94 protein-coding genes, 9 tRNA genes, 2 pseudogenes and 1 riboswitch (1 of these 106 only partly in view) are annotated in these 114,315 nt (G+C 68.8%); of the genes and pseudogenes, 41 read left to right on the top strand and 64 right to left on the bottom strand.

Annotation, left to right across the window (positions count from 1 at the left end):
• Positions 1 to 582: 582 nt before the first annotated feature.
• From purT to CCO03_RS15025, 8 genes are all read right to left on the bottom strand, one after another.
• Positions 583 to 1,824, bottom strand: a complete 1,242-nt coding sequence (purT, locus tag CCO03_RS14990; protein WP_087282353.1) for a formate-dependent phosphoribosylglycinamide formyltransferase — start codon at positions 1,822 to 1,824, stop codon at positions 583 to 585.
• Positions 1,825 to 1,957: 133 nt separating this feature from the next.
• Positions 1,958 to 2,398: a type IV pilin protein gene (locus CCO03_RS14995; protein ID WP_087282355.1), complete on the bottom strand. Its 441-nt coding sequence runs from the start codon at positions 2,396 to 2,398 to the stop codon at positions 1,958 to 1,960.
• Between the two features lie 13 nt (positions 2,399 to 2,411).
• Positions 2,412 to 5,645: a PilC/PilY family type IV pilus protein gene (locus CCO03_RS15000; protein WP_157667711.1), complete on the bottom strand. Its 3,234-nt coding sequence runs from the start codon at positions 5,643 to 5,645 to the stop codon at positions 2,412 to 2,414.
• A 37-nt stretch (positions 5,646 to 5,682) separates the two neighbouring features.
• On the bottom strand, positions 5,683 to 6,408 hold the full coding sequence (locus CCO03_RS15005) for a pilus assembly PilX family protein (protein ID WP_087282360.1): 726 nt from the start codon (positions 6,406 to 6,408) through the stop codon (positions 5,683 to 5,685).
• Positions 6,409 to 6,410: 2 nt separating this feature from the next.
• Positions 6,411 to 7,205: a PilW family protein gene (locus CCO03_RS15010; RefSeq protein WP_157667712.1), complete on the bottom strand. Its 795-nt coding sequence runs from the start codon at positions 7,203 to 7,205 to the stop codon at positions 6,411 to 6,413.
• On the bottom strand, positions 7,202 to 7,816 hold the full coding sequence (gene pilV / locus CCO03_RS15015; protein ID WP_087282364.1) for a type IV pilus modification protein PilV: 615 nt from the start codon (positions 7,814 to 7,816) through the stop codon (positions 7,202 to 7,204). Before pilV ends, CCO03_RS15010 begins: the two co-directional genes overlap by 4 nt.
• The gene (locus CCO03_RS20515; protein ID WP_169717478.1) at positions 7,813 to 8,322 is read right to left on the bottom strand and encodes a GspH/FimT family pseudopilin; all 510 of its coding nucleotides are present in this window, start codon (positions 8,320 to 8,322) and stop codon (positions 7,813 to 7,815) included. Before CCO03_RS20515 ends, pilV begins: the two co-directional genes overlap by 4 nt.
• 635 nt (positions 8,323 to 8,957) lie before the next feature.
• Positions 8,958 to 10,034 (bottom strand): 6-phosphofructokinase, encoded by a 1,077-nt coding sequence (locus CCO03_RS15025; protein WP_087282368.1) that lies wholly within the window; start codon positions 10,032 to 10,034, stop codon positions 8,958 to 8,960.
• Positions 10,035 to 10,122: 88 nt separating this feature from the next.
• On the opposite strand from CCO03_RS15025, the pseudogene CCO03_RS19875 reads away from it, so the two are divergent.
• Positions 10,123 to 10,239 (top strand): annotated as a pseudogene (locus tag CCO03_RS19875) (translation elongation factor Ts); the annotation flags it as partial.
• A 371-nt stretch (positions 10,240 to 10,610) separates the two neighbouring features.
• On the opposite strand, the gene CCO03_RS15035 reads toward CCO03_RS19875, so the two are convergent.
• The 3 genes from CCO03_RS15035 to CCO03_RS15045 form a co-directional block, all read right to left on the bottom strand.
• On the bottom strand, positions 10,611 to 10,973 hold the full coding sequence (locus CCO03_RS15035) for a hypothetical protein (protein ID WP_087282372.1): 363 nt from the start codon (positions 10,971 to 10,973) through the stop codon (positions 10,611 to 10,613).
• 118 nt (positions 10,974 to 11,091) lie between these two features.
• Entirely contained in the window at positions 11,092 to 11,616 is a 525-nt protein-coding gene (locus CCO03_RS15040; RefSeq protein ID WP_087282374.1) for a YbaK/EbsC family protein, read from the bottom strand.
• Between the two features lie 32 nt (positions 11,617 to 11,648).
• The gene (locus tag CCO03_RS15045) at positions 11,649 to 12,377 is read right to left on the bottom strand and encodes a 16S rRNA pseudouridine(516) synthase (RefSeq protein WP_087284758.1); all 729 of its coding nucleotides are present in this window, start codon (positions 12,375 to 12,377) and stop codon (positions 11,649 to 11,651) included.
• A 182-nt stretch (positions 12,378 to 12,559) separates the two neighbouring features.
• Between CCO03_RS15045 and CCO03_RS15050 the strand changes: the two genes are divergently transcribed.
• On the top strand, positions 12,560 to 13,273 hold the full coding sequence (locus tag CCO03_RS15050; protein WP_157667714.1) for a hypothetical protein: 714 nt from the start codon (positions 12,560 to 12,562) through the stop codon (positions 13,271 to 13,273).
• 237 nt (positions 13,274 to 13,510) lie between these two features.
• Entirely contained in the window at positions 13,511 to 13,768 is a 258-nt protein-coding gene (gene grxD / locus CCO03_RS15055) for a Grx4 family monothiol glutaredoxin (protein WP_236904153.1), read from the top strand.
• A 399-nt stretch (positions 13,769 to 14,167) separates the two neighbouring features.
• On the opposite strand, the gene CCO03_RS15060 is transcribed toward grxD, so the two are convergent.
• The 15 genes from CCO03_RS15060 to folC all read right to left on the bottom strand — a co-directional run bounded on the left by CCO03_RS15060 (position 14,168) and on the right by folC (position 24,754).
• Complete coding sequence (locus CCO03_RS15060) at positions 14,168 to 15,175, bottom strand: S49 family peptidase (RefSeq protein ID WP_087282380.1); 1,008 nt, start codon at positions 15,173 to 15,175, stop codon at positions 14,168 to 14,170.
• Between the two features lie 126 nt (positions 15,176 to 15,301).
• On the bottom strand, positions 15,302 to 15,670 hold the full coding sequence (locus CCO03_RS15065; protein WP_087282382.1) for a Rieske (2Fe-2S) protein: 369 nt from the start codon (positions 15,668 to 15,670) through the stop codon (positions 15,302 to 15,304).
• Between the two features lie 54 nt (positions 15,671 to 15,724).
• Positions 15,725 to 16,396, bottom strand: coding sequence for an HAD family hydrolase (locus tag CCO03_RS15070; RefSeq protein WP_087282384.1), 672 nt, complete (start codon positions 16,394 to 16,396; stop codon positions 15,725 to 15,727).
• 380 nt (positions 16,397 to 16,776) lie between these two features.
• A tRNA-Asp gene (locus CCO03_RS15075) sits at positions 16,777 to 16,853 on the bottom strand.
• A 58-nt stretch (positions 16,854 to 16,911) separates the two neighbouring features.
• Positions 16,912 to 16,987, bottom strand: a tRNA-Glu gene (locus CCO03_RS15080).
• A gap of 40 nt (positions 16,988 to 17,027) precedes the next feature.
• Positions 17,028 to 17,103 (bottom strand) — tRNA-Ala (locus CCO03_RS15085).
• Positions 17,104 to 17,153: 50 nt separating this feature from the next.
• Positions 17,154 to 17,230 (bottom strand) — tRNA-Asp (locus tag CCO03_RS15090).
• Between the two features lie 59 nt (positions 17,231 to 17,289).
• Positions 17,290 to 17,365, bottom strand: a tRNA-Glu gene (locus CCO03_RS15095).
• A 53-nt stretch (positions 17,366 to 17,418) separates the two neighbouring features.
• Positions 17,419 to 17,494, bottom strand: a tRNA-Ala gene (locus tag CCO03_RS15100).
• Between the two features lie 77 nt (positions 17,495 to 17,571).
• Positions 17,572 to 18,990 (bottom strand): glutamate--tRNA ligase, encoded by a 1,419-nt coding sequence (gltX, locus tag CCO03_RS15105; protein WP_087282386.1) that lies wholly within the window; start codon positions 18,988 to 18,990, stop codon positions 17,572 to 17,574.
• 117 nt (positions 18,991 to 19,107) lie between these two features.
• On the bottom strand, positions 19,108 to 20,349 hold the full coding sequence (locus CCO03_RS15110; protein WP_087282387.1) for an O-succinylhomoserine sulfhydrylase: 1,242 nt from the start codon (positions 20,347 to 20,349) through the stop codon (positions 19,108 to 19,110).
• Between the two features lie 88 nt (positions 20,350 to 20,437).
• Positions 20,438 to 21,910, bottom strand: a complete 1,473-nt coding sequence (gene purF / locus CCO03_RS15115) for an amidophosphoribosyltransferase (RefSeq protein WP_087282389.1) — start codon at positions 21,908 to 21,910, stop codon at positions 20,438 to 20,440.
• A gap of 35 nt (positions 21,911 to 21,945) precedes the next feature.
• Entirely contained in the window at positions 21,946 to 22,479 is a 534-nt protein-coding gene (locus tag CCO03_RS15120; protein WP_157667715.1) for a CvpA family protein, read from the bottom strand.
• A 73-nt stretch (positions 22,480 to 22,552) separates the two neighbouring features.
• A complete protein-coding gene (locus CCO03_RS15125) occupies positions 22,553 to 23,434 on the bottom strand; it encodes an SPOR domain-containing protein (protein WP_087282394.1) in 882 nt (293 codons plus the stop codon).
• 18 nt (positions 23,435 to 23,452) lie between these two features.
• Positions 23,453 to 24,754 carry a bifunctional tetrahydrofolate synthase/dihydrofolate synthase gene (gene folC, locus CCO03_RS15130; protein ID WP_087282396.1) on the bottom strand — a complete coding sequence of 434 codons (1,302 nt, stop codon included), beginning with the start codon at positions 24,752 to 24,754 and terminating at the stop codon, positions 23,453 to 23,455.
• Between the two features lie 94 nt (positions 24,755 to 24,848).
• On the opposite strand from folC, the gene CCO03_RS15135 reads away from it, so the two are divergent.
• From CCO03_RS15135 to CCO03_RS19880, 4 genes are all read left to right on the top strand, one after another.
• A complete protein-coding gene (locus CCO03_RS15135) occupies positions 24,849 to 25,220 on the top strand; it encodes an ArsC family reductase (protein WP_087284760.1) in 372 nt (123 codons plus the stop codon).
• Positions 25,221 to 25,228: 8 nt separating this feature from the next.
• Entirely contained in the window at positions 25,229 to 26,686 is a 1,458-nt protein-coding gene (cls, locus tag CCO03_RS15140; protein ID WP_087282397.1) for a cardiolipin synthase, read from the top strand.
• A gap of 120 nt (positions 26,687 to 26,806) precedes the next feature.
• Complete coding sequence (locus CCO03_RS15145; RefSeq protein WP_087282398.1) at positions 26,807 to 27,943, top strand: acyl-CoA dehydrogenase family protein; 1,137 nt, start codon at positions 26,807 to 26,809, stop codon at positions 27,941 to 27,943.
• A gap of 479 nt (positions 27,944 to 28,422) precedes the next feature.
• Positions 28,423 to 28,596, top strand: a complete 174-nt coding sequence (locus tag CCO03_RS19880; RefSeq protein ID WP_157667716.1) for a hypothetical protein — start codon at positions 28,423 to 28,425, stop codon at positions 28,594 to 28,596.
• 257 nt (positions 28,597 to 28,853) lie between these two features.
• Here CCO03_RS19880 and CCO03_RS15150 read toward each other — a convergent pair whose 3' ends face one another.
• The 4 genes from CCO03_RS15150 to CCO03_RS15165 all read right to left on the bottom strand — a co-directional run bounded on the left by CCO03_RS15150 (position 28,854) and on the right by CCO03_RS15165 (position 33,595).
• A complete protein-coding gene (locus CCO03_RS15150) occupies positions 28,854 to 29,666 on the bottom strand; it encodes a nitroreductase family protein (RefSeq protein ID WP_087282400.1) in 813 nt (270 codons plus the stop codon).
• A gap of 73 nt (positions 29,667 to 29,739) precedes the next feature.
• A complete protein-coding gene (locus CCO03_RS15155; protein ID WP_205690316.1) occupies positions 29,740 to 31,293 on the bottom strand; it encodes a YcaO-like family protein in 1,554 nt (517 codons plus the stop codon).
• On the bottom strand, positions 31,290 to 32,156 hold the full coding sequence (locus CCO03_RS19885) for a hypothetical protein (protein ID WP_157667717.1): 867 nt from the start codon (positions 32,154 to 32,156) through the stop codon (positions 31,290 to 31,292). Before CCO03_RS19885 ends, CCO03_RS15155 begins: the two co-directional genes overlap by 4 nt.
• 263 nt (positions 32,157 to 32,419) lie before the next feature.
• A complete protein-coding gene (locus tag CCO03_RS15165; RefSeq protein WP_157667718.1) occupies positions 32,420 to 33,595 on the bottom strand; it encodes a TOMM precursor leader peptide-binding protein in 1,176 nt (391 codons plus the stop codon).
• Positions 33,596 to 33,613: 18 nt separating this feature from the next.
• Here CCO03_RS15165 and CCO03_RS19890 point away from each other — a divergent pair, with 18 nt between their 5' ends.
• Positions 33,614 to 34,249 (top strand): phosphatase PAP2 family protein, encoded by a 636-nt coding sequence (locus tag CCO03_RS19890; RefSeq protein ID WP_157667719.1) that lies wholly within the window; start codon positions 33,614 to 33,616, stop codon positions 34,247 to 34,249.
• A gap of 531 nt (positions 34,250 to 34,780) precedes the next feature.
• On the opposite strand, the gene coaD is transcribed toward CCO03_RS19890, so the two are convergent.
• The 3 genes from coaD to CCO03_RS15180 form a co-directional block, all read right to left on the bottom strand.
• On the bottom strand, positions 34,781 to 35,290 hold the full coding sequence (gene coaD, locus CCO03_RS15175) for a pantetheine-phosphate adenylyltransferase (RefSeq protein WP_087284764.1): 510 nt from the start codon (positions 35,288 to 35,290) through the stop codon (positions 34,781 to 34,783).
• A 312-nt stretch (positions 35,291 to 35,602) separates the two neighbouring features.
• Entirely contained in the window at positions 35,603 to 35,836 is a 234-nt protein-coding gene (locus tag CCO03_RS19895) for a hypothetical protein (RefSeq protein WP_157667720.1), read from the bottom strand.
• Between the two features lie 57 nt (positions 35,837 to 35,893).
• Positions 35,894 to 37,561, bottom strand: coding sequence for a citrate synthase family protein (locus CCO03_RS15180; protein WP_169717479.1), 1,668 nt, complete (start codon positions 37,559 to 37,561; stop codon positions 35,894 to 35,896).
• Positions 37,562 to 38,094: 533 nt separating this feature from the next.
• Here CCO03_RS15180 and CCO03_RS15185 point away from each other — a divergent pair.
• Positions 38,095 to 39,573 carry a CoA transferase gene (locus CCO03_RS15185; RefSeq protein ID WP_087284767.1) on the top strand — a complete coding sequence of 493 codons (1,479 nt, stop codon included), beginning with the start codon at positions 38,095 to 38,097 and terminating at the stop codon, positions 39,571 to 39,573.
• Positions 39,574 to 40,243: 670 nt separating this feature from the next.
• On the opposite strand, the gene CCO03_RS15190 is transcribed toward CCO03_RS15185, so the two are convergent.
• A complete protein-coding gene (locus tag CCO03_RS15190; RefSeq protein ID WP_205690317.1) occupies positions 40,244 to 41,011 on the bottom strand; it encodes an SDR family oxidoreductase in 768 nt (255 codons plus the stop codon).
• A 111-nt stretch (positions 41,012 to 41,122) separates the two neighbouring features.
• On the bottom strand, positions 41,123 to 43,381 hold the full coding sequence (gene rnr, locus CCO03_RS15195; RefSeq protein ID WP_087282410.1) for a ribonuclease R: 2,259 nt from the start codon (positions 43,379 to 43,381) through the stop codon (positions 41,123 to 41,125).
• Between the two features lie 47 nt (positions 43,382 to 43,428).
• On the opposite strand from rnr, the gene CCO03_RS15200 reads away from it, so the two are divergent.
• From CCO03_RS15200 to CCO03_RS15215, 4 genes are all read left to right on the top strand, one after another.
• Positions 43,429 to 43,513: transfer RNA gene (locus CCO03_RS15200), tRNA-Leu, on the top strand.
• A gap of 154 nt (positions 43,514 to 43,667) precedes the next feature.
• Positions 43,668 to 43,752 (top strand) — tRNA-Leu (locus CCO03_RS15205).
• Positions 43,753 to 43,847: 95 nt separating this feature from the next.
• Positions 43,848 to 43,932, top strand: a tRNA-Leu gene (locus CCO03_RS15210).
• Between the two features lie 155 nt (positions 43,933 to 44,087).
• Entirely contained in the window at positions 44,088 to 44,681 is a 594-nt protein-coding gene (locus CCO03_RS15215; protein WP_087282412.1) for an alpha-ketoglutarate-dependent dioxygenase AlkB family protein, read from the top strand.
• A gap of 86 nt (positions 44,682 to 44,767) precedes the next feature.
• Here CCO03_RS15215 and CCO03_RS15220 read toward each other — a convergent pair whose 3' ends face one another.
• Complete coding sequence (locus CCO03_RS15220) at positions 44,768 to 45,637, bottom strand: YbgC/FadM family acyl-CoA thioesterase (RefSeq protein ID WP_087282414.1); 870 nt, start codon at positions 45,635 to 45,637, stop codon at positions 44,768 to 44,770.
• 7 nt (positions 45,638 to 45,644) lie between these two features.
• Positions 45,645 to 45,836: a hypothetical protein gene (locus tag CCO03_RS19900; protein ID WP_157667721.1), complete on the bottom strand. Its 192-nt coding sequence runs from the start codon at positions 45,834 to 45,836 to the stop codon at positions 45,645 to 45,647.
• Here CCO03_RS19900 and CCO03_RS15225 point away from each other — a divergent pair.
• The gene (locus CCO03_RS15225; RefSeq protein ID WP_087282417.1) at positions 45,835 to 46,224 is read left to right on the top strand and encodes a glyoxalase superfamily protein; all 390 of its coding nucleotides are present in this window, start codon (positions 45,835 to 45,837) and stop codon (positions 46,222 to 46,224) included. The genes CCO03_RS19900 and CCO03_RS15225 overlap by 2 nt on opposite strands.
• Positions 46,225 to 46,626: 402 nt before the next feature.
• On the opposite strand, the gene CCO03_RS15230 is transcribed toward CCO03_RS15225, so the two are convergent.
• From CCO03_RS15230 to CCO03_RS15240, 3 genes and pseudogenes are all read right to left on the bottom strand, one after another.
• Positions 46,627 to 47,595, bottom strand: a complete 969-nt coding sequence (locus tag CCO03_RS15230; protein ID WP_087282420.1) for a YihY/virulence factor BrkB family protein — start codon at positions 47,593 to 47,595, stop codon at positions 46,627 to 46,629.
• A 498-nt stretch (positions 47,596 to 48,093) separates the two neighbouring features.
• Positions 48,094 to 48,280 (bottom strand): annotated as a pseudogene (locus tag CCO03_RS20520) (hypothetical protein); the annotation flags it as partial.
• Positions 48,281 to 48,400: 120 nt separating this feature from the next.
• On the bottom strand, positions 48,401 to 49,633 hold the full coding sequence (locus tag CCO03_RS15240; RefSeq protein WP_087282424.1) for an ammonium transporter: 1,233 nt from the start codon (positions 49,631 to 49,633) through the stop codon (positions 48,401 to 48,403).
• Positions 49,634 to 49,826: 193 nt separating this feature from the next.
• Here CCO03_RS15240 and CCO03_RS15245 point away from each other — a divergent pair, with 193 nt between their 5' ends.
• From CCO03_RS15245 to CCO03_RS15255, 3 genes are all read left to right on the top strand, one after another.
• Positions 49,827 to 50,939, top strand: coding sequence for an SPFH and helix-turn-helix domain-containing protein (locus CCO03_RS15245; RefSeq protein WP_087282426.1), 1,113 nt, complete (start codon positions 49,827 to 49,829; stop codon positions 50,937 to 50,939).
• A 162-nt stretch (positions 50,940 to 51,101) separates the two neighbouring features.
• Positions 51,102 to 52,196, top strand: a complete 1,095-nt coding sequence (locus CCO03_RS15250) for a TFIIB-type zinc ribbon-containing protein (protein ID WP_087284771.1) — start codon at positions 51,102 to 51,104, stop codon at positions 52,194 to 52,196.
• A 566-nt stretch (positions 52,197 to 52,762) separates the two neighbouring features.
• Positions 52,763 to 53,854 (top strand): metallophosphoesterase, encoded by a 1,092-nt coding sequence (locus CCO03_RS15255; RefSeq protein ID WP_236903868.1) that lies wholly within the window; start codon positions 52,763 to 52,765, stop codon positions 53,852 to 53,854.
• 63 nt (positions 53,855 to 53,917) lie between these two features.
• On the opposite strand, the gene CCO03_RS15260 is transcribed toward CCO03_RS15255, so the two are convergent.
• The 5 genes from CCO03_RS15260 to CCO03_RS15280 form a co-directional block, all read right to left on the bottom strand.
• Positions 53,918 to 54,775, bottom strand: coding sequence for a GNAT family N-acetyltransferase (locus CCO03_RS15260; protein ID WP_205690318.1), 858 nt, complete (start codon positions 54,773 to 54,775; stop codon positions 53,918 to 53,920).
• A 23-nt stretch (positions 54,776 to 54,798) separates the two neighbouring features.
• On the bottom strand, positions 54,799 to 55,659 hold the full coding sequence (locus CCO03_RS15265; protein ID WP_087282429.1) for an NAD(P)-dependent oxidoreductase: 861 nt from the start codon (positions 55,657 to 55,659) through the stop codon (positions 54,799 to 54,801).
• 51 nt (positions 55,660 to 55,710) lie between these two features.
• Complete coding sequence (locus tag CCO03_RS19905) at positions 55,711 to 55,875, bottom strand: hypothetical protein (RefSeq protein ID WP_157667723.1); 165 nt, start codon at positions 55,873 to 55,875, stop codon at positions 55,711 to 55,713.
• Positions 55,876 to 56,303: 428 nt separating this feature from the next.
• Positions 56,304 to 57,056, bottom strand: coding sequence for a hypothetical protein (locus CCO03_RS15275; protein ID WP_087282432.1), 753 nt, complete (start codon positions 57,054 to 57,056; stop codon positions 56,304 to 56,306).
• A 379-nt stretch (positions 57,057 to 57,435) separates the two neighbouring features.
• The gene (locus CCO03_RS15280) at positions 57,436 to 58,563 is read right to left on the bottom strand and encodes a hypothetical protein (protein WP_157667724.1); all 1,128 of its coding nucleotides are present in this window, start codon (positions 58,561 to 58,563) and stop codon (positions 57,436 to 57,438) included.
• A 227-nt stretch (positions 58,564 to 58,790) separates the two neighbouring features.
• Here CCO03_RS15280 and CCO03_RS15285 point away from each other — a divergent pair, with 227 nt between their 5' ends.
• Positions 58,791 to 59,258, top strand: a complete 468-nt coding sequence (locus CCO03_RS15285; protein ID WP_236903869.1) for a DUF2721 domain-containing protein — start codon at positions 58,791 to 58,793, stop codon at positions 59,256 to 59,258.
• Between the two features lie 262 nt (positions 59,259 to 59,520).
• Here the strand turns inward: CCO03_RS15285 and CCO03_RS15290 are convergent, their stop codons facing one another.
• The 3 genes from CCO03_RS15290 to CCO03_RS15300 all read right to left on the bottom strand — a co-directional run bounded on the left by CCO03_RS15290 (position 59,521) and on the right by CCO03_RS15300 (position 61,793).
• Positions 59,521 to 59,790 (bottom strand): hypothetical protein, encoded by a 270-nt coding sequence (locus CCO03_RS15290; RefSeq protein WP_157667725.1) that lies wholly within the window; start codon positions 59,788 to 59,790, stop codon positions 59,521 to 59,523.
• 193 nt (positions 59,791 to 59,983) lie between these two features.
• The gene (locus CCO03_RS15295; RefSeq protein ID WP_157667726.1) at positions 59,984 to 60,436 is read right to left on the bottom strand and encodes a hypothetical protein; all 453 of its coding nucleotides are present in this window, start codon (positions 60,434 to 60,436) and stop codon (positions 59,984 to 59,986) included.
• Positions 60,437 to 60,599: 163 nt separating this feature from the next.
• Positions 60,600 to 61,793, bottom strand: a complete 1,194-nt coding sequence (locus tag CCO03_RS15300; RefSeq protein ID WP_087282441.1) for a cupin domain-containing protein — start codon at positions 61,791 to 61,793, stop codon at positions 60,600 to 60,602.
• Between the two features lie 240 nt (positions 61,794 to 62,033).
• Here CCO03_RS15300 and CCO03_RS15305 point away from each other — a divergent pair, with 240 nt between their 5' ends.
• Entirely contained in the window at positions 62,034 to 62,393 is a 360-nt protein-coding gene (locus CCO03_RS15305; RefSeq protein WP_087282443.1) for a helix-turn-helix transcriptional regulator, read from the top strand.
• A 32-nt stretch (positions 62,394 to 62,425) separates the two neighbouring features.
• A complete protein-coding gene (locus CCO03_RS15310) occupies positions 62,426 to 63,739 on the top strand; it encodes a type II toxin-antitoxin system HipA family toxin (protein WP_087282445.1) in 1,314 nt (437 codons plus the stop codon).
• Positions 63,740 to 64,105: 366 nt separating this feature from the next.
• Here the strand turns inward: CCO03_RS15310 and CCO03_RS15315 are convergent, their stop codons facing one another.
• Positions 64,106 to 68,488: a DUF3418 domain-containing protein gene (locus CCO03_RS15315; RefSeq protein ID WP_157667727.1), complete on the bottom strand. Its 4,383-nt coding sequence runs from the start codon at positions 68,486 to 68,488 to the stop codon at positions 64,106 to 64,108.
• Positions 68,489 to 68,670: 182 nt separating this feature from the next.
• Here CCO03_RS15315 and CCO03_RS15320 point away from each other — a divergent pair, with 182 nt between their 5' ends.
• Entirely contained in the window at positions 68,671 to 69,915 is a 1,245-nt protein-coding gene (locus CCO03_RS15320) for a metallophosphoesterase (protein ID WP_087282446.1), read from the top strand.
• 65 nt (positions 69,916 to 69,980) lie between these two features.
• Here the strand turns inward: CCO03_RS15320 and CCO03_RS15325 are convergent, their stop codons facing one another.
• The 3 genes from CCO03_RS15325 to cueR form a co-directional block, all read right to left on the bottom strand.
• Positions 69,981 to 71,468, bottom strand: a complete 1,488-nt coding sequence (locus CCO03_RS15325; protein ID WP_087284778.1) for a cobyric acid synthase — start codon at positions 71,466 to 71,468, stop codon at positions 69,981 to 69,983.
• Positions 71,469 to 71,602: 134 nt separating this feature from the next.
• On the bottom strand, positions 71,603 to 73,039 hold the full coding sequence (locus CCO03_RS15330) for an aminotransferase class I/II-fold pyridoxal phosphate-dependent enzyme (protein ID WP_335583020.1): 1,437 nt from the start codon (positions 73,037 to 73,039) through the stop codon (positions 71,603 to 71,605).
• A 160-nt stretch (positions 73,040 to 73,199) separates the two neighbouring features.
• Complete coding sequence (gene cueR / locus CCO03_RS15335; RefSeq protein ID WP_087282448.1) at positions 73,200 to 73,688, bottom strand: Cu(I)-responsive transcriptional regulator; 489 nt, start codon at positions 73,686 to 73,688, stop codon at positions 73,200 to 73,202.
• A 317-nt stretch (positions 73,689 to 74,005) separates the two neighbouring features.
• On the opposite strand from cueR, the gene panC reads away from it, so the two are divergent.
• Positions 74,006 to 74,872, top strand: coding sequence for a pantoate--beta-alanine ligase (panC, locus tag CCO03_RS15340; RefSeq protein ID WP_087282449.1), 867 nt, complete (start codon positions 74,006 to 74,008; stop codon positions 74,870 to 74,872).
• Between the two features lie 468 nt (positions 74,873 to 75,340).
• On the opposite strand, the gene CCO03_RS15345 is transcribed toward panC, so the two are convergent.
• The 5 genes from CCO03_RS15345 to CCO03_RS15365 all read right to left on the bottom strand — a co-directional run bounded on the left by CCO03_RS15345 (position 75,341) and on the right by CCO03_RS15365 (position 78,350).
• Complete coding sequence (locus CCO03_RS15345) at positions 75,341 to 76,069, bottom strand: metallophosphoesterase (protein WP_087282451.1); 729 nt, start codon at positions 76,067 to 76,069, stop codon at positions 75,341 to 75,343.
• A 13-nt stretch (positions 76,070 to 76,082) separates the two neighbouring features.
• Positions 76,083 to 77,084 carry an NAD(P)H-dependent glycerol-3-phosphate dehydrogenase gene (locus tag CCO03_RS15350; RefSeq protein WP_087284782.1) on the bottom strand — a complete coding sequence of 334 codons (1,002 nt, stop codon included), beginning with the start codon at positions 77,082 to 77,084 and terminating at the stop codon, positions 76,083 to 76,085.
• 25 nt (positions 77,085 to 77,109) lie between these two features.
• The gene (gene secB, locus CCO03_RS15355; protein ID WP_087284783.1) at positions 77,110 to 77,553 is read right to left on the bottom strand and encodes a protein-export chaperone SecB; all 444 of its coding nucleotides are present in this window, start codon (positions 77,551 to 77,553) and stop codon (positions 77,110 to 77,112) included.
• Between the two features lie 111 nt (positions 77,554 to 77,664).
• Positions 77,665 to 77,922, bottom strand: coding sequence for a glutaredoxin 3 (grxC, locus tag CCO03_RS15360; RefSeq protein WP_087282453.1), 258 nt, complete (start codon positions 77,920 to 77,922; stop codon positions 77,665 to 77,667).
• Between the two features lie 17 nt (positions 77,923 to 77,939).
• Positions 77,940 to 78,350: a rhodanese-like domain-containing protein gene (locus CCO03_RS15365; RefSeq protein ID WP_087282454.1), complete on the bottom strand. Its 411-nt coding sequence runs from the start codon at positions 78,348 to 78,350 to the stop codon at positions 77,940 to 77,942.
• 165 nt (positions 78,351 to 78,515) lie between these two features.
• On the opposite strand from CCO03_RS15365, the gene gpmA reads away from it, so the two are divergent.
• The 4 genes from gpmA to CCO03_RS15385 all read left to right on the top strand — a co-directional run bounded on the left by gpmA (position 78,516) and on the right by CCO03_RS15385 (position 82,236).
• Entirely contained in the window at positions 78,516 to 79,262 is a 747-nt protein-coding gene (gene gpmA / locus CCO03_RS15370; RefSeq protein WP_087282455.1) for a 2,3-diphosphoglycerate-dependent phosphoglycerate mutase, read from the top strand.
• A gap of 132 nt (positions 79,263 to 79,394) precedes the next feature.
• Positions 79,395 to 80,882 (top strand): S41 family peptidase, encoded by a 1,488-nt coding sequence (locus tag CCO03_RS15375; protein WP_087282457.1) that lies wholly within the window; start codon positions 79,395 to 79,397, stop codon positions 80,880 to 80,882.
• A 118-nt stretch (positions 80,883 to 81,000) separates the two neighbouring features.
• Positions 81,001 to 81,852, top strand: a complete 852-nt coding sequence (locus CCO03_RS15380; RefSeq protein WP_087282458.1) for a HesA/MoeB/ThiF family protein — start codon at positions 81,001 to 81,003, stop codon at positions 81,850 to 81,852.
• A 12-nt stretch (positions 81,853 to 81,864) separates the two neighbouring features.
• On the top strand, positions 81,865 to 82,236 hold the full coding sequence (locus tag CCO03_RS15385; protein WP_087282460.1) for a response regulator: 372 nt from the start codon (positions 81,865 to 81,867) through the stop codon (positions 82,234 to 82,236).
• Between the two features lie 593 nt (positions 82,237 to 82,829).
• Here the strand turns inward: CCO03_RS15385 and CCO03_RS15390 are convergent.
• Positions 82,830 to 83,408, bottom strand: a complete 579-nt coding sequence (locus tag CCO03_RS15390; RefSeq protein ID WP_087282462.1) for a TMEM165/GDT1 family protein — start codon at positions 83,406 to 83,408, stop codon at positions 82,830 to 82,832.
• Positions 83,409 to 83,425: 17 nt separating this feature from the next.
• Positions 83,426 to 83,624: riboswitch (yybP-ykoY riboswitch) on the bottom strand.
• 405 nt (positions 83,625 to 84,029) lie between these two features.
• Between CCO03_RS15390 and CCO03_RS15395 the strand changes: the two genes are divergently transcribed.
• The 3 genes from CCO03_RS15395 (at position 84,030) to CCO03_RS15405 (ending at position 87,861) form a co-directional block, all read left to right on the top strand.
• Positions 84,030 to 84,995 carry a bile acid:sodium symporter family protein gene (locus CCO03_RS15395; RefSeq protein WP_087284785.1) on the top strand — a complete coding sequence of 322 codons (966 nt, stop codon included), beginning with the start codon at positions 84,030 to 84,032 and terminating at the stop codon, positions 84,993 to 84,995.
• Between the two features lie 368 nt (positions 84,996 to 85,363).
• Positions 85,364 to 86,167, top strand: a complete 804-nt coding sequence (gene trmB, locus CCO03_RS15400; RefSeq protein WP_087282464.1) for a tRNA (guanosine(46)-N7)-methyltransferase TrmB — start codon at positions 85,364 to 85,366, stop codon at positions 86,165 to 86,167.
• Between the two features lie 233 nt (positions 86,168 to 86,400).
• Positions 86,401 to 87,861 (top strand): YncE family protein, encoded by a 1,461-nt coding sequence (locus CCO03_RS15405; protein WP_087282466.1) that lies wholly within the window; start codon positions 86,401 to 86,403, stop codon positions 87,859 to 87,861.
• A 588-nt stretch (positions 87,862 to 88,449) separates the two neighbouring features.
• Here the strand turns inward: CCO03_RS15405 and CCO03_RS15410 are convergent.
• From CCO03_RS15410 to CCO03_RS15425, 4 genes are read right to left on the bottom strand one after another with little or no spacing between them, the layout of a single operon-like run.
• Positions 88,450 to 89,574: an alpha/beta hydrolase gene (locus CCO03_RS15410; protein WP_087282468.1), complete on the bottom strand. Its 1,125-nt coding sequence runs from the start codon at positions 89,572 to 89,574 to the stop codon at positions 88,450 to 88,452.
• Positions 89,571 to 90,425, bottom strand: a complete 855-nt coding sequence (locus CCO03_RS15415) for an ABC transporter ATP-binding protein (RefSeq protein WP_087282470.1) — start codon at positions 90,423 to 90,425, stop codon at positions 89,571 to 89,573. The genes CCO03_RS15410 and CCO03_RS15415 overlap by 4 nt, the downstream gene beginning before the upstream one ends.
• On the bottom strand, positions 90,422 to 91,495 hold the full coding sequence (locus CCO03_RS15420; RefSeq protein ID WP_087282472.1) for a FecCD family ABC transporter permease: 1,074 nt from the start codon (positions 91,493 to 91,495) through the stop codon (positions 90,422 to 90,424). The genes CCO03_RS15415 and CCO03_RS15420 overlap by 4 nt, the downstream gene beginning before the upstream one ends.
• Positions 91,492 to 92,655, bottom strand: a complete 1,164-nt coding sequence (locus tag CCO03_RS15425) for an ABC transporter substrate-binding protein (RefSeq protein WP_205690319.1) — start codon at positions 92,653 to 92,655, stop codon at positions 91,492 to 91,494. Before CCO03_RS15425 ends, CCO03_RS15420 begins: the two co-directional genes overlap by 4 nt.
• A 306-nt stretch (positions 92,656 to 92,961) precedes the next feature.
• Between CCO03_RS15425 and CCO03_RS15430 the strand changes: the two genes are divergently transcribed.
• The 11 genes from CCO03_RS15430 (at position 92,962) to CCO03_RS15480 (ending at position 108,414) form a co-directional block, all read left to right on the top strand.
• Positions 92,962 to 94,194 (top strand): MFS transporter, encoded by a 1,233-nt coding sequence (locus CCO03_RS15430; RefSeq protein WP_205690320.1) that lies wholly within the window; start codon positions 92,962 to 92,964, stop codon positions 94,192 to 94,194.
• Between the two features lie 87 nt (positions 94,195 to 94,281).
• Positions 94,282 to 95,943 (top strand): (2,3-dihydroxybenzoyl)adenylate synthase, encoded by a 1,662-nt coding sequence (locus CCO03_RS15435; RefSeq protein WP_087282473.1) that lies wholly within the window; start codon positions 94,282 to 94,284, stop codon positions 95,941 to 95,943.
• A 9-nt stretch (positions 95,944 to 95,952) separates the two neighbouring features.
• Complete coding sequence (locus tag CCO03_RS15440; protein ID WP_087282475.1) at positions 95,953 to 96,189, top strand: phosphopantetheine-binding protein; 237 nt, start codon at positions 95,953 to 95,955, stop codon at positions 96,187 to 96,189.
• Positions 96,190 to 96,203: 14 nt separating this feature from the next.
• The gene (locus CCO03_RS15445) at positions 96,204 to 100,412 is read left to right on the top strand and encodes an amino acid adenylation domain-containing protein (protein ID WP_236903871.1); all 4,209 of its coding nucleotides are present in this window, start codon (positions 96,204 to 96,206) and stop codon (positions 100,410 to 100,412) included.
• A gap of 79 nt (positions 100,413 to 100,491) precedes the next feature.
• A complete protein-coding gene (locus tag CCO03_RS15450) occupies positions 100,492 to 101,310 on the top strand; it encodes a 2,3-dihydro-2,3-dihydroxybenzoate dehydrogenase (RefSeq protein ID WP_087282477.1) in 819 nt (272 codons plus the stop codon).
• 39 nt (positions 101,311 to 101,349) lie between these two features.
• Positions 101,350 to 102,606 carry an isochorismate synthase gene (locus CCO03_RS15455; RefSeq protein ID WP_087282479.1) on the top strand — a complete coding sequence of 419 codons (1,257 nt, stop codon included), beginning with the start codon at positions 101,350 to 101,352 and terminating at the stop codon, positions 102,604 to 102,606.
• A gap of 43 nt (positions 102,607 to 102,649) precedes the next feature.
• Positions 102,650 to 103,309: an isochorismatase family protein gene (locus CCO03_RS15460; protein ID WP_087282481.1), complete on the top strand. Its 660-nt coding sequence runs from the start codon at positions 102,650 to 102,652 to the stop codon at positions 103,307 to 103,309.
• Positions 103,310 to 103,445: 136 nt separating this feature from the next.
• Complete coding sequence (locus tag CCO03_RS15465; protein ID WP_087282483.1) at positions 103,446 to 104,699, top strand: MFS transporter; 1,254 nt, start codon at positions 103,446 to 103,448, stop codon at positions 104,697 to 104,699.
• 111 nt (positions 104,700 to 104,810) lie between these two features.
• Positions 104,811 to 105,797, top strand: a complete 987-nt coding sequence (locus tag CCO03_RS15470; RefSeq protein ID WP_087282485.1) for a Bug family tripartite tricarboxylate transporter substrate binding protein — start codon at positions 104,811 to 104,813, stop codon at positions 105,795 to 105,797.
• Between the two features lie 106 nt (positions 105,798 to 105,903).
• Positions 105,904 to 107,100 (top strand): M20 aminoacylase family protein, encoded by a 1,197-nt coding sequence (locus CCO03_RS15475; RefSeq protein ID WP_087282487.1) that lies wholly within the window; start codon positions 105,904 to 105,906, stop codon positions 107,098 to 107,100.
• Between the two features lie 225 nt (positions 107,101 to 107,325).
• Entirely contained in the window at positions 107,326 to 108,414 is a 1,089-nt protein-coding gene (locus tag CCO03_RS15480; protein WP_087282489.1) for a pseudouridine synthase, read from the top strand.
• A 484-nt stretch (positions 108,415 to 108,898) separates the two neighbouring features.
• Here the strand turns inward: CCO03_RS15480 and CCO03_RS15485 are convergent, their stop codons facing one another.
• Positions 108,899 to 111,430 (bottom strand): DUF1631 family protein, encoded by a 2,532-nt coding sequence (locus CCO03_RS15485; protein ID WP_236903873.1) that lies wholly within the window; start codon positions 111,428 to 111,430, stop codon positions 108,899 to 108,901.
• 149 nt (positions 111,431 to 111,579) lie between these two features.
• The gene (locus CCO03_RS15490; RefSeq protein WP_087284793.1) at positions 111,580 to 112,578 is read right to left on the bottom strand and encodes an RluA family pseudouridine synthase; all 999 of its coding nucleotides are present in this window, start codon (positions 112,576 to 112,578) and stop codon (positions 111,580 to 111,582) included.
• 476 nt (positions 112,579 to 113,054) lie between these two features.
• Between CCO03_RS15490 and CCO03_RS15495 the strand changes: the two genes are divergently transcribed.
• Positions 113,055 to 114,315 carry the start of an Rne/Rng family ribonuclease gene (locus CCO03_RS15495; RefSeq protein ID WP_087284796.1) on the top strand. It continues 1,823 nt past the right edge of the window, so 1,261 of the gene's 3,084 nt are visible here — the first part of the coding sequence; the start codon lies at positions 113,055 to 113,057; its stop codon lies off the right edge, out of view.

Here is a 114,315-nt window from a genome sequence, read left to right on the forward strand (position 1 = left end):
TATCGAACGCAGGCAGTATGCATTGCTTCGCATCTTAATACAGACGAGAAGAAGAGCATACCTCTCCAAAATTATGCATTCGAGGTGATTCGCGTCCAAACCCGAGGGCTCGCCCCCGCAGCGAAGCCGTGCTCGACTGCTGCCCTGCAGCATGTTTGCCGTCGTGCAATCGGCAAGCTTGGAATCCTGGTCGAGACATGGTGTTGCGCACCTCGGCTGTCTGCGATGGATGCTCACGCGGTCCTCCAGTGATGAGCTTGAAGCCGCTTGTTGGCGCGCGTGGTCGCGACTCCCGACCCGTGAGGATGCCGATGCTTGGATCAGCGAGCAGCACATCGTCAGACCTTGCTCTTCGCATCTGGGATCTAGATGCGTGAACGCGCCTTCGCTTGGCCTCAATTTGTGCGATCCAGTGAAGCAACATTTTGAGCACCAGCAGAAATGCCATTGGCAGCGCGTTGGCAAAGGCATGCGCCGGCTTCAAAAGCGGAAATTGAGCCGTGGACCACGATCGTCTGTCGCAGCTAGACCTCGCATGGCCGCCCATCGGCTGGCAGAAGCCGGCTGCGCGCCACCGACCACTCAGGGCAAGCGCGGCTTGACCCTGCTGGCGGCCAGTCGGGCGCGTTCGCGCGCCTCGGGCACGGCCTCGGCACGGGCCAAGGCCACGCCCATGCGCCGTTTCACAAACCCCTCGGGCTTGCCGAACAAGCGCAGGTCGCTGTCGGGCACCGACAGCGCCTCCGCCACGCCGTCGAACACCAGGCCGTGGCCGTCCACCCCCCCGTAGATCACGGCGCTGGCACCGGCATTGCGCAAGCGGGTGTCCACAGGCAAGCCCAGGATTGCTCGTGCATGCAGCTCAAACTCGCTTTGCCACTGCGTGGCCAAGGTCACCAAGCCAGTGTCGTGCGGACGCGGTGACACCTCGCTGAACCACACCTGGTCGCCTTGGACAAACAGCTCGACGCCATACAACCCCAGGCCAGACGGCTGGCCATCCCGCCCCTGCCCCAGGTTGTCGGTCACTGCCTTGGCGATGGCCCGCGCCGACTGCAACGCGGCCGCCTGCATGGGCTGTGGCTGCCAGCTCTCCACGTAGTCGCCGCTTTGTTGCAGGTGGCCAATGGGCTCGCAAAACTGCGTTTCGATCTCGCCCTGCGCGTTTCGTGCGCGCACCGTGAGCAACGTGATCTCGTAGTCGAAATCGATGAACCCTTCCACGATCACGCGACCTTTGGCCACGCGGCCGCCCTCCATCGCGTAGTCCCAGGCGCAGGCCACGTCTTCTGGGCCGTCGACCTTGCTCTGCCCTTTGCCCGAGCTGCTCATCACCGGCTTGACCACGCAGGGATAGCCGATGGCAGGTTGACCGTCGGCCCCGGTGATGGCGGCTTGCAGCTCGGCCAGTGAATCACAGAAGCGATAGGGGCTGGTCGGCAGCCCCAGCGTCTCGGCTGCCAACCGGCGAATGCCCTCGCGGTCCATGGTGAGGCGCGCCGCACGCGCCGTGGGAATCACACGGACGCCTCCCGCGGCCTCCAGCTCCTCCAACATGGGCGTGGCAATGGCTTCGATCTCCGGCACCACCAAGTCAGGCTTCTCGGCTTCGATCAAGGCCTTGAGCTGGGCCGGATCACTCATGGTGATGGTCCGCGCGTGATGCGCCACCTGGTGGCCGGGGGCGTGGTCGTAACGGTCCACCGCAATCGTCTCGACCCCCAAGCGCTGGAGGGACATCAGCACCTCCTTGCCCAGCTCGCCACTGCCCAGCAGCATGACTTTGGTGGCATGGGAGGAGAGCGGGGTTCCAAGCGTGGTCATGGGGTGAATCCGGCGATGGTGCAAAGTGGCATCATAGCTTGACGCACCTCATGAAAGCAGTATGGCCGCACGTCCGCCCTTGAAAGAGCAGCAGTGCGACCATACCCAGTCGAAACTGCAAACAGTGTCTTTTTCAGCGTGCCCAACACTCGGTGGCTGGCAAGCTCGCACCAACAACGTCCTGCACACCGGTGTTGGTCAACGTGAAATCCTTGCACTTGTCATTGGCTTGACCGCCTTTGGCAGTGGCCGTCAGGGTGTAACCGCTGCCACTTTGGGCATACGAAATGGTGTAAGCGTCCGATTTCACCGTCTGCAAGGCAGCCGGAAAATCCGCATCCGCGGGATACTTGCCCGTGGAGGTGGACACGCGTTCCACCCACACGGCCGCGGCCTGCAAACCCGCCTTGGCATCGGCGCGCTTGCTGCGCATCACATACTCGCTGTATGCGGGCAATGCAATCGCCGCCAGGATCGCCAGAATGGCCACCACAATCATGACCTCGATCAAAGTGAACCCGTGCTGACGCACATGCTTAGGCTGTGGTTTGGGAGAGAAGAATCGGCTGTTCATGGTTTCCGCCCACTCACTGCATCTGGCGCCAGCTCGGCACCTTGAAGAAACGCCCCCCCAACTCAACATAGCGTGGGTCGGTGGTCTCGCAGTCCTGCCCCACACAGTTTGTTTTGCCTTCATCACCTGTCTTCGTATCCACATCCCCGGGTTTGGTTTCTTCGCGATTGCCACCCGTCTCTGCAAACAGACTTGAGTTCTGCGGTGCATTGCCCGTCACGCCGTTGACCACTGTGCGATAGCCAACGGCAGCGGATGTTTCCACAGCCTCACAGGGATCGTTGCTGACAGCAGCGACTGCGGGCACGTCCGAATACAACGAAAGCAGTTCGCCGTCGAACCACGTGGGGTTGCGCAACACACGCTCACGCTCAACCGGCAGGTCGAGGTACCAACCCCGCTTGGTGGTGCCGATCACGTTGGCGAAATCCTCATCGACTTGGCCGTCTCCGTTTTCGTCTTTGGTCGTGTTGCTGCTGGTGGACCATTCACTGGTGAAGGTCTGTTCAACCATGCTGGTGCCGCGCGTGCCCGGCAACGGACTCCAGCTGGCTTTGGTCATGTCTGCTGCAGCCGACACCGTGACACCGCCCGCCGAATAGCCGCCCGTTGTCTTCAGCTCAAAGCCATAGTCATACAGGCCGTAGAAAGACTGAACCGACTCATCTCCGCGATCTGCCAAGGTCACGTTTCGCCCCGTTCCAAAGGTCACCACCAAGCCCCCGCTGGGATGAACCATGTACACCGGCGCTGTGGTGATGGGCTGCTCAGCGCCGTCGTCATTCAAGGCCTTGAACATCGCGCCCCCTCCAGCCACGCGCCATTCGCTTGCCGTAGTACTGGCCAAGTCAAATTTATACAGTTTGCCGCGCAGGTCACCCGCGTAAGCCACATCAACCCGGCCGTCGCCGTTCAAATCGATCAAACGTGGTGCAGACAAACCGTTGCTGCCATTCAAGGTCGCATCGGCATAAATCTTCTCAGGCGCAGAGCCATCAAGGTACTGAATGATCAGCACTGCCTTCTCATCGGTGCTGTTGTAACCATTGCCAGTCACCAAGGCCCATTTGTCATTGTTCATGCGCACGATCTGGCGTGACGACAAGGCGTTGCTTTTCTCTCTGACTGGTTTCTGAAAGATGTAGCCGATGTCCGGGTCGGCAGCGCTGTTGCCAGGCAGCACCCCATTGGTGGTGTCCATCTTCACCGATGTCGCAGCCACAGCAGCCGGATCGGTGACATCGATCATGAAATACCCTTTGCCGCCGGCCCCCATGAAGCCCACAAGCATCGTGCCCCAGCTGGAACACCTCGAACCCGAATAAGTCTTGCAGTAATCAGCTGTGAACGGCGATCCATCAACAAAGTACTTGTGCGAATAACCTGGGTCCGTAAGACTGGCCAAATTGGCATAAGCCCCCAGGGGCACATAGGCAAACAGCTCACTGCCATCGTCCGCATCAAAGGCATGCAGCATGCCGTCGTTGGCACCGACGAACAGGGCATTGGTTCGATTTTTCTTGTCGGCTACAAAGTCCAGGTAGTCCCCGGTGGTGTAGCCTGCATTGGGCACGCCCTTCATGAACCAAACGTCGGAATTCACGATGTCACCCAGCATGGAAGCACGATTCCGAAAGCTGCCCCCGTTCTTTTGCTCCTTCGTCCGATCTCCGCGCAAATAGGCCAGCCGATTCGTACCCAGCGTGGTGGTGGTGGGATTAACCGTGGCGGTACCGCGCAAGGCGGTTTGTTGATCCGCGCTCAAGTCCGTCCAGTTGAATGGATGGCCACTCCACACGGGAGTCGCACCTGTCAAATCAACCTGCGCTGTGAAAATTTTCCGTGCGGTGGCGCCCGTTGAGGTGAGCTGACTAGCGGCCGTGCCCGTCCAGGGACTCGTGGCAGCAACACCGCCACCGTTGGCCACAGACTTCAGGGTCACCGCAGTCACATCGCCCGACCATTGCTCTGTGTCATAAGACGTGTAATACGCATCAGAATCCGCATAAGCTGACAGTGTGCTCCCCGTGGCCGAGGTCACTTGCTGTTGAGGCACCGGAATCACGTCCGTCAACAGGTCTTTGATGGCGTCAACCAATTCCTGCTGAGTTGTAGCGGGATAATATTTTCCGCGACCATTGATAGCCGCATGCATCATTTCCATGTAAAGTGAATTGCCACTCCATGTATGCGTAGGCCAGCTCAATGTGCCCAACATGAGTCGTTTCAAGTCAGCACTATCAAACAACGTTTCACCCGTCGCCAGCTTGGGACTGGAATTCCAACCCGAAGCTGTCTTACCATAACCGATAGTGTAGGTACTCACATGCTGCCAGGTGGCAGGGTCGTTCTGAGGATTCCAGAAAGGATCAATCCCATTCTGAACAGTCGTTATACGACTAAGCGCTTTAACGTTGTTGTTACCCGAGATTCCATCAGCATCTTTAGCCCAATAATGAAAGGCCAAGTCTGCAAGTGTATTTTTGTATGAATTAGAAGAATTTTGGGCTTGTTTATAGATGTTTGCAGAATTCACCGAGGCTGGCGGATAGCTAGTTGAGCCATCCCCTAAAACCCTACCCACCCCATCCAGATCCGTTGACGAATTGAATTCAACCCCATTGCTCTGAGAAATGTTATATTCACCATCTGTCAACAACATGACATAAGACTTTCTGCAAGTCAAATAATCCCCGACCCGGGTACCAGGAGATTCCGCCCATGGACTATTAATTTGACTATATGGCTTATCATATTCTGCCAGAGCAGTCTGATAGGCATTATGAGTAGGCGTACTACCGCTGGATGTAAAAATATTATTGACCCAACTGATAAAATTATTTCGATGTGCCTCAGTCAGGGGTCTAACAATATTACCTTCAGCCCCGCAACTATTGGCAGATGCCGAAAAAGATGCACACGAATACGTCTTCCTGTTTAGCGTAAAATTATTTAATGTATTCCAACCAAGTCGAATTGAATTCTCGGGAACATTGGTTGATGAAAAAGCTGTAACCAGTGCAGCCTTTAAATTATCGAAGCGAGACAAAACCCCTCCATCCTTATTATCCCGCATACTCGTCGAATTATCCAGCGTCAAGATTAAATTTGGCGGAGGCGGCGTAACCACAATAGAGCCTGCTGGCGCTTCTGCAAAACTTAACTTTCCTGCACTTGCAGGCATGACTGTCAGCAAACCACAAGCCCCCAATGCGAGAGAAAGCTTGCAAATTTGAAATTTCTTCATGTCACACCTCTCCATTCAAATCAAAATTTTTCTTCAATCAGCGAGCGGACGACTTACCCACGACAATCTTCTGAATGACCGTTTGCGTGTTGCGCTGCCCCTGAACCAATGCAGTAATCCGATAAACTGCATCCATGTCTGTAGGTGCCAGGGCAGTTCCACCAAAAACAGCCGTCGCGGTGGCGTATGGCAACACCTCCACCCAATACCACGAATTGTTTGAACTCAATCTCGGATTGGCTTTGGCATCTGATGCGGATACAGCCGGGCTGGTTGCGCCATACGTGTACTGACCGTAGTGAGCCGCTCTTTTTTTCAGCTTTGCCAGCAATGCGGCATCATCCCAAAACGCGTAGGGTTGATATTGTCCATCTTTCAATTTCAGCAACGGTTTGCATATCCCCGCAATGCACCCCGTCTCGGTTCCATGCAAGGCCGCCTGCACCTCAGACAGTTGATCGGCCATGGGAAAATAAATTGTCCCATCGGGTGCATCGGCATCGTTGATGGGGCCCAGGAAGGTGCGGCAATGTGTACCTGCACAGGTTTTACCTGTGGCACTCTGGCGCATGATGTCCAGCTCAGCATCGCCGACCAAGGCCTGCGCCGCTTCATAGGTTCGCTGATATTCAGCCGTATTGCCCGTAACCGTTTCGTTGAACAGTGAACTTTTGAACCCCATGGCAACCACGATTGCCGTCAGCAAGACAATCACCATCACGATGAACAGTGAGATGCCTGTTTGTTTTTTCCAACTTCGCATGATTACCTCTGCGCCGAATACACGGTGAACAGACTGCGCTGTACCACATGCAAGCGGTTACCCCGGCTGACGGTGGAATCCCCATCACAATCGGTATAAGTGCTGTCATCTGTGGGTGTATTGCGGTCGCCGACAAGATCCAAACACACCTCGACCGCATCCACCAAACCCCAGCTTGTAGGGTTATCTACAAATTGTTTGGCGGTGATGTTGGTGGCGCTGGGACGCACTCGATAACGCACCTTGAATGCCGCAACATTGCTGATGATGGGCTGCCCACCATCGTTGGCCCCCGTCTCACACATCAGTTCGCCATAGCTTTTTCCGCTGACAGGCTTGATGTAGAAACTGCTTCTCGTCGTGTCGTCAGATCCCGATTTTTTTACAGTTTGGCCCAGGCAATTTCGAAGCAATGCCTGATAGTCAGAGCTCGTCTGGACTTGCTGAGAGATGCTGAGAAAATCCGTTCCTGTAGGTGGGGTCCAATTGGCAATCGCCGAGCTTCCCGTCCAGGTAAATTTATCTGCAAAGCGAAAGTTGTTGTTCTCGTCGTTGTAGTCGGGTTCAACCGAACCGGCTTCACTCACCTGCTTGGCAATGACTCGGAATGCCGTGGCACCTTGTTGCCGCAATTGCGCCACTTCGGAGATCTGACGCCCAATGCCACTGGTGCTTTGAAACACCATGAGGGCAGCGCCGATGATGAACAGGCCGATGGTGATGGAAATCATCAACTCGACCAGCGTCATACCCGCTTCGAGGCGGGGCATGCGCACGCGTTGCTGCAGGGCGTTCATGGCTCGATGTAGGTGAGGTGGCAGATGTAGCCGTCCCAGCAACCACTGCCGCTGTTGACGTCGGAGTTGACCATGCCCGACACCGCTTTGGCAGCATCGGTGCTGATGTCAAAGGCTTGGGCAAGTTTGGTGGTATCGCCGCTGTCTTGTCCTTCTCGTTCGCGCAGCAACCAACCCACCAGCACGCCCAACTGGCGCGTACCCGTGGTGTCTGCAGCGTTGTCTTGGGAAATGAAGGTCTCTACCTTGGCACCTGGCAAGGTCGCCTTGAAATTTCCCAACCACTGGGCCACGTCGTAAGAAGCCAAGGCAGTGGCGTCGCAGGCACTGTCGCAGTTTCCGCTCGCGGGTGTCGTGGTGTCCTTGAAGACATAGTCCGGCAGAGCCTGGTATCCGCCTGGGTTCGCCTTGATGCGCTCAGACAGATCGTTGATGAGCAACATGGCCTGGGTGCGGCCAGCAGCGGTGTTGGTTTCCATCAACGTCCGCACCTGCACGCCCAACATGCCAATGACGGCAATGGCGAGGATGACCAGTGAAACCAGCGACTCGATGAGCGTGGCACCGCGCTGACGTCTATGTGAATGAATGCGCATGGTCGTGTATCTCATGGACAAATTCCGTCAATGACTTCCACGCGCCCACCCGATGACAGGTTCACGCACCTGAGCATGCTGTTGTCACCGCGGTGCTGCAAATTGATTCCGAAGCCCGCATTAGGATTACCCCATTGATTCAAATTGAGCACAGTAAGCGATTTGGTCATGACATCAATCTTTTCATTGGCCTTGACCAGTTTGATGGGATTGACAAAGCCTGACGGCAAAGGGCGCGTTGCTGTAGCAACCAGGGTTACCTGCCATCCACAGCTCCAATCCTGTGCCGTACCCGAACAGGTTCCGGTATTCGGAATCTTGGCCAATCGGACGCTCCCTCCCCATTTCACCGCCTCGCTACGTGCCAAATAAATCGCGTCGATCAGACCGTTCTCGACCTGAGTCATTTGCCACTTTCGGATCAGCTGCGCAAAACTCGGCAGCGCCAGCGCCGCCAGGATGGCAACGATGGCGATGACGACCATCAATTCGATGGCGGTGAAACCTCTGTTCCGGTACATGCTTGGACCCCTTTGTGGCGAGTGTAATGATTGCAACATCACGTACAGAGCACTGCAGCCCAGCGGTCACGGCCGCTGCGTCAACGGTTGTGGGCGCCACTTTTCACGCTGCCGTGCGTGACGTGTTTCACGGTTCGCGGAGCTCGCCTGCGTGAGGCTTGAGACGCTCAGGCACCGAGCGTCTGACTTAACCCGATACCAAGGCCTGAGTCATGGGCAGGGCGCGCATTGCTTTTTGATGCGCGGATCTCGTCAAATTGAGGGCCCATATCCCGGGGCGCAGCGCATCGGTGCGTTGCACAGCTCATGGCCACGCAGCTCTTCAAGCTGAGCGTCAACTTCTTCGGGCATGCAGCACCCAGTCATCCTCCCGATCCGGTGAGCTCTTCACCCGAACATTCCTGAAGCCACAAGACAGGTGACCCACTTGCTCGAGCTCGATCCGCATCCTGTGCGCTCGCAGTTGGGACGACGCAGCGCCAGGACTCACCGGCTGGCGCTCCACAGGATGACAGCCCGCCCGTTTAATTCACAGCGCTCAAACGCCAAACCTTCGACTGGCGCCCAGCCGGCGAACACAAAGCCTCATCGCCTACCCGCAATGAGCGCAGGCCGCATCAAGCGGGGACCCACCTTCAAGCCACAACACGCGGCACCACATCCCCCAGGCAAATGCCGATGTCGCGCGCTGTGCTCAGCAAGGGGTCGTCGACCGGCACGGTGCGCTGCTGGTTCGCCACGGTGGCCATGGGCACGTGGCCAATGCGGCCATGCTGCAGGGTGACCATGCAGCCCGACTGCCCGGCGATGACCAACTGCGCCGCGTGGTGACCAAAGCGGGTGGCCAGCACGCGGTCGAAGGGCGTGGGGTCGCCGCCGCGCTGCAGGTGACCCAGCACGGTGGTGCGCACTTCGCTGCGCAGGTGCGGCTGCAGGCGCGCGCGCAGCACATGGCCCACACCGCCCAGGCGCACGGGGTCTGGGCTGCCCCCGACCAGCTCCCGCACGGTTTGGCTGGCACCGCTCTCCTTGGCACCCTCGCCGATGCAGATCAGGGTGTAACGCTGACGCTGTTCGCGTTCGCGGCACACGGCCAAGACCGTGTCCAGTTCAAAGTCGATCTCGGGCAACAGGATGACATCGGCCGCGCCGGCCACGCCGCCTTCCAGGGCCAGCCAGCCGGCATGCCGGCCCATGGTCTCGACGATCATCACGCGGTGGTGGCTCATGGCCGTGCTTTCGATGCGGCGCAGGCTTTCGGTCACGGTGGCCACCGCCGTGTCAAAGCCAAAACTGCGCTCGCAGGTGGCAATGTCGTTGTCGATGGTCTTGGGCACGCCCACGCAGGCCAGGCCCACACGCTGCGCCAGGCCATGGGCAAGCGACATGGTGCCGTCGCCGCCGATGGCCACCACCACGTCCAGCCCCAGCGCCTGAACGTTGCGTTTCACCTGGGCCAACGTGGCCTCGTCCTTCAGCGGGTTGGCCGAGTTGCTGGTGCCGAGGATGGTGCCGCCCTCGTGCAGGATGCCCGAGACTTGGTCCCAGGTGAGCGCCTTGATCGCCGGCTCAGGCGCCATCAGCCCTTCAAACCCGTCGGCAATGCCCAGGACCTCGCACTGGCCATGGTTGATGAGCGACTTGGTGACGGAGCGAATCACCGCATTGAGGCCGGGGCAATCGCCGCCGCCAGTGAGGATGCCGACTTTCACGTGAGGTCCTTGTGGGCTGTGCCCGTGCAAAGAGGCTGATTGTCGCGGCAGCGCGGGCAGCGCGGGCAACGCTGGCTGCGGGCGCGTGATGGTCGCTGAACTGCGCGCCAAGACCGACGCCCCCATGATCGAATGCAAGAAGGCCCTGACCGAGGCCAACGGCGACATGGTCAAGGCGGAAGAGCTGCTGCGCGTCAAACTGGGCTTCACGGAGGCACCCAGCTTTGCGAGGGAACGCTTCATCATGGGTGAGATGCGTACCTGTCGGCGACCGGGCGCGGCGCCCTCCCCTGGCCCCGGCTTCTGCGCCACGCAGGCCCTTCGCCCGGTGCCCGCAGGCACTGGCCCGTACGCCGCGAACCGCGAACCTTGCGCATTCGCTGTCGCGACCTGTGGGCAATCGCCTGCCCGGGCCAGTTCGGCCATCCGATCCAGCGCTGCCCGTTTTTAGGCGCAGCACACGAACAGCCGCGGCGCTGGCCGTCGCCACGCGCTGGAGGCCAGCCAACTCACCACAACCTGTCACCCAGGAACAGCCCCCTGGATCGAGCCGGCGAGCCCGCAACCGGCGCGCCGTCAGCCCACGCCCCAGGTCTCGCGCAAGGCCTGTGCGAAGGCTTCGCTGCCGGTGAGGGTGAGCACCAGCGTGGTCCGCCCGTCGCTGGCGGCGTCCACGGCCAGGGTGCCATTGTGGGCGTCGCCCCGGATGGCCAAGGGCTGACCGGCATCGTCCTGCGCCTGCAGGTCGACATCCCACGTGCCGCCTTCGTCCAACGGCAGTGCCGGTCCGAACTGGCTGTGCGCCCAGCGCAGCAGGGCTTGCACCTCGGCCAGCCACTGCGTGACGTGTTCGACGCGCACGCAGGCCATGGCGTCCCAGGTGGTCACGCCGTCGGCGCCGTCGCAGGTGTCGAAGTCGAGGTAATGCAGGTCCGGCATGTCACATCGATGCAAAGGGGTATGCATCCATCTCCGTTATTAATTCAACGGCAATGGCTGCATACTGCTCAAATCATTGACCCATGACACAACTGGCCTGCCGGGCCTGCTGGCCACCTCAAGCCGCGGCCTGCGTCACCGGGCCCGCGGGCTGCCCCGTCCAGCGGACGAGGTCATCCACGGTGAGCCGGAACACCGCATGCGGATGCCCGGCCGCGGCCCAGATGGTGTCAAAGCGCGCCAATTGCTCGTCGACCAGCACGACCAGTGGCGCAGCGCCTTCGGGGGCCGCAGCAGGCTGGTGGGCCACGGGCGCCACGCCGCCGATCGAAAAGCCCGTGGCGGCCTTCACGAACGCGGCGTCGGCGCGGCCGATGGGACCGACCCGTGCCGCCACCTGGGCCTCGTCCACGCGCAAGTCGCCCGAGGTAACGACGAGCACAGCCGCGTCGTCGGCCTGGCGCCTGAAGATGATGCTTTTCGCAATCTGGCCCAGCTGCACACCCAAGGCGTCGGCAGCCTGCTGCGCCGTGCGCGCCGCGCCGTTCAGCATCTGCGGTAGATCGGCATGGCCACGCTCAGCGAGCCAACGCGCCACGCGCTGCACGCCATCGGGAAGGGGAAGGAGTTCTGCACCACACATGCCCGCGATGCTAACGGCTGCGGCGCACGCCCTCAGCCCTGGCCATCGAGCGCCGCCAGATCAGCGGGCCTCAGCCAGCGCCAGTGCCCCGGTGCCAAGGCCTCGTCCAGCTTCAGCTGACCGATCTGCGAGCGGTGCAGCCCTTCAACCCGGTTGCCGGCAGCCGCCACCATGCGCTTGACCTGGTGGTACTTGCCTTGCAGCAGGGTGAGCCGCAGGTGCTGCGGCGCCACGAGCTCGGCCGCATGGGCCGCCAGGGTCTCGCGCTCATCCACCAACTGCACCCCGGCCAGCAGCGCCTGGCACAAGGCCGGTGTAGCGGCGTGCTTGAGGCTGACCTCGTACACCTTGGGCTGCTTGCGTTTGGGCGAACTCATGCGGTGGATGAAGGTGCCATCGTCGGACAGCAGCAACAGGCCGGTGGTGTCCTGGTCCAGGCGCCCCACCGCCTGCACGCCCGGCGCCGAGCCCTTGACCGGGCGCTGGCGCAGCGGTGCTGGCAACAAGGTGTAGACGCTGGGCCAGGCCGACGGCTTTTGCGAGCACTCGGTGCCCTCAGGCTTGTGCAGCATCAGGTAGGCCTTGGCCTGGTACGGCCACGCCTCACCATCCAGTTCGAACTGCAGGCCATCCAGCGCCAAGGGCTGGCCGGCGTCGGCCACGACCCGGCCTTGCACCCGCAGGCTGCCGCGCTGGATGAGGCCCGCGCAGACGCGCCGGGTGCCAAAGCCCTGGGAATACAGCATGTCCTCGGCGGACAACATCTGGGCGGGACGGTTCATGTGGGACGCCTTTCCAAGCAAAGGCCCTCACCGGCCAAGACCCGAGGAAGTGAGCATGAATGCACGGACAATTACATCTACTTTCGCGAAAATACACAAAACCACAGTTTGAGAGCCCGTCCGGAAACGGGCGCACGCCATGTCGCCAACGAGTCCGAGCCATGTCAGGTGAATCCCTTCTGTTGGCCATGCTGCTGGGTGTGGCCGGTCTGGCGGCGGGCGCGGCGCTGAACCATGTGCTGGCCCGCAAGCGGCAAGCCCGCGAGACCCCGGACACGCCGTCCGCCCCATCCCTGCCCGAGCACTGGCCGCTGCAACCCCGCGCGGTGGTCAGCCACAACGAATCCATCATCTGGCGCTGGCTGCGCGCGAGCTTTCCGCAGCACCGCGTGCTCGTCAAGCTGCCATTTTCGCGCTTCACGTCGCCCACCGACGTGCAGGTCGCCCGCACGCACTACCACGTGCTCAACGGCTTGTACGCCACCTTCACCATTGCCGACCGCAACGGCCAGGTGCACGGCTGCATCGACCTGGTGGGCAACAACCAGGCCATGAGCAGTGCCCAGCATGTCAAGCAAGGCATCCTGGCCGATCTCGGCATCGCCTACGAGATCATCCAGGGCACGGCCCTGCCCTCGGCGGCCGCCATCCGCGTGGCCATCCTGAACCACCAGGACAGCGACGAGGCCGACGTCACCCAGCGCGCACCGCTTCAAGACGAGGCCGAACACCAGTTGCAGGATGCGCGCTCGCACCTGCTGCGCCTGCTCGATCGCCAACGCGATCGCCGCGCCGACTTCCGCCCGTCCGAGCTGGGCGACCTGTCGGACCTGAAGGATCAGGACCCGCCCACCAGCGTCTGGCAACAGCCGTGATCGGCTGCGGCGCCGCGGCCGATGCGTTGCAGCGCCAGGCCACGACCAGCGCAGACCGGCGCCCACCTCGTCTGCGCGGGCCCGCTTCTTCCCTGCGCCGAGCAACCCGGCTGCACCAGTGAAATAATTGCGGCTGAAGCGCCCACCGGGGCGCACCACATTTTCGGCAAGGAGTGCCCAGTGAGTGCCCAACAACGCATTGACGACCTCGTCAAAGGCAACGACATCGTGCTGTTCATGAAAGGCAGCGCCAGCTTCCCCATGTGCGGTTTTTCCGGCCGTGCCGTGCAGATCCTCAAGGCCTGCGGCGTGGACACGCGTGGTTTGGCCACGGTGAACGTGCTGGAGGACCCCGAAGTCCGCCAAGGCATCAAGGAGTACAGCAACTGGCCCACGATCCCGCAGCTCTACGTCAAGGGCGAGTTCGTGGGGGGCTCGGACATCATGATGGAGATGTACGAATCGGGCGAGCTGCAAAAACTCATCAACGGTTGATTGAATTAATGCGATCACAGGAGTATCCAGCCATTCCCGTTCATTGATGAACGGAAACAGCGCCATACTCCCATGAAAAAAGCGACCCTGAGGGTCGCTTTTTTCATGGGCAGCCCCCGAGAGGGAGCAGGCCTTGGCTTTGCGAGGGTCGGATGCAGTGCGTGCTGGCCCTTGCTTCCCTGACGCGGACCCCTGGCATGTCCGGGTACCGCAGCGTCTGTCGGCAGGCCTGCAATCGGCTGAAAGCCGAGCAGCCCATCCGGTCTGATGAGCCTGGTGTCGCCCGCCGAGCTGGATGCCCCGCCCTCACCCACCGCACAGCCTGCAACCCGTGAGGCCAGCAGCGAGACCGCTTCGCCAAAAAGCACCCCTCCAGGGTGAACAGCGACGAGGCTGCGCTCAGCGCAGGTCCACACCGCCCGTCTGCTGCACGGCCTGCACGGCGCCCGCACCCACCGCCATGCCAAAGCGCTTGGCCAGGCGATCGATGGGGTTGGGTTGCGTGCTGTAGTCCACCAGCTTCTCGGCCTTGACCACGTCGCGCGCCACGGCACGCAGGTCCTTGAGCTCATCCACCAGGCCCAGGGTCTTGGCTTGCTCACCGGTCCAGAACAAGCCGGAGAAAGTCTCCGGCGTCTCCTTCAGCCGGTCACCGCGGCCCTGGCGCACCACGCGGATGAACTGCTGGTGAATCTGCGCCAGCATCGCCTTGGCCTTGGCCATGTCCTCTGGCGTCTGCGGGCTGAAAGGATCCAGAAAGCCCTTGTTCTCGCCGGCGGTGATCAGCCGGCGCTCCACGCCCACCTTGTCCATCAGGCCCGTGAAGCCAAAGCCGTTCATCAGCACACCAATGCTGCCCACGATGCTGGCCTTGTCGGCATAGACCTGATCGGCAGCCGACGCGATGTAGTACGCCGCCGAGGCCCCGGTGTCCTCGATGACGGCATAGATGGGCTTCTTGTGCTCGGCGCGCAAGCGACGCACCTCGTCGTACACCATGCCAGCCTGCACCGGGCTGCCGCCAGGCGAGTCGATGCGCAGCACCAGCGCCTGGACGTTGTCCTCCTTCAACGCGCGCCGCATGGCCTTGTTGATGTCGTCGGCGTTCGCCTCCTTGTCGGCTGCAATCGCCCCTTTGATGTCCACCACGGCCGTGTGCGGACCGGCGACCGCATCGTCGGCCTTGCCGGCCAGCCCTTTGCCGCTCACGCCCAGGTACAGCACCCACAGGTAACCCGCCAGCAAGGCCACCATCAGCAGGCGAAGGAACACCTTCCAGCGCCGCGTGGCCCGCTGTTCCTTCATGTTGGCCAGCACCAGTTTTTCAATGGTCGCGCGCTCCCAGCTCACCCCCGCGGGCCCTGTGGCGGACGAGCTGGGCGGCAGCATGGTGGGTTCTGTGGACATGGGACTCTCTTTGAACAATCGGTGGATGGAGGAGGCGTGTGGACGCAGCCTGCCAATGGATAATCAGGCAGTATGCCCTAGGCTCCGATTTACATTAATCGAGCATGGGCACATACCCCTGCAGAATCAGTCGAAATTCACAGCCTGCAGGTCGGCCGTCGGCGTCCAGCACACGCGGCCATGGGCCTCGTGCAGATCCAGCCTCACCAGGTTGCTGCTGCACGGCCCGCCCGCGCAGGCGCCGGTGTCCGGCGCATAGGCCGCGCCATGCGTGGCACACAGCAGCCACTGGCCGGTGTCGTCGAAAAAGCGGTTGGGCTGGTAGTCCATTTCCATGGCCACGTGGGTGCAGCGGTTCAGGTAGGCGAACACCCTGCCCTCGAAGCGCACGGCGAAGGCCCGGCAAGACTCGCCCCGATACACCACGTCGAACGACACGGCCAAGCCGCCTTCTGCCAGCTCCTCGCTGGCGCACACATCAATCGGTTCTGACATGCCTGGACGATAACGCATTGCCGAGGCGCCCCAACCGCCTGCCGCTGCGCCGCGTCAAGCGTGGGTGATCAGCCAATCGGCCAACGCATGCGAATCGCGGGCGATGAAACGCGGCTCGAAGGGCTTGAACTCGGCCGGGTCATGGGCGCCATACGACACGGCCACGCAATCACAGCCCGCATTGCGGGCCATCTGCAGGTCGTGCGTGGTGTCCCCCACCATCAACGTGCGTTCGGGTTCCACGCCGAACTCGCGCATGAGTTCGTGCAACATGCGCGGATGAGGCTTGCCCGCGGTCTCATCGGCCGTGCGCGACCCGTCGAACACCCCCTGAAACTGCGGCGCCTCCAGCACGCGATTCAGGCCGGCCCGGCTTTTGCCCGTGGCCACGGTGAGCCAGTGGTGCTTGGCGCGCAGGCTGGCCAGCATGGGCAACACGCCGTCGAACAGCTCGATGTCGTCATGGTGCGCCAGGTACTCGTCGCGGTAGAACGCATTCAGCTCGGGATAGCGCTCGGGCGGCACGTCCGGCGCCGCATGGGCGAGCGCCGCCGGCAGCGCCATGCCAATCACCCATGCTGCCGCCTGCGCCGTGGGGCGCTGACCACCCACGGCCACCACGGCGTTCTGGATGCAACGCGTGATCAAGCCCGTGGAGTTGTACAAGGTGCCATCCCAGTCGAAGGCAATCAGGTCATAGCGCTGGGGACGCGAGGCAATGGTCATGGACGTGGGGTCTGGCTGCAAAACCGCGCATTGTGCCCGCGTCCGCGCAGGTCCGCTGACGCCACTCGTGCGCGGCCGATCACTTGGCCGCGTGGGTGATCGCGCGTTGCTTGAGTTGGCCACGTGCAGCACTCAGCACGACGGCCCTTGCGATGGCCAGCAAGCCGCCATGCCCGTTGACCGCCGGTAGCCCCGGCTGATCTGAGCCTGTTGTAGCCAGACGAGCATGCGGAACGCACCGGCGTCGGCGCGCCATTCGGACCCTGGACCGCATCGCGACCCGGTGAATGTCCCTGCGCCCGATGCCGCAAGGAGCTCTGGACCCGACGGTTGAGCAAAAGAAAACGGACTGCACCCGAATGGATGCAGTCCGTGAAGACTGGCGGAGTGGACGGGACTCGAACCCGCGACCCCCGGCGTGACAGGCCGGTATTCTAACCAACTGAACTACCACTCCTGGTAGGAAGCTTTTGCGACCAATCGGCAAACCGACTGACCACCAAGCGCCTCAAACTTGGCGACCCTACGGGGATTCGAACCCCGGTACTCACCGTGAAAGGGTGATGTCCTAGGCCTCTAGACGATAGGGTCAATTCCTAGAACCCGATGGCTCGTTGCCGAACCATCTTGTTGGTGGAGGTAAACGGGATCGAACCGATGACCTCTTGCATGCCATGCAAGCGCTCTCCCAGCTGAGCTATACCCCCTTTTGACCTTTCGGTCAGCTGCATGCCTTGTGGGCATGCAGCCTGGAAACTGGCGGAGTGGACGGGACTCGAACCCGCGACCCCCGGCGTGACAGGCCGGTATTCTAACCAACTGAACTACCACTCCTGGCAGGAAGCTTTGCGCAACCGGTTGACTCTTCAACCAGCCACCAAGTGCTTCAAACTTGGTGATCCCACGGGGATTCGAACCCCGGTACTCACCGTGAAAGGGTGATGTCCTAGGCCTCTAGACGATGGGACCAAAACCTAAGAACTTCCGTTCAAATTGTCAGAGCGATTTTCATCGTTCTGTGTTGGTGGAGGTAAACGGGATCGAACCGATGACCTCTTGCATGCCATGCAAGCGCTCTCCCAGCTGAGCTATACCCCCAACAAGCCTCATCAGACTTCGCCTCACGCATTGCTTTGTGTTCGTCATCTGCTGAGCCTCGAATTATAGGCAGGTTTTCAGCGTTTTTGCAAACGAGCCAAAATTTTTTCTTTTCCGAGCAATTCGAGCACCGCATCGACCGACGGCGTGTGCGCCGTACCCAGGGTCAACACCCGCACCGGCATGGCCAATTGGGGCATCTTCACGCCCTGTTCTTTCAGCACCGCCTTGATGGTTGCCGCGATCGCGTCCTTGCTCCAATCACCCAGGCCGTCGATGGCGGCGGCAAAGGCGTCCAGGACAGGCTGGGCTTCGGCGGTGAGGTGCTTGGCCTCATCGTCGGCGTTGCGCACCACGGCATCTGTGTAGAACAGGCGCACCCAGTTGGCCAGGTCCACCAGGGTTTCGCAGCGGTCCTTGAACAAAGCCACGATGCGCACCAGGCGATCGTCGGCGTTCAGCTGTGCTTCGCTCACGCCCGCCTGGATGACGAAGGGGGTCACGAGCCGGGCCAGCTCGGCGTCGGCCAGCGCCTTGATGTGCTGGGCATTGACCCAGCGCATCTTGGCTTCGTCGAAGCGGCCGGCGCTGCTGCCCAGGTGATCGAGGTCGAACCACTCGATGAACTGCTCGCGCGAGAACAACTCGTCGTCGCCATGGCTCCAGCCCAGGCGGGCCAGGTAGTTGACCACGGCATCGGCCAGGAAGCCGTCGTCGCGGTATTGGGTGACGGCCTTGGCGCCGCGGCGCTTGCTCATCTTCTCGCCCTGCTCGTTCAGCACGGTGGGCAGGTGGGCAAAGACCGGGATCGAGGCGCCCAGGGCTTCGAAGATGTGGATCTGGCGCGGCGTGTTGTTGACGTGGTCGTCACCGCGGATGACGTGGGTGATGCCCATGTCCATGTCGTCGACGCACACGCAGAAGTTGTAGGTCGGCGTGCCATCGGGCCGCGCAATGACCAGGTCATCCAGCTCGCTGTTCTGAAACTCGACGCGGCCCTTGCACTTGTCGTCCCAGGCCACCACGCCGGTCTGCGGCGTCTTGAAGCGCAGCACCGGCTGCACGCCTGTGGGCACGGGCGGCAGCACCTTGCCCGGCTCGGGCCGCCAGGTGCCGTCGTATCGCGGGTTTTCCTTGTTCGCCATCTGCCGCTCACGCAGCGCGTCCAGCTCTTCCTGGCTCATGTAGCACGGGTACACCAGGCCCTTGGCCTGCAGCTCGGCCAGCACCGCTTTGTAGCGGTCCATGCGCTGCATTTGGTAAAACGGGCCTTCGTCGATGTCCAGCGCCAGCCACTTCATGCCTTCCAGGATGACGTCCACGGCTTCCTGCGAGGAGCGTTCCAGGTCGGTGTCCTCGATGCGCAGGATGAAGTCGCCCTGCTCATGGCGGGCAAAGGCCCAGGGGTACAGCGCCGAGCGGATGTTGCCCAGGTGGATGAAGCCGGTCGGCGAAGGCGCAAACCGCGTGCGCACGCGTGTGGTGGTGTTGGACATGGTGTTCTTTGAAGGAGTATGAGCCTGTTGCCGTTCATCAATCAACGGCAGCTGCACCATACTCCTCGCATCAATGGCAATGGATGAAAAGGTTGGCTTGACCGGGCACGCGCCCGATCACGCCAGCTGCAGCAGGCCGTCCAGGCCGCGGCGCAGGTCGGCCTGCAGGTCGCCGACGTGCTCCAGGCCCACGGACAGGCGCATCAGCCCCTGCACCACGCCCGCAGCCTGACGTTGCTCCTCGCTCAGGCGGCCGTGCGAGGTGCTGGCCGGGTGCGTGATGATGGTTTTCACATCGCCCACGTTGGTGGCGATGGAGCAGACGCGGCAAGCGTCGATGACCTGGAAGGCGCGGCGGCGGGCCTGTTCGGGCGACTCGGCCTTCACCGCGAACGACAGGATGGAGCCGCCCACCCCGCCCTGCTGGCGCATGGCCAGCGCGTGCTGCGGGTGCGACGCCAGGCCCGGGTAGAACACGCGGTCCACCTCGGGCTGGGCCTCGAGCCAGCGTGCCATCGCCCCGGCGGACTCGCTCTGGGCGCGCATGCGGATGGCCAGCGTCTCCATGCCCTTGAGCACGACCCAGGCGTTGAAGGGCGCCAGCACCATGCCGGCCGACTTGATCAGCGTGGCCAGCACGTCGATGTGCTTGACCGCACCGCAAACGGCGCCGGCCATCACGCGGCCCTGGCCATCAAGTGACTTGGTGCCCGAGTGGATGACGAGGTCGGCGCCCAGGCTGATGGGGCGCTGCAGGGCCGGCGTGGCGAACGCGTTGTCCACGGCCAGCAACGCGCCAGCGGCATGGGCGATCTGGGCCAGCGCGGCGATGTCACACACCTCGGTCAGCGGGTTGGTCGGCGTTTCGGCGAACAACAGCTTGGTGTTGGGCCGCACGGCCGCCTGCCAGGCGCCCACGTCGGTCTGGGACACGAAGCTGGACTCGACGCCGAAGCGCGCGAACTCCGAGCCAATGAGCTTGATCGTGGAGCCGAACATGGACTGCGAGCAGATCACGTGGTCGCCCGCGCGCAGCAGGCCCAGGCACATCAGCGTGATGGCCGCCATGCCGCTGGACGTGGCCACGGCCGCCTCGGCGCCCTCGAGGGCCGCCAGACGACGCTCGAACGCCGTCACCGTGGGGTTGCTGGTGCGGCTGTAGGTGTAGCCGGCTTCGGCGCCGGCAAAGCGCTGGGCCGAGGTGGCGGCGTCCGGCTGCACGAAGCCGCTGGTCAGGTACAGCGCTTCGGAATGCTCGCCGAACGGGCTGCGCGCCACGCCCTCGCGCACGGCCAGGGTGTCGGGGTGCAGGCCGTCGGGCAGGCCCAGCTCAAAAGCGTCGGATGGATTGGATGGCATGGCGGCCTGTTCTACAGAAAAATCAAAGGGTATACAGGGATTCTCGTTACCAAGATAACGAGAACCACCTGGTACTCCCCCACAGGGTTCACTCTTCGTCAGCAGTCTCGGTGCTGACCACGCGGCTGGCCCGCATGCGCTCGATGGACTCGGGCGTGATGTCGCCGGTCACGTAGACGCCGTCGAAGCACGAGGCATCGAAACCCGTGAGCTGGGGGTTCAGGCTGCCCACGGCGCGCTTCATGCCCTCCACGTCCTGGTAGATCAGCGCATCGCACCCGATGTACTCGCGCACCTCTTCGAGCGTGCGGCCCGCAGCCACCAGCTCATCGGCCGACGGCATGTCGATGCCATAGACGTTGGGGTAGCGCACCGGCGGCGCAGCGCTGGCCAGGTAGACCTTGTTGGCGCCGGCGTCGCGGGCCATCTGGATGATTTCCTTGGACGTGGTGCCGCGCACGATGGAGTCATCGACCAGCAACACGTTGCGGCCCTTGAACTCGCTGGTGATGACGTTGAGCTTCTGGCGCACCGATTTCTTGCGCACGGACTGGCCGGGCATGATGAAGGTGCGGCCCACGTAGCGGTTCTTCACGAAGCCCTCGCGGTAGGGCTTGCCCAGCAGGTGCGCCAGCTGCGTGGCACTGGGCCGGCTGGATTCGGGAATCGGGATCACGACGTCGATCTCGCTGGGCGGCACCACCGACACCACGCGCTGCGCCAGGGACTCGCCCAGGTTCAGGCGCGCCTGGTAGACCGAGATGCCGTCCATGGTCGAGTCGGGCCGCGCCAGGTAGACGTACTCGAAGATGCAGGGGTCGAGCTTGGGGTTGTCGGCACATTGCTGGGCCTGCATGCGCCCCTCCAGGTCGATCACGATGGCTTCGCCGGGCGCCACGTCGCGCTCGAAGAGGAAGCCCGTGCCTTCCAGGGCCACCGATTCGCTGGCCACCATGAAGCTGCCATCCTCGCCCTGGCCCATGGCCAGCGGCCGAATGCCGTGCGGGTCGCGGAACGCAACCAGACCGAAGCCCGCCACCATGGCGATGGCGGCGTACGAGCCGCGCACGCGCTGGTGCACGCGGCGCACGGCCTTGAACACGTCCTCGGCCTTGAGCGGCAGGCCCGCCGAGGCGCGCTCGAGCTCGTGCGCGAACACGTTGAGCAGGACTTCGGAGTCGCTCTCGGTGTTGATGTGGCGGTGGTCGGTGTGGAACAGCTCCTGCTTCAGCGCCTGCGCGTTGGTCAGGTTGCCGTTGTGCGCCAGCACGATGCCGAAGGGCGCATTCACATAGAAGGGCTGCGCCTCTTCCTCGCTGTTGGCGTCGCCCGCCGTGGGGTAACGGACCTGGCCCAGGCCCACGTTGCCCGGCAGCGCGCGCATGTTGCGCGTGCGGAAGGCGTCGCGCACCATGCCCTTGGCCTTGTGCATGAAGAACGTGCGCCCCTGCTGGGTCGCGATGCCTGCCGCATCCTGGCCACGGTGCTGCAGCAGCAGCAGCGCGTCATACAGCAGTTGATTCACAGGTGCGTTGTTGACAACGCCGACGATTCCACACATCTTGCTTTCCTGGCGCGGTCGAGCCGCGCGTCACTTCAAACACCCGTTCCAGCCGCCCGGCCCTCCTGGGGCCACAGCGATTGCAACTCAGGCGAAACCCAAGGCCTCGCGGCCAGCACCCCTTGCGTCAACCAGGCGGCCACGAACGAGGCCTTCCAGGTTGCAGCATCGCGCAAGGGCGTCATCAGCACCACCAGGCTCACCAAACCCAGCAGCAAGCCCCCGCGCAGCATCCCGAACACGGCGCCCAAGCCACGATCCATGCCGCTGAGCACGCTGCCCTGGATCACCGACCGCAGCGCCAGCGCCAGCAGCTTCAGCACCAGTCGAACGCCCAGCAGCACCAAGCCGAAGCCCAGGCCGTGCAGCACACCTGGTGGCAAGTCCTGCCAAGGCAAGGCCCTGGCCACCGAATCGGCGAACAGCCAGGCGGCCATCAGCGCCAGCACCCAGCTGGCCAGGCTCACCACCTCGAACACCAGGCCGCGCCACGCACCCACCAGCGCCGACCACAGCAACACGCCCAACAGCGCCAGGTCCAGCCCGTTGCCGGCGGGCCAGCCCGTCACCGCACCCTCCATGGACCACCTTCACACCGGTCCGGCGCCAGCCAAGCCCGGGTCAATGGCTTTGGCCACGGTGTCACAGTTCGGCGATGCCGGAATACAGGCCCAGGGACTTGACCTTCTGCGCGGCGCTTTCGGCTTCGCTTCGGCTGGTGAACGGGCCCACGCGAACCCGCGTGCGCTTGCCGTCCTTGGTGTCGATGACCTGGATGTAGGTGCGGATGCCCGCGCGTTCAAGCTTGCTGCGGGCTTCTCTGGCCCGTGCGTCTTCGGCAAACGAGCCCACCTGCACCACGAACCGGCCTGCGTCGGATTTGTCCTTATCAGCCTTCTCGCGCTCGGCTTTTTCCTGGGCCAGGCGTTTGTCACGCTCGGCCTTGTCCCTGGCGGCCTTCTCCTGGGCCTGGCGCTTCTCGCGTTCGGCCTTGTCTTTGGCGGCTTTTTCCCGGGCGGCCTTCTCACGCGCGGCCTTGTCCTGGGCCGCTTTGTCCTGGGCCGCCCGGGCCTTGGCCTCTTTCTCGGCCTGTTCGCGTTCGGCCTGCTGGCGGGCCTGGGCCGCGCGCTCGGCGTCGGCGCTGGCCGCGCCGCGTGCGGCACCCGGGGGCTCGGTGGCGTCGCCCGTCACCACCTCTTCGTGGTCGTTCAGGCTGTCCTGCGCCGCGACGCTCTCGATGCGCGCGTTGGGCGCCAGGGTCTGCACCCCATCGCGTTCGGGAATGTGGAAGGCCAGGTCCGACGCCACAGGACGTGGCTCGGTGTCGAACAGCATGGGAAAGCCGATGACCGCGCCCACCACCAGCACCGTGGCGCCGATGACGCGATGGCGGGCCCGCTGACGCAGGCTTTCAACGCTTTCGGTGGGAGCGGCCTGCTTGCGCGCGCTGGTGGAGGCCCCGGCACGGCGGCGAGCGTCAGGCGCCTCGCCCTGTCCGGGCAAGCGAAACTTGAATAGAGCCATGGGCGGTGTGGGCGGCTATCAGTGACCTGCGTGGGGCGCAGGCATGCGCGGCGTTCCGTGCTGCAGGATGCCTCCCACGGTGTAGAAGGATCCAAAGACGACGATTCTATCAGTGGGCTGTGCGGCCGCGATGGCGGCATCGAGCGCCTGCTGAGGGTCGCCAAATGACTGCACGGCCACGTCTTTGCGCCGCGTCGTGGCGCGCCAGACGTCCTCGAGCTGATCGGCCTTGGCCGCGCGCGGCGTGGGCAGGTCGGTGAAATACCAGCGCTCGACCAGGGGGTCCATGCGCGCCAGGATGGCAGCGAAGTCCTTGTCGCCCATGGCACCGAACACGGCATGCGTGGTGGGGAAAAAGCCCATGGCATCGAGGTTCTCCGCCAGCGCCGCCACGGCGTGCGGGTTGTGCGCCACGTCGAGGATGAGGTTGGGCTGTCCGGGCACGATCTGAAAGCGCCCCGGCAGCGTGACCAGGCCCAGCCCCACGCGCACGGCCTGCGCCGTCACCGGCAGCCGCGTGTGCAGGGCTTCGAGCGCCGCCAGCACGCCGGCCGCGTTGGCCAGCTGGTTGGCGCCGCGCAGTGCCGGGTAGGCCAGGCTGCTGTAGCGCTTGTGGCGGCCGCTCCAGTTCCACTGCTGACGCTCTTGTCCGGGTGCGGGCAAAAAGCGGTAGTCCCGCCCCATCAGCCACAGGTCGGCCCCGATCGCCTCCGCGTGATCGATCACGCTCTTGGGGGGTACAGGGTCACTCACCACAACGGGCGATCGGGGGCGCATGATACCGGCCTTCTCCAGGCCAATCGCCTCGCGCGTCTCGCCCAGCAGCTCGGTGTGGTCCAGGTCGATGCTGGTGATGATGGCGCAATCGGCGTCGAACACGTTCACCGCGTCCAGCCGCCCGCCCAGGCCGACTTCCAGCACCATGACATCGAGCTGGGCCTGGCTCATGGCGGCCACGATGGCCAGGGTGGTGAACTCGAAATAGCTCAGGCTGATGTCGCCCCGCGCCGCCTCGACGGCTTCGAAGCCGGGCAGCAGCTGCGCCTCGGTGGCGATCTCGCCGCGAATGCGGCAACGCTCCTCGAAATGCACCAGATGCGGCGAGCTGTAGACCCCCACCTTGTAGCCTGCCTGCAGCAGGATGGATTCGAGCATCGCGCAGGTGGAGCCCTTGCCGTTGGTGCCGGCCACGGTGATGACCGGGCAACCGGGCTGGAGCCCCATGCGGCGCGCCACCTCTTGCGAGCGCGCCAGCCCCATGTCGATGGTCTTGGGATGCAGTTGCTCGCAATGCGCGAGCCAGTCGGCGAGTGTTTTCATCGGGGGCCGATTGTCACCCAGGCCATGTGCCCGCCTCGGCCGTGGGGCGAAGGGCACGCCGGAACCGCCACGGATTCTTGGCATGATCGGCCCCATGTCTGCACACCCCACCCCCACGCTCTACGGCATCCCCAACTGCGACACGGTGAAAAAAGCCCGCACCTGGCTGCAGGCGCAGGGCGTCACCCACACCTTCCACGACTTCAAGAAGCAGGGCCTGGACGCCGCCACCGTGCTGGCCTGGACCCGCCAGCTGCCCTGGGACCAGGTGCTGAACAAGCGCGGCACCACCTGGCGCCAGCTCAGCGACAGCGAGCAAGCGCGGGCGACCGACGCGGCCTCGGCCGCCGCCCTGATGGCCGAGCACCCCAGCCTGGTCAAGCGGCCGGTGGTGGCCTGGCCGGACGGCACGGTGACCGTTGGCTTCGATGCCGACGCCTGGCAGGCCCGCCTCGCCCAAGGCTGACGGCAGCCATGCACGCTGCCCTGCACCACGCCTGGCTCGTGCTCGAGCCCTGGCGCGCGGCCCTGGCCTGGGCCTGGGTGGTCTACGCCATCTGGCTGGCGGTCTGGATCGTGCTGCAAAAGCGCTCGCCCGTGTCCACGCTCACCTGGGTGATCACCCTGGTGCTGATGCCGGTGCTGGGCCTGCTGATCTACCGCGTCTTCGGCCCGCAGCGCATCAAGCGGCAGAACCTGCGCCGCAGCCGCAGCGAAGACGCCTTCATCGACAAGGCCGACGTGCGGACGCTGCTGCGCCAGCGCGAAGAGGCGCCCGACTGGGCCCGCGCCCACAGCACGCTGATCGAGCGCGCCTGCGGCCTGCCCATGTCCAGCTGCCACAGCGCGCGCTACCTGCAAAACGGCCACGCCACGCTGGAGGCGCTGCTGGAGGCCATCGGCCAGGCCCAGCACCACATCCACCTCGAGTACTACATCTTCGAGCACGACGAGAGCGGCAAGGCCGTGCTGCAGGCGCTGCACCGCAAAGCCAGCCAGGGCGTGAAGGTGCGCCTGCTGGTCGATGCCGTGGGCTCGCCGCTGCTGAGCGGCCGGCGCGGCAAGGCCGTGCTGAAGGCCTTGCTCGACGCCGGCGGCGAGTTCAGCGTGTTCCACCCCACGCGCTTCGACCGCCACCGGCCGCTGGTCAACCTGCGCTCGCACCGCAAGATCGCCATCATCGACGGGCGCATCGGTTTCACCGGCGGCATCAACGTCTGCGACACCGAAAACGAGCGCGTCAACCCCGACACGGCCTTCCGCGACACGCATTTGCGGCTGGAGGGCGCGGTGGTCAGCTGGCTGCAGTACCTGTTCGTGCAGGACTGGGTGTACGCCACCCAGCAGGGCCTGACCTCGGGCGACCTCTTCGTCGCCCAGGCACCCGGCCCCATCCACGCGCAGGTCGTGGCCAGCGGGCCCGACAGCCCAGCGCAGGCCATCCACCGCGCCATGATCGACACCATCGACCAGGCCGAGGAACGCGTCTGGCTGGTGACGCCCTACTTCGTGCCGACCGAGCCGGCGCTCACCGCGCTGACGAACGCGGCCCTGCGCGGCGTGGACGTGCGCATCATGGTGCCGCGCATGAGCGATTCGCGCGTGGTGACCTGGGCCGCGCGCTCGTACTACGACGAACTCACCCGCGTCGGCGCCCAGATCTACGAATACGGCCCGCGCATGCTGCATGCCAAAACCCTGCTGGCCGACCACCGCATCGCCCACATCGGCACGGCCAACTTCGACTACCGCAGCTTCATGCTGAACTTCGAGCTCAGCGTGGTGCTGTTCGACGAGCCCGCCAACCACGACCTGGCCCGCATGTTCGAGGCCGACGCCGCGCAGTGCACCCGCGTGCCGCGGCGGCGCGAACTGCCGTTTCTGCCCCGGCTGGCCGAGGCCTCGGCGCGCCTGCTGGCGCCCCTGCTGTGAATCAGCCCATTGCCTGATCAGAACGTACCGAAAAGCCAGTATCAACCGACACCGATGATTTTCACAACGGCAGATGCACCATACTGCCTCACCCTTCAACACAATACCAGGAGACACCCCATGCTGCTCAGCCCCGAACACGAGATGACCCGCGACGCCATGCGCGCCTTCGTGCAAGCGCAAATCGCCCCCCACGCCGCCCGCTGGGACCGCGAGCGCCACTTCCCCGCCGCCGAGCTCAAGGCCCTGGGCGAGCTCGGCGCCATGGGCATGACCATCCCCCCCGAATGGGGCGGCGCAGGCATGGATTACCTGAGCCTGGTGCTGACGCTGGAGGAGATTGCCGCCGGCGACGGCGCCACCTCCACCATCGTCAGCGTGCAAAACTCGCTGGCCTGCGGCATCACCCACAAATACGGCACCGAAGCGCAGAAGGAAACCTGGCTCAAGCCCCTGGCCAGCGGTCAGGCCCTGGGCTGCTTCTGCCTGACCGAGCCGCACACGGGCTCCGACGCCTCAGCCATCACCACGCGTGCCGAGCGGGACGGTGATCACTTCGTGCTCAACGGCGTCAAGCAGTTCATCACCACCGGCCAACATGCCGACGTGGCCATCGTCTTCGCCGTGACCGACAAGGCCGCCGGCAAAAAAGGCATCTCGTGCTTCCTGGTGCCCACGGCCACGCCGGGCTATGTGGTGCTGCGGCTTGAAGAGAAGATGGGCCAGCACGCGTCGGACACGGCGCAGATCGGCCTGGAGAACTGCCGCGTGCCGGCCAGCGCCCTGCTCGGCGCCGAGGGTGAGGGCTACAAGATCGCGCTGTCCAACCTCGAGGCCGGCCGCATCGGCATCGCCGCCCAGTCGGTCGGCATGGCGCGCGCCGCCTACGAAGCCGCCGTGCGCTACGCCAAGGACCGCGTCACCTTCGGCGAGCCGCTGATGAACCACCAGGCCGTCGCCTTCCGCCTGGCCGACATGGCCACGCAGATCGACGCCGCGCGCCTCATGGTCTGGCGCGCCGCGCAGCTGAAGGACGCCGGCCAGCCCTGCCTGACCGAGGCCTCGATGGCCAAGATGTTCGCCTCTGAAATGGCCGAAAAGGTGGCCTCGGCCGCCATCCAGATCCACGGCGGCGCCGGCTACGTGAGCGACTTCCCCGTCGAACGCATCTACCGCGACGTGCGCGTGACGCAGATCTACGAAGGCGCGAACGACATCCAGCGCCTGGTCATCGCGCGCGCCATTGCGGCAGCTTGATGCTCAAAATTATGGGGTATGGCCCTGTTTCCGATGTCCATGAAACGGCAATAGGCGCATACCCCAACATCCAAATGCACGCACGACACACGATGCAGCGCCCGGCCTGATCGGCCACGCCGCCCATCGCGGGCGGGTGCCCGGCCGCTGCGCGCCAAGGCACAGGCTGCCGGCGCCCGCGCGATCCCATCCCCTGGACCCACACATGCGGAGCCGCTCAGGTCGCTGGTTCGTGCCGACGGCTCGCCCACGGATTGGCGCGTTGCCCGGGTTCACGGACCGGGCCTGGATGCCCACGGCAGCGATCTGCCGCCACGGCGCGAATGCGCACCCGCCTGGCGCGAGCAGCTGCTGGCCCACCTGCCCGCGGTGCGCCTGCTGTTGCTGGTGGGCCAACATGCCCAGCGCTGGCACTTGCCCCGCCTGCCCGTGGCCGCCGAGCTGCGCCGCCTGAGCGTGCACGACACCGTCGCACGCTGGTGCTGCCGCACCCCTCGTGGCGCAACAGCGGCTGGCTCAAGCGCAACCCCTGGTTCGAAGCCGAGCTGCTGCCCGTGCTGAGGCGCGCGGTGGCCGCCGAGCTGGCCGAGCCCGTGATCGAGCCAGCGCCTGTGCTGCCTGCCGCCGCACCCACCGACACGCAGCGCCTCTGAGGTACCCGCACGCACGGCCGCCGGGTCCACGGACTGCCCAGGCCCGCTCGCGACCGGACCGAAGTCGGCAACGGGACCGTCGCAAGCCCGTCCGCGTTCATCGGCTTGCCGGAGGGGACGCAGATGGCACAACCGACCGGCGTGTCGCCGCGCGACAGTCCCCTGGAGATGTCTGGCGAGGACCGCGCACGCAACCGCTCTGGCGGCCCTCACGCGGCCCATGTCACGCGCCCACTGCGCACGACGCACATGGGGCTTCAAGAGGCCGGATGGCCGCAGGCGTAGACCACCAGCGCCTGGTGGTCAGGCCCCAGCTCGAACAGGTCCAGCAGCGCCTGGTCGTGGAAGGAACCCAGCGCGGTGCCCACCAGCCCCGCCTCGGCCGCCTGCAGGGCCAGCGCGCCCATCTGGCTGCCGGCCTCCAGCAGCATGAAGCGCCCGCCGCGCTCACCATACTTGCGGCAGCTGAACGCGCTTTGGCCCGCCAGCAGCCAGATGCAGGCGGGCGGTGTGGCCCAGTCGCCGGCAGCGTTGGCATCCGCGCCCAAGGCCGCATCCAGCCCCAGCCAGGACGCCAGCTGCGGCCAATCGGGCGCGGCGCCCAGCGGCGTGAGGCCATGGCAGGCCGGGTCGTACCACACGCGTTGGGGCGCCAGACGCTGGCCGTGCGCATCGACCCAGTTCAGCAGCACGCCATAGGCCTGAATGGGGTATTTGGCACCACCCGATGCAAGATAGCGCCCTGCATCGTCATACCCATCATCGCCATGCCCCCAGGCCGACTGCCGCGCCGCCAGCGGCACCAGCAGGCGGCTGAGGTCGCCCGGGGTCAAGGGTTGCCCACCCAGGCGACGCACGCTGCGCCGGCGCGCATAGCTGGCCAGCAGGCCGCTGCGGGGCACCGGCAGGGGGTCGGCCGCGCGCGCGTGCACGGGGTGCGGCGGGCGGTACGGCGTGGCGGCGTCGTAGCCGATGCGCTCGGCCAGCGGCCCCGCGCGTGCCGGGTTCAGCGTGTTGTTGGTCCAGTACAGCGCAAACAGCGGCGCGTCGTGCGCCAGGGAATCGGTCATGGGCAGGTCTTTCTGGCGGCGGTGAACCGCCTGGGCGTGAAGCGAGGCCGCACGGCGCTGGCGACCGCTCGCCTCATCCCAGCGGGTGGGGCAAGGGGTTGGGAAACGGTCCGTGCGGCTGCGCCTGGGGGTAACGCCAGCGCCAGTCGGACGTGCGCCCGCCCAGAAAGGGCGCGCGTTCGTCGGCGTGCAGCTGCGCCAGCTGCGGCGACACCGCGCGCATGACGCGCACGCCTGCCGCGGCCACGTCGCGCGTGGTCAGCTCGCGGTACAGCAGCTCAATGCCCGCCTGGTGCAGGCGCTGCACCAGCGCCTCCACCTGGGCCTGGGCGGTTCCGCCTGCACCGCCGATCGGGGCGGCCGCTGCGGCGGTGGCCGGTTGCGCGGCGACCGCTGGCGTCGCGATCCACTCAACGCGGGTCGCTGCGGCAGGCGTTGTGCCGGGCCACGTTGCACTGGGTTCAAGAGCCGTCGCGGTGCAGGGCTGCGCGTGGCGCAGCAGCGGCCACTGGGGCCACAGGTCGGGCCGCAGGCTGTAGAACGCCGCGTGTTCGTCGAAGCGGCGCAGCCGGGCGGCCTCGCGCGGCAGGCGGTGCGCGCGTTCGCGCAGCATGTAGCCGGCAAACGCCAGGCTTTGCGCCCATTCCAGCGCTGCCTTCTCGAGCGCCTCGGCCACGCTGGCCCGACAGGCCACGCCCAGCACCCAGCGTGGCTGCCCTTGCTGCGGCGCGCCCCCGGCCACGGCCACCACGCGCTGCGGGTTCCAGGCCTGGGTCAGGTTGAATGCCCGCAGCTCGCCCCCCAGGCGCGCGGCGCGTGCCTGCCAGTGCGCAGGCACGGCAATCTCCTGCCCGCCCAGGCCGTGCAACCAGGTGACGGTCAGCGCATCGCGCTCGAGCAGCTCCTGCAAGGCCCGCAGCAGGGCCAGCCAGGGGCCTTGAACGCCGTCGCGGTGCGCGGCCAGGCCGCTGGACGTGGAGGGCAAACGCGCCACGCCCTGGCGCGGCCCCAGCCCGACCAGCTCCTGCGGCACCCAGACCGTGTCGGCCTGGCCGGCACCGGCCCGCTGCCCGGTCGGCACCGCGCCGCCAGCGTGTGCTGGCTGGCCACTGTCGCCGGCAGCGCCAGCCACTGGACTGTTCCGGCCCTGCAGCCGTCCGGGCCGCAGCCGGTGCACCTCGGCAAACAGATCGCCCGGAGCAGACCGCATGGGCCACGGAAAACCCGCGGCCTCGCGCTGCGCGGGGCTGAACAAGGCGAAGTCGTCGACGTCGAGCCACGACGCGCCCGCATCGGCGGCCAGCGACGCCCGGGTGCGCAGCGGCAGCGGCACCTGGGCCGCCGCCAGGCGCTCCAAGCCTTCGGCAATGGCACCGGCGCGCGCCGCCTCGTCGCCCCAGCCCACGGCCCCGGACACGGTTTGCCACGCTTCGGCCGGGTCGGCCGGCACGGCCCAGTTGGCCAGGCCCGCCACATCGCAGGCCTGCACGGCACTGGGGCGCGGGCTCAGCAACAGGCCACAGCGCGTGTCAGCGGCCTGCTCGATCAAGGCCTGCGACAGACGCCGCACGGGCGCGGCACGGCGGGCAGCGAACGGCTCCGGCCCCACGCGATCGCCCCCGTTCACGCCAGGATCAGGGCCATCCAGATGGCCACCTCGACCACCAGGATGATCGCAATCAGCGCCTGCACGCCTATGCCGGCCAGCACGCCGTCGCCCGGGCTGCGGCCCGCCTGGCGGTACGCCCTGGCGAACACGGCCAGCACCAGCGCCAGCGGCAGAACCGCGGCCGCCACCCCCAGCACGTCCGCCAGTGCAGCGACCAGCACCGCCCCCAGCGCCAGCGCACCCAGCACAGCCCAGGCATGGCCCCAGGCCGCCCCGCGCGTGAAGGCGTGGCGGCCCGGCGCCACGGGCGCCAGCGCAGGCACGGCCCTCGGCAGCGCATCGAGCCGGTCCGCGGTTGAGGGCCGTGCCGGGTCGGGCATGCCCACCGGCTCGGCAGCCGGGTGACTGTCGACGTTCGCGTTGGCATCCGCATGCACGTGCGGTGCATCGGCGACCAGGGCTGCGGGTGTCCGTGGGACGGCCTCGGCGGGCGGCATCGGTAAGGGTGTATGCGGGTTCTGCGTTTCAGCTTGAACGGCAATCGGTGGATACCCCTGCTCTTCTGATGTCTGAACCTGCGGCGTGCCAGCCGGCGCAGGCGCGCCTGAACGGTCTTCGGGGTGCCGGCGCTGGGCGATATCCGCCGAATCGGCAGGCAGCACCACCGGTGCGGCTGACGCCTCCACGCCGGGCCGCGCGTGGGGCAACGCGGTGACCGTGCCGTCGTTCACCAGCCGTTTGAACACCGCGTGCGGCAGCCCCACCGAGGCCACCAGGGTGGCCACGCAGGACGAGGAGCAGGTGGAACTGGTCGAGCCCCCGCCCGCAGCAGAGGGCAACACCTGGCTGCGCGACTCAAAGGGACTGGGAAGGCGTTGCATGGCGGCCCGCGGTCGAGGTCAGAAACCCCGCACGATACCAGCGCCTGCCGCGTTCGCGGAGGCTCGCGTCAGCCGCCTGCCTGAGGGCTGGGCTGTGTGCGTCTGTGCGACGGGCAACGGGCAACGGGCAACGGGCAGCGGGCAACGGGCAACGGGCAACGGGCAACGGGCAACGGGCAACGGGCAACGGGCAACGGGCAACGGGCAACGGGCAACGGGCAACGGGCAACGGGCAACGGGCAACGGGCAGCGGGCAGCGGGCATCAAACCATCGGCAGGCGGCCGCCGTGTCGCTCGGCCAGGCTGCCCGCATCGGGCAGGTGCGCGCAGGCGGGGCACCAGGGCTGGCGGTAGACGCGGGCGCGTTGCGACTGCAGCGTGCGCAGGTCAACGTGGGTGCTGTGCTCGATCCAGGCGGCCTGGCCACCGGGCGAGCCGGCGGCTGTCAGCACCTGCAGCAGCAGGGCCACCGACAGGGCCGGCTGCGCCAGGGCCTGCGGGCTGGGCGGCACGGGCGCATCGGCCCAGCGCCGCACGGTGCGCGTCCCCAGGCAGGCCAGGCAGGCGGTCTGGCCCGGCACCACCCACGGCCCGATGACGACCGAATGGTGGTAGGCCAGGTCGAGCAGCAGGTGAGGCCTGGTCTCCAGGGATTCGCAGTATGCCGGCAAGGCCGTTTGCCAATCATCGGTGGTTCGCACGTACACCACCACCTCGTGACCCAGATCGACGCCCGTGTCCGAAGCACCCAAGGCGGCCACGCCAGCGTCGGCCACGCGCTGCAAACGCACCAAGGCCTGACCGGGCTCCACGTCCGGCGCGTGCGCAGCGCCGGACACACCGCCTGTGGCGGGCGGCGCGTGATGCCCCTGCACCTCGTTCGGCGGGACCAACGCACCTGTCGCCAGTTGCCGGTCCAGCTCGGCCAGCCAGGCCGGTGCAGGCCGCCCCCACCAACGCACCACGACCCGGCGCACGGGCTGCACCCCGCCCTGCGGCACCACCGCCCCCACGCGCCGCAGTTGGCGCAGGGCCGCGGCGCACGCCGCATCCTCGCGCAAGGCATCGAGGGCGTCCGCGGCGCCGCTGTGCCAGGCCGCATGCAGCCGGCGTGCGGCCTCGGCATGGGGCAGCTCGTCGACCCAGTAGCACTCGTCGGCACCGGCGCTGACGATGAGCTGCAGACCGGCCGGCCCCGACCCACCGACGGCCTGCGGGTCGTGATTGGCGGTGGCCGCCGTGGACTCAGTCTCGGTCTCGGTCTCGGTCTCGGCCGCAGGCATGGGCACGGTGGCCGTGCCGGTCCCGCTCCCGGTTCCAGTCTCAGGCCTGATTCCTGCTCCAGTTCCCGTTTCGGCTTCCATGCCCGTGTTGGTGCCGGGATCGGCCTCGACCAGGCTCAACTGCCAGGCTGGGCTGCGCACCCATCGTTCATCCATGTCCGTATCCTTGCCGCCATGCCGCGTCACCTGGTCCCGCCCGCCTCGTCCACCGAGCCGCCCTTGCTGGCGGCCACGGTGTGGGCCGGTGTGCTGGGGCTGGTGTTCACTGCGGGCTACCGCCTGACCAACGCCCACGCGGCGCTGGCGCCAGCCGTGCGCGTGGCCCTGCCCTGGGATTCTGCCGTGCCGTTCTGGGCCTGGACCATCGTGCCCTACCTGAGCCTGAACCTCATGCTGCCGCTGGCCTTGTTCGCCTGCGCCGACCGGCGCGCGCTGCATGCGCTGGGCGCGCGCGTGCTGGCTGTCATGGTGTTGAGCTTCGCCGTCTTCTGGGCCTGGCCCACGGCCAGCGTGCACATCCAGCCCCCGATGGGCCTGCCCTGGCAGCCGTGGTTCGACGGCCTGCGCGCGTTCGAGGCACCGGTGAACCAGGTGCCGTCGCTGCACGTGGCCGTGCTGGTGCTGGTCTGGCAGGCCATGCGCGCCCGCGTGCCCGTGCGGCTGCGCGGGCTGTGGCATGGCTGGTGCGCGCTGGTTGCGTGGTCCACCCTGGCCACCTGGCAGCACGGCCTGGTCGACGTGGCGGCGGGCGCCGCGCTGGGGTGGCTGGCCGGGCAGTGGCCGCGGGACGGGGCGCGCAGGCTGGCTTGAGCGCGCGCAGCCCGTCTGGCGCGGGTCTTCGCGCGCTGCTGTCGGCAGGGGTCTTCAGCGCGCCAGCGGGTCGGCCCGAGCCCCATGAGGCGTCCCGTGCCCAGGCGTCCCCTGCCCTCGTCATCCCGCGCTGATCCCGCTCGCGCGGCGCAGCGGGCGTGAACAACGCCTGATTGCCAACGGCAAGGCCTGCGAGCAGGACGGGGTGCTGTCGGCACGGTTGACCCATTGCGGACCGACATCACCAGCACGTGGCGCCAGTCCGGACAGCGTCATGCGCGGGGCTCGGCGCCGCTGGCTGGTGCAGGCCGCGCTCATCCGCCAGACGCAGCGCCGGTGCCATGACGGGCGCGCGACGCGCGCCCCCACCGGGCTGCTGGTGGGCCACAGGCCCACCCCTCCAAGTTTTCAAGATGACGGGTATCAGGCCATGGTCATTTTCAAGCCAACGACCATGGCACCATACCCCATTGCTCGACTCAACCGAGCGAATCACCTGGCCATGCGCGATGCGAGGCGCCAGGCGATGCCTCAGGCCGAGGGCTTGTTGCGCTCGGCCTTCTTCTGCGCCAGCGCCTGGGCCACATGCGGCGCCACAAAGCGGTCAACCTCGGTGCCCAGCAAGCCGATGTCGCGCACAAAGGTGCTGCTGACGTACTGCAGCTGGCTGTCGGGCAGCAGGAAGATGGTTTCCACGTCCTGCATCAGGTTGCGGTTCATGCCGCCCAGCTGCACCTCGTAGTCGAAATCGGTGGCGCTGCGCACGCCACGCACCATGACCTTGGCGTCGTTGGCCCGCACGAAATCGCGCACCAGGCCGTCGAACGGCGCCACCGACACCGCATCGCCCAGCGCCTGCACCGAGGTGCGCGCCAGCGCCAGGCGCTCGTCCAGCGTGAACAGCGTTTTCTTGTGGTACGCCGCGGCCACGGCCACGATGACGTGGTCGAACAGGGCGACGGAGCGCTGGAGGATGTCTTCGTGACCCAGGGTGATGGGGTCAAAGGTGCCGGGGTAAACGGCCACGACGCGTCGGCTCATGGGCTTGCTCTCACTGGGGACGTTGATCACGGCGGGCATTGTGCCCTGCACGCCACGCGTGCCGCGAGCACCTGGGCAACGGGGGCAGCCACGTGCGCCGACCCGTCCTATGCGGCGATCGGGCTGACGTGCGGGACGGATTGAGGTGAAGAGACAGCCTCATTCCCGCCCCATTGCGCGTGGTTCGGGAGGCGGCCCATGCTGCGCTCCAGCCCAGCCGTGCTGGGCATGAGGCACCTCGCCCCCGCTGCGGTCCCGCGACGGCGGCCTGCGCGGCGCGCAGGCACAGGTGTTCGTACCAGGGCACGGCGATCAGCTGCACACCCAGCGGCAGGCCGCCGTTGTCGGCGAGCCACAGGGGGTGCGGCCAGCACCGGGGCTGCCCGCGAACGACATGCTGCGCCGGCGACGTTCCAGGGCACTGCCGCCGTGATGCCACAGGTGCCGCTTTTTTCCCGGTGCCGCAGTCGCGCCCAAGCTGCACGGTGCCAACGGCTGCGCGACGTGGCGGATGGTGGCGCCCAGGATGCGGGCGGCGTCGAACATGCTGTCGCAGTCCCACGTCGCCATGGTCTCGCCGGACGCGATGCGGGGGCCGTTCGCTCAGCCAAAGTGCACCCGCCGGGCGCCGGGCCAGGTGGGCTCGGGCGGCTGGTCGGCCTGCGGCGCCACGCCGACGTAGCGGGCGCGGGGCCGGATGAGCTGACCGCTGTCGCGCTGCTCCTGCGCATGGGCGATCCAACCCACGGTGCGACCGAGCGCGAACAGCACAAAAGCGCTGCCCATGGGCAGGTGCAGCGCGCGCCGGACCGCCACCAGCGCGTAGTCCAGGCTGGGGTGCTGGCCGGTGTGGGCCAGCACCTGGGCCAGCAGGCGCTCGCGCGCGGCATCGGGTGGCAGCTGGCGCAGCAAGCTGGCCGCCCGCGGGTCGCCCTGCGGGTACAGCGGGTGACCGAAGCCGGCGCAGTAGCCCGGCGCCAATCCCCCGGGCCGCCGGGCCAGTTGCGCCCGCAGCGACGGCGACAGGCCCTGGGCGGCGGTGCGGCCATGCCAGGCGTCCCACTGGGCCTCGATGCGCTGCGTCATGCCGCCATGCAGCGGGCCGGACAAGGCTGCCAGCCCCGCGCCCAGGCTGGCATGCAGGCTGGCGCCCGACGAGGCCACCACGCGCACGGCGAAGCTGGAGGCGTTGAGTTCGTGGTCGGCGCACAGCACCAGCGCACGCCGCAGCACGTCGGCCGCGTGTGCCGATGCACCCCATCGCCTGGCCAGCCGGCGGTGCAAGGCCTCGCCCGGGTCGGCGCCGCGCGGGCTGCCGACGGGCTCATCGTCCAGCAAAGCCGTCGCCATGTGCCCCAACATCGCCCAGGCCAGCCCATCCGGCGTGCGCACATCGGGCCAAGCGGCGTGGGCCAGCGCATGGGGGGCGTGCCAACGCGCGAGCGCCAGCGCCACCTGCCGTGCCACATCAGCCGCGGCGGTCGCCACAGCCGCATCGGCCTGATCAGCCCGCTCGGCATCGACGGCCATGCCTGCCACCTCATCGGTGCCGGTCTCGTTGGCCTTGGCCACGGCGACCGCTTCATCCGCCCCGTCCCCATGGGCACGGGTGGCCTCCTCATCTGTCCCACGCCGAGGGGCCCTGGCATGCCCCTCCTGAACGCGTGACGCAAAGAGCGGGCCGGTCGCACGCTCGTCTGAAGCCCGGCCGGTCTCGTCCAGCGATCGCGGTTGGGCATGCGGGGCGGGTGCGGCCTCTGCACACACCGTTGGCGGTTGGCCCTGGATCGGCGTTGCCTCGGCCACGCCGCCGTGCGCCTGCGCCCCGCCCGATGGCCCCAAAGCTGGCGCAATGCCCTGCCACAGCAGGCGCGCCGTGTCCTCGAGCGTGGCGTGGTCGGACCAGGCCACCGCCTCCACACCCCGGTAGTATAGCTTGCCCTCGTCGACCAGGGTGACGGCAGAATCGAGTACTGGCCGTCCCCATTCGAGCGCCGCTTGCGCGACGCGGGCCGGGTTGCGCACCGTGCGGCGTTCGCGCACCAGGCGCATCACGTCGCTGCGCAGGTAGCGGCTGGCGCGCTCGCCCGGCAGGCGCTCGGCCTGCAGTTGCCCGCGGCTGACGTAGCTGTACAGGCTGCCGCGCTGGATGCCGAGCAGGCGGGCCGCCTCTGCAGCCGACAGCCACGGCGCCTCGGGCGCGCCGGCTGACGGATCTGGGGCAACTGGCGCAGCGGGGATGGTCCGGCGTGAAGGGCGAGGCGTGGGCATGGCGGCAAGCCTACCGAAGCGCGCGCCTGCCCGCTGGCCGAGCTTTGGGCACATCCCGCCGAGGCCGCGCCGCGGGGTGCCATCCTGGCGCTTGCCAGTGAACCCGACCCGGGCCTCATCCGGCGGGCCGCCACGTGTGGCTGGCGTCTTTCAGGCAGTCGGTGACGCCTTCCTGGCTCAGGTCGTGGCCTGGGTGCTGGTGCGCTACCAATTCCCGGCAAGCGCATCGTCGATGCCCTGATCCATATCGATCTGACGGAACACGATCCCCCGCGCCGACCAAGCGCCTCGGCAGCACGAAGCCGCCTGACCCGCGCCCTGACGCAGCCTGGATCGTGTACGGGCCCACGCGACCCGGTCTCGCCTTCATGTGTTGATGCAGCCCATCAAGCTTGACCGCGAACCGGGCCGCGCGCTGCAATGGCATCCAGACCGAAGGGGTCGGCCGACAGCGCGAACTGCAGCGCTCTGAAAACGTCCGCCCTGCACCGTCAACTCCATCGCCCCGCTACTTGCCCACCGACATCGTCACCATGTCCTCCACCCCGCCCTCGCTCACCACGCCGCTCCCCCCGCCCTCGGCCACCGCCGTGCTGCACGCCCTGTGGCAGGACCTGGACCTGCCATCCGCCGACCTGACCCGGGTGCGGCTGACGGGCGCCAACCCCGGCTTCTCCTCCAGCTTCGCCCTGGGCGAGGCCGCCCAGGCCGCGGTGGCCGCCAGCACCTTGATGAGCAGCAGCCTCGGTCAATGGCGCCAGCCCCAGGTGCAGCCGCTGGTGGCCCACGTCGACATGGCCCATGCCCTGGCGGAGACCACCGGCTACTTCACGCTGGCAAGCCAGCGCCCGGCCCAGTGGGCGCCGACGTCGGGCCTGTACCCGTGCGGCGAGGCCATCGGTGAACCCGGCTGGGTGCGCATCCACGCCAACTTCGCGCACCACCGCGATGGCGCCTTGCACCTGCTGGGCCTGCCCACCGGCGACGCCACCACCCGCGAGCAGGTGCAGGCGGCGCTGCGCCACGTGTCCGCTCAGGCGTTCGAGGCGCAGGCGGCCGAGCGCGGCCTGGTGGTGGCCGCGGCCCGCACGCGCGCCGCGTGGCTGGCCCACCCCCAGCAGGCGGCCGTGGCTGCGCAGCCGCTGGTCGCCCTGACCCCGCTGGACGACGGGCAACCCGCGGCCCCGCTGCGCTGGCGCCCCCTGGCCGACGCCGCGCCGCCACTGCAGGGCCTGCGCGTGCTGGACCTGACGCGCATCCTGGCCGGCCCGGTGGCGGCGCGCACGCTGGCCGCCCACGGCGCCAGCGTGCTCATGGTCAACAGCCCCCACCTGCCCAACATCGAGGCCATCGCCGATGTCAGCCGCGGCAAGCGATCCGCGTGGCTGGACCTGCGGGCCACTGCCGACCGCGAGCGCCTGCACCAGCTGGTGGGCGACGCCCAGGTCTTCCTGCAGGGCTACCACCCCGGCGGCCTGGCGGCGCTGGGCTTCGGCCCCGAGGCCCTGGCGCGTGCGCGGCCCGGCCTGGTCTACGCCAGCCTGTCCGCCTATGGCCGCCAAGGGCCCTGGGCCGACCGGCGCGGCTTTGACTCGCTGGTGCAAACCGTGTGCGGCCTGAACCTGGCCGAAGCCCAGGCCCTGGGCACCCTCGAGCCCCAGGCCTTGCCGGTGCAGATCCTGGATTACTGCGCAGGTTTTCTGCTGGCCTTCGGCATCCAGGCCGCGCTGTGGCGGCAGCAGACCCAAGGCGGCAGCTGGCACGTGGCGGTCAACCTGGCGCGCGTGGCCGAATGGCTGTGGTCCCTGGGTCAGCGCCAGCCGCCCAGCACCGCGACCCAGCCCGCAGCCGCCGGCGTGCCCGACGCCGTCGCGCCCTTCCTCGAGACGCTGGACAGCGGCTTCGGCCCACTGTGCGCCGTGCGCCACAGCGGGCAGTTGCTCAACCGGCCCGTGCACTGGCCCCACCCCGCGGCACCGCCCGGCAGCGCGCCGGCGGCGTGGTGGTCTTGACGCCCCGTTGCTCCCACTTCCATCCCGCACATCCAGCAACAACGCGTTCTGCAGCCACGCTGGCTGGCGTCCATCACGCGGCCGTGCCTGCGCCCGGTTGGCCAACCGGTCCACGCGGCGGTGCTGTGAACCCCCACGTTGCAAGGCGCACCTTGCGGTCCTGAAGAAAGGCTCCCGCCATGCAATCGAACATGGCGGAATGAACCCCTGCTGCAAGGCGCCGCGCACCCTGCGCACCAGCCAGACATCAACCCATCCTCCACACCGGCTGCTGGCCAACGCGGGTCGCGCCTGCGGGTCCGCAGCCTCGGCATGAAGCGGCTTGAACCCCATTGCAGGCTCACAGCCATCCCCACGCAGTATGGGCTGATTACCGTTCAACGTGAAACGGCAATCAGCCCATACTGCATTGTGAAAAGATCTGCTTCTGGTACACCGTCTCTCGCGAGGTGAGCAGCTGAAGCCAGGGCAGCGCACCCGACACGGCCTGCGCAGGCCCAGGTCTGCGTGGGCCCCGGCCACGCCAGTCGACGCGCGGTTGGGAACGCATCGCCCGATGCCCGATGCCCGATGCCCGATGCCCGATGCCCGATGCCCGATGCCCGATGCCCAGCATGCACGCATCGTGCCGGTGGCTCAGCGGCCGACACCGCAGCCCTGGCGCCTGCGCTCAGCCCCGGCCCACGAAGGGCATGTTCGTGGCCATGATGGTGTGGAACAGCACATTGGCCGACAAGGGCAGGCTGGCCATGTACACCACCGACCGCGCCACGTCGTCCACCGACATGCGCGGCTCTTCCATGAGCTGGCCATTGGCCTGCAGGATGCCGGCGGCCATGCGCTCGGTCATCTCGGTGGCGGCGTTGCCCACGTCGATCTGGCCGACCGCGATGCCATGCTTGCGGCCATCGAGGCTGGCGGCCTTGGTCAGCCCCGACACGGCGTGCTTGGTCGCCGTGTAGGCGATGGAGTTGGGCCGCGGTGCCGTGGCCGAGATGGAGCCGTTGTTGATGATGCGGCCGCCCTGGGGCGACTGCGCCTTCATGAGCTGGAACGCGGCCTGCAGGCAATAGAACATGCCGTTCAAGTTCACGTCCACCACCTGACGCCACACGGCCAGGTCCAGCTCCTCCAGCGGCACGCCGGGTGCGCCCCGGCCGGCGTTGTTGAACAGCAGATCGAGGCGGCCGGCTTCGGCCCGGATGCGCGCAAACGCCGTCTGCACCTGATCGGGCTGGCTCACATCGGCCACCACCACGCGCGCGCTGCCCGGCACGCACAGCGCCTGCGTCTCGGCCAGCGGGGCCTCGCGCCGGCCCAGCAGGTAGACCTGCCAGCCAGCCTGGCTCAAGGCCACGGCGCTGGCGCGGCCGATGCCGGCACCCGCGCCGGTCACCAAGGCCACACGGGGGGAAGACGACGGGGCGTCGGTGCTCACGATATTCACTCCTGACAAGGACACGCCAGGGGTGCGCACATGCACCCCTCCATCAAGCAGTATGCCGGCACCGCCGTTTTTTTGACAACGACAGTGCCGGCATACCTCACATCATTTGCGTTTGCCGGTTTTGCGCTTGCCGCTGGCTTCGGGCCCGCGGCCGCGGTCGTTGCGCGCGCCACGGGCCGGCGTTTTGCTGGCCTGGCGCCCGTCCTTGCGCGCGGGTGCGGGTGCGGCGGCCTCGGCCTTGCCGGCCTGCCGGTGCACCTTGGCCTTGTTGGCACCGCGCGCACCGGCTTCGCCGCGGCGCGGGCCGTCGGCGGGTGCATGCTCGTCGGCACCCGCCATGCGGAAGTCGATGCGGCGACCATCCAAATCCACGCGGCTGACCTGTACCTCCAGCTTCTTGCCGATGTGGAACCGCACGCCCGTGCGTTCGCCGCGCAACTCCTGCCGCACCTCGTCGAAGCGGTAGTAGTCGCCGCCCAGCTCGGTCACGTGGACCAGGCCTTCCACATACATCTGGTCCAGCATGACGAACACGCCAAAGCTGGTGACGGCGCTGACGGTGCCGGTGTACTGCTCGCCCAGGTGCTCCTTCATGTAGCGGCACTTGAGCCAGTTCTCCACGTCGCGGCTGGCCTCGTCGGCGCGGCGCTCGTTGGCGCTGCAGTGCAGGCCCGCCCCCACCCAGGCGTCGTAACGCTTGGTGTCGGCCTTGCTGCGGTGGCGCGGCGGCGGCGCATCCTTGGCCTTGGCCGATTTGTTGAGCCGGCGCTGCAGGTTCTCATGCGCCTCGCCAAACGTGGGCAGCGTGGGCAGCTCGTACACCCGGTCCTGCAGGATGGCCTTGATGACGCGGTGCACCAGCAGGTCGGGGTAACGGCGGATGGGGCTGGTGAAGTGCGTGTAGGCCTCGTAGGCCAGGCCGAAGTGGCCGGCGTTGTCGGGCGTGTAGATGGCCTGCTGCATGGAGCGCAGCAGCATGGTCTGAATCTGCGGCGCGTCGGGCCGATCGGCCACCTGCTCGGCGATCAATGCCAGGTCCTTGGGCGAGGGGCGGTCGCCCAGCCGGTTCGGAATGCCCAGGGCCTTGAGGTAGTCGCGCAGGATCTCGGCCTTCTCCGGCGTGGGGCCCTCGTGCACGCGGTACAGCGCCATCTGGTGGTTGGCCTCGATGAAGTCAGCCGCGCAGACGTTGGCCGCCAGCATGGCCTCTTCGATCAGCTTGTGCGCGTCGTTGCGCGTGCGCGGCTCGATGCGTTCGATGCGGCCGTTCTCGTTGCTGATGATCTGGGTTTCGATGGTCTCGAACTCCATCGCCCCCCGCACGCGCCGCGACCCCGACAGCGCCTTGTACAGGTCGTGCAGGTGCAGCAGGTTGTCCACGCGGGCGGCCCGCTTGGTCGCCTCGGGGCCGCGCGTGTTCTGCAAGATGGCCCACACCTCGTCATACGTGAAGCGCGCATGGCTGTGCATGACGGCCGGGTAGAACTGGTAGGCGTGGATGTCGCCCTTGGCCGTGATCAGCATGTCGCACACCATGCACAGGCGATCCACGTCGGGGTTCAGCGAGCACAGGCCGTTCGAGAGCTTCTCGGGCAGCATGGGCACCACGCGGCGCGGAAAGTACACGCTGGTGGCGCGGTCGAAGGCATCGGTGTCAATGTCGCCACCAGACTTCACATAGTGGCTGACGTCGGCAATCGCCACGAGCAACCGCCAGCCCTTGCCGCGCCCAACCTTGGCCGGCTCGCAGTACACGGCGTCGTCGAAGTCGCGCGCGTCCACGCCGTCGATGGTGACCAGCGGCACGTCCGTCAGGTCGATGCGGCCCCGCTTGTCGGCCGTGCGCACGGTGTCGGGCAGGTCCTGCGTCTCGGCCAGGCAAGGTGCCGAGAACTCGTGCGGGATGCTGAACTTGCGCACGGCGATGTCGATCTCCATGCCGGGGTCGTCGATGTCGCCCAGCACCTCGATCACATGCCCCACGGGCTGGCCGAACAGCGCCGGCGGCTCGGTCAGCTCGACCACGACCACCTGGCCGGTCTCGGCATGGGCCGTGCCGCCGGGCTGGATGATCACGTCCTGCGCGTAGCGCTTGTCTTCGGGGGCCACGAGCCAGATGCCGCTTTCCTTGAGCAACCGACCAATGATGCGGTTGACGGGCCGGGCCACGATCTCGAGCACGTGGCCTTCGGGGCGGCCGCGCCGGTCAACCCGGCCCAGGCTGACCTTGACCACGTCGCGGTGCAGCACCGCACGCATTTCATTGGGGGGGAGATAGATGTCGGGTTGGCCGTCGTTGCGTTGCACGAACCCGTGTCCGTCGCGGTGACCTTGCACCACGCCATCAATTTCTTCTGACAAATTTGTCTTTCTGTGATTTTTCGGGCTAGAATAACAGCTTCCCTGATGCCCAGGTGGCGGAATTGGTAGACGCACTAGTTTCAGGTACTAGCGGGTAACTCCGTGGAGGTTCGAGTCCTCTCCTGGGCACCATCATCAGACCACGCAACCGCAGGTTGCACCGTTTGTCGAAGGTGACTTTGGGTGGTTGGGGAAGCATGTGGGATGCAGGTCATGGAGCCACATCATGCATGAACAATTTGACGTGGGTTTTGGCCTTGGCCGCAAACCCCACAAATCCTGAAATGCCCAGGTGGCGGAATTGGTAGACGCACTAGTTTCAGGTACTAGCGGGTAACTCCGTGGAGGTTCGAGTCCTCTCCTGGGCACCACCATGCTGCGCAACGTGTTGTGGCATTGCGGTGGATTGATCGGTGATTTGACAATTTGATGTGGGGTGGAGTTTCCAGTCCACAAATCCTGAAATGCCCAGGTGGCGGAATTGGTAGACGCACTAGTTTCAGGTACTAGCGGGTAACTCCGTGGAGGTTCGAGTCCTCTCCTGGGCACCAACAGCAGGTTGGTACAGCAAGCAAGGCTTGATCGGTGACGGTCAGGCCTTTTTTGTTGCCTGGGGGAACACCGGTTGCACCCAACCACAGGACGCTGGCGGCCGGGCGGGATTCCCGGCCTGACCAATACGCCACAAGGGCTCGACAATGTCGGCATGACACCCTCGATCCCCGATCGCCTGCCGGTGGACGGCAGCCTGCTGGACCACGGCGTGGTGTGGCCGGCCGACGCCGCCGACGCCCTGCTGCGCAGCCTGCTCACCGCCATCCCGTGGCAGCACGATCAGGTGGTGCTGTACGGCAAAACCATCACCACGGCACGGCAGGTCTGCTGGATGGGCGACGAGGCTTACACCTACCGCTATTCCGGCGACCGCAAGGTCGCGCAGCCCTGGCCGCCCGCCGTGTTGCCGGTCAAGTCCCACATCGAGGCCCTGACCGGCGAGCGCTTCAACAGCTGCCTGGCCAACCTCTACCCCACGGGCCAGCAGGGTGTGAGCTGGCACAGCGACGCCGAGCCCGAGCTGGGCCCCACGCCCACGATCGCCTCCGTCAGCCTGGGCGCGGCGCGGCGCTTTGTGCTGCGCCACCGCGAGCGGGACCTGGAGGTGGAGGTGCTGCTGCGCCATGGCAGCCTCATCGTGATGTGCGGCCAGTCGCAGGCGCGCTGGAAGCACCAGTTGCCCAAGATGGCCCGTGTGCACAGCCCACGCGTGAACCTGACGTTTCGGCAGATCCTGTCCAGTTGACCAAATTTGAGCAGTATCCAGACACCATCGATTCTTCTTAAACGGATGCCGAGGTGTACTCCGTCAGAATCAAAGGCGCACACCCATCACAGCCGCTTGCGCATGTGGACGTGCGGGATGCCCACCTCGTCGTAGGGTTCGCCTTCGGGCTGGTAGCCCGCCCGCGCATAAAAGCCCTGCGCACCGACCTGCGCCGACAGCAGCACCGCGGTGTCGCCGCGTGCACGCGCCGCCGCCTCCAGCGCCTGCAACACCTGCTCGCCCAAGCCCAGGCCCCGCAAGGGCTTGAGCACCGCCATGCGGCCCAGCTTGGCCACGCCGTGTTCCGCCGGCAACAGACGCCCCGTGGCCACGGCCTGGCCCAGGCCGTTGCGGGCCACGGCGTGCAGGCAGTGGGCATCGGCGGCGTCCCACTCCTCGTGCTCGGGCACGCCCTGCTCGTCGACGAACACGGTGCGGCGCAGCGGCGCGGCATCCGCCTCCAGCTCGGCCCAGCTGCCCGTGGTGACTTCGGTCATGGCGCCGCCCTGTGCGTGACGCTCGAGCATGGCGCGGAAGGCATCGGGAATGCGGGCAGGCACCTTGGTCCGCACATCGGCGAACACATACAGCAGCTCGGCCGTGGCGATCAAGCGGCCCGCCACAAACAGCGCCCCGTCGATCACCATGGAGCTGTTGCCCAGGCGGCCGGTGCGCACGCAGATGTCGAGCAGGTCATCCATCTGGGCCGATGCGAGGTAATCCACCGTGGCCTTGCGCACGAAGAATTCGCCGCCCATGCGGGCCATGCCCGAGGCGTAGGGCAAGGCCATGTCGCGCCACCACTCGCCCACGGCCACGTCGAAGAAGTTCAGGTAATGGCCGTTGAACACCACGCCCTGCATGTCGAGTTCGGACCAGCGCACGCGCATGCGGTGGTGAAGGCGAAAATCGGCGGGCTGGGGCAAGGCGGTCATGGGACACTCACAGGGTTGAGACAGGGGCGATTGTCAGGCCTGCCGCGCATCCGGCAAGCTGGCGCATGACACCCTTTGCACACTGGCAGTATCCAGCCTTTGCCGTTTTTAAATGAACGAGGGTGGCCAGATACTGCCATTTTTTGACCTGCCGGCGTTCGCCCCGCAGGCCAACGCGCTTGAGGACATCCGCCACCATGACGCTCACCATCCCCGTGTTCCGCAGTTTCGACCAGGCCAAGGTCGAGGAGTTCTACCTCGGCTTCCTGGGCTTTGCGCAAGACTGGACGCACCGCTTTGACGCGAACGCGCCGCTGTACCAGCAGCTCAGCCTGCAGCACCCGACGCACCCCGAGCTCCGCTGTGTGCTGCACCTGTCCGAACACCACGGCGACGCCTGTCCCGGAGCCGCCGTGCGCATCGCCTGGGCCGACCTGGCCACCTTCCAGCAGCAGCTGCTGGACCAGCAGTACCGCTACGCCCGCCCTGGGCTGGAGACCACGCCCTGGGGCATGCGCGAGGTGCGGCTGGCCGATCCGTTCGGCAATCGCCTGGTGTTTGCCGAGGACCTGCCCGAGGGCGCATGACGGCTGGCCTGGGGCCGGACCACGGATTCCGATGGCGGCAGCGGCGGTCAGCCGACAGATCGACGCGGTCATGACCTTGCCACCGCTGCCCGCCTGCGCGGCCGGACTTCAGCCACGACCGGGCTTTGCCTTCTGCCCAGGTCCCACGCTGGGGAAAAGCGACGAGTTGGTTCAATTTTCAGCAGTATCAGCCCATCGCCGTTTATGTTGAATCGATCATGGCTCCATACTGCATGAGATTTTGATGACACCTGCACGGCCGTGCTGCGCGTGGCGCCATGGCGCCCAGGCACATCAGGTGAACCCCACGGCACCCAGCCACCACGGCGCCAAGCCCGGGCCCGAATCGCGGTCCAACAAGGCGCCGGCCGCAACCGTCACGGGCACCGTCGAGCCCGGCACTCAGGCACTCAGGACGTCGCCGGACTCGGCGGGCGCCTTCGCGATGGCCAGCGCCTTGGCCACGCTGGCGCCCAGCAGCAGGATGGCGAACGAGAAGTACATCCACATCAGCAGCACGACGAGCGAGCCCGCCGCGCCATAGGCCGACACCATGGCGGCGCCCGAGAGGTAGGCCGCCATCAGGCTTTTGCCGACGGTGAACAGCAGCGCCGCGAAGGCCGCCCCGGCCCACAAAAAGCGCGTCGAGGGCTTGCTGCCGTCGCAAATGCGCATCAGGCCAAAGAACAGGGCCACCACCAGCGCAAACGACACCCCCTCGTTCACCCAGCGCCACAGGCTGGCCAGGGGCAGGTACTGGTTCAACCAGTTGGCCATGATGGACAGCACGGCCGACACCACCAGCGACACGACCAGCAGCAGGCCCAGCACCATGAGGTAGCCCACCCCACGGGCCCGCACCACGGCGATGTGCCACCAGGGTTTGGCTTCGGCACGAGCGCCCCAGATGGTCTTCAGCCCATCCTGCAGGGCCACGAACACGCCGCTGGCGCCCGACAGCAGCACCACGAAGGCGATGACCGAGGCGACGATGCCCTCGGACGGCGTGGTCGCGCTGCGCGTGGCCTGCAGCAGCAGCTCGGCGGCACGCGGCCCCATGATGTCGGTCACGTGGGCGATGAGCTGGTCTTGCACCATGGCCTTGTCCAGCCACCAGCCCAGGCCGGCCACCACCACCACCATGAGCGGCGCCGCACTCAGCATGGCGTAGAACGACATCGCGGCCGCCATGCGCAGGCCGTCGGCACCCAGCCAGCCCTGCACCGCCTGCACCAGCCAATGCCGGCGCACGCGGCTCACGCCGCCCGCCGCCGTCTCACTCAAACGCGCCACCGTGGAGGGAACGGCCTCAGCCGCGCCGCGCGGACGTTCCGGCGCTGCCAGCGCCGATGTGGAATCCGAAGTCTGCATGGGTCGACTCTAACGCCCGCTTGCCCGCCCGGCCCGTCGGCACCCGTCACAGCCTGTGTAGGACAGGTTTGTCGCCCTGCCCCCTGCAGCCTGACGGGAGCGGCATCGCCCACCTCGTGATCCTGCCGCCTGTTCGGCGGACCACCCGTGCTCAGCGCAAGCCGCCGACGTAGCGGCCACGCCGCAAGGGCATGGGCGCGTCGGGCGGCGCCGGTGTGGCCGTGCTGTCCGCCCAGCCGCTGGGCAGCACGGTCTGGGGCCCTGTCGGCCATTCTGACGCCGGGCCGCGGCTGTCGCGAAATGGCCGCGTCTCGGGTGGCCGGGTGTCTGCCGGTCGCGTGTCTGCCGGCCGCGTGTCTGCGGGCCGCGCCTCGGGAATCCGCGTCTCGGCCGGCCGCGTGTCGCGTGCCTGCGGCGCCAGGCTGTCGGACCACGCACCGGCCTCGGCGCGCTGGCCCGGTCGGCGCGCGGGCCGTAAGCTGGTCATGGCCGCGCCGAAGCGCAAGGCCAGGCTGCCCAGCTCCTGGTCCATGTGCTCGTGGGCATGCGCCAGCGCCAGGTCGACCATGGCCAGCCCATACTCCCGGTTGCCGGCCATCCACTCGGTGTCGGTCACGCGCCCGACTTTGCGCCGCAGGGCCACATGCAGGTGAGCGGCCATGGCCAAACGTTCGCTGTCATTCATGTCATCTCCTGCCGGATCCAGGCACCGGATCCGTTCCATCCACAGGCCGCCTGCGGGTCGCGCCGCCGCCTTGCGGGCAGCGGCAGCGCGGGGCAGACGCGCTGGGGCACCGGGTGGGCCTCAGTGCTGCCGTTCCAGGTGCACCCCCAGGTCCAGACCATGCGCCTCCACCTCAGGCGCCACCCGCCAGCGCGTCACCAGCCGGATGCCCAGCATGATGAGCGCCGTCGCCACCGCGCTGTAGCCCGCCACCGCCAGCACGGCGATGGCCTGGTTCAGCAAGCTGGCCGCCTGGCCCGAGATGGCCGGCACCGCAAAGCACGCCGTCAGCAGCGAACCCACCAGGCCGCCCACGCCATGCACGCCGAACACGTCCAGCGAATCGTCCACACCGAGCAGGCGCTTGAGCCAGGTCGCGCCCCAAAAGCACACCACGCCCGCCACCAGGCCAATCCACAGGCCACCGCTGACCTGCACAAAGCCCGCCGCCGGCGTGACGGCCACCAGGCCGCCCACCATGCCCGACACCAGGCCCAGCAAGGTCGGCGCACCACGCACCAGCCATTCCACCAGCAGCCAGGCCAGCCCGCCCGCAGCGGCCGCCACCAGGGTCACCAGCAGGGCCAGCGCAGCGCGTCCGTCCGCCGTCAGCGCCGACCCCGCGTTGAAGCCGAACCAGCCGATCACCAGCAGCGCGCCGCCCATGGCCGTCCAGCCCAGGCTGTGGGGCTCGAACGGCTCCTGGCCAAACCCGCGCCGCGGCCCCAGCAGGGCCGCCACCACCAGCGCCGCCACACCCGCGTTGACGTGCACCACGGCGCCGCCCGCGAAATCGAGTGCCCCCATCTTGTGCAGCCAGCCCGTGGGCGCCCAAACCCAGTGCGCGACCGGCGCGTAGACCAGCACGCTCCAGAGCGCCGCGAACACCAGCAGCACCCCAAAGCGCATGCGCTCCACCACCGCCCCCACCACCAGGGCCGTGGTCAAGATGGCGAAGCTGAGCTGAAACATGGCGAACAGCGCCTCGGGCAGGTGCGGCGCCAGCGGACTCACGGTCAAGTGCTCGCGCACCAGGTCGTAGTCAAACGCGGCGAAACCCGCGCGGCCCAGACCGCCCAGCCACGACGAGCCGCCGCCAAACGCGAGCGAATAGCCCAGCGCAAACCAGGTCAGGGTGACCACGCAGGCAATGGCCAGCACCGAGCACAGCGTGTTGACGACGTTCTTGCGCCGCACCAGCCCCGCGTAGAACAGGGCCAGGCCCGGCAGCGTCATCAGCAACACCAACGCCGTGGCCACCAACATCCAGGCCGTGTCGGCCTTGTCGATGGCCGAAAAAAGCACCCCATCCATGCCGCATCCTTGTGCTTATCCTCAAATGATTACTTTTTGATGCAGGTTCCGTGCCAACTGCGGCAGCGGGCGCAGGCCCGCCGATGTGCGGGCACCCCACCCTAAAATGGCCGGCTTTGGGCAAGCGGTGCCACGCCGACACCCGGCGCGCGGCGAGCCGCGCCCGGATCCCGTCGCTTTTTCTGGAGCCAGCATGGACTTTCTGAACATCATCAAAAAGCAATTGATCGAGGTCATCGAATGGACCGATGACTCGCGCGACACGCTGTCGTACCGCTGGCCCGACGACGACAAGGAAATCAAGAACGGTGCCCAGCTCATCGTGCGCGAATCGCAGCAGGTGCAGTTCGTCGCGGCCGGCCAGTACGCCGACCTGTTCAACCCCGGCAAGCACACGCTGTCGACCGAGAACATCCCCATCCTGTCCACCATCCTGGGCTGGAAATACGGCTTCCAGTCGCCGTTCAAGTGCGACGTCTACTACCTGAACACGCGCCTGTTCACGGGCAACAAATGGGGCACCTCCAACCCCGTGATGATGCGCGACCAAGACTTCGGCGTGGTGCGCATCCGCGCCTTCGGCACCTACGACTTCCGCATCGTCGATGCGCCGCTGTTCCTGAAGGAAGTGGCCGGCACCGACCAGAACTTCCGCCTTGACGAGTTCAACGACACCATGCGCTCGCGCATCGTCAGCGTCTTCACCGAGGCGCTGGCCAAGGCCCACGTGCCCGTGCTCGACGTGGCCACGCGCTACAGCGAGATGGGCGACGCCCTGCTGCAGATCATCAACCCCAGCGTGCGCGAGAAGTACGGCCTGGAGATCACCAGCTTCATCCTCGAGAACGTGTCGGTGCCGCCCGAGGTCGAGCAGGCCATCGACAAGCGCGCCTCCATGGGCGCCATCGGCAACCTCAACGACTACGTCAAGTACCAGATGGGCCAGGCCATGACGGCCGGTGGCGATGCCAGCGCCACCGCCACCCTGCCCGCCACCATGGCCATGGGCTTCGGCATGGCGCAGGAGATGATGAAAAGCATGCAGCAAGGCGCAGGCGGCCCGGGGGCCGCTGCGGCGGGTGACCCGTTCTCGCCGGCGGCCGCGCAGGCGGCGCGGGCCGGTGCCGTCGCCGGCAGCGCCGGGGGTCTGCAGGTGCTGACGCCCGAACAGGCGGCCGAGGTGCTGTCCGTCGCACCGCAGGACGTGATCGCCGCCATCGAGGCCGGCGAACTCAAGGCGCGCAAGATCGGCACGGCCTGGCGCATCTCGCAGGCGGCACTGGACGAGTACCTGCGCGGCGGCTGACGGCCCGCCCCGCACCCTTTCTTCCTTGGCAGTATGCAACCCTTCTCGTTGATTGGTCAACGGGAAGAACCTCATACTCCCTGACCATCGAACCGCTTCGCTCGCCGCGTACCGCCTGCCGTGAACACCAGCCCTGCCCGCTTCGAACCCGTCACCCCCAAGGTGGTGGGCAAGCACCCCTGCCCCGAATGCGGCGCCGACCTGCAATGGAACGCCAAGGCGCAAAGCCTGCGCTGCCCCTATTGCGGCACCGTGGTGCCCTGGAGCGACGAGCAGCGGCAGGCGCTGGACGCGTCCGTGGTCGAGCAGGACCTGGAAACCGCCCTGCGCAACCCGCCCCAGGGACGCGGCTGGGGCGATGCGCGGCGCGAGGTGCAGTGCCAGAGCTGCAAGGCCATCTCCGTGTTCGTCGACGGCCGCGTGGCACAGCGCTGCGACTTCTGCGGCTCGCCCGCCATCGTCGCGCACGAGGAGCGCAACGACGCCATCACGCCACAGTCCATCCTGCCGTTCAAGCTCAGCGACGGCCAGGTGCGCGACACCGTGCGGCGCTGGTACGGCTCGCGCTGGTTCGCCCCCAACGCCCTCAAGCGCCTGGCGCTGACCGACACGCTGCACGGCGTCTACCTGCCCTACTGGACCTTCGACGCCCACGTGCAGGCCAGCTGGACCGCCGACGCCGGCCACTACTACTACACCACCGAAACCTACCGCGACAGCAACGGCAACACCCAGACGCGCCAGGTGCAGCACGTGCGCTGGACGCCGGCCGCGGGCCAGCTCGCGCACTTTTTCGACGACACCCTGGTGCCCGGCACCCAGGGCGTGGCGCTCAAGCTGCTGCGCGCCGTCGAGCCGTTTCCCACCACCTCCGACCTCCAGCCCTACAGCCCCGAGTTCGTGCGCGGCTGGACCGTGGAGCGCTACCAGGTCGACCTGGCCCAGGCCGCCCGGCTCGGCCAGCAAGAGATGGAAGATGCCACGCGCGCCCTGTGCGCCCAGGACGTGCCAGGCGACACCCACCGCAACCTGGTGGTGCACAGTACCTTCCGGGGCCGCACCTTCAAGCACATCCTGGTGCCCATCTGGCTGGTGGGCTACACCTACGGCAGCCGACAGTTCCAGGTCGTGGTCAACGGCTACACCGGCACCATCGCCGGCGACCGGCCCTACAGCTGGGTGAAGATCACCCTGGCCGTGATCGCGGCGCTCATCGTGGCGATGGTGCTGTTCTCGGTCTACGGCGCGCAGCGCTGAAGCGATCCGCCGAGCGGGCGCGAGCGCATGGCAAGCCCGCTACATCGGTCCGCCTGGTAAGCCGCACGCCGAGGTCCGCGCTGGTTCACAAGGCCGATGAATCCGGGGCCGCCTTGAAGCTGGCTGGCCAAGCAGGCTGACATCCCCTGCATCTCATGGTCCGGCTGAACGGGATGCCGAGATTGCCGCCCCTCAGGGCGGACATTCGGCTCGCGGATCCGGCCGTCGTTGGCAATGTCGATCTGCAGCGCTCTACGCCGCCATCGACAGGACCTGAACACCAGCGCGCCCCGGTGTGCGCCTTGGGTCCTGCGGCCGCAACCGCTGTCCCAGCACGAAGTGACAGCCAACGCCCCCGCCAGCGAGCCCGGTGCACGTCGAACCCGCCGGTCCCGCTCAGTCGCTCACCTTCCGTAGGCAGGCATGCTTATCCCTTTGAGCAGTATGAATGCATTTGCGATCATCTTGAATCGGCCACTGCCTCATACCCCCATTTGAACGACCAAACTCACCAACCAGCCAACTCCTCGCCACCGGCCGGCCAAGGCCTGCGCCACAATGCGCGCATGACCATGACCGTGCCGGCTTCCGCCTCCCTGATCCAGCCCCTGCCCGACGGCCCCCTTGATGTGGTGGGCGACATCCACGGCGAATGGGACGCCTTCCAACAGCTGATGCAGCACCTGGGCTACGACGCCCAGGGCCGCCACCCCCAAGGGCGCAAGCTCATCTTCGTGGGCGACCTCTGCGACCGCGGCCCCGACAGTCCGGCCGTCATCGAACGCGTGGCCGACTGGGTCGCCGCAGGCCGGGCCTGGGTCACCATCGGCAACCACGAGATCAACCTGCTCGCGAACGACGCCAAGGACGGCTCGGCCTGGTTCTTCGATGCCCGCATCGCCTCGGACCGCGACCGCTACGAGCCCTATGCCCGCGCCACCGACGCCGGCCAGCGTCAGGCCATCCGCGACTTCTTCGCCAGCCTGCCCGTGGCCCTGGAGCGCGACGACCTGCGCGTGGTGCACGCCGCCTGGTCCGAGCCCCAGATCCAGGCCGTGCGCGCCTTGCCGCTGGGCCAGGTGGGCCAGTACTGGAACCAGTACGAAGAAGAAACCAACCGCGAAGCGCGCCAGGGCAGCCTGGCCACGCGCATGCTGCAGGAAAGCCGCGACTGGCCGCACAGCCTGGAAGACGGCGCACACCCGCCCCCGTTCCTGCCCGCGCACGCCGACAAGGAGCTGTCCAAGGCCATGCACAACCCGATCAAGGTGCTGATCACGGGCGTGGAACGGCGGGGCTCCGTCCCCTTCTTCGCCGGCAACAAATGGCGCTTCGTCGAGCGCGTGTCGTGGTGGGACGGCTACGACCAGCCCACGCCGGTCATCGTCGGCCACTACTGGCGACGCGACCCCGGCGTCAGCCGGGGCCCGGCCCACAAGGGCGACCTGCACATGTTCGAGCAGATCCCCACCCACGCTTGGCACGGCCTGCGCCACAACGTGTTCTGCGTCGACTACTCGGTGGGCGGCCGCTGGATCAGCCGCCGCAACGGCCAGCCGCCCATCGGGGCGTTTCGCCTGGCCGCCATGCGCTGGCCCGAACGCGAACTCGTGTTCGACGACGGCGAGCGCGTGCCCAGCACGGCCTTCGGCGCTTGAGCCCGCGCCGCGGCCGAGGCGGCGCCACCCGGGCGGCCATGGGGTCGCCGGGCGCGCTCCGCTTCAAACCTCGCTCAAGGATCGGCGCATGAGTTGCGCCTCGGCGCCATAGCTGCGCAGCTTGCGGGCCAGCTCGGCACTGTCGGGCGCCACGCCGGCAAAGCCCTGCGCCTGCCAGAACGGCACCGAACCCTGGATGGCGATCAAGGCGGCGGTGCGCAGCCCCCTGGCCTGGCCGGCGGCCAGCACCTCGCGCACCAAGCGCCTGGCCAGCCCCGAGCCGCGCGCCTGCGGCTGCAGCGCCAGGTCGTGCAGGTAGAGCGTGTCGGCCTGGGGCGCGGTGCCCAGCGGGGAATCGGGGCCTGAGCCAGCACCGGGACCGGGACCGGGACCGCGTTCAGATTCGGGGATGGCGTTGAGCGCCGGCAGCTCGGGCCAGCGAATCGGCAAGGCGATCAGGTAGGCGGCCAAGGCAGCAGGCGTGCCGCACGAGTCGGCCAGCTGCCGCGCGGGTCCCGTGGGGTCTGCCGGCTGGCCCCACCAGGCCACGCGTGACAGGCCGGCGCCGGCGCTGCGCTTGGCGTCCATGGCCGCCAGCGATTCGGGCGCGATCGCGTGGTAGCAGGCGGCCTGAATCTGCATCACTTGGTCCATGTGCGCCGCCTCCATCGGGGCGCAGACCAGAAGGGTGTGGTCCCACGTCATCACGGTGTCCATTCCACTGTCAACTTCCAATTTCCAACTTCCAACTTCCAACTTCCAACTTCCGGTATCGGCATCGGCATCGGCATCGGCATCGGCATCGGCATCGGCATCGGCATCGACATCGACATCGACATCGACATCGACATCGACATCGACATCGACATCGACATCGACATCGACATCGACATCGACAGTATGCAGCCATTCCCGTTTCATCCTGAACGGCAACGGCCTCATACTCACTTCAGCCGTGTCAACACGTCGCTGAGCTCCGGCATCATGCGGGCCCCCGCGCCGCTGGCCACGGCCTGCGCCAGTGTCTGCGACACGGCATCGGCGATGCGGTGCCAGGCGTCTCCCTCGCTGGCCATGCGGGTGTAGTACGCCAGGTCCTTGGCGGCATTCGCGATGGCAAAGCGCAGGCCATCCGTGTCGCCATCGATCAGGTAGGGCCGCATGCGGTCCAGCGGCACGCCGGCGGCGCCGCCCTGCTGCAGCACGTCCAGCAGCACGCGCGTGTCCACCCCGGCCTGGCCGGCGCAGGCGGCGGCTTCGGCCAGCAGGGCCAGGCTGCCCAGCGACACGTAGTTGTGCAGCAGCTTCATGGCGTGGCCCGAGCCCACGGCGCCCGTGGCGGTGATGGTTTCGGCAAAGCAGCGCAGCAGCGGCATGCAGCGCGCCACGGTCGCGGCGTCGCCGCCCACCAGCAGGTTCAACCGGCCCTCGGCCGCTTCGCGGGGCGTGCGCGTCATGGCGGCGTCGATGAAGTGCGCGCCGACGGCGGCCACGGCGTCGGCCATGCGGCGCGTGCTCTCGGGCATGGCGGTCGAACAGTCGATGACGACAGCGCCCGGCGCCAAGGCGGCCACGGCGCCTTGGTCCCCCAGCAACACGGCCTCGACCTGCGGCGAGCCGGTCACGCACAGCAGCACGACCTCGGCCCCGCGCGCGACCTCGGCCGGCGTGTGCGCACACCGCGCGCCCGCCGCGATCAGGTCTTCGACGGGCTGGTTGCCCGGGTGCGCCAGCAGGGTCAGCGCATGGCCATGGCGCAACAGGTTGCGGGCAATGCCATGCCCCATCAGGCCGATGCCCATCATGCCGATTCGGGTGGGGTGCTTCACGGTGCGCTCCAGGGTTGCGGGGAACGCTCAAGGGTACTGGACCTCGGGCGGCATCGGCCGCACGCTCAGGATCAGGTTGCTCTCCTCGCGCACCAGCGCCACGTCCACGCGGTGGCCGATGATCTTCCGAGTCGCCGCCTGGGCGACCGTCCATGCGGGCGAGGCGAATGTCTTCGTCAGTCGCGAAGCCATGGTGACCACCGCCCTGCCAGCCACCATCGCCGCGCGTGGCCTGGCTGTGCTTGAGCACGTTGGTCAGGGCCGGCTTGCGGCGCGCAGCCGCTGCGCCGTTCAGGTGGCTGGGTGCGGGCTTGCCACCGCGTTCAGGGCCGGGCTCGGCGCTCTTGGAACAAGACCGTCTTCGGCCAGCGGTGTGTCGCGTGTCAGGCCCGCAGCTTGCATGGAGACGCGCCAGGCTGGGCATGCCGCCCTCTGATCGGGCTCACCGGGACAGGGCTCGCCCTCGACGGACGACAGGCTCTTCTCGAAGGCGATCTGATGATGCTGCTGGTCCATGCGTCGGTCCACTCATCGCATGTAACGCGCAGTATCCTGCCAATCCTGTTATGAATACAACGGGAATTCGGCCATACTCATCGAATTCCTCGCACGACACACGTTCAGCCCTGGGCCTGCTTCTTCGCCTGCGCCAGGCGCCTGAGGGTGTCGCCATGCACCTCGCGCATGCCCCGGTGCCAACGCGCCATGACCTGATCCAGCTCGTCCTGCAACGACTGTGCCAACGCCGTCTCACCGTGCGTCAACGCCCAGATGGCGTATTCGGCCGTGGCGTCGAAGCCGCCGAACCGCGAGCGCACAGCCTCGAACTGCGCCCGCGCGGCGGCCTGATCGCCGCCCGCGGCCAGCGCGCGGGCCCGCAGCAGCTGGGTTTCCTGCGGCCGGAAATCGGCGTTCTGCGCCGCCATGAAGTCCAGGTGCGACAGCGTCTGTGCGGCGTGGCCGGCCGCCAGGTTGGCCCGCGCGGCGTTGAAGCGCATCTCCAGGTCGCTGGCGAACGGGCCGTTCAGGCAGGCTTCGTAACTGCGCACGGCCTCGTCGGTCTGGCCGGCCTCGAGCTGGGCCGCCGCCAGGCGCATCTGGTTCTGCGCCGTGGGCGCATAGCGGTGCGCCTCGGCCGCCTCGCGCAGCTCACGCGTCGGGTCCAGCACCTTGACGGCCGATTTCACGGCCTTGCCGGCGTGGCGCTGCAAGCGGGAACTGGGCAGGAACACCGCCACGAAATAGGCCACGCTGCCCAGGCCCGGAAAAGCAAACAGGATGAACAGCCAGTACATGGCCTGCCCGGTTCTGACCGCGTGCACCGCAAAGAACAAGGCCACCACCACATGGATGCCAATGCCGAAGAACGCCATGCTGGTCTTTCTCGTTGGAGGGTTGAAGGGCGATTAAACCGCATCGGCCGGGCATGGCCGGCGGTTCGGGGCCTGATTCGCGCAGGTCGGGCGTCTGCGCGATCGCGGGCGCGGCCGCGCTGCTTCCACCGCCTTGACGGTTGACCCGCCAAGCATGCCCTCGCAGACCAGACGGACCGGTGCACACACTGCCGGCTGCCCTTGGCGCGGCCTCAGACCGCGCAGCGCCAGGCCATGGGGGCACCAAGTCAGCGTGGCGCCGACCCCGCTGACGTCGCCCCAGGAAAGAACCCCTGCTGCAAGGAGCCGGGCAGCCTGCGCACCAGGCGGGTCAACCCACCCGCCACACCGGCTGCTGGCCAACGCGAGTCGCGCAGCCTCAGCGCCTGGTCCTGCGGCACACCACCGCCCCGGCCATGCCCAAAGCCAAGGCGACCAGCGCCCCCAGGCCCACGGCGGGCACGGGAGCCACGCTGGGCTGAACGGGTGCAGCCACCGGGGTGATGCGCACCCAGCCATCGGCACCGTTCGCGGCGAGCACGTTGTCCGCCAGCGGAAACTCCACCAGGGTGCCTGGATCGACCAGCGCACCCGGTGCCCCCACAGTGATCTGGGCGTTGGTGATCGGGTAGGCGGCAGATGCTGCGTGGTAGCACGAACCGCCACCGGTGGCGCTGGTGGGCTTGGTCGCGTGCAACCACCACCAATTGCTGCCATCCGAGACCAACCCGGCTCCCGATGCCCCGCCCTGACCCGCCTGGTTCAGGTAGCCACCGCCACCGCCCGCCCCCGTCGCGATGGTGGTGCCACCCCCGATTGAGCCATCGGTCGACGGGAAGCCCGGCTCCCCATCCGCCGGCGTGCTGCAGTCCGCCACGTTGTCCAGGTTCAAGGGGGCAGCCAGGCCCGACGTGCCCACGTCTCGAATGGACTGGCCATAGGCCGCGCTGCTGCCACCGCCGCCACCGCCCGCACGCAGGTAGAAGCGGCCCGCCAGGGTCACAGCCGACGCACCGCCACCCCCGCCTGCGGTGTAGACCGGCGTGATGGGCGGGGTGTTGCCGATGGTGCCATCGGCGCTGCGCCCGCCGCTGCCTGCGCCCATACCGCCCAGGCCGCCCTCCAGGGGCGTAGCCGCAGACTGGTCATCTTCGCCGGCGCCGCCACCAGCGGCCACGGTGATGCTCACGACATCGCCGGGCGTGACGGCCACACGGGCCGTCACCTGCGCAGCGTCGCCCCCGCTGCCGCCGGGAAACGTGCCATCGAACCCCGGGATGCCAATGGCCATGCGCACCCCCGTGCCACTGCCACCCCCACCGCCAGACAAGGTCACGTCCAGCGCCTGTACGCCCGTCGGCACGGTGTAGCTGTGGACACCGGGGGTGGTGAATTCCGCAGTCTGGGCCTGCGCGACCATGCCGGTCAACGTCATCAGCACCCCCAGGGTCACGCGGGTCAAGGGTTGGGAAGGGAACAAGCGGGTCGGTGGAAATGGGTTGGACATGCGAACTCCAGATGCCTGATGCACATCGATCGGGCGGGCTGCAATTTAAGCATTTTGTAGGCCAGTGCCAACACAGCTCGCGCGCCCCGCTTGGGCAAGGCGTCTACTGCACCCTCATCAAGCTTGGTTGATGTTCCAGGTGACGTCCGATGCCTGCATGCCGCAACAACGGCCAGGCGACCCAGGCAATCAACGACAATGCGGGCCCGCCTGTCACACCACTTGCCATGGACGCCGCCACGATCACGCACAGCATCCAGCTGTCGATTGCCCCTGTGTTCTTCCTCACCGCCGTGTCCGGCATGGTGGGGGCGGTGGCCCAGCGCCTGGCCCGCATCATCGACCGGGCGCGCGTGGTCGAGGCCAGCATCCCGCAGCACGACGACCCCGTCCACACGGCACGCTGCGTGCGCGAGCTGGCCTTCCTGCGGCGCCGGGGCCATGTCGCCAACGTGTCGATCGGTCTGCTCACCTTGTGCGGCTTCCTCATCGGGCTGACCATCGCCTTCCTGTTCCTGGCCGAGTTCTGGCACGTGGGCGGCCCGCACCTCGTGGTGGGCAGCTTTCTGGGCGGTGTGGTGTCGTTTCTCGCAGCGCTCGCCTGTTTCTTGTGGGAAACGGTGCTGGCCACGCAGATCCTGAAATTCGACGTGCTGGCGGCGGTCGACGAACTCGAGGCCGCGCCCCGCCGTTGAGGGCGGTTCCGCGCCGCTCAGAGGCCAGCACCGGGTGTCGTTTGACCAGTGCAAGCAGCAGCCGCTGACGTGGTCGCTGAGGTGTCCGGGTTCGCAACCTGACCACCAGACCAGTCCCTGTGGCTTGTGCCTCGAACGCGTCGGCTGGGCCGCTGAGCGCGCGCCACGTCGCGAACGGCCATGAAAAAAGCCGCCAGCGTTCGCACGCGGCGGCTTGTTCAGCGCAACCCGGGGCGGGTTGCAGCGTGTGAGGCTTACTTGCTCACAGCGTCGCTGGCGGCTTGCACAGCAGCCGAAGCGGCGTCAGCAGCAGCATTGGCGGCCGAGTTGGCAGCGTCAGCAGCGGACGAAGCAGCGTCGCCCACGGCGGTGGCAGCAGCCGAACCAGCGCTGGCGGCGGCATCCACGGCAGCCGAAGCGGCTTCGGTGGCGCTGTTTGCAGCATCAGCAGCAGCCGAAGCAGCCGAATCAGCAGCAGCGGCTGCGGGCGTTTCGGTGGTTGCGGGAGCTTCTTCTTTTTTGCTGCAGCCAACGATGGCGATCGAAGCAAACAGAGCCAACAGGAGCGACTTATTCATTTCCCAATTCCTTTTTCAAAGCAATTCGTTGTACCCAAGCAAGCCAACGTGGCCCTCACTACACGGACCTGCCTGCCTTGCAAACCGAATTATAGGGATTGCCCTAGCGCCCCTGGGACGCGTGCGTGAACGAAACGCAACAAGCAGCTACAGCCCCAAAATATTCACGGCGAATCCTGGGCGGCTGCGCTGCCTCAGCAAGTCCAATTTTGACGACAGCTCTGCCCGAAATCGCTGGTTTTCACTGCCGATGCAGGCGAAACCCTCTGCGTCCTGTACCTGGAGCGCCCATTCCGGGGTCCAGATCATGCCTTGGGGCAGCTCGCGGTCGGTCGTTGCAACCACACAACATTCCACGATGTGTGACCAGGTCTTGCGCCAGGTCACAAAGCGTGCGTGCCGCGCCTGCACGGCATCAAAGCGGTGCGCCAGCAAGACGACCTCGCGGCCTCGCCGGCTCCACGCCATCAGGTCGGCCACCAACTGGGATTCACCCAATGGCCAAGCCTCGAAATCCGGATCGCACAGCACGAGGCGCGGCCACTCGCGCTGCACAGCCTGCGCCATCACCTGGCGCACCAGCGCCTGAAAGCTGGCCACACCGCGCTGCAGCCCGATGGGCAGCCCTGTCGCCCCGGTGGCAGGCGCCAGCTGCACCTGCGCTGCTGGTTCCGGTGCCTTGCGGATGGCGCCGGGCGGCCAGGGGTCGCCCAGGCCAGGGGCGCCCGCCGCACCCGGCGATATCAGCCCATCCGGCGACGCTTCATTCGGTATCTCGGACATGCAACCACCCCATGTCAAGCCATTCGGCCATCACCGCCTGCGCGCCTTCGCTCAAGGCGGCGGCATCCCGGACACCAAGGTGGCGGGTGTCGGCCAAACGGCGCAGCAGGCGACCATCGCGACCGCCGACGACAAAGGCCTCGCCATTGACGAACACGTGGCGATGGTCGTGCAGCATGCGGGTCCGCCGGTCCAGTGCCAAGCCCTGCCCCGGCTGCCAGCCCAGGTCCGACACGGCGTCGCCGTCAAAGTTCACCGAGGGTTTGAGGTCGGTCAGCACCTCGCCCAGCGCGCGGGCCAGCAGCTGCGGATCGCCGGCCACGCGCTGCAAGGCCTTGGCCGCAAAGTCCAGCATCGCCGGTGGGAGCGCCGCCGGCTCGGCCGCCGGCTGCGCCTTGGGATCGGCATAGCGTCGCGCGCGGTCTTCGTCGTCGGCGGCAAATTCGCCCAGGCGCAGCAGGATTTCCTGCACCAGCTCCACATCGGTGGGGGCGCGAAAGCCCACCGAATAGGTCATGCAATCGGCGCTTTCGGCCACGCCGTCGTGGGCCCACTGGGGCGGCAGGTACAGCATGTCGCCGGGCTCCAGCACCCACTCCTGCTCGGGCTCGAAGTGCTGCAGGATCTTCAGCGGCTTGCCGGCCTGCAGCGACAGGTCCTGCTGGTGGCTGATGCGCCAGCGCCGCCGGCCGCTGGCCTGCAGCAGGAACACGTCATAGCTGTCGACGTGCGGGCCGACACCACCGCCCGGGCTGGCGTAGCTGATCATCACGTCGTCCAGGCGCGCATCGCCCACGAACCGGAACTGCTCCAGCAAGGCGCGCACGCCATCGTGGTGCAGGTCCACGCCCTGCACCAGCAGTGTCCAGTCGGGCGCGCTCAGCTTGGGCAGGGCCTGCCGCTTGAAGGGGCCGCGGTGCAGCTGCCAGTCGTCACCGGCCTGGGCCGCTGCCTGGCCTTTGCCCTTGCGCGGTGCGGGGGCCGCCTGCCGCACGATGAGGCGCGACTCCACGTCGGCCTGCGCGGCCAGCTCGAACAGCGCGGTGCGCGACAGCAGGGGCTGCATGTCGGGCACGGCCTGGCGGATCAACAGCGGCTTCTTGTGCCAATGGCGGCGCATGAAGGTGGCAGGCGAAAGGCCGCCCAGCAGGGGCGTGGGTGCGTCAAAATGCATGTCAAACCGAGAATGAGGGGTATGCCATGGCTGTCGTTGTTGCTGAAACGGCATCTGCAAGATACCCCTTCACATCCTGTCATCGGCAGCGCAGGTCGAAGGCTGGCACTCTAGCCCATCTGCCCCAGTCGACGGGCGGTGTGAACTGGGCTTGCCTTCTCCAGGCATCAAAAAGCATATTTCTATAATCTTTTTATCAAAAAAGCGTATATTAATGATCTCAAACAGCTCTAGCCCACCATGACCGACGCCCTGATCGACACCCTGGCCCACACCCGCAAAGCCCTCAAGCTGACCCAGGCCGAACTGGCCCAGGCCGCCGGCCTGTCGCGCATGGCGGTGCAGCGCACCGAAACCGGCGAGGTCGATCCGCGCCACTCCACCCTGAGCGAGATGGCACGCGTGCTGGGCCTGGAGCTGCTGGCCGTGCCGCGTGACCTGGTGCCGGCGCTGCAGGCGTTCATCCAGTCGGGCGGCAAGTACCTGGCACAGCCCAGCGGCGCCGACGCCCCGCTCTCGGTCGTCGAGCAGCTGGCCCTTCCTGGCCGGACCCTTCCTGGCCAGTCCCACACCCCGCCCAAGGCCAAACCACCGCGGTGATGCACCGCGCACCCCTTCGCTGAGCCGCTGCCATGTCCACCGCCATCCGCTACCTGCGCCTGTTCCTGCACCAGCCGGCTGCTCGCGGCGGCGGGCGGCGGGCCATCGGTTACCTGTCGCAGTACGGGGACATCCTGCGCGTCTCCTTCGAGGCCGACTACATCGCCGACCCCGAACGGCCAACGGTGTCACTGAGCTACCTCGGCAGCAGCGAAGCAGACACCCAGCGCATCCTGACCTCGGCGCGCGATGCCCGGCTGGTGCGCACCGATGGCCGCTGGCCGGCCTACTTCCAGAACCTGCTGCCCGAAGGCCATAACCGCGACCGCCTGGCCGCCGAACGCGGCTGTTCGCCCGACGACGAGTTCGAGCTGCTGGCCGCGGCCGGCCATGACCTGATGGGCGCGCTCGAGGTCGAGCCCGTCTCGCAGGGCGAAGCCATTCCCGATGTCGTGCGCCACTGGCACACCACGCAGGGGCTGGATGTGCTCGAGCCGGGTTTCGTCGAGTTTCCCGTCGCCGATGCCGCTTCGTTGCCCGGCGTGGTGACCAAGTTCAGCGCGGTGCAGGATGGCCGCCGCTACACCGTGCACCGACGCGGCGCGGCCGGCAGCGTCATCCTCAAGCTGCCCAGCCGCCAGCACCCCGACCTGGTCGCCAACGAGTACGGCTGCTACCGCCTGTGCCAGGCCCTGGGGTTGACCACGGCCGACGCCCGCGTCATCACGCGCGAACAGGCCGAGTTGCCCGAACACGTGCCCTTCCACGACATCCTGGCCGTGCAGCGCTTCGACCACCTGCCCGATGGCTCGCGCGTGCACATGGAAGAGTTCAACCAGGCCCTGGGCTATGCCCCGCGCCACAAATACGGCAAAGGCCTGCACCAGGACTGGCCCACCATGCTGCGCGTGCTCGACGCCCTGAGCCCCCAGCCCGTGGCCGACACGCGCGAGTTTCTGGCGCGCACCGTGGCCGCCCTGCTCATGGGCAACACCGATGCGCACCTGAAGAACTGGGCGCTGGTCTACCCCGATGGCCGCCAGCCGCGCCTGGCCCCGGCGTACGACTGCGTGTGCGTCGCGGCCTTCTTTCCCGGCTCGCCGCCGCAGCAGTACGCGGTCAACAAGGCCATCGACGCGACGATGCGCGCCCTGACCTGGGACGCGCTGAAGGCCTTGATCGAATCGGCTGGCCTGCGGCGCGCGGCGCGCCATGTCGCCTGGTTGAAAGCCCTGGTGCGGCAGGCACAGGCCGACTGGCCCGCGCTGCTGCGCGACACGCCCCCGGCCATGCGCGAGGCGGTGAGCGCGCGCCTGGGCGGCGACGTGCGGCTGGCCACGACGTAGTCCGCGGCCACCTGCGCGCGCCCTTCAGGCGGCACCAGACCCGTCGGGGCCGTTCAGGCGATCCCCGGCAGCGCCTCGAACGGTTGCATCGGTCAGGCCGGCCCTCGTCATCTGCTCAAGCTGGCCCGGATGGACGTGTCATGCGCTCCGTCCCACCACCATGCGGATGACGCTCATCAGTAGACGTTGGGCGGCTCCTGCGCAGACCCCGGCACCGCACGACGTCTGCCACCGATCACCCGGCTGGTGGCTACGCCCGGCCCAGGCCAAGGCACGGCATGCCGTGGCAGCCCTTCGCCGCATCAAAGAATCATGCAGTATCGCGCCATTCCCGATGTCGATTCATCGGCAACAACCTCATACCCCTCACTGCATGAGTTGCGCCCACACCTTGTCCAGCCGCTTGATGCTGACGGGCATGGGCGTGCGCAACTCCTGGGCAAAAAAGCTCACGCGCAGCTCTTCGAGCAGCCAGCGCAACTCCTGCATGCGCGCATCGACCTGGCCCTTGCGCTCGACCAGCAGCCGCGCGTAGCGCTGCTCCTGCGGGCGCAGCTCGGCCAGTTTGGCCGCGTCGCGCGCCGGGTCGGCGCGGTACTTGTCCAGCCGCAGCACGATGGCCTTGAGGTAACGCGGAAAGTGCGCCAGCTGCGGCCACGGCGTGCGGGCCAGAAAGTCCTTGGGCACCAGGCGGGCCAGTTGCTCGGCAGCGTCCTTGGTCGCCTCGGGCGCGTGCTTGGTGTCCTTGATCTTGCGCGCGGCGGCGCTGTATTCGGTGAGGATGGCCGCCGTCTGGCGCGCCACTTCGCCCGCGATCAGGGTCAGGCGGCCCCGCCCGTCCTGCACGCGCTTGGCAAAGCTGGCCGCGTCGGTGGGCAGCGGGTCCAGCACAAAGGCGCGGTCCAGCGCCACGTCGATGATCTGGCGCGCCAGCTCCGGCCCCGTGCCCAGCGGCATGTAGGCCACGCCCATCTTCTGCAGGTCGGGGATGTTTTTTTCCAGGTACTTGACCGCGTCCTTCACCTGCAGCGCGAACAGCCGCCGCAAGCCCAGGCGGTGCTGGGCCGCCGCCACCTCGGGCTCGTCGAACACCTCGAGGGTCACGCCCTCACCCGCTTTCTCGGCATCGACGACGGCCGGAAAACCGATCAGCGTCTGGCCGCGCTTTTTCAGCTCGAGCAACTCGGGCAGCTCGCCAAACGACCAGTCGGTGTAGACCTGCTCGCCCGACACCGCCTGCGCCAGGGCGGCGGAGTAGGCCCCCGCGCTGCCCGGCTGCGCCGGGTCCGCCGCCCCGGAACCGGGCACCGCCCGAGGAGGCTGGCCTTGCTGGCGGCCTTGCGCGGCGGCCGAGGCGTTGCCCGGCTGCGTCTGGCGCGACGGCGCACCCGGGGTCGCCGCGTCCGGCGCGGCCTGCCCGTCCTGACCCGCGACGCGCAGCGCCGCCAGGGCCTGGAAGGCCCCGCGCGCCTGCTTGCCCAGCTCGGCCTTGAGCGCGCCGAGGTTGCGGCCGTGGCCCAACTGGCGCCCGTGCTCGTCCACCACGCGCAGGTTCATGAACAGGTGCGGCGGCACCATGTCGAGCTTGAAGTCGCTGCGCTTCACGTCCAGGCTGGTTTCCTCGCGCACCTGCTTCAACAGCACGTCGGTCAGGCTGCCGTCGCCGAAGCGCTCGGGGGTGCTCAAGCTCGCCGCCAGGCGCGCGGCGCTCTCGGGCAGCGGCACGAAACGGCTGCGCGGGCGCTGCGGCAGGCTTTTGAGCAAGGCCTGGACCTTGTCCTTGAGCATGCCGGGCACCAGCCACTCGCAGCGCGCCTCGCTCACCTGGTTCAGCACGAACAGCGGCACCGTCACCGTCAGGCCATCGCGTGCATGGCCGGGCTCGTGCAGGTAGGTCGCCGTGCAATCGACACCGCCCAGCTTCAGCGTGGCCGGGAAGGCCTGCGAGGTGATGCCCGCGGCCTCATGTCGCATCAGGTCGTCGCGCGAGAAACGCAGCAGCTCGGGGTTGGCCTGGCTGGCCTGGCGCCACCATTTCTCGAAATCGCGCGCATTGCTGATGCCCTCGGGCACCTGCTGGTCGTAGAAGGCATAGATCAGCTGCTCGTCGACGAGCACGTCCTGCCGCCGCGACTTGTGCTCCAGCGACTCGACCTTGGCGATGGCCTTGGCATTGGCCTGCAGGAACGGCAGGCGCCGCTCCCAGCCCTCGGCCCATTCGCCTTCGACCAGGGCCTGGCGGATGAAGATCTGCCGCGCCTCGACCGGGTCGACCTTGCTGTAGGACACCTTGCGGCCGCTGTAGATGACCAGGCCATAGAGCACGGCGCGCTCCAGGCCGATCACGTCGCCGGCCTTCTTCTCCCAGTGGGGCTCGAGCACCTGCTTGCGCAGCAGGTGGGCGCCCACGTCCTCGATCCACTGCGGCTCGATGTTGGCGATGCCGCGCCCGAACAGGCGCGTGGTCTCGACCAGCTCGGCACAGACGATCCAGCGGCCGGGCCGCTTGGACAGGTGCGCCCCCGGGTGGCGGTGGAACTTGATGCCGCGCGCGCCCAGGTAATCGGGCTCGAAGCCCCGCCGCCCCCCGGCCGCCTTGGCGCCGGGTTGGCCATGCGCGCCGCCGGTGGCGCCGTCTTCCATCTTCCAGCCCACGTTGCCCAGCAGGCCGGCCAACATCGACAGGTGCACGGCCTCGTAGCCCGCGGCCTGCGCGTTCATCGCCCAGCGCGCCTCGCGCACCGTGGTCAGCAGCTGGCTGTGGATGTCGCGCCACTCGCGCACGCGACGCACGCTGATGTAGTTCTGGCGCAGCAGGCTCTCGTACTGTCGGTTGGAGAGTTTGTGCGTGCTGGCGTTGGTTTCATCAACGACACCGGCCGGTACCCCTGAACTCTTGGCCTGCTGCAGGGCATGCGCCAGCGCACGCTGCGCCGCCGGCAGGCCTGCGTGGCTGGCCGTGGCGGCCTTGCCCTGCCCGGCGCGGCCGGCGGACGGCCCGGCCACGAGCGGCCCCTGTTCCTGCGCCTGCATCTGCGCACGCGTTGTCGCCGCACGGCCACCGCGCGCATCGTGCAGCCAGGTCCACAGCCGCAGGTAGCCGCTGAACTCGCTTTTCTCGTCGTCGAACTTGGCGTGGGCCTGGTCGGCCTGGGCCTGCTGCTCGATGGGGCGTTCGCGCACGTCCTGCAGGCTCAGCGCCGAGGCGATCACCAGCACCTCGCTCAGCGCGCCACGCGCCTGGGCTTCGACCAGCATGCGACCCACGCGCGGGTCGATGGGCAGGCGCGCCAGCTGGCGTCCGACCTCGGTCAGCTGCAGCTTGTCATCCACGGCGCCCAGCTCGGCCAGCAGCTGGTAGCCATCGGTGATGGCCCGGCTGGACGGCGCCTCGAGGAAGGGGAAGTCCTCCACGCGCCGGTGCTGGTCCACCAGGCGCAAGGCCATCATGCGCAGGATGACCGCCGCCAGCGAAGAGCGCAGGATTTCGGGGTCGGTGAAGCGCGGCCGGCTGTTGAAATCGGCCTCGTCGTAGAGATGGATGGCGATGCCATCGGCCACCCGGCCGCAGCGGCCCGCGCGCTGGTTCACGGCCGCCTGGCTCACCGGCTCGATCAGCAGCTGCTCGACCTTGTTGCGCAGGCTGTAGCGCTTGACGCGGGCCGTGCCGGCGTCGATCACGTAGCGGATGCCGGGCACGGTGAGCGAGGTCTCGGCCACGTTGGTGGCCAGCACGATGCGCGGCACGTGGCTGCTGTCGAACACCCGGTCCTGCTCGGCCTGCGACAGGCGCGCGAACAGCGGCAGCACCTCGGCATTGCGCAAAGTCGGCGAGGCCGACAGGTGCTTGCGCAGGTGGTCGGCGGCCTCGCGGATCTCGCGCTCGCCGGGCAGGAACACCAGGACGTCCCCGCCGGGCCGGCCGCGCCACAGCTCGTCGACGCCGTCGGCGATGGCGCGGTTCAGGTCGTAGTCGCGCGACTCTTCAAACGGCCGCCAGCGGTGCTCGACGGGGTAGGTGCGGCCCGAAACCATCAAGACGGGCGCGGGGATCCATTTGCCCCCACGCTCCCGCGCTTCGCGTCGTTCGCTGCCCTCCGGGGGGGCTGGCCTTGCTCGGGGCGGCCCTTCGCTGTGGCCGTCGCCCTCAGGCTCCCCGGCAGCGCTGGGGTCGCCGTCCTGCGCGGGCACCCACCTGCCGAAATGCTGCGCGAAGCGGTCGGCGTCGATGGTGGCCGAGGTGACGATGACCTTGAGGTCGGGCCGCTTGGGCAGGATCTGCCGCAGGTAGCCCAGCAGGAAGTCGATGTTCAGGCTGCGCTCGTGCGCCTCGTCGATGATGATCGTGTCGTAGGCCTTGAGCAGCGGATCGGTCTGCGTCTCGGCCAACAGGATGCCGTCGGTCATCAGCTTGATGGAGGCGTCCTTGGACAGGGTGTCGTTGAAGCGCACCTTGTAGCCCACGACCTCGCCGAGCGGGGTGTTCAGCTCCTGCGCAATGCGCTTGGCGACCGAGGTGGCGGCGATGCGCCGCGGCTGCGTGTGGCCGATGAGCCGGCCGCGCTCGCCGGGTGCCGCATTGAGCTTGCCGCGCCCCAGGGCCAGCGCCATCTTCGGCAACTGCGTGGTTTTGCCCGAGCCGGTTTCGCCACAGACGATGATGACCTGGTGCCGGTCCAGCGCGGCCATGATGTCGTCGCGGCGCGCAGAAACCGGAAGCGATGCGGGAAAGGTGATGTCAAGCGGCATGGGGGCGGTGATTATCGCAAGCGCCCCGGGGCCGGCGCTCAAGCTTGAAGGAACGTGCTCCGCCCCTAGGCGCAAGCACCCGCGCCGCATCGGGTTTCCCCGGCTCACGTACGCTCGCCGTCCTCCTTCTTCAGAGCCGCTGCGCCCAGCCCCGGGCCACGTCGGCCCGTGCCCGCCGGTTCATGATCTTCTACGCCACCTTCATCGCGCCCGTGCTCGCCTTCTGGCTGTGGGCCCCCGTGCTCAGCCTGTCGTGGCGCGCACGCGCCTGGGCCGTGCTGGCCACCACCTTGCTGGGCCTGCTGCCCGTGGGGCTGATCCTGATCTACCGCCGGGCCTGGTTCAGCGAGGCCGCGGTGGTGCACGCCCAGGTGTTCAGCGGCTGGGTCATGGGCGTGCTGCTGCTCATGGTGCCCCTGCTGCTGCTGCGCGATGTAGGCTGGCTGGGCCTGCGCCTGCTGCGGCGCGAGCGCCCCGTCAACCGTTCGCGCGCCACAGCCTGGCTGCTGACGCTCGCCGGCGTGGTGTCGGCCTGGGGCGTGTACGGCGGCCTGCGCGTGCCCGAAGTGCGCGAGCAAGAGGTCGTGCTGGACCAGCTCCCCGCCGAGCTGGATGGCCTGCGCGTGGCCGTGCTGGCCGACATCCACGCCACGCCCGTCAAGCACGAGCGCCATGTGCAGGCGCTGGTCGACCGCACCAACGCTGCCCGGCCCGACCTCATCGTGCTGCCCGGCGACATGGCCGATGGCGACGCCACGCTGGGGGCGCGGCACGTCGCGCCCCTGGCCCAGCTGCGGGCGCCGCACGGCGTGTGGGCAGCCCCCGGCAACCACGAGTACTACAACGGGTATGACGCCTGGACCGATGTGTTTCAAACGCTGAACCTGACATACCTCGAAAACCAGTCGGTGACCATCGACATCCGGGGCAAGCGCGTGGCGATCTCGGGCGTGGGCGATCCGGCCTATGGCCGCCTGTCAGCCGGCAACCGCAACCCGCTGGTGGCCGAGGGCCTGCCCCCCGACATCGACGCCGTGGTGCAGCAGGCCACGGGCAGCGACCTGCACCTGCTGCTGGCCCACCAGCCCAAGCTGGCGCGCGTGAACGCGGGCAAGGGCCTGTCCGGTGGCCCGCAACAGCAGGTGCGCGCCGAGGCAGCGGCAAACGGCACGACCAGCGCAGCGAGCGGCAAGGCCGTGGACCTGCAGATCTCGGGCCACACCCATGGCGGCCACGTGCTGGGCATGGACCGCTGGCTGGTCGCGCCCGCCAACGACGGCTTCGTGCGCGGGCTGTACCGGGTGGGTGGCATGCAGCTCTTCGTCAGCAACGGCGCGGGCCTGTGGGTGGGCTTTCCGCTGCGCCTGGGCGTGCCCGCCAGCATCGACCTGCTGGTGCTGCGGGCCGGCCGGCCCGCGCGGGTCTGAGGCGTGGGCCTGAAGCACGGGTTTGAGGCGCGCATCCACGCCCTGGCCCGCCTCACCCTGCCCGGCTAGCCGCGGGCGTTCTCGGCGATGGGGGCGAGCACGGCCTCCAGGTCCACAAGGGCGGCCAGGTTGGCCGCCAGGCCGTCGAACACGGCATCCAGGCTGCGCGCGGCCTGGCCAAACAGGGCGTGCAGCACGGCCGCGTCTTCAAACAAGCCGTGCAGGTAGCAGCCCAGCACGGCGCCATCGGCGCTTTGCCAGGCCAGGCCGGGCATGACCTCGCGCGGCGTGGCCTGTGCGGCCATGGCCGGGTGCCACGCGGTTTGTCCGGCGTGGATCTCGTAGCCCTGCACCGCCACGTCACGCAGCGGCGCCCAGGCGCCCTGCAGCGCGCCAAAGCGCAGCCGCGTGCGGCGCACCGTCTTGCGGGCCCCGAACTGCGTGACCAGCGGCAACAGGCCCAGGCCCGGCGCGCTGCGGTCGGCCAGGCTGGCGCCTGGGCCGCACTCCACGCCGTCGGGGTCCAGCACCGCCTCGCCCAGCATCTGCAGCCCGCCGCAAATGCCCAGCACCCGGCCCCCACGCGCGGCGTGGGCGCACACGGCGGCGTCCAGCCCGCGCTCGCGCAGCCAGCGCAGGTCGGCCAGCGTGGCCTTGGAGCCCGGCAGCACCACCCAGTCGGCGCCCGCCAGCTCGGCCGGGCTGCGCGCCCACACCAGGCGCACGCCGGCGATGTGCTTGAGCGGCTGGAACTCGTCGAGGTTGCTCACGCGCGGGTAGGCCACCACGGCCACGGTGACGCGCACATCAGCCCCCACCGCACCGCGGCTGGCGTCGTCGAAGACGCCATCCTCTTCGGGCAGGCCGTGGTCCCACTGCATGGGGATGACCCCGACCACGGGCACGCCCGTCATCTGCCGCAGCTGCTCGGGGCCCGGCGCCAGCAGCGCGGCATCGCCGCGGAACTTGTTCAGCACAAAGCCGGCGACGCGGGCGCGGTGCGCCTGGGGCAGCAGCGCCCAGGTGCCGTACAAGTGGGCAAAGGCGCCGCCGCGGTCGATGTCGGTCACCAGCAGGCTGCGGGCGTTCACCGCTTCGGCGGCCTTCAGGTTGACGAAGTCGCCCGCCTGCAGGTTGATCTCGGCCGGCGATCCGGCGCCCTCCATCACCAGCACGTCGTAGCGACCCGCCAGGTCGTGCAGCGCAGCCTGCACGCGCGGCCACACGGCTGCGCTGCGGGCGCGCCAGGGCATGGCCGAGAGCTCGGCGTCGGGTCTGCCCATGAGCACGACCTGGCTGCGCGTGTCCGCTTCGGGCTTGAGCAGCAGCGGGTTCATGGCGACTTCGGGCGTGGCGCGCGCGGCCAGGGCCTGGAAGTACTGCGCCGCCCCGATTTCGCCGAAGCCGCCATCAGGGCCCGCGACCACGCGGGCGTTGTTGCTCATGTTCTGCGCCTTGAAGGGCGCCACACGCAGGCCCTGGTTGGCCAGGTGGCGGCACAGCGCGGTGGTGAGCCAGCTTTTGCCGGCACCGCTGCTGGTGCCCCACACCATCAAGGCCCGGCTGGGAGAGGCCCGGCCAGGCGAAGCCTCGTCCAGCGAGGTCATGATCTGGCGATCAGGCAGGCTCGGCGCGCCTTTGAGATCAAACGGGGTATTCATCAACAGCCGTTACAAAAGAAACGCCATCAGGTTGATACTGCCAAGGCAGAGGGCCGCCACGCGATGAAGGCGTGCCACGCAGCGCGCAGCGCCTCCTGGTCGGCCGGCGGGCGCACGGCCAGCCGCACCCAGCCGGGCAGGCCCATGGACGTGGTGTCGCGCAACTTGACGCCGCGCGCGCGCATGAAGGCCAGCATCGCGGCCAGCTCACTCGCACCGGCATCGGCCACGCCACCCTCCGCGGGCGATGGCACGACCGGCGGCCTGGCCACGCCATAGGGGCTGTCGCTGGGCTGCAGCACCCAGCCCATGGCCTGCAGCATGGCGTTCTGCATCTGCCGCCAACGGCGCAACTGGTCGAGCGAGCGCTGCAGCCACTGCTGCACCTCGGGCTGCAGCCAGGCCTTGAGCATGGCCACGCCATGCGCACCCACCGGCCACGACGGGGCCAGGGCCCGCAGGCGCTGCGCCAGCTGCCACGCCGGGCTGCCCACCTCCAGCGCCGAGCGCGGCGCCACCAGGTAGGCCGCACGCACGCCCGTCAGCCCCAGGGCCTTGTTGGGCGTGAAGAGCTGCCAGACCTGCTCGCGCCGGGCCGGCGACAGGCTGCTGTGCCCGTCCAGGCGCAGCGGCGCGTAGGCGGCGTCCAGCACCCAGACCTGCTCAGGGTGCGTGGCGTCAAGGTGCGCCAGTTCGGGCACCCCCTGGCCGGTGGGGCTGGCCGGTTCGCAGTGCCAGACGAGGTCGGCCTGCCCCGGCTGGCTGGCCAGCGGCAGCTGCCAGGCGCGCGCGGCGCGCGCGTAATCGCCATAGGCCTGGCGGGGCACCCACACGCGCGGCGGCGCAGCCGGGCCGGCGCGGCTGGCCACGGCTGCGGTCAGGCGGGCAATGCACTCGCTGGCGCTGGCGCCCAGGATGATTCGATCTGGGTATACCCCGATTTCCGATGATAAATCAGCAATGAGCGACGCGTACTCCGGGTCGGGGTAATGGCTGGCATCGGCCTGCGCCACCGCCTCGGCCGCTTGCGGGCAGGGGCCGCAGGCATTGGCGTTGGTGGAGAAGTCGTGCCGCGCCACGCCCAGTGCATCGGGCCCGCCGTGCACGTGGCGCGCCGACACCGAGGCCGAGGCTTCGGGGCGCGCCTGCAGCTCAGCGGCAGCGGGGTGTTCCGCCGCGCGGCCACGGACCGTGGCGACAGGCTGACCGGGTGACTTGGCGTGAGCCCGGGTCGCAGATTCGGCGTCGGTCGAAGACTCGGCAACGACCTCGGCGGACGCCTCCGCGAGACCTTGGGCCAGCGCACCGGCCAGGGCCTGGGCAAAGGCCCCTTCGGCCAAGGGCTGGGGCGGCGCTGCCTGGCGCAAGGCCTGGGTCGGGCCGGCGTTCCGGGCCACACCGGCCACGGTCGGCATGCCGACCTCGGGGTGGCTCAAGGCCACGGCGTTGTCTTTACTCACCATGTTGCATGCGTTGCGGGGATGCGCGTCAGAGCCTGCGCGAGGCAGGACGTTCCGCGCCGAGTGTGTCGCTGTGCGTCACCCAAACCCTGGATTGTCGCAGCCACCCTGAGCCGCGCGCGCACGTCGGGCACAGGCAGGCCCTGCGGCCAGCCAGCGGTGGCTAGCGGGTCGAGCAGGCGTCGCAGGACGCCGTGCCATTGGGTCCGGGGGTGCCGGGCGTCACCTCGCCGGGCGTCACCTCGCCACGCGGCGTCACGCCCGGCACCGCCTCGAGCGAAGCCAGGATGGGGCAATCCGGCCGGTCGTCGCCGTGGCAGTGCTGCACCAGGGTTTGCAGGGTGACCTTCATGGCCTCCAGCTCGGCGATCTTCTGGTCCAGCGCCACCACGTGGGCCGTGGCCAGCGCTTTCACGGCCTTGCTGGGGCGCGTGCGGTCGAGCCAGAGCGCCAGCAGCTGCCGGATTTCGTCGAGCGAGAAGCCGAGGTCGCGCGCGCGCCGCACGAAGCGCAGCGTGTGCAGCTCGCGCTCGCCGTACTGCCGGTAACCGGCGTCGGTGCGCTCGGCCGCCGGCAGCAGGCCGATGCCCTCGTAGTGGCGAATCATCTTGGCCGACACGCCGGAGGCCTGGGCCGCTTGTCCAATGTTCATGGTGTGTCCTGGTTGCGGAACGGGGCGCCATGGCGTGGATCGCGGCACTGGCGCAGGCCGCTGCAGACCGCGCAGGTTGGCGCCCCACCCGCTGGCAGTCAGCGCGGCCGACCCGTTCGGCCACGCCCGAGACGCCTGTGCGGCCCCCCCTTTTCGCCTGTCTGCCAGGCCCACGCCAGCGCCGTGCGCCCGGTGTTTCCGTCCGGCATGGTGCCCCAATGCGCCGGGCAAGCGCCGGTACAGGGTAAATTCGCCGCCTGATTCACCTGCTGCGCCAACCCGCCGGCGCGGCAGCCCGCCGTTTCACCCGCTCGCCCATGCACGTCGTTCACACCATCGCCGACCTTCGCCAGGCCCTGGCCGGCAGCCAACACCCCGCCCTCGTCCCCACCATGGGCAACCTGCACGAAGGCCACATTGCGCTGGTCCAGCGCGCCAAGCCGCTGGGCGACATCCTGGTCACCAGCATCTTCGTGAACCGCCTGCAGTTCCTGCCCCACGAGGACTTCGACAGCTACCCGCGCACGCTGCAGGACGACTGCGCCAAGCTCGAGGCCGCCGGCTGCGACATCGTGTTCGCGCCCAAGGAAAGCGACCTCTACCCCGAGCCGCAGACCTTCAAGGTGACGCCCGACCCCGCGCTGGGCGACCTGCTGGAAGGCCACTTCCGCCCCGGCTTCTTCACCGGCGTGTGCACGGTGGTGATGAAGCTGTTCTCGGCCGCCCTGCTGGGCCGCCCCCGCAGCACGGCCGTGTTCGGGCAAAAGGACTACCAGCAGCTCATGGTCATCCGGCACATGGTCCAGCAGTTCGCGCTGCCCATCGACATCGTCAGCGTGGCCACGGCGCGGGCCGACGACGGCCTGGCGCTGTCGTCGCGCAACCGCTACCTGTCGCCCGAGCAGCGCGAGCAGGCCACGGCCCTGTCCAAGGCCCTGCAGGCGCTGGCCCAGGCCAGCGTGCAGGCCACGCAAGCCGGTGGCGCCTGGGCCAGCCAGGTGCCGGCCCTGGAAGCCCAGGCCCTGGCGACACTGCGCGCCCAGGGCTGGCAGCCCGACTACCTGACGCTGCGCCGCCGCAGCGACCTGCAGGCCCCGAACGACCAGGACGGCCCCGGCACCCTGGTCGCCCTGGGTGCGGCGCGCCTGGGCACCACACGCCTGATCGACAACCTGGAGCTGTGAGCAACACAAGGGGTATGACCATGCTTCCGTTGAATACAAAACGGCAATCTGGCCATACTGCTGAAGAAAAACTCAACGCTGCAGGCTTTGACCTGAGCGATCTGCCATCTGGGCGACCGGCGCATCCAGTTCAGCCATGCCGGCAGCGATGCCTCCGCCCCGCACGCTCCGCACCGTTTGGACGCCCGGCGACCTGGGCTGAGTCCGGTTTTCTGGGCGGCTGATCCGCCAAGGACTGCGGCCATCTGGCCTGCGTCCCCGCCACGGCTCAAGCTGCCAGGCATGGCTGCAAGCTCTGCCGCGTGAACGGATTCAGTGGATTTGAAGGTTGAGCTGCCGGACCCGCGGCCAACCGGTCATCCCAAAGCCCCAGGCACACGAGCCCGCCGCCATGGGCACTGCACTTAACTCATGCAGTATCAGGTCATTGCCGTTGTTCATAAAACGGCAATCTGGCCATACTGCTGTCTACACCTCAAAACCTGCAGAAACCCGGGGATCGCCCTTGGGGCCGATCAGGGGCTGCAGGGTGTGCAGGTCCAGCAGCGTGAAGCTGCCCATGGGGCGCCAGCCGCCGGTGTCGATGTAGTAGCAATTGCCCAGGATGCGCAGGCTGCTGACCACGACGTGACCGTGGATCACGGCGCGCACGTTGGCGACCTCGTCGCCCCGGTTCTTGCGCATGCGCTCGACGGACCAGAGCGCCGTGTGCAGCTGCTGGGCCCGCAGCGGCGTGCTGCGCAGCGTCTCCCAATCGGTGACCGGGCATTCGGCGTGCACCAGGCCCACCAGGCCCAGCGGGGTGTCGACCTCGATGGCCAGCGGCAAGGCCTGCAGCAGCTGCACCAGGCGCTCGCGCTCGTCGTCGCGGAACACGTCGAGCCAGCGACCGCCGTTGCGCAGGTGGTCGACCACCTCGTAGGGGTCGCCCATGGCGCGGCGCAAGGCCAGGAATTCGTGGTTGCCGGCGACGGCGTGGAACCAGGGCTTGTCCAGCCAGTTCAGCACCTCGTCCGACTCGGGGCCGCGATCGACCAGGTCGCCGACCGAAAAGAGGCGATCGCCCTGTTCGGGCGAGAAATGCACCATGGCCAGCGCGCGGCGCAACTGGGAAAAGCTGCCGTGGATGTCCCCCACGGCGATGTCGCGTCCGCCGGTGTCGTTGAGGGGAATGTGCCGCAGGGTCTCGGCGAACATGGCCGTTGAGCGCTCAGGGCAAGGTCGTCGGGTGCTCGGGTTTGGGCTCGCGGCCCATCAGCACCCCGACCACGTCGGCCGCCTTCAGCCGGCCCGACAACAAGGCCCAGACCGCTTCGGCGATCGGCAACTCGACCCCCAGGCGGCGCGCCCGCGCGACCACGGTTTCGCAGCTGTACACGCCCTCGGCCACGTGGCCCAGCTGCTGCAGGATGGCGTCCAGCGACCGGCCCTGCGCCAGCTGCAAGCCGACGTTGCGGTTGCGGCTGAGGTTGCCCGTGGCCGTCAGCACCAGGTCGCCCATGCCCGACAACCCCATGAAGGTGTCGGTGTGGGCGCCCAGGGCCTGGCCCAGCCGCGTCATCTCGGCCAGGCCGCGGGTGAGCAGCGCCGCGCGGGCGTTCATGCCCAGCTCCAGCCCATCGCTGAAGCCGGCGGCAATCGCCATCACGTTCTTGACGGCTCCGCCGACTTCGGCGCCCACGACGTCTTCGTTGCCATAGATGCGCAGGCTGGCGCCGTGGAAGGCCTGCACCAGGCGTTCACGCACCTCGGCGTGCGCACTGGCCGCCACCAGGGCAGCAGGCTTGCCTTGGGCAACTTCCAGCGCAAAGCTGGGGCCGGTGAGCGCCCCGCCCTGCAGCTGCGGCGCCACGGCCTGCTGCACCTCGTGCGGCATGAAGCCGGACTCGGCCTCGAAGCCCTTGCACAACCAGGCCACGGGATGCGTCAGCTGCGCCAGTTCACCCAGCTGCCCCCGCAGGGCCGAGGTGGGTGTGGCGACGATGGTCAGCTCGGCCTCGTTCGGCGCCAGGTCGCGCCAGGGCGACACCTGCAACCCGTCAGGGAACACCACGCCGGGCAGGTAGCGGCTGTTGCCGCCTTCGGCGCGCAGGGCCGACACCTGCTCGTCGCGACGCGCGAACAGCGTGACGGCGTGCCGGGCTGGATGACGGGCGGCCGCGATCGCCACCGCCGTGCCCCAGGCACCGGCGCCCAGGACGTGGATGCGCAGGGATGGCTTCACCGGCGCGCGACGCTCACTGCGCCGTGGCGTTGGCCTGAGCCGCGACCTGCTGCTCGTACATGGCCTGGAAGTTGATCTCGGCCAGGTGCACGGGCGGGAAGCCGGCACGCGTGACGACGTCGGCCACGTTGCCACGCAGGTAGGGGTAGATGATCTGCGGGCAGGCCACGCTCAGCACGCCCTGCATCTGTTCTTCGGGGATGTTGCGGATTTCGAAGATGCCGGCCTGCTTGCACTCGACCAGGAACACCGTGCGGTCCTTGAGCTTGGTCGTCACGGTGGCGGTGCAGCTCACTTCGAAGACGCCATCGGCCAGGCTGTCCATGGACACGGCCAGTTGAATGTCGACGTTGGGTTGCTCCTGCTCCAGCAGGATGGCCGGCGAATTGGGCTGCTCGAGCGAGGCCTCTTTCAGGTACACGCGTTGAATTTGGAAGACGGGATCGGTATCGGCCATGCGTTTGCTTTCCAGCGTTGTGATGTCAACAAAAAGGGGCGCCATCGCCCCCCATCCAGATGTGGTCCGGCGGGCATTATCGCAGCCCGCCAGGCCGTTTTCGCCGGGGTATCAGCCCGCCAGCAGGGGATCCAACCGGCCCGCGCGATCGAGCGCGGCCATGTCGTCGAACCCACCCACATGGGTCTCGCCGACGTAGATTTGCGGCACCGTGCGGCGGCCTGTGCGCGTCATCATCTGCGCGGCCTGCTCGGGATCGGCTTCGATGTCGATGAGCTCGATGTCCGTCACGCCCTTGCTCGCCAGCAGCTGCTTGGCACGCTGGCAGTAAGGGCACCAGTCTTTCACGTACAGGGTCACTTTGGCCATGGGTTGCTCCTTGCGGTTCAGGCTTTGTCGATGGGCAAGCCGGCATCCAGCCACGCCTTCACGCCGCCGGACAGCGACGCGGCCTGCTCGTAGCCCAGCTTCTTGGCCACGGCCACGGCGCGGCGCGAGCGGGTGCCGCTGGCGCACACCAGGATGACCGGCGTGGCCTTGTTCTTCACCTCGTTTGGCAGGCGCGCCTCCAGCTCGGCCAGCGGCACGTTGCGCGCGCCCTGCGCGTGCTGGGTCGCGAACTCGGCGGCATCGCGCACGTCGATGAGCACCGCCTTGTCGCGGTTGATGCGCTGCACGGCCTGGGCCGCGCTGACCTCGCCGGCCCCCACGCCACCCGACACCACGGGCCACAGCAGCATGCCGCCGGATGCCAGGGCAACCGCGATCAGCATCCAGTTCGCCACGATGAATTGCACTTGTTGAGCCTTTCTTGAGCAAGCAGCCAGCCGCCGCCGCGTTGCCGCGGATGCGGACGCCTTCAGCCTGGCCAAAGCAGGCGATTCTAAAATGCTGCCGAGTTCGCGCCCCGGGCGTGGCCTCTCCGTTCACCTTCTCTGGCGGGACTTGCCCCGCGCCACTGCATGTACAAACTCGTTTTGATTCGCCATGGCGAATCCACCTGGAACCTGGAAAACCGCTTCACCGGCTGGACCGACGTCGACCTGACCCCCACGGGCGTGGAGCAGGCCAAGCAAGCAGGACGCCTGCTCAAGCAAGAGGGCTATGAGTTCGACCTGGCCTACACCAGCGTGCTCAAGCGTGCCATCCACACGCTGTGGCACGCGCTGGACGAGCTCGACCGCCAATGGCTGCCCACGGTCAAGGACTGGCGCCTGAACGAGCGGCACTACGGCGCCCTGCAGGGCCTGAACAAGGCGGAAACCGCCAAGCAGTATGGCGACGACCAGGTGCTGGTCTGGCGCCGCAGCTACGACACGCCGCCGCCGGCCCTGGAAGCGAGCGACCCGCGCAGCGAGCGCGGTGACCGGCGCTATGCTGGCCTGGCCGCCGCCGACGTGCCCCTGACGGAGTGCCTGAAGGACACCGTGGCGCGCGTGCTGCCGTTCTGGAACGAGCAGATCGCCCCGACCATCCGGTCGGGCAAGCGCGTGGTGATCGCGGCGCACGGCAACTCCATCCGCGCCCTCATCAAGTACCTGGACCGGATTTCGGACGACGACATCGTCGGCGTGAACGTGCCTAACGGCATTCCCCTGGTTTACGAGCTGGACGCCGAGCTCAAGCCCATCCGCAGTTACTATCTGGGCGATGCCGAGGCCGCCGCCAAGGCGGCTGCGGCCGTTGCCAGCCAGGGAAAATCTGCCTGACGGCAGTACCCCCCGGTTTGCGTCGATGACAGATGCCGAGCCAAAGCATCCTCCTGCACATCCTTGAATGTCAGAACTTTGGCGGCATCTTCGTCCTCGAAGACCTTGATCGCTTCCCTTAAGACAAGACGTATGAGCCACAAAATGAAGATCGCCGGCTGGATATCCGCAGGAGCGCTGGCCGGTGCCATGGCCACCGTGTCCCTGCAGACCATGGCGCGTGGCCCTGCCACACCCACCCTGCCGCTCGAAGAGCTGCAGCAGCTGGCGGCGGTCTATGGGCTCATCAAGAGCGACTACGTCGAACCCACAGACGACAAAAAGCTCATCACCGACGCCATCTCGGGCATGGTGTCGGGCCTGGACCCGCACTCGCAGTACTTCGACAAGAAGACCTTCGCCGAATTCCGCGAGGGCACCACGGGCCGCTTCGTCGGCGTGGGCATCGAAATCACGTCCGAAGACGGGCTGATCCGCATCGTCTCGCCCATTGAAGGCTCGCCCGCCGACAAGGCCGGCCTGCTGCCGGGCGACCTCATCACCAAGGTCGACGACACCGCCGTCAAGGGCATGACGCTCAACGACGCCGTCAAGCGCATGCGTGGCGAACCCAACACCAAGGTGACGCTGACCATCTTCCGCAAGGACGAAAGCCGCACCTTCCCCGTCACCATCACGCGTCAGGAAATCCGCACGCAGTCCGTCAAGGCCAAGCTGGTGCAGCCCGGCTACGGCTGGATCCGCATCACACAGTTCCAGGAACGCACGGTGGACGATTTCGTCGCCAAGGCCAAGGACCTCTACAAGCAGGACCCCAACCTCAAGGGCCTGGTGCTGGACCTGCGCAACGACCCGGGCGGCCTGCTCGATGCGGCCATCGCCATCTCGGCCGCCTTCCTGCCGGCCGATGTGACCGTGGTGTCGACCGACGGCCAGATCAGCGAAAGCAAGGCCGTCTTCAAGGCCACGCCTGGCGACTACATGCGCCGCCGCGGGGCGGACCCGCTCGACACCCTGCCCGAAGCCCTCAAGCGCGTGCCCATGGTGGTGCTCGTCAACGAGGGCTCGGCCTCGGCCAGCGAAATCGTCTCGGGCGCGCTGCAAGACCACAAGCGGGCCACCGTCATGGGCAGCCAGACCTTCGGCAAAGGTTCGGTGCAGACCGTGCGCCAGCTGGGCCCGGACACGGCGCTCAAGATCACCACGGCGCGCTACTACACGCCGAGCGGCAACTCCATCCAGGCCAAGGGCATCGTGCCCGACATCATGGTCGACGACACGGCCGAGGGCAGCCCCTATGCCGCCCTGCGCGTGCGCGAAGCCGACCTGGAAAAACACCTGATCGGCCCGAGCGAAGACCCGGCCGCGATCAAGGAAGATGCCGAGCGCGAGAAGGCCCGTGAAGCGGCCCTCAAGCGCCTCGAAGAAGAGGCCAAGAAGCCCGCCTCGGAACGTCGCCCGCCGGAATTCGGCAGCGACAAGGACTTCCAGCTGCAGCAGGCCCTGAACCAGCTGCAGGGCAAACCGGTGAAGGCCAGCACCACGCTGGTGGAGCGCAAGCTCGACCCCGATGCCAAGCCCAAGAAGAACGGCAAACCCGCCGAGAAGGACAAGAAGTAAGCCCTGACGCCCGTTGTCCCTGGAAGGGCTGCAGCCCCATGCTGCCCGCTGGCGGTGCCAGCCCGCCCTTCCCCATGGCGACTTGCCCGGCGCCAGTCGGCCTGCTTGTGGGTACCCCGTGAACGACGACCAACTCCTGCGTTACTCGCGCCACATCCTGCTCGACGAGATCGGCATCGAGGGCCAGGAGCGGCTGTTGGCCAGCACGGCCCTCATCGTCGGCGCCGGCGGACTGGGCTCGCCGGCGGCGCTGTACCTGGCCGCCGCGGGCGTGGGCCGGCTGGTGCTGGTGGACCACGACGACGTGGACCTGACCAACCTGCAGCGCCAGATCGCCCACACCCAGGCGCGCGTCGGCCAGCCCAAGGTGGCCTCGGCCAAATTGGCCATGCTGGCCCTCAACGGCCAGGCCCACATCACCACGCACGCGCGCTGCGCAGACGACGCGCTGCTCGCCGAGCTGGTGCCGCAGGCGGATGTGGTGCTGGACTGCACCGACAACTTCGAGGTGCGCCAGCGCATCAACGCCGCCTGCGTGCGGCACCGCAAGCCCCTGGCCTCGGGCTCGGCCATCCGGTTTGCCGGCCAGGTCAGCAGCTTTGACCTGCGCCAGGCCGAATCGCCCTGCTACGCCTGCCTGTTCCCGCCCGAGCAGCAGGTCGAGGCCGTGGCCTGCGCCACCCTCGGCGTGTTCGCCCCCCTGGTCGGCATCGTGGGCAGCATCCAGGCGGCCGAGGCCCTGAAGCTCCTGCTGTACCTGCCCAGCCACCTGCAGACCAGCCTGCTGCTGGTGGACGCGATGACCATGCGGTTCGACGAGCTGCGCCTGACGCGCGACGCCCACTGCCCCGTGTGTGGCACGACGGCCCACCCACCGGCCGCCGTGGGCTTGAACGACGCCGCCACATCAGACCCTGCCTACACGCACTGCGGCAGTTCAGCGACGACGCCCAGCGGCGGGGCTGCGTAACATGCACCTGTCATGTCCAGGCTGCGCACCTTCATCGTCGAAGACAACCCCACCATCCGCACCCAGCTGATCGCCACGCTGGCGGATCTGGCCCAGGTCGAGTGTGTCGGCTTTGCCGACACCGAAGCCGAGGCCGTGGCCTGGTTGCAATCCCATCAGGATGAGTGGGATCTGGCGCTGGTGGACCTGTTCCTCAAGCAAGGCAGCGGCATGGGCGTGCTGGCCGCCGTCGACCAGCGCCCGCCCAGCCAAAAACTCGTCGTGATCAGCAACTACGCGACGCGCGACGTGGCCAGGCGCTGCCGCGAGCTGGGCTGCGACGAGGTGTTCGACAAGTCCGGCGACGTGGACGCCCTCATCGACTACTGCCAGGCACTGCGGTAGCCCCGCGGTGGGCGCTGGGTAGACCATGGCGCCTGCACGATGTGCGCACCCTGCGCAAGCCGGGTTGGCGGCGATCACGCAGGTCTCGCGCATCACGCAGCCCAGACCGCTCAATCCAGTATGGCCAGTTTTCCGATAAAAATCGTCGACTGAGCCACCATACTGCCTTGAGACGACAGGCCAATTTGGCGAACCGCCTCCCGGACAATGCGCCTGCAGACGCGCTCGAGGCATCGCTGGGCAGCGCACTCGTCACCTCGTCCACGCGCGCCGATGTGGAAACCGGCACCTCCTTGCCTTCGGCCTTCCGCAAGTACCCCCTGTACCACCGCCAGCAGCCCGCTGCACGCCTTCGGCGGCGTGGGCCTGTGGTCGGCGTCCCCGGGCGAGCCGTCAGGGTCATGCGGCCGCCTGGCGCGGCGGCATGAACAGGCGCGAGCACAACCGCTCACCGACCCTGGGCCGGCGACAGAACCCGAGGTGTCGGGTGAGTGTCCCCACCTGACCACCTCTGACTCGCATGCGGGGCCTCAGGAGCGCATCGATTGGGCGGCTGCATGACCGGGTTCTGCCGGTTCACGCGCCCCGTGTCGTCAAAAGCCCAGGCTGGCGCCCAGTCCCATCAGGGTGGCCACGCCCAGCGCGGCAAAAATCGCCGCGGCAATCCCGTGCACCAGCCGCATGTTGATGCGCGCGGCAAAGGTGTTGCCCAGGAACACGGCGGGCACGTTGGCGATCATCATGCCCAGCGTGGTGCCGAGGATGACCATGAACGGCGCCTGAAAACGCGCCGCCAGGCCGACGGTGGCGATCTGCGTCTTGTCCCCCATCTCGGCCAGGAAGAACGTCACCAGCGTGGCGCCGAATACGCCGAACCGCTGCGCGACCTGGGCGTCGCCTTCGTCCAGCTTGTCGGGAATCAGCGTCCACAGCGCCATGGCGATGAAGGCCAGGCCCAGCACCCAGCGCAGCACCGACGGCGAGACCGCCGTGGCCACCCATTGGCCCACGGCGCCAGCCAGGGCATGGTTGAGCAAGGTGGCGACGAAGATGCCGGCGATGATGGGCGCGGGCTTTTTGAAGCGGGCCGCCAGGATGAAGGCGAGCAGCTGGGTCTTGTCGCCCATTTCGGCCAGCGCGACGATGCCCGTGGAGATGAGCAAGGCTTCCATGATGTGTGGTGGGTCTTTCTTGGGCCGGCGCGAGAACGCGTTTGACCACGCACCTGCCGGCCTCTCGCCAGGGTCGTGGTCAAAGGTCTTGCCAGGTGCATGCACTGCAAACGCCATGGCCGTGCGGCCAAGTTTGTTGACGTTTGCCACCGTCGGTCCCGATGCCAGGGCAGGCCTGATCGGGCTGCGGCGCAGCTACTCCCCAATGACGGGCGGGATTCTAGCAGCCCAGGGTTCTCCCGAATGGGACGCTCGGGCGCAGGACACGGCCGGTGCGCCCGGCACCCCGACATTCACCGGTCGTCAGCACCTGCCCGCGCGGGGCGGCGTTGAATCCGACACGGGGATGCCGGTCGCGGGTCGAGGCGGCGCCCCTCTCCGACGGCGAAGCGCATGGCGGCTGCGCAGACAGCAGGACTCGCGATGGGCATGGCGGGATGCAAGGGCGATGACCCAGGTCCGCGCGCCGGCCCGCGTTCGGCGCTGGCGCACAATCGCGCCTGCGGTCTGTCGGTTGCCGCCTGGCGCGGCCCGCTCATCGGGGCGCCAGGGTTGCGCAGCCGGCGCGCCTTCCTCCGCCTGCCCTTCACCGTTTGCACGCCCGTGCGGGTGTGCCCTGCCATGTCCCGTCCCCGCTTCCTGCCCGACAATTTCACCCTGTTGCTGATCACCGTGGTCCTGTTGGCCAGCTTTGTGCCCGTGTACGGCCAGGGGGCCCAGCTGTTCGAGGCGATCACCACCGTGGCCATCGGCCTGCTGTTCTTCCTGCATGGTGCCAAGCTGTCGCGCGAGGCCATCATCGGCGGCATCACGCACTGGCGCCTGCACGTGCTCATCATGCTGTGCACCTTCGCGCTCTTTCCGCTGCTGGGCTGGGCACTGCGCCCCGTGTTGCAGCCGCTGGTGACGCCCGACCTGTACGTGGGCGTGCTGTACCTGTGCGTGCTGCCGGCCACCGTGCAATCGGCCATCGCCTTCACGGCCATGGCGCGCGGCAACGTCGCAGCCGCAATCTGCAGCGCCTCGGCCTCGACGCTGCTCGGCGTGTTCATCACCCCGGTGCTGGTCAACCTGCTGGTGGTGCCTGGCCAGCATGCGGGCCAGTCGCTGGACGCCGTGGGCAAGATCCTGCTGCAGCTGCTGTTGCCCTTCGTGGTGGGTCACCTGATGCGCCCCTGGGTGGGCGAGTGGGTGAAGGCCCATGCCAAGCTGGTCAAGGTGGTCGATCAGGGCTCCATCCTGCTGGTGGTCTACGCCGCCTTCAGCGCGGCCGTGGTCGCCGGCCTGTGGCGCGAGACACCCTGGCCCGCCCTCATCGGCCTGGTGGTGCTGTGCTGCGTGCTGCTGGCGGTGGTGCTGGTCAGCACCACGTTGCTGGCGCGCAAGCTGGGGTTCTCGAAAGAGGACGAGATCACCATCGTCTTCTGCGGCTCGAAGAAAAGCCTGGCCTCGGGCGTGCCCATGGCCCAGGTGCTGTTCCCGGCCGCCATGGCCGGCCCCGTGCTGCTGCCCGTGATGCTGTTCCACCAGATCCAGCTCATGGTCTGCGCGCAGCTGGCCCTGCGCTACGGCCGGCGCCCCGACTGAGGCAAGGCACACCGGCGCGCGACCTGCGTGTACAGGCGTCGATGCTGGACCCCTCGGCCGGCGGCGCTGCACGCGACGCTGGATGGCATCGCCCCCGCAGGGCGCCGATGTGTTCGCGGCCATGGCGCTCGATACCGCCCTGCGCATTCCAGCCGACCGTTGACGCCGTTGTCATCGTTGCGGGGCCCCGCGGCGCCATCGTCGACCGCCGCGCCGCGCACAGAGGGTCGTCGCTTGACCAACCAGCCCTCGGCAGTGGGTTCGCCCCGCCGGTCTGCTCAGCGCGGGTGCGTGGCTCCGCCGAAGCCGCCAGCCCCAGGCGGCGACCCGCGGTGCGCACCGGGTGCCGCCGCCTAAAATCGCGCCCCATGAATGCCCCGACCGCCCCTGAGGCGCCCCCGACTCCCCCCGGCACGGACCCCGAAGTTTCGGCACCCGAGCCCTCGGCGCCCGCCCAGGCGCCCCACGACGTGGCGCACCCGCGCAGCATCCGCAGCTTCGTCACCCGCGCCGGTCGCGTGACCACCGGCCAGGCCAAGGCCCTGGCCGACTTCGGCCCGCGCTTCGTCTGCCCCTACGCGCCCAACCCCGACTTCGTGCCCCAGCTGCTGGCCGAGGCCCGGGCTCAGGGCCAGACCTTCACCCGCGTGGTGATGGAAATCGGCTTCGGCATGGGCACGGCCACTGCCCACATCGCGGCGCTGCAGTCCGACACGCTTTTCCTGTGCTGCGAGGTGCACGAACCCGGCGTGGGCGCCCTGCTCAAACTGGTCGGCGAACAAGGCCTGCAGAACATCCGCATCGTGCAGCACGACGCGGTCGAGGTGCTGGCCCACATGGTCGGCCCCGCCGCGCTCGACGGCTTCCACATCTTCTTCCCCGACCCCTGGCACAAAAAGCGCCACCACAAGCGCCGCCTCATCCAGCCAGCCTTTGTCGACACGCTGGTCGACCACCTCCAACCCGGGGGCTACATCCACTGCGCCACCGACTGGCAACCCTATGCCGAGCAGATGCTGGCCGTGCTGGGCGCCAACACGCGGCTGAGCAACCGGGCGAGCGCGCCCGACGGCTACGCCGAAACGCCCAGCTACCGCCCCGAAACCAAGTTCGAGCGCCGCGGCCTGCGCCTGGGCCATGGCGTGTGGGACCTGGTGTTCGAGCGCACGTAACACTCGAACCTGGCTCGTCGCCCATCAGACACAAGGGGTATCCCTATCTTGCCGTTCACGATGAAACGGCAACAGGCGCATACCCCTTCATGCATGCCGCAAAACCCTGAAGCACTCGCAGCGTTTCCTGGCGCAGAAACCCAGGCCCCTTACAATGCGAATCATTCGCATTATTGATTCGTGCGTCTGCGCGCGCGAATCCCTGGTTTCTTCCATCCCTCAGCGGAGTCTGCATGAGCCCAACCCTTTCTTCCCACCCCGCCCTGCGCGGCCGCCTGCTGCGCACGACCCTCGCGGCCTCCCTGGCGCTGGCCCTCGGTGCCTGCGCCTCGTCTGGTCCCCAGGCCCCCAAGGCCGGCGCCCAGGCCAGTGCGCCGCAGTTCGGCGCCCAGGACGCCAACTTCAAGGGCCGCGTCAACGTGGTGGACACGCCGGTGGTGCTGGCCGGCAAGCCGGTCACGCTCGCAGGCAGCAACTTCACGGCCGGCCAGAAGGTCACGCTGAGCTACGGCGGTGTGGTGCTGGGTGAACCTGCCACCGTGGGCGCCGATGGCACCTTCCGCACCCAGTTCACGCTGCCGGCCCAGGCCGCCGCCGGTCGTTACTCGCTGGTCGCCAGCGCCGCCAACCCGGCGGCGTCGCTGCTGGTGCCGCTCAAGATCTCGCCCAACGTGGCCCTGAGCGGCCAGGACCGCTTCGACGCCCAGTACCAGCCGCTGGTGCGCGGCCTGTACCAGGTGGCGTACTCGGCCAAGACCGGCCGCGCCTTCGTCACCTCGGCCGTGGGCCGGCCCCCGGTCACTGTCAGCGAGCTGGTGAAGGTGAACCCGCAGACGCTGGCCATCGAAGCCCGCGTGACGCCGCCCGCCGCACCAGCGCGCGACGGCGCCGCCGGCCCCGCTGGCGTGTTCGCCGTCTACGGCGTGGACGTGGACGACGCCCACGGCACGGTCTGGGTCACCAACACCCGCCAGAACACCGTGGCCGTCTACCGCCAGTCCGACCTGAAGCTGGTCAAGCAGTTCGAGCCCGGCGTCGTGCCCCATGGCCGTGACGTGGTCGTCGACGAGCAACGCGGCAAGGCCTACGCCAGCCCCGTGGGCAAGCCCAACCTGGTGGTGTTCGACACCCAGTCGCTGACGCAGCGCAAGACCATCGCCATCGCCAGCACCCGCCGCGGCCCCGACGCCAAGGACTTCAGCCCCATGAGCCTGGCGCTGGACGAAGCCGGCGCCCGCCTGTTCGTGGTCAGCCTGTCCACGGCCGAAGTCGCCATCATCGACACCAAGACCGACCAGGTCGTGAAGGTGTGGCCGCTCGAAGGCGTGACCTCGGCCGCGGGCATCGCCTATGACGCCCAGGGCGACCGCATCCTGGTGGCCGCGCAAGGCAGCGACAACCTGCTGATCGTCGACGCCAAGACCGGCAAGACGCTGCACGACGTGAAGACCGGCGCTGGTCCGCTGAACGTGACCTTCGACCCCTCGCGCCGCCTGGCCTACGTGGCCAACCGCGGCTCGGGCACGGTCACGGTGGTGGACGCCAACGGCCAGATCGTCGCCAACCTGGGCGCCGGCACCTTCCCCAACCACCTGAAGGTGATCGACAACAAGGGCACGCTGCTGACCGTGAACAAGGCCCGCGGCGAGAACGACCCCGAAGGCGATCGCATCGGCCGCCTCACGCCGCGCTGACCGACGAGGCCCGCCGCCCGGTGCGGCGGCCCGCTGCAGAACAGGCCCGGGTGCGTTGCACCTGGGCCTGTTTCTTGCACAGTATCGATCCATGACCGTTTTCTGATCATCGGGCATCGACCGATACTGTCTTCCATTCGACATCAACACGGCATGATGTCGGCACCTGGCTAGCCAACAGGCACACGGGCACGCTCAGCCTGCGCACCCAACGCCGCCGAGTTGGCAGCACTTCGGAGAGCCCCGCACGCCATTCCAGATGATGCAGGCCCCGCGGGCGGGCCAGGGCGTGGCGCTGGCACGCGTGCCGCTGATCGCCACCGCATGGCCGGCTGGGCGTCGGCCACCATGGCCGGTGGAACGGCAGCCCACGGCGGTGAAAGCGTCGGCCTTCGCGCGCACCGCAGGTCAGGCCAGGCTTCACTCAGGACGTGGTTGGAAACGGGCAGCCCGGCCCGGTGCTGGCCGAGCTGCGCTGGGCGCACCTGCTGGATGACCCCATCAGGCGCTGGCGACCTCTTCGACGCATCCTTCACAGTATCCATTGATCGCCGTTTTCTAAACAAAGGCGACCGAGGCATACTCCATTCACATTGACGCAAAGCGCAGCGTGCGCTGCACGGCCACCATGAGGATGGAGGCGTGGTCTTCTTCGGGAAAGAGGCGGAAGGCGACACGCGACGCGTCCAGCCACCGCGCCAGGTCGGCCGCCAGTTCGCGCGCGCTGGCCACCATGCGGCGCTGCGCCCGGCGGGCCACCAGCTGCTCGTAACCCGGGTGCTGCCGCTGCCAGGGCGGCACGGCCTCTTCCCATTCGCCCACGGCCAGGAACACGCGCGGAAGCGCATCCAAGCCCCCACGCTCCCCGGCTTCGCCTGGTCCGCTGCCCCCCGGGGGGGCCGTGCCTGGCTCGGGAGCGGCCCTGCGCTGCGGCAGATCGCCCCCACGCTCCCCGGCTTCGCCTGGTCCACTGCCCCTGCGCCGGGCGCCCCCCGGGGGGGCCATGCCTGGCTCGGGAGCGGCCCTTCGCTGTGGCAGATCGCCCCCACGCTCCCCGGCCAGCGCAGCCTGCAGCGCGGCGCGCAAGCCCGCTTCGTCCCACCAGATCGAGGGGCTGATGGCGGCCCAGGTGCGGAAGGCCTGCGGCCGCGCCGCCAGCGCCTGCAGCACGAAATGCCCGGCCAGCGAATGGCCGAACAAGGTCTGGCGCGCGGGGTTCAGCGGCAGCTCGCGGCACAGCTGCGGCATGAGCGCGTCGGCGATGAAGGCCAGGAAATCGGCCGCGCCGCCAGCGCTGCCGTCTGCCGGGGGGGCCTCGTTCGCGGGCGGGCCGGCGGTGTAATCGCGCCGCCGCAGGCTGTCGGCAAACAGCGCGTCGCCCTCGTGCGCGATGCCGATCACGGCAGCGGGCGCGATGCCGGTGGCATCGGGTCGGCGGCTGGAGCGGCGCACGGCCTCGACGAAGGTGCCGAACAGCGCGTTGGCGTCGAGCACCACCAGCGCGTCGAAGCCGCCGGGTGGCGCGTCACCGGGCGGCAGCCACACCGTCACCTGGTAGCGCGCGCCCTGCGCCGACTGCAGGCGGCGCACCTGCGTGCCGGGCCAGGTCAACGCGGGCCAGGGGGCCGGCCCGGCATTGGCCGCCAGGGGCGTCACCGGTGCCGCTGATGCCGCGCCGGGTGGCAGCGGTCGGGCCGTTGGTGGGCCGCTCATGCCGCCGCCTCGGCCGGCAGCACGTCGTCCACCATGATCTGCAGGCCGCCGCGCGAGCAGTGTTCGACGCGGGCCTGCACGCCATAGACGCGCGCCAGCGTGGCCGGGGTGATGGCCTCGGCCGGCGTGCCCATGGCCACCACCGCGCCTTGCGACAGCATGACCACGCCATCCGACCAGCGCGCGGCGATCTGCAGGTCGTGCAGCACAAGGATGGCGATCATGCCGCGCTCGCGCGCCAGCTCCTGCACCAGCCGCATCACGCGCAGCTGGTGCTGCAGGTCGAGCGCACTGATGGGTTCGTCGAGCAGCAGCACACGCGGCTCGCGCACCAGCGATTGCGCGAGCGAGACGAGCTGACGCTGCCCGCCCGAGAGGTGGTCCAGCCCTTCCAGGGCCAGGTGCAGGATGCCCACACGCTCGAGGATGGCGACGGCGCGCTGCTCGCTGGCGGCGTGCGAGGCGGGGCCCGCGCCCACGGCCGGGTCGCCGGTGGCCGAGGCCCGCAGCGCCCCCAGCACGCTTTCCAGCACGCTGAGCGCCACGCCTTGCGGCAGGGTCTGCGGCATGTAGGTCACGCGGCGGGCGTGCTCGGCCAGCGACAGGCCGATCAGCTCCTGCACGCCCAGCCGCACCGAACCCGTGGCCGGCTGCAGGCCAGCCAGGGCGCGCATCAGCGTGCTTTTGCCGGCCGCGTTGGGGCCCAGCAGCGCGTGCACCTCGCCGGGTCGGAAGGTGGGCAGGTCCACCTGGCGGATGATCTGGCGGTCGCGGTAACCGGTGGACAGGCCACGCACCTGCAGCGCATCGCCGGCGTGCGCCACGGCGCCGTTCAAAGGGGTGTGACTCATGAGCGCCCCGGCGTGCGGAAGATGAGGAACAGGAACACGGGCACGCCCACAATGGCGGTGACGATGCCGACCGGCATCAGCGCGCCGGGCACCAGCGTTTTGCTGGCCACCGAGGCCAGCGACATGATGAGCGAGCCACACAGCAGGCTGGCCGGCAGCAGGAAGCGGTGGTCCTCGCCCAGCAGCATGCGCGCCATGTGCGGCCCCACCAGGCCGATGAAGCCGATGGTGCCCGCAAAGGCCACCGAGGTGGCAGCCAGCAGGCTCACGCGCACCAGGGCCAGGAAGCGCAGGCGCCCGACATCCACGCCGAAGCTGCGCGCGCGGTCTTCGCCCAGGCGCAGCGAGGTCAGCCGCCCCGCCGCCAGCAGCGAGAACGGCGTCACCAGCGCCAGCACCACGGCCAGCACCCCCACGTGCTGCCAGCTGGCCCGCGAGAGCGAGCCCATGCTCCAGAACACCAGCTGCTGCAAGGCCTCTTGCGAGGACACGAACTGCACCAGCGCCACCAGCGCGTTGAAGGCAAACACCAGGGCGATGCCCAGCAGCACCACGGTTTCCACGCCCGCGCTGCGGCGCCGCGCCATCATCTGCAGCAGCAGCACCGAGCCAAAGGCGAACACGAAGGCGTTGAGCGGCACCATCCATTCGGCCGGCACCCACGGCAGGCTCAGGCCCAGCACGATGGCCAGCGCGGCGCCGAACGAGGCCGCCGACGACACGCCGAGCGTGAACGGGCTGGCCAGCGGGTTGTTCAGGATGGTCTGCATCTCGGCCCCGGCCAGCGCCAGCGCGGCGCCCACCAGCACCGCCATCAGCGCATAGGGCAGGCGCACCTGCCAGATGATGGCCAGCTGCGGCGGCGACAGGCCCTCGCTCGACCACAGACCGCCCAGCACCTCGGCCGGCGTCAGCGCTGACGGGCCGGTGACCAGGTCGAGCAGGAAGGCCCCCGCGCACAGCAGCGCCAGCACGGCCACGATGAGCACCCGGCGCATCACCAGGCGCCGGTATAGGGCCAGCACCTCGCCCGCGCTCACCGGCGCGACCCCGGAGGACACCGCGCTCATTTCAGGCTCACCCAGCCCGCGCCCTGGTAGGGCACCGCCAGAAAGCGCTGGTTGATCTCGGCCAGCGTCTTGGCCGGGTCCACGTCGCGGAACAGCTCGGGGTGCACCCAGGTGGCAAAGGCCTCGATGGCCACGATGTCGATGGGCGAGTTGATGAGCTGGTGCGCCAGGCCGTGGGCGTTGCCGCGCTTGACGGCCGACAGCTGGGCAATGCCCTGCCGCTTGGCGATGCCGGCCAGCGAGGCGCGCGCCCGGGCGGCGTCATAGCCCGCGCCCAACACCAGGCCGCCGGCCTTGTCCAGGTGCGCGCCGCCCGTGGCGATGTAGACCTGGGGGTCGCGCGACATGACGTACTCGAGGTTCAGCTTGCCCGTGGGCGCCTTGAGCACGTCGGCGCCGATGTTGTGGCCGCCGACGAAATCGATGTACTCGCCCATGTTGCCGCGGCCGGGCGAATTGCAGCAGTCCTTGGTCATGCCGGCATGCGCCTCGAGGAACACCGTGGGGCGGTCCTTGGCGGGCAGCTTGGCCACGCGCTGGGCGATCTTGTCCAGGTGCTGCCGCCGGAAGGCGATGTAGGCGTCGGCCTTGGCCAGCCCGCCGGTCAGCTGGCCCAGGATGCGCAGGCTGCGCTCCTGGTTCTTGAAGGGGTTGTCGAAGAAGTCGATGAACACCACCGGGATGCCGGCGGCCTGCAGCTGGCTGATCTGGGCCTCGGTGGGGCCGGAGCCGACCGAGACCACCGCCACGTCAGGCGCCGCCGCCAGCACGGCTTCGAGGTTGAAGCTGCCGGCCGAGCTGGCCACCTGCGGCAGCTTGCCCAGCGCGGGAAACTTGGCCAGGTACTGCTGGTAGGTGGCCTCGCCGATGCGGTGCACGTCGCGCGGCCAGGCGGCCAACGGCTTGACCGGGTCGGCCTCGATCAAGGCCAGCGCGACCAGGAAACGCCCATCGTCGATCGAGACCTTGCGCACCTGGTCGGGCACGGTGACGGTGCGGCCGCGCAGGTCGGTCAGCTGGGCGGCCATGGCCGGCCCCGCCACCAGCAGCGATCCCACCAGGCCGCCCAGGGCCGCCGCGCGGCGCCACCAGCGGCCTGCCGCCCCCGCGCGCGGCGCGGCGACGACGCGAGACGACCCGCCCACCTGATCCGCCGCCAAGCGGTCGGCATCTCCCCGCTGCGCGCGGGGTTTCCAAAGTGCATCACACGCTCTAATCACGAACGATTCCCAATTGCAGTCATGTTCCGGATGTTGCCACAGGCGCCCTGCGCCCCCAGCCCGTGTCGGTCCAAGCCCGATCTGCGGGGCGGGCACCCGGGCCGCACGGCTTGGTTTAAAATCGAAGTTGCGAATCATTCGCATTTACGGGCGATGGTACACCCTCGCACCGCATCCGCACCGATTTTCTCACCCGGCTGACAGGGCCCGAGCCCCTGCCCTTCACGGCCTTTGCCGCCACTGCACATGCGCACGGACACCGTTTCCATCCCGGCTGCCACCGAGCTGCCCCGTTCGCCCGCCCTGCCCATGGGGCCGCTGGTCTTCGCCGCCCTGACGGGCACCATGGCGATGATGGCGTTCGTCGCCGTGGTCGGCCCGCTGGTGCGCCGCCTCGGCCTGCCCGAATGGGTCGCGGGCCTGTCGGTCACGGCCGGCGGTGTGCTCTGGATGCTGATGGCGCGCTGGTGGGGCGGTGTGGGCGACCGGCACGGGCGCAAGCCGGTGCTGCTCGTGGGCTTCGCCGCCTTCGCCCTGGCCTATGGGGCACTGGCCCTGGGCATGGACCTGGCGCTGGGCCATCAGCTCGGCGCAGCAGCCGCCCTGGTGCTGCTGGTGGCGGCGCGCGCGCTCATCGGCGCGTTCTACGCCGCCGTGCCACCCACCACCGCCGCGCTGATCGCCGACCACACGACCCCGGCCGAGCGCCCCGGTGCCATGGCCAGGCTGGGCTCGGCCAACGCGTTGGGTCTGGTGCTGGGCCCTGCCGCAGCCGGCTGGCTGGCCGGCCACAACCTGGCCTGGTCGCTCTATGCCGCGGCCGTCTTGCCGGTGATCGCCCTGACGGTGGTCTGGTTCGCGCTGCCGGGTGGCCGCACGGCCGGCGCCCAGCGGCCGCCGGGCGCACGGCCCATGGGCCTGCTCGATGCCCGGCTGCGCCCCGCAGCCCTGACCGGCTTCGCGGCCATGGGCTCGGTGGCCATTGCCCAGGTGCTGGTGGGGTTCTACGCCATCGACCGGCTGGGCCTGCCGGTGGACCAGGGCGCCCGGGCCGCGGGCCTGGCGCTGACCTGCGTGGGCGTGGCCCTCATCGTCTCGCAGCAGTTCGTCATGCGCTGCAAGGGCGTGGCGCTGGCGCGCTGGATCGCACTCGGCGCGCTGATCGCAGGCGCCGGCTGTGCCGGCGTGGCGGCCGCACACACACAGGCCATGTTGCTGGGCTGCTATGGCGTCATGGCCTTTGGCATGGGCCTGATCTTCCCGAACTTCCAGGCCATGGCCGCCAACGCCGTGCAGCCGCACGAGCAAGGCGCCGCCGCGGGCACGCTGTCTGCGGCGCAGGGCCTGGGCATGGTGCTGGGCCCCATCGTGGGCACCCTGCTGTACCGGCAGTCGCCGTCCCTGCCCTACCTGCTGGTGGGGGCGGGGCTGTGGGCCCTGGCGCTGTTCACCCACCTTCGGTTGCGTACATCCCGATGATTGAAACCAGTATCACCCCATTCCCGTTGTCATCAAAACGGCAATCGACACATACTGCTTGACACCTTCACATTCCCCACGACACCCATGCGCGAACCCCCACCGCCCTCTCCGCTGCCCCTGAGCCAGACCTGGCCACCTGAATTCGTGGCCCGCTACCGCGCCGCCGGCCACTGGCGCGGCGACACCTTCCCCGCCATGCTGCGCGAGCGCGCCCAGCGGTTTGCCACGCGCACGGCCGTGGTCGCCGGCGACGAGCGCTGGACCTACGCCGCGCTGTGGCAGCGGGCCGAGCAACTCGCCGCCGGCTTGCTCGCGCACGGCCTGCAGCCGGGCGACCGCGTGGTGGTTCAGTTGGGCAACACGGCCCATTTCTACGCCGTGGTCTGGGCGCTGTTCCGCGCCGGGCTGGTGCCGGTCTACGCGCTGGCCGCGCACCGCATCACCGAAATCGCCCACTTCGTGCGCAAGGCCGAAGCCACGGCCTACATCACGCTGGACCGCCTGGACGGCTACGACCACCGGCTGCTGGCGCGCGAGCTGCAGGCCTTGCCCGACGTGCCCACGCTGCGCCATGTGCTCATCGCGGGTGATGCGGCCGAGTTCACCGCCCTGGCGGCGCTGCAGGGCGACGCCGCCCTGCTGCCCGCCACCGACCCCGATCCCCAGTCGGTCGCCTTCCTGCAGATCTCGGGCGGCTCCACGGGCCTGTCCAAACTCATCCCGCGCACGCACGACGACTACATCTACAGCTTCCGCGCCAGCAACGAGATCTGCGGCATCACGCAGGACTCGGTCTACCTCGTGGCCCTGCCGGCCGCGCACAACTTCCCCATGAGCTCGCCAGGCGCGTTCGGCGTGTTCCACGCGGGCGGCACCGTGGTGCTGTCGCCCTCGCCCTCGCCCGACGTGGCCTTTGCCTTGATCGCGCGCGAACGCGTGACCGACCTGGGCCTGGTGCCGCCGCTGGCCCTGCTCTGGGCCCAGGCCGCTGCCACCACGCAGCACGACCTCTCCAGCCTGCGCGTGCTGCAAGTCGGCGGCGCCAAGCTCACGCCCGAGGCCGCGCGCCGCGTCATCGCCGGCCTGCCGGTCAAGCTGCAGCAGGTGTTCGGCATGGCCGAGGGCCTGGTCAACTACACGCGCCTGGACGACGACGAGGACACCCTCCTCACCACCCAGGGCCGCCCCATCAGCCCCGACGACGAGGTGCTGGTGGTGGACGACGCCGGCCAGCCCGTGCCCGACGGCGAGGTCGGCTACCTGCTGACCCGCGGGCCCTACACCATCCGCGGCTACCACAACGAACCCGCAGCCAACGCCCGCTCGTTCACGGCCGACGGCTTTTACCGCACCGGCGACATGGTGCTGCGCAAGCCCGGCGGCTACCTCGTCGTGCAGGGCCGCGCGCACGACCACATCAACCGCGCCGGCGAAAAGGTGTCGGCCGAGGAGGTCGAAGACCACCTGCTGGCCCATCCCCAGGTCTTCGACGTGGCGGTGGTCTCCATCCCCGACGACTACCTGGGCGAGCGCAGCTGCGCCTTCGTCATCCCGCGCGGCGACACCCGGCCGCGGCCACCCGAGATCAAGGCCTGGATGCGCACGCGCGGCGTGGCGGCGTTCAAGATTCCCGACCAGATCGTGTTCGTCGAGGCCTTCGACATCACCGCCGTGGGCAAGACCAGCCGCAAGGAGCTGCGTGCGCGCCTGCGTGCCGAGTTCCTGAGCCAGCAAGACAGCCAGTAAAGCAACACCATGAGCACTTTCACCCTGGAACGCATGCGCGCCGACGTGGCCCGCATGCTGCGCGAAGACCCCGAGGCCATCGGCCTGGACGACAACCTGATGGACTGGGGCCTGGACTCCATGCGGCTGCTGGACCTGTTCATGGCCTGGAACGCCGACGGCCTGAACGTGGACGTGATGGAAATCGCCGCCGAGACCTCGCTGAACGGCTGGTGGCGCCTCATCCAGCAGCGCCAGCCGCAATGACCTGAGGAAGCCGCGTGTCCGTGTCTGCTGAGCCCTTGTCCACCCTCGAGCCCCCCGCCGAGCCCCCGCGCTGGCCGCTGACCGAAGCCCAATCGGGGCTGTGGTACGCCCAGCGGCTGGACCCCGGCAACCCCAGCTTCAACTGCGCCCATGCGCTGTGGATCACGGGCGCGCTGAACCGGCCCGCCTTTGCCCAGGCCTGCGCCCAGGCCGCCCGCGAGTGCGAATCGCTGGCGCTGGTCCTGCGCGACACCCCGGCCGGGCCCGAGCAGTGGCTGGACCCGGCGCGCAGCCCGGCCCTCGAACACGTGGACCTGAGCCAGGCCGCCGACCCCGAGGCCGCCGCGCGGGCCGCCATGCAGGCCGACCTGCTGACCCCGCTGGACCCCACGCGCGACCCGCTGGGCCGCCAGATCCTGTTCACGCTGGGCGAGCAGCGCTTTGGCTGGTACCAGCGCGCCCACCACCTGGCCACCGACGGCTACGCCATGGCGCTGTGGAGCCAGCGCGTGGCCGAGCTGTATGCGCTGCAGCTGGCCCCGGGCACGGCGCGCCAGCCGCTGACGCCGTTCGCCGCCGTGGTGGCTGACGACCTGGCCTGGCGCACCAGCGCCAAGCGCGCGCAGGACGCGGCCTTCTGGCGCGAGGCCTTCACCCCCATGCCCGAGGTGGCCGGCCTGGCCGCCGGCCGCGCCGTGGCCGCCCACCACTGCCACCGCCTGGCCACCGCGTTGCCGCCCGGCCTCTACGCCCAGCTGCGGGCGCAGGCCACGCAGGCCGACCTGGGCTGGCCCGATCTGCTGACGGCCCTCACCGCCCTGTACTGCCAACGCATGGCCGGCGCCGAGGCCACCGTGCTGGGCCTGCCCTTCATGGGCCGCCTGGGCAACGTGGCCGCGCGCGCCAGCGCCATCACCATGAACGTGCTGCCGCTGACCGTGGCGGCCCGGCCCGAGCAACCCCTGGCCGAGTTCATCGAGGCGCTGGCCACCGCACAGCTGCGCGCCCGCCGCCATGGCCGCTACCGCAGCGAACAGCTGCGCCGCGACCTGGGCCTGCTGGGCGGCCAGCGCCGCCTGCACGCCGCCCTCATCAACGTGCAGCCCTTCTACCAGCCGCTGGTGCTGCCGGGCCTGGACACGCGGCTGGACGTGCTCGGCACCGGCCCCATCGACGACCTGACCCTGGGCTTTCGCGGCCACGGCCCGCACCTGGCGCTGGAGGTCGAGGCCAACCCCGACCTCTACCCGCTGGCCGCGGCCCAAGCGCACCTGGCGCGCCTGCCGCATTTCCTGCAGGCCGCGCTCGACACCCTGGCCCGCGGCGGCACCACGGCCGATGTGCCGCTGGCCAGCCCCGAGGAGGCCCAGCGCCACCTGGTCACGCTGAACGCCACCGACCACGCCGTGCCAGCCACCACGCTGACGGCACTGATCGAGGCGCAGATGGCGCAGCGCCCCGACGCCATCGCGCTCGAGTTCGACGGCCAGACGCTGAGCTATGCCGAGCTGGATCGCCGCACGCAGGCCCTGGCCGGTGCCCTGCGCGCGCGCGGCGTGGGGCGCGACAGCCTGGTGGCCGTGGCGCTGCCGCGCTCGCTCAAGCTGCCCGTGGCGCTGGTCGCCGTGCTGCGCGCCGGCGGTGCCTACCTGCCGCTGGACCTGGCGCACCCGCCCGAACGCCTGGCGCGCGTGGCGCAGCTGGCGCAGCCGCGGTGCGTGCTGGTGCGCCCCGAGGACGCCGGGCGCCTGCCCGCCACGCTGCCGCAGCTGCACCCGCAGGACTGGCCGCTGCAGACCGACCCAGCCGGTGCGGCCACCACGGCACCGGCGCCGCGGGACGCCGCCTACGTCATCTACACCTCGGGCTCCACCGGCGAACCCAAGGGCGTGCTCATCGAGCACCAGGCCATCGTCAACCGGCTGGAATGGATGCGCACGCACTACGGCTTCCAGCCCGGCGAGCGCATCCTGCAAAAGACGCCCGCCACCTTCGACGTCTCGGTCTGGGAGTTCTTCCTGCCGCTGATCACGGGCGCCACGCTGGTCGTTGCGCCGCCCGAGGCCCACCGCGACCCCGCCTGGCTGGCGCGGCTCATCCGCACGCAGCGCATCGGCACCTGCCATTTCGTGCCGTCCATGCTGGCCGCCTTCCTCGCCCACCCCGATGCGCGCGGTCTCGTGCTGCAGCGCATCTTCTGCAGCGGCGAAGCGCTGCCCGCTGCCTTGCGCGACCGCCTGCACGCCACGCTGACCAGCGAGCTGCACAACCTCTACGGCCCCACCGAGGCCGCTGTGGACGTGAGCTGGTGGCCGGCCTCGGCCGACGACCGCAGCCACCCCGTGCCCATCGGCTTTCCGACCTGGAACACGCGCCTGTATGTGCTGGACGCGCAGCTGCGGCCACAGCCCCCGGACGTGCCTGGCGATCTGTACCTGGGCGGCGTGCAGCTGGCGCGCGGCTACGTGGGGCGCGACGACCTCACGGCCGAGCGTTTCGTGCCCGACCCGCACCGGCCCGGCGAGCGGCTCTATAGAACCGGCGACGTCGCGCGCTGGCGGCTGGACGACGGCGCCGTGGTCTTCCTGGGCCGCAGCGACCACCAGGTCAAGCTGCGCGGCCTGCGCATCGAGCTCGGTGACATCGAAGCCGCCCTGCAGGCCACCGGCCTCGTCGCGCGCGCCGAAGTCCTGCTGCGCCAGGACGCGGCCCACGGCGAGGGCGGCCGCCTCGTGGCCTATGTGCAGGCTGCCCCCGACACGGGCACCGATGCCGACGACCTGGCAACCCGGCTGCGCCAGCGCCTGGCCGCGCGCCTGCCCGACTACATGGTGCCGGCCGCCATCGTGCCCCTGGCCGACTGGCCCGTGACCGCCAATGGCAAGCTCGACCGCCAGGCCTTGCCGGCGCCCGTGCTGGCCGGCGCCGACCATGCCTCGGGCCGGGCGCTGGCGACCCCCACCGAGCAGGCCCTGGCGGCGCTGTTCGCCGAGTTGCTGGGCCTGCCGCCCGGCACCGCGCTGGGCAGCGAGGCCGATTTCTTCAGCCTGGGCGGCGATTCGCTGGCCGCCGTGCAGCTGCTGCTGCAGATCGAAGCACGCTGGCACCGCAACCCCGGCCTCGGCGCGCTGTTCGAGGCGCCCACCGTGGCGGCCCTGGCCGCCGCCATCGACAGCGAACAGGTGCGTTTCGACAGCGGGCTCAAACCCCTGATCCAGCTCGCGGCGGGCGACCCGTCCCGGCCGCCGCTGTTCCTCATCCACCCGGCCGGCGGCATCGCCTGGGGCTACCGCCTGCTGGCGCGCGCGCTCGCAAACCCCAACGCGCAAGCTGGCGCAGATCGGGCCCTGGACCAGGCCACCGGCGGCCGCAGCGTGTGGGGCATCCAGTCGCCCGCGCTCGACCCGGCCCAGCCGCTGCCCCCCAGCATTGACGCGCTGGCCGAGCGCTACGCCAGCCTCGTGGACGAGCTGTCCCGAGGCCCGGCCGGCGCGGGCCCCGTCCACCTGGCCGGCTGGTCGGTGGGCGGCATCCTGGCGCAAGCCGTGGCCGTGGCCCTGCAGCGCCGGGGCCGGGCCGTGGGCCTGGTGGCCCTGCTGGACGCCTACCCCGCCGACTGCTGGCGCCACGAACCCGAGCCCACCCCCCAACAGGCGCTGCGCGCGCTGCTCGCGATCGCCGGCTACGACCCCGAAGGCCACCCCGAACTCGAGACCCAGGATCAGCTCATCGCCTTCCTGCGCGCCGGCGACAGCGCTTTGGGCAACCTGCCGCCCGAGGCCCTGGCCGGCGTGGTGCGCGTGGTGACGGACACCAACCGCCTGATTCGCCAGCACACGCACGCGCCCATGGCCGGCACGCTGACCCACATCCGCGCCGCGGCCGACCACGCCGACAAACCCCAGCTGCAGGCCAGCACCTGGGCACCCTATGCGCAGCGGGTCGACGCGCTGGCCGTGCCGCTGCTGCACGCGCAGATGACGGGCGCCGAGGCCACAGCCTGCATCGCGCCGCTGCTGCAGGCCCGCCTGCGGGCCTGGGACGCGGGCGAACCGCCGCCCTGCGCACTGAACGGCGTACCGAATGGCGTGCCGAATGGCATGCCAGACGGCAACCCGGACGGCGCTTCGCCTGGCGTACCGGATGGCAAGCCAGTCGGTGAGTCAGTGGCCACGGCGCCGGCTTCGGCCGCAGGCTTGTCCGCGCGAGCGCCCATCACCTAGCAGTATCCACCCTTTGCCGTTTTTTCATGAACGGCAACAGACCCATACCCCAATTTTTTTTCATTTCGAGAACGCACCGATGCAACTCACGGGATTCGACGGGCGCCTGGCCCTGGTGACCGGCGCCGCCGGCGGCATTGGCCAGGCGCTGGTGCGCCACCTGCTGGCCGCCGGCTGCACCGTGGTCGCCACCGACGTGGCGGCCATTGACGTGGCGGCCATCGACGTGGCGGCCCTTGATGCGGCCACCACGCTGGCCGGCCGCCCGCCCGCGCAGGCCGCCCGCCTGCTGCCGCGCGCGCTGGACGTGCGCAATGGCGATGCCGTCACGCAGCTGGTGCAGCAGATCGAGGCCGAGCACGGCGCCATCGACATCGGCGTGAACGTGGCCGGCGTGCTCTCGGGCACACGCGTGACCGAGACCAGCGACGCCGAGTGGCGCCGCGTGTTCGCGGTGAACTGCGACGGCGTCTTTCACCTGGGCCGCGCGCTCGCGCAGGTCATGCAGCCGCGCGGACGCGGGGCCATCGTCACCGTGGGCTCGAACGCCGCCGGCGTGCCGCGCCACGCCATGGCCGCCTACGCCGCCTCGAAGGCGGCGGCCCACATGTTCACGCGCTGCCTGGGGCTGGAGCTGGCGCCGCACGGCATCCGCTGCAACATCGTGGCGCCGGGCTCCACGCTCACGCCCATGCAGACCGGCATGTGGGCCGACGAGCACGGCGCCGAGCGCGTGATCGCCGGCCTGCCCGAGCAGTACAAGGCCGGCATCCCGCTGCGCAAGCTGGCCACGCCCGACGACATCGCCCACGCCGTGATGTTCCTGCTCTCCGATCAGGCCGGCCACGTCGCCCTGAGCGACCTGTACGTGGACGGCGGCGCCACGCTGCGCGCCTGACGCCGCGACCCCGTGACCGCCCGCCTCTGCGCCATCGCCATGCCCGCTCTCTCGACCGCCAGCGCGCCCGCCACCCCCGCGCCCCGCCCGGCCCCAGGCGCCAGCCCGGTGCTGCTGCACGGCCAGCACGCCAGCCTGCTGGGCCGCCCCCTGGGCCCGGTGCTGGCCGCGCCGGCCGCGGCGCTGGGCGTGCAGGCCGCGGCGCTGCTGCCCACGCTGGCGCCCCAGGCCCGCCTGGCGGGCGCCCTGCCCTTTGACCGCACGGCCGCCAGCCACCTGCAGGTGGTGCAGGCCCAGACCAACCCCGCCGCGGTGCAGGCCTGGGTGCAGAATCAGGCCGAAATCAGCAGTACTTCCCCATTGCCGGTATCCAATGAACGGCAATCACCCCATACCCTGGACTGGTCCTTGACCGCCGAGCCCAGCCGCGCGGCTTACGAAGCCAGCGTGGCCCGCTGCGTGCAGCGCCTGCGCGACGTGCCCGCGTCTGGCGAGGCCCTGCACAAGGTGGTGCTGGCGCGCACGCTGCTGGCCCAGGCCAGCCAGGCCCTCAACCCCTGGTGGCTGGCCCAGCGCCTGGGGGCCGACCCCCATGTGCTGCGCTATGTGGCGCCGCTGCCGGTGGCCGCGGGCGACGCGCCGGCCTGGCTGGTGGGCGCCACCCCCGAACGCCTGCTGGCGCGCCGCGGCCGTCAGGTGCTCAGCGAGCCGCTGGCCGGCTCGGCCCCGCGCCTGGCCGACGCCAGCGCCAGCCGCGCGCAGGCCGAGGCTTTGCAAGCGTCGGCCAAGGACCAGCAGGAGCACCGCTACGTCGTGCAGGCCATCGCCGACCTGCTGGCGCCGCTGTGCCGGCAGCTGCGCGTGCCACCGCAGCCCACGCTGCACGCCACGGCCACCATGTGGCACCTGGGCACCCGCATCGAGGGCGAGCTGCGCGACCCCTCGCCCCATGCGCTGGCGCAGACCTCGAGCCTGGCGCTGGCCGCGCTGCTGCACCCCACACCCGCCGTCGGCGGCACGCCGCGCGCGCCAGCGCTGCAGGCCCTGGCCGAGCTGGAACCCGTGCCGCGCGGCTTTTACGCCGGCGCCGTGGGCTGGTGCGATGCGCACGGCGATGGCGATTGGCACGTCAGCCTGCGCTGCGCGCGCGTGCAGGGCGCCCGTGCGCGCCTGTTCGCCGGCGCGGGCATCGTGGCCAGCTCGTCGCCCCAGGCCGAAGCCGCCGAAACCCGCGCCAAGTTCAACGCCATGCTGCACGCGCTGGGCGTGCGCGTGCCGCCGCTGGATGCGCTCTGACCGCCCAGCCAACCATCGGCATTCCTTGTTCTCACCCCTCACCATGACCGACACCCCCGACCAGCCCGCCCGCAGCCTGCCCCGCATCCCCGCCTATGCGCTGCCCGGCGCCAGCGACCTGCCCGCCGCACGCGGCCCCTGGCGCCTGCAGCCGGCGCGCGCAGCCCTGCTGGTGCACGACATGCAGCGCTACTTCCTCTCGGCCTTCGGCGATGCGCCCAGCCCCATCCCGGCCGTGATCGCGCACATCCGCCAGCTGCTGGACTGGGCCCATGCGCAGGGCGTGCCGGTGTTCTACACCGCGCAACACGGCAACCAGGACCGGCGCGACCGCGGCCTCCAGGCCGACCTGTGGGGCCCCGGCATGCGCGCCCTGCCCGAGCACGAGCCCATCGCCGACGCGATTGCCCCGGCCCCGGGCGACATCGTGCTGACCAAGCACCGCTACAGCGCGTTTCAGCGCAGCAACCTCGAAACGCTGATGCGCGCACGCGGCCGCGACCAGCTGGTGATCTGCGGCGTCTACGCCCACATCGGCTGCCTGGCCACGGCGGTCGAGGCGTTTCAGCGCGACATCGAGCCCTTTTTCGTCGCCGACGCGCTGGCCGACTACTCGCGCGAAAAACACGACCAGGCCATCGCCTGGGTCGCGGCCACCTGCGCCGTGCCCTTGACCACCGCCCAGGTGCTGGAGGCCGCATGAACGCCGCGCGGAGCCGCACGTCGCCCGACGGCGCAGGGCGCCAGACCGGCGCACGCCGCAGCACGCGGCAGGCAGCGCACGCCATGGCCGCCCACCATGTTCACCGGTGCGGGCGGGTCACTTGCTGGAGCCAGCCATGAGCGCCACCCTTTCGGCCGACGCCGGCAGCCCCGCGCGCGCCTTGGACGCCCGCAGCCGCTGGGGTGTGGTGGCGGCCTGCACGGCCATCATGCTGGCCGAAGGCTTCGACCTGCTGATCTACAGCAACGCCATCCCGTCGCTGCTGATGGACCCGGCCATGGCGCTGGACAAATCGGGCGCCGGCGTGGTGGGCAGCATGGCCTTCGCCGGCATGCTGGTGGGCGGCCTGGCCGCGGGCCGGCTGGTGGCCTGGCTGGGGCTGGCGCGCGTGGTGCTGGCCGGTTGTCTGGTGTTCACGGCGGCCACGGCGGCCGTGGCCCTGACCGGCAGCGCCTGGCAGCTGGGCGCGCTGCGCCTGCTGGCCGGCCTGGCGCTGGGCCTGGTGCTGCCGGCGGCGCTGGCGCTGGCGCGGGCCCACGTGCAGCAACGCCACGGCGCGCTGGCCATCAGCATCGTCATGTCGGGCATGCCGCTGGGCGGCATGCTGGCCGCGCTGGTGTCGCGTGAACTCATCCCCGCGGGCGGGTGGCGGCCGCTGTTCCTGGCCGGTGGCGCGCTGGGTCTGGTGCTGGCGGCAGTCGTGGCGCCGCTGGTGATCCGCGCGGCGCGCCAGCTGGCGCAGGACGCGCTGGCGCCTGAGGGCCCATGGCGTGCGCTGTTCACGCGCGCCAGCCGGCCGGTGCTGGCGCTGGGCACCCTGGCCACGCTGGCCGATCTGCTCACCTGGTACGGCATCAGCACCTGGCTCACCCAGCTGATGCGCGAGTTCGACATCCCCTTTCAGGGCGCCATGCAGCTGATGTTCACGCTCAACATCGGCGCCATCGCCGGCTCGCTGCTGACCGCCTCGCTGGCGATCCGCCTGGGCACGCGGCCGGTGGCCATGGCGGCGGGGCTGGTGGCCAGCGCCTGCCTGCTGGGCATCGCCTCGCGCGCGCTGCCGGGCTGGGGGCTGTTCGCCGTGGTCGCCTTGCTGGGCATGAGCGCGATCAGCGCGCAAAACCTCGTCAACGCCCTGGTGGCCGACGCGTTTCCGGCGCCGCACCGCGCGGCCGCCATCGGCATGACGCTGGGCATCGGCCGCCTGGGTGCGGTCATCGCGCCCATGCTGGGCGGCCAGATCCTGGCGGCCGGCCATGGCCCGTCGTGGGTGCTGCTGGCGTTTGCGGCCTCGGCCCTGCTGGGCACGCTGCTGCTGCTGGGCCTGGGCCGCACGCGCGTGCGCGACTGCCTGGGCAGCCTGTCTTGAGGGTGGCTGCGTGCACGCCCTCGATCTGATGCAGTATCGTGCCATTGCCGTTCTTTACAAAAAAGCGATGGCACCATACCCCCAATCACCCCTGTCACCCGGAGCCCACCCATGCACGCCCCCTCCCGTCGCCGCTTTGTGACCACGCTGGCCGCCAGCGCGGCCCTGGGGTGTGCCCCGGCCGCGCGCGCCGCCGAGGGCTGGCCCAGCCGCCCCCTGACCCTGATCGTCAACGGCGGCCCGGGCAGCCTGCCGGACATCTTCGCGCGCCCGCTGGCCGAGCGCCTGCGCGCCGCGCTGGGCCAGTCGGTGGTGGTCGAGAACAAGCCCGGTGCTGGCGGCATGGTGGCCATGACGCAGCTCAAGCAGGCGCCGCCCGACGGCCACACGCTGGCCCTGGTCACCAACGCGCACCTGGTGTGGAACCCCTTCGTCTTTCCGCGGCTGACCTATGACCCGGTCACCGAGCTGCAGCCCATCAGCCCCCTGGCGGTGATCCCGATGGCGCTGGTGGTGCCGCCCCGGCTGGGGGTGAGCAGCCTGGCCGAGTTCATCGCCCTGGCGAAGCGCAGGCCGGGCGAGCTGAACTACGCCTCGTCCGGCAACGGCAGCCCGCCACACGTGCTGTTCGAGATGCTGCGCGAGCGGCTGGGCGTGACCCTGGTGCACGTGCCGTTCAAGACCGGCACCGAGGCGCTCACCGCCGTCGCGGCGGGCGACACCCAGGTGTATTTCGCCGGCACCGCGCTGGTCGAACCGCTGGTCAAGGACGGGCGGCTGCGGGTGCTGGCCGTCAGCCCGCAGGTCAGCGCGCCCACGTTCGCCGACGCACCCACGCTGCAGGCGCTGGGCTACCCGGGCTACGAGGGCGCCGTCTGGCTGGGCCTGGCCGCGCGGTCCGGCACGCCGGCCGCGGTCATCCAGCGCCTGAACGCCGAGGTGGCCCAGGCCTTGAGCGACCCGGCGCTGAAGGCGGCCCTGCTGGCGCAGGGCGCGCTGCCCGACCACGCCAGCCCCGCCGCCCTGGCCCAGCGCATCGCCGCCGAACGCCGCACCTGGGGTCCGGCCATCCAGCGCCTGGGCATCCAGCCCAGCTGATCTGGTCCAATCCCGACATCGACCGCCTCCACGGGCACGCGCAGTCCGCCACGGACGCAGCCCCCAAGCCGCCCGCCACGCCGTTACACCGCACACAACCATACCCATGAACCTGATCGACGCCATCACCGCCCAAGCGCCCGAACTGCAGCGCATCCGCCGTGACATCCATGCCCACCCCGAGCTGTCGTTCGAAGAAACGCGCACGGCCGACCTGGTGGCCGAGCTGCTCACCCAATGGGGCATTCCGCTGCACCGTGGGCTCGGCGGCACCGGCGTGGTCGGCATCCTGAAAAACGGGGATTCGCCGCGCACCGTGGGCCTGCGCGCCGACATGGACGCGCTGCCCATGACCGAGGCCAACCAGTTCGCCCACGCCAGCCGCCACCCCGGCAAGATGCACGCCTGCGGCCACGACGGCCACACCACCATGCTGCTGGGCGCCGCACAGGAGCTGGCGCGCACGCGCCGCTTCGACGGCACGGTCTACCTCATCTTCCAGCCCGCCGAAGAGCACGGCGGCGGCGCGCGCGAGATGATGCGCGACGGCCTGTTCGAGCGCTTTCCCATGGAAGCGGTGTTCGGCATGCACAACATGCCCGGCATCCCGGCCGGGCACTTCGCCGCCTCTGCCGGGCCGGTGCTGGCCTCCAGCAACGAGTTCCGCGTGGTGGTGCGCGGCAAGGGCGGCCATGGCGCCATGCCGCACCTGGCGGTGGACCCCATCCCCGTGGCGGGGCAGATCGTGCAGGGCTTCCAGACCATCATCAGCCGCAACCGCAAGCCGTCGGAGACCGCCGTCATCTCGGTCACCATGATCCACGCGGGCGACACGCCCAACGTGATCCCCGACACCTGCGAGCTGCGCGGCACGGTGCGCACCTACACGCGCGAGACCCTGGACCTGGTGGAGCAGCGCATGGGCGAGATCGCCCGCGGCACCGCCGCCACCTATGGCGCCGAGTGCGACTTCGAGTTCACCCGCCTGTACCCGTCCACCGTGAACCACGAAGCCGAAACGGCGTTTGCGCGCGAGGTGCTGGCCGATCTCGTCGGCCCCGAGCGCCTGCTGGTGCAAACCCCCATCATGGCGGCCGAGGACTTTGCCTTCATGCTGGAACAGGTGCCCGGCAGCTACGCCTTCATCGGCAATGGCGACGGCGACCACCGCGAAGCCGGCCACGGCCACGGCCCCTGCCTGGTGCACAACACCAGCTACGACTTCAACGACAGCCTGCTGCCCATCGGCGCCAGCTACCTGACCCGCCTGGCCGAGCGCTGGCTGGCCACGCCGCGCGGCTGAGCCGCGGGGCACCAGTGGCGGACCGGGTCGGCGCAAGGCGCCCGCATCGCCAGGTCGCGCGTTGCAGATGGGCGAGCTGTCCGTCAGCCGCGTTGCCCCTCGACCGCACCCGCCGCTCACCCGGCGCTCCAGCCTGCACGCGACGCCCACGCCACCGCAAGCCACCCCGCGCAACGTGCCGACCACGCCGCATCCGCCCGTCGCCCGCCCCTTCGATTCCCCCGCATGGCCCACGCCCCCCGCAACCCCCTCGTTCCCGACCGCGACGGCGTGAGCCCGAGCTGCATCGCCACGCCGCCTGGCCCCTGGCCGCGGCTGCTGGATTTCCTGGCCGAGCGCCTGCCCGCGCTCGACCGCGCCAGCTGGGCCCAGCGCATGCAGACCGGCTGGGTGTGGAGCGATGCCGCCCAGCCGCTGGCCCCCGATGCGCCCTACACGCCGCACACCCGCGTCTACTACTGGCGCCACGCCGAGGCCGAGCCCGCCCTGCCCTGGCCCGCGCGCGTGCTGTTCCAGGACGCCCACCTGGTGGTGGCCGACAAGCCGCATTTCATGCCCGTGACACCGAGCGGCCCCTTCGTGCAGCGCAGCCTGCTGGTGCAGCTCAAGCGCGAGCTGGGCCTGCCGCAGCTCAGCCCCATCCACCGCATCGACCGCGACACCGCGGGCCTGGTCGTGTTCGCCGTGCAGGCTGCCGAGCGCGCGGCCTACCAGGCCTTGTTCCGCGACCGGAACGTGCACAAGCGCTACGAGGCCGTCGCGCCCTGGGCCGAGCTGCCTCCAGCCGCGGTTGCCGAACCAGCCGCCGCAGCGCCGCGGCCCGGCGCTGCCGCGGCCTGGAGAGGCCAATGGACGCGCCTGCCCCAGCCCCTGATGCCCGAGGCGCCCGCTGCGGGCATACCGGCAGCGGGCATACCGGCAACGGGCGTGCACGCGGGCGAGCCCACGGCCTGGTGCTACCGCAGCCGCCTGGTGCAAGACCCGCATTTCTTCACCATGCACGAGGCCGCGGGCGAGGCCAATTGCGAAACCCACCTGCAACTGCTGGCGCGGCACGGCCCCTGGGGTCGTTACGCGCTGGTTCCGCACACGGGGCGCCGCCACCAGTTGCGCGCGCACCTGAACGCGCTGGGCCTGCCCATCCGCCACGACCCCTATTACCCGCGGGTGAGCCGGCGTGCCGACGACCCCGACGACGTGCAGCACCCCCTGCAGCTGCTGGCGCAAGCCCTGGGCTTCCACGACCCCGTGACGGGGGAAGACCGCCACTTCACCAGCGGCCAGTCGCTGACCTGGCCGCCCATCGGGACCTGAGGACATCGGTGAGGGCACCAGAGCGGCCGGCTTGAGGGCCGCAAGCGACCGCGGCCCACGGGCTGACCGAACGCCGCCAGAAGGCCGCGTACGCCCGCAGCCGGCTCGTCAGCGTCTGGCGCCGGCGACGCATCCATGAGCTGGGGGGTTGCGCATCATGACCGGAATGCATCTCACAGGGCCGCAGGACGGTGGAAGCCTGCGGGTCCCTCGTCCCGAGACCAGTCGGCGGTACCGGCGCTGCCGTCACAACCTGGGCAGACAGGCATCAGCGTGGCTGGCCGCGCCGGGCTTGCGCGGTCAGCCCACGGGCGGACCCACTGCTGCGCCGGCCGGGGATGGGTTCACCCTGGGGTCGGCGCCCGATGGGTGCCCCCACCTCGGCGGGTGGATTCAGGTCCGGTGTTCCATCACATGAACAGGGTATGCATCCATCCTCGTTGATTTCAAAACGGTAACCACCCCATACTACCCAGATCGAAAGTCAAGCCAGCGGCTGCAGGCTGCCAACCGTGGGCAGCACGGTGTCGGGCGCCTGACCGGCCTCGAGCACGGACACCACGCGGCGCAGGTGCGGGCGCACGGCACGCAGCTGGTCGTGCTGCATGAGCTTGAGGCAGATGCGCCGTGTCATGGAGTGCGGGCTGCCGGTGCGGCCCCGGAACATGAACAAGCTGCGGTTGTCGTTGCACCAGACCAGCTGCACGCGCTGCCAGTTGCCGTGCGAAAAGAGGTCGAACCAGTCCTGCTCGCGCATGTTCTGCAGCAAGAGCTCGGCCTCGCTCTTGAGCTGGCCCAGCTCGGCCGCACCGCTGTCGGGCGGCAGGGTCAGCCCTTCCAGCCCCAGGGCGCCACGCTGCGTTTCCTTGCCGGGCTCCTGCAGTTGGTCGCTGCCGCTGTCGCGCACCGCCATGCCCGCTGCCGAGCGCTCGGCCTCGCTCATCCACGGTGTGCGGTCGTCCAGCTCCAGCAGGCGGGCTTCGACGCCGTCCTCCGCGGGCGGTCCGTCCAGCATCGACGGCAGGGAATCGCCGGCGCCACTGTCCACGGCCTCGCCCTGCGGGGCTTCGCGCTGCAGCTTGCGGCGGCGCATCTCCAGCAGGCGGCGGTGCAGCGGCAACAGCATGGCCAGCGTGGTCTCGATCTGTTGCGGCGTGGCGCCGATCAGGTCCATGCCTTCGCGCAGCTTGACCAGCGCCGGCGGCAGCAGCGCAAACGCGCGCACCGGGTGGTTGACGGCGGCCTCGCCCGACAGCGACCAGACCAGGTCCATGCCCGCCACGCGGTAGCCGCCCGGGTCCCGCTGCTGCCGGTCGTCGGTGAGCTTGGCGTGGGCCAACACCAGCGACCAGGTCTCCAGCATCAGCTTGACCACGGCCTCGGGCGCCCGGCCAATCGCCTCGACCTCGGCCAGCTCGGCCGCAAACTGGTTGGCCAGCGCCTGGCGGTCCTGCGCAAACTGCAGCGCCTTGAGCCCGGCCTGCGGGCCCTGGGCCGCGTGCTCGGCCTCGTCCCAGGCGGCCTGCAGCTGCTGCAGCGCCAGGGCAAACGCCAGCTCCAGGTCGTCGGCCGACGGGTATTGCAGCGCCAGCAGGCCGTGCACCCGGACCTGCACGGGCCGGATGAAGGCCTGGAAAACCTCGGCGTACTCGTCGTTGTATTCGTAGCTCTTTTGCGCAATCGCCTCGATGAAGGCGCGGGCCGGGTGCGCGGCCTTGGCCAGAAACCACGGCTGCTGCACGCCCAGCTGCACCAGCGGCGACGACAGCGCGAGGAACACCTCGCGCACCGGCCACAGCAGGCTGGTGTCCATGGCCAGCTGGGTGAGCGTGACGCCGACGCAGTCCAGGCCCATGACCTCGCTGATGCGCGTGGCCTCCTGCTTGAGCTCCAGCACCTGTTGCGCCCGCCGCACGGGCGACTGCCACTCGCCCCAGTCGTCGCTGGCCAGCCAATGGTTCAGGTCCAGCTCGATGCCGGCGCGGTCCACCGGGCTTTGCTGGCGCCGCACGCGGTGGAATTCGCGCAGGGCCTGGGCGTCGGGCGCGGCCGCGCCCTGGGCCGCGGCCTGAAACTGGGCGGCCGTCTGTTCCAGGGCATGAAAGTACGAGGGCGGCAGCGGCGCATCCAGGTCCTTGGCCCAGTTGGGGTCGTGCAGGAACGCCCGCACCACCTCGCGCGACACGCCCGGAAACACGCGCGCCAGCTGTTGCATGCCGGGAAACGGCACGCGTGGCGAGCGCGCCCCAGACGTCGCCTGCGCCGGGGCGGCCGGCTCGGTGGCGGCCCGGTCGGCCTGCTGCTGCAGGCTGGCTGCGGCCCGCTCGCGCGGGTGCTGGGCAGCCACACGGCGCCGCTGCAGCGCGCCCATGAGCGAGATCGGCAGCGTGGGCTGCTCGGCGTCGGGAGCCGGTGCCGCAGCGGGCTCGGCCGCCAGCTCGAGCTGGAAGCGCGCATCGGCCACGCCGCTGCTCTGCATGATCTGCACCAGATCGATGTAGAGCCGCTTGAGCCCGCCGGCATAGGGCGGCGCCAGGTAGGCCAGCCACAGCGCCAGCTCCTCCGGCTTGTCCATGTGGCAGGCCATCAGCTCGGCCAGCGCGTTGCAGAGGATCTCGGGGCGAAACGGGTTGATGTCGGGGCGCACCGTCTGCAGCCCCAAGGCGGCGCTGATGTGGGAGTCCAGCACCGTGAGCCGCTGCTCGGTCAAGGGCAGCACACGCTGCTGCAGGCGCTGCGACACCGGTTCGGTCTGGGCCGTCACCTTGGACTGCCGCTGCGCCAGGGCGCTCAGGGCATCGCGATTCAGCCGCCGCAGGTCCACGGCCTCGAGCTCGTCGATGGCATCGCGCAGGTGACGCTCGAGCAGGCGGCAGTACTCGGCGCTGAGCCGACGGCGCTGCTCTTCGAGCGAACGGGCCGCAGTCGTCCAGGCCTTGGCCTGCGGAAGCGTCACGGCCGAGCCCGCAGCCGCGCGCATACCGGCCGCAGCCGACCGCGCCGTGTGCTTGATCATGGCAGACGACAGCAGAATGGCTTCTTGAAAGCAGCGGCGAATCAGCAAATTCTGACCGGGCAAGGCAAGTCCCCAGAGGTCGCGGCCACGCCCGACAAGGGTGACCACTTGGAGTTACTGTAACACCCTTGATACATTGTTGGACGATGTCAGCGAGGGGAAATCGCCGGCTCGAATTCGGCCGGCGCTGTCGCCTCGACGAACACCGGCTCGCCGCTCTTCGGATGGTGAAAACCGATGCGCCACGCGTGCAGCATCATGCGCCTGGCCTTGGCCTGACCTTCGGTGTCCCCGTACTTGTCGTCGCCCACGATGGGGTGGCCGCACGAAGCGAGGTGAACCCGGATCTGATGGGTGCGTCCGGTTTTGATGGTGACTTCAAGCAAGGAGTATGCGGCCACCCTCGTTCTCACACGAACGAGACTCAGGGCATACTGCCCATCCGGGTCATCGCTCGTCGTCACCTTCACGCGGCGCTCACCCTCCTGGCCGCCCACACCGGGCAAGGCATAGCGCTTCAGGGGCTTTTCGATGCGCCGCACCGCTTGCGGCCATTCGCCCTGGACCAGGGCCAGGTAGGTTTTCTGGGTCGTGCGGTCGCGGAACTGGGCCTGCAGCGCGCGCAGGGCGCTGCGCTTCTTGGCCAGGATGAGGGCGCCGCTGGTGTCGCGGTCCAGGCGGTGCACCAGCTCCAGGTGCGGCAGGTCGGGTCGGGCCTGACGCAGTTGCTCGATGACGCCGAAATTCACCCCCGAGCCGCCGTGCACGGCCACACCGGCCGGTTTGTTGATGACCAGCAGGGCCTCGTCCTCGAGCAGCACCGGGAAGCTGCGCGCCGGCACGAACGCCGGCTCGGGCGCCTCGGGCAGCCGCAGCGGCGGCACGCGCACCACGTCGCCGGCGGCCAGGCGTGTGTCGGCGCTGGCACGGCCCTTGTTCACGCGCACTTCGCCCGAGCGAATGATGCGGTAGACGTGGGTCTTGGGCACCCCCTTGAGCAGACGCAGCAAAAAGTTGTCCAGCCGCTGCTGGTCAAATTCGTCATCCACGGTCACAAAACGCGTGGCCGCACTTTCTGGCGCCCGATTGACCCCTATAATCGCTCGGTCCGAAGACGTGGCGTAACTCGTTGATTTTTTAGAGGACATGTGCTTCACCGCAGTGAGTGTAGTGCACAGAAGCCACGCCACATGGACACAAGTCGGTGCCGCCAGGCGGACCAGCGCCCGAAGTGCACCTGGATGCCATGGGCCTGCGAATCCTGGGCGGTCGACACAACACAAACATTCAGAAACATGACCTGCCCGCCCACTTTTTCGGGCTGACAGGTGGACCAAAGCGAATACTCATCGTGTGCTGGCAACCATGGACATGCAAGAGAGGGGCCCGCTGGTCACCCTCGCGTGGCCTCGCCCCACACGTTTCTTCCGTCGCGCGCCCTGCCCTCTGGCCAGCCCAACGCGCGACACGCTCGCCCTCATCCACGCAGCCCATTTCCCGTTGCACAGGCCCTGACGGCCCCGTGTGACGCTCTGGCTGCATCCGTTTCCCTGTTTCGTTGTGTCGGCTCCGGCGCCTGGATGCCCGCAAGGGCTTCACGCGAGAAAACGAAAAGGATTGCATCATGAAGCGGATGCTGATCAACGCCACACAGGCCGAAGAGTGCCGTCTGGCGATCGTGGACGGGCAGAAGCTGCTCGATTACGAGGTGGAGATTGAAGGGCGCGAACAGCGCAAGGGCAACATTTACCGCGCCGTGGTGACACGCGTCGAGCCCTCGCTCGAAGCCTGTTTCGTCGACTACGGCGAAGAGCGCCACGGCTTTCTGCCGTTCAAGGAAATCTCCCGCGAATACTTCGCCGAAGGCGTTTCCGTCAGCCAGGCCCGCATCCAGGATGTGATCCGCGAGGGCCAGGAACTGGTCGTCCAGGTCGAGAAGGAAGAGCGCGGCAACAAGGGCGCTGCGCTGACCACCTTCGTCAGCCTCGCCGGGCGCTACATGGTGCTGATGCCCAACAACCCGCGCGGCGGTGGCGTGTCGCGCCGCATCGATGGTGCCAACCGCGCCGAGCTCAAGTCCGCCATGGACAAGCTGGTCTACCCCAAGGGCATGAGCGTGATTGCCCGCACCGCCGGCACCAACAAGAGCGCCCGCGAACTGCAGTGGGACCTGGACTTCCTGCTCAAGGTCTGGAATGCCATCGACAACGCCGTGGTCGACGGCAAGGGCGCCGAGCTGATCTACAAGGAATCCAACCTCGTCATCCGGGCCATCCGCGATTACTTCAGCGAGGACATCAAGGAAATCCTGATCGACACGGACGACATCTACGAGCCGGCCTACCAGTTCCTCACGCACGTGATGCCCGACTACGCATCGCGCGTGAAGCGCTACCGCGACAACGCCCCGCTGTTCTCGCGCTTCCAGATCGAACACCAGATCGAGACCGCCTACGCACGCACCGTGCAGCTGCCCTCGGGCGGCGCTATCGTCATCGACCACACCGAAGCCCTGGTCTCCATCGACGTGAACTCGGCCCGCGCCATCAAGGGCGGCGACATCGAGGAAACTGCCACGCGCACCAACCTGGAAGCGGCCGAGGAAGTGGCCCGCCAGGCCCGCCTGCGCGACCTGGGCGGCCTCATCGTGATCGACTTCATCGACATGGAGGACAGCAAGAACCGCCGCGAGGTCGAACGCCGCCTGGCCGACGCCATGGACGCCGATCGCGCCCGCGTGCAGTTCGGCTCGATCAGCAAGTTCGGGCTCATGGAGCTGAGCCGCCAGCGCCTGAAGCCGGCGCTCGCCGAAGGCGCCTCCATCCCCTGCCCGCGCTGCGGTGGCTCGGGCCATGTGCGCGACACGGAAAGCTCGGCCCTGCAGA

Source organism: Comamonas serinivorans (genome assembly GCF_002158865.1).
GTDB lineage: Bacteria > Pseudomonadota > Gammaproteobacteria > Burkholderiales > Burkholderiaceae_C > Comamonas_E > Comamonas_E serinivorans.

Bases quoted from the DNA above. Each gene is read 5' to 3' on its own strand.
- purT (WP_087282353.1), bottom strand. From the start codon at position 1,824: ATGACCACGCTTGGAACCCCGCTCTCCTCCCATGCCACCAAAGTCATG.
- CCO03_RS14995 (WP_087282355.1), bottom strand. From the start codon at position 2,398: ATGAACAGCCGATTCTTCTCTCCCAAACCACAGCCTAAGCATGTGCGT.
- CCO03_RS15000 (WP_157667711.1), bottom strand. From the start codon at position 5,645: ATGAAGAAATTTCAAATTTGCAAGCTTTCTCTCGCATTGGGGGCTTGT.
- CCO03_RS15005 (WP_087282360.1), bottom strand. From the start codon at position 6,408: ATGCGAAGTTGGAAAAAACAAACAGGCATCTCACTGTTCATCGTGATG.
- CCO03_RS15010 (WP_157667712.1), bottom strand. From the start codon at position 7,205: ATGAACGCCCTGCAGCAACGCGTGCGCATGCCCCGCCTCGAAGCGGGT.
- pilV (WP_087282364.1), bottom strand. From the start codon at position 7,816: ATGAGATACACGACCATGCGCATTCATTCACATAGACGTCAGCGCGGT.
- CCO03_RS20515 (WP_169717478.1), bottom strand. From the start codon at position 8,322: ATGTACCGGAACAGAGGTTTCACCGCCATCGAATTGATGGTCGTCATC.
- CCO03_RS15035 (WP_087282372.1), bottom strand. From the start codon at position 10,973: ATGCCGGACCTGCATTACCTCGACTTCGACACCTGCGACGGCGCCGAC.
- CCO03_RS15040 (WP_087282374.1), bottom strand. From the start codon at position 11,616: ATGTGTGGTGCAGAACTCCTTCCCCTTCCCGATGGCGTGCAGCGCGTG.
- CCO03_RS15050 (WP_157667714.1), top strand. From the start codon at position 12,560: ATGTCAGGTGAATCCCTTCTGTTGGCCATGCTGCTGGGTGTGGCCGGT.
- grxD (WP_236904153.1), top strand. From the start codon at position 13,511: ATGAAAGGCAGCGCCAGCTTCCCCATGTGCGGTTTTTCCGGCCGTGCC.
- CCO03_RS15060 (WP_087282380.1), bottom strand. From the start codon at position 15,175: ATGTCCACAGAACCCACCATGCTGCCGCCCAGCTCGTCCGCCACAGGG.
- CCO03_RS15065 (WP_087282382.1), bottom strand. From the start codon at position 15,670: ATGTCAGAACCGATTGATGTGTGCGCCAGCGAGGAGCTGGCAGAAGGC.
- CCO03_RS15070 (WP_087282384.1), bottom strand. From the start codon at position 16,396: ATGACCATTGCCTCGCGTCCCCAGCGCTATGACCTGATTGCCTTCGAC.
- gltX (WP_087282386.1), bottom strand. From the start codon at position 18,990: ATGTCCAACACCACCACACGCGTGCGCACGCGGTTTGCGCCTTCGCCG.
- CCO03_RS15110 (WP_087282387.1), bottom strand. From the start codon at position 20,349: ATGCCATCCAATCCATCCGACGCTTTTGAGCTGGGCCTGCCCGACGGC.
- purF (WP_087282389.1), bottom strand. From the start codon at position 21,910: ATGTGTGGAATCGTCGGCGTTGTCAACAACGCACCTGTGAATCAACTG.
- CCO03_RS15125 (WP_087282394.1), bottom strand. From the start codon at position 23,434: ATGGCTCTATTCAAGTTTCGCTTGCCCGGACAGGGCGAGGCGCCTGAC.
- folC (WP_087282396.1), bottom strand. From the start codon at position 24,754: ATGAAAACACTCGCCGACTGGCTCGCGCATTGCGAGCAACTGCATCCC.
- CCO03_RS15135 (WP_087284760.1), top strand. From the start codon at position 24,849: ATGTCTGCACACCCCACCCCCACGCTCTACGGCATCCCCAACTGCGAC.
- cls (WP_087282397.1), top strand. From the start codon at position 25,229: ATGCACGCTGCCCTGCACCACGCCTGGCTCGTGCTCGAGCCCTGGCGC.
- CCO03_RS15145 (WP_087282398.1), top strand. From the start codon at position 26,807: ATGCTGCTCAGCCCCGAACACGAGATGACCCGCGACGCCATGCGCGCC.
- CCO03_RS15150 (WP_087282400.1), bottom strand. From the start codon at position 29,666: ATGACCGATTCCCTGGCGCACGACGCGCCGCTGTTTGCGCTGTACTGG.
- CCO03_RS19885 (WP_157667717.1), bottom strand. From the start codon at position 32,156: ATGCAACGCCTTCCCAGTCCCTTTGAGTCGCGCAGCCAGGTGTTGCCC.
- CCO03_RS15165 (WP_157667718.1), bottom strand. From the start codon at position 33,595: ATGGATGAACGATGGGTGCGCAGCCCAGCCTGGCAGTTGAGCCTGGTC.
- CCO03_RS19890 (WP_157667719.1), top strand. From the start codon at position 33,614: ATGCCGCGTCACCTGGTCCCGCCCGCCTCGTCCACCGAGCCGCCCTTG.
- coaD (WP_087284764.1), bottom strand. From the start codon at position 35,290: ATGAGCCGACGCGTCGTGGCCGTTTACCCCGGCACCTTTGACCCCATC.
- CCO03_RS19895 (WP_157667720.1), bottom strand. From the start codon at position 35,836: ATGTTCGACGCCGCCCGCATCCTGGGCGCCACCATCCGCCACGTCGCG.
- CCO03_RS15180 (WP_169717479.1), bottom strand. From the start codon at position 37,561: ATGCCCACGCCTCGCCCTTCACGCCGGACCATCCCCGCTGCGCCAGTT.
- CCO03_RS15185 (WP_087284767.1), top strand. From the start codon at position 38,095: ATGTCCTCCACCCCGCCCTCGCTCACCACGCCGCTCCCCCCGCCCTCG.
- CCO03_RS15215 (WP_087282412.1), top strand. From the start codon at position 44,088: ATGACACCCTCGATCCCCGATCGCCTGCCGGTGGACGGCAGCCTGCTG.
- CCO03_RS15220 (WP_087282414.1), bottom strand. From the start codon at position 45,637: ATGACCGCCTTGCCCCAGCCCGCCGATTTTCGCCTTCACCACCGCATG.
- CCO03_RS15225 (WP_087282417.1), top strand. From the start codon at position 45,835: ATGACGCTCACCATCCCCGTGTTCCGCAGTTTCGACCAGGCCAAGGTC.
- CCO03_RS19900 (WP_157667721.1), bottom strand. From the start codon at position 45,836: ATGGTGGCGGATGTCCTCAAGCGCGTTGGCCTGCGGGGCGAACGCCGG.
- CCO03_RS15230 (WP_087282420.1), bottom strand. From the start codon at position 47,595: ATGCAGACTTCGGATTCCACATCGGCGCTGGCAGCGCCGGAACGTCCG.
- CCO03_RS15240 (WP_087282424.1), bottom strand. From the start codon at position 49,633: ATGGATGGGGTGCTTTTTTCGGCCATCGACAAGGCCGACACGGCCTGG.
- CCO03_RS15245 (WP_087282426.1), top strand. From the start codon at position 49,827: ATGGACTTTCTGAACATCATCAAAAAGCAATTGATCGAGGTCATCGAA.
- CCO03_RS15255 (WP_236903868.1), top strand. From the start codon at position 52,763: ATGACCATGACCGTGCCGGCTTCCGCCTCCCTGATCCAGCCCCTGCCC.
- CCO03_RS15260 (WP_205690318.1), bottom strand. From the start codon at position 54,775: ATGAAACGGGAATGGCTGCATACTGTCGATGTCGATGTCGATGTCGAT.
- CCO03_RS15265 (WP_087282429.1), bottom strand. From the start codon at position 55,659: ATGATGGGCATCGGCCTGATGGGGCATGGCATTGCCCGCAACCTGTTG.
- CCO03_RS19905 (WP_157667723.1), bottom strand. From the start codon at position 55,875: ATGGCTTCGCGACTGACGAAGACATTCGCCTCGCCCGCATGGACGGTC.
- CCO03_RS15275 (WP_087282432.1), bottom strand. From the start codon at position 57,056: ATGGCGTTCTTCGGCATTGGCATCCATGTGGTGGTGGCCTTGTTCTTT.
- CCO03_RS15280 (WP_157667724.1), bottom strand. From the start codon at position 58,563: ATGTCCAACCCATTTCCACCGACCCGCTTGTTCCCTTCCCAACCCTTG.
- CCO03_RS15285 (WP_236903869.1), top strand. From the start codon at position 58,791: ATGGACGCCGCCACGATCACGCACAGCATCCAGCTGTCGATTGCCCCT.
- CCO03_RS15300 (WP_087282441.1), bottom strand. From the start codon at position 61,793: ATGCATTTTGACGCACCCACGCCCCTGCTGGGCGGCCTTTCGCCTGCC.
- CCO03_RS15305 (WP_087282443.1), top strand. From the start codon at position 62,034: ATGACCGACGCCCTGATCGACACCCTGGCCCACACCCGCAAAGCCCTC.
- CCO03_RS15310 (WP_087282445.1), top strand. From the start codon at position 62,426: ATGTCCACCGCCATCCGCTACCTGCGCCTGTTCCTGCACCAGCCGGCT.
- CCO03_RS15315 (WP_157667727.1), bottom strand. From the start codon at position 68,488: ATGCCGCTTGACATCACCTTTCCCGCATCGCTTCCGGTTTCTGCGCGC.
- CCO03_RS15320 (WP_087282446.1), top strand. From the start codon at position 68,671: ATGATCTTCTACGCCACCTTCATCGCGCCCGTGCTCGCCTTCTGGCTG.
- CCO03_RS15325 (WP_087284778.1), bottom strand. From the start codon at position 71,468: ATGGTGTGGGGCACCAGCAGCGGTGCCGGCAAAAGCTGGCTCACCACC.
- CCO03_RS15330 (WP_335583020.1), bottom strand. From the start codon at position 73,039: ATGGTGAGTAAAGACAACGCCGTGGCCTTGAGCCACCCCGAGGTCGGC.
- cueR (WP_087282448.1), bottom strand. From the start codon at position 73,688: ATGAACATTGGACAAGCGGCCCAGGCCTCCGGCGTGTCGGCCAAGATG.
- panC (WP_087282449.1), top strand. From the start codon at position 74,006: ATGCACGTCGTTCACACCATCGCCGACCTTCGCCAGGCCCTGGCCGGC.
- CCO03_RS15345 (WP_087282451.1), bottom strand. From the start codon at position 76,069: ATGTTCGCCGAGACCCTGCGGCACATTCCCCTCAACGACACCGGCGGA.
- secB (WP_087284783.1), bottom strand. From the start codon at position 77,553: ATGGCCGATACCGATCCCGTCTTCCAAATTCAACGCGTGTACCTGAAA.
- grxC (WP_087282453.1), bottom strand. From the start codon at position 77,922: ATGGCCAAAGTGACCCTGTACGTGAAAGACTGGTGCCCTTACTGCCAG.
- gpmA (WP_087282455.1), top strand. From the start codon at position 78,516: ATGTACAAACTCGTTTTGATTCGCCATGGCGAATCCACCTGGAACCTG.
- CCO03_RS15375 (WP_087282457.1), top strand. From the start codon at position 79,395: ATGAGCCACAAAATGAAGATCGCCGGCTGGATATCCGCAGGAGCGCTG.
- CCO03_RS15385 (WP_087282460.1), top strand. From the start codon at position 81,865: ATGTCCAGGCTGCGCACCTTCATCGTCGAAGACAACCCCACCATCCGC.
- CCO03_RS15390 (WP_087282462.1), bottom strand. From the start codon at position 83,408: ATGGAAGCCTTGCTCATCTCCACGGGCATCGTCGCGCTGGCCGAAATG.
- CCO03_RS15395 (WP_087284785.1), top strand. From the start codon at position 84,030: ATGTCCCGTCCCCGCTTCCTGCCCGACAATTTCACCCTGTTGCTGATC.
- trmB (WP_087282464.1), top strand. From the start codon at position 85,364: ATGAATGCCCCGACCGCCCCTGAGGCGCCCCCGACTCCCCCCGGCACG.
- CCO03_RS15405 (WP_087282466.1), top strand. From the start codon at position 86,401: ATGAGCCCAACCCTTTCTTCCCACCCCGCCCTGCGCGGCCGCCTGCTG.
- CCO03_RS15410 (WP_087282468.1), bottom strand. From the start codon at position 89,574: ATGAGCGGCCCACCAACGGCCCGACCGCTGCCACCCGGCGCGGCATCA.
- CCO03_RS15415 (WP_087282470.1), bottom strand. From the start codon at position 90,425: ATGAGTCACACCCCTTTGAACGGCGCCGTGGCGCACGCCGGCGATGCG.
- CCO03_RS15420 (WP_087282472.1), bottom strand. From the start codon at position 91,495: ATGAGCGCGGTGTCCTCCGGGGTCGCGCCGGTGAGCGCGGGCGAGGTG.
- CCO03_RS15430 (WP_205690320.1), top strand. From the start codon at position 92,962: ATGCGCACGGACACCGTTTCCATCCCGGCTGCCACCGAGCTGCCCCGT.
- CCO03_RS15435 (WP_087282473.1), top strand. From the start codon at position 94,282: ATGCGCGAACCCCCACCGCCCTCTCCGCTGCCCCTGAGCCAGACCTGG.
- CCO03_RS15440 (WP_087282475.1), top strand. From the start codon at position 95,953: ATGAGCACTTTCACCCTGGAACGCATGCGCGCCGACGTGGCCCGCATG.
- CCO03_RS15450 (WP_087282477.1), top strand. From the start codon at position 100,492: ATGCAACTCACGGGATTCGACGGGCGCCTGGCCCTGGTGACCGGCGCC.
- CCO03_RS15455 (WP_087282479.1), top strand. From the start codon at position 101,350: ATGCCCGCTCTCTCGACCGCCAGCGCGCCCGCCACCCCCGCGCCCCGC.
- CCO03_RS15460 (WP_087282481.1), top strand. From the start codon at position 102,650: ATGACCGACACCCCCGACCAGCCCGCCCGCAGCCTGCCCCGCATCCCC.
- CCO03_RS15465 (WP_087282483.1), top strand. From the start codon at position 103,446: ATGAGCGCCACCCTTTCGGCCGACGCCGGCAGCCCCGCGCGCGCCTTG.
- CCO03_RS15470 (WP_087282485.1), top strand. From the start codon at position 104,811: ATGCACGCCCCCTCCCGTCGCCGCTTTGTGACCACGCTGGCCGCCAGC.
- CCO03_RS15475 (WP_087282487.1), top strand. From the start codon at position 105,904: ATGAACCTGATCGACGCCATCACCGCCCAAGCGCCCGAACTGCAGCGC.
- CCO03_RS15480 (WP_087282489.1), top strand. From the start codon at position 107,326: ATGGCCCACGCCCCCCGCAACCCCCTCGTTCCCGACCGCGACGGCGTG.
- CCO03_RS15485 (WP_236903873.1), bottom strand. From the start codon at position 111,430: ATGATCAAGCACACGGCGCGGTCGGCTGCGGCCGGTATGCGCGCGGCT.
- CCO03_RS15490 (WP_087284793.1), bottom strand. From the start codon at position 112,578: ATGTCCTCTAAAAAATCAACGAGTTACGCCACGTCTTCGGACCGAGCG.